The sequence below is a fragment of the Halomonas sp. JB37 genome (genome assembly GCF_002332255.1).
GTDB classification, from domain to species: Bacteria; Pseudomonadota; Gammaproteobacteria; order Pseudomonadales; family Halomonadaceae; genus Vreelandella; species Vreelandella casei.
Genome location: NZ_NRGW01000001.1, coordinates 1 through 115343 on the forward strand (window position 1 = coordinate 1; position 115343 = coordinate 115343).

Sequence of the window (115343 nt, forward strand, 5' to 3'; positions counted from 1 at the left end):
CTCTGGCTCTGGCTCTGGCTCTGGCTCTGGCTCTGGCTCTGGCTCTGGCTCTGGCTCTGGCAAAGTATCCGGTGCTTGCGGGGCCTCTTCAACAGGCTCAGGAGGAAGTTCGGGCTCAATTTCCACCTCATCAGCCTGCTCTTGGGTCTGCTCTTTTAACCGCTGCTCTTCTTCTTGAGGCGTCTGCTGTGGATCTTGCTTATTTTTACGCTTAAAAAAACCAAACATGAGTGCTACCCGACAAAAATAGTGAACATTAAGGTTATGCTAACACCGTAACCCAAGACTTTGGATAACTAGCCCGCTACAATCCGCTTCATGACACGACAACGCTCCTCACGTTCACCCACTTCTCGCCGCGCACCTGCTCAGCAGGTTGGCAAGCTGCGCATTATTGGCGGAGAATTTCGCCGCCGCCAGCTACCGGTGTTAGACAGCCCTGGCCTGCGCCCAACCCCAGACCGCGTGCGTGAAACGTTGTTCAACTGGCTAGGCCAACAGTTTTACGGCCAAGCGGTGTTGGATCTGTTCGCAGGCACCGGCGCACTGGGTATTGAAGCGCTGTCACGCGGCGCTGCGTGTGTCGACTTTGTCGAGCGCGACCCGCGCGTATCTGCGCAGCTGTCGGCGAATCTTACCCTGCTTAATATTACCGCAAGCGCAGTACATGTTAACGATGTGCAGGCGTATCTAACGCGAGCGGCAAAGCCGTATTCGCTGGCATTTCTAGACCCGCCCTTTCACCAGCAGTTAGCCGCAGCGTGCTGCCACGCGCTAGAAAACGGTGGCTGGCTAGCCAGTGAGGCAATGATTTACCTCGAAACCGAGACGTCGCTGGCGCCGGACGTGCCTATTAACTGGCAGTTACACCGCGAAACCCAGGCCGGCGAAAGCACCGCACGGCTTTACCAACGTCAATTGCCGTAAACAGCGCTTGCCGCCACGCGGCAGCGGCGTTACGCTCGCCTCATTCGTCCCTATTAGCAAGCACGGCGCTTGTTTCTGGGTACTTATTTTTTGTTAGTTACTTTTTTTGGTGCTCGTTTTTACTCTATGGAGACATGCATGAGCCTGGAACTATTTAATCAGCTTGAACAGAAAGTCACCGATACCGTTGACGCTCTAGAAATGATGAAAATGGAAAATGAAGAGCTGCGCAGTGAAAATGCCAAGTTCAAAGAAGAGCGTGAAGAATGGGAGCGTCGTCTCAACAGCCTGTTAAGCAAATTCGACAGCCAAGATAACGCCAGCGCGTCCTAAACGGCGCATTGGCACGCGACTAAAGCACTCGAGACAGCAATAGCGCGTCCTCACGCCCGGCGGGGCCCTCAACCGCTGGGCAGCTTGGATAGTAGCCCTTTCGTCGCCCGTCTTCGCTAAACCCGCTGCGCTGATAGAGCCGGATAGCGCTAAGATTGCCAACGCGAACTTCCAGCAACAGCCGCTCGCTAGACCATCCTTGAGCTGTCGTTAAGACGGCGCCCATTAGCGCGTCACCTGCGCCCTGTCGACGACACACCGGCAATACGCCTATCGCCTGTAGCTCAGCGTCAAACAGCAGTTGCACCACAATGGCATAGCCTACTAGCGCCTTCTGATGCCATAGGCCCAACACACAGGTTTGCTGACAGCTAAGCGCGGCCTGCAGCTGTGAAGCGCTAATGCCGCTTCGCGCCTGATCCTCCAGCGCGGTGAGTAATGCTAAATCGTCGACCCTCAACTCAGTGATCATCAGCCGCCTGAGGAGTGTCCGCAGGGCTAACCGATGCCCATTGCTGGCCCAACAGCTGAAGCTCAGGCCAAAGATCACGCTTATTGTTCGTATTGTCGAGCAGTGAAGCCAGCGCAGGCCCCTGCCATACCGGCAGCGAAAGCGTATGGCTCTGCCCATCGGCCACGTTTAAGACGCGATCCAAGGTGCCTTGATCGGCGCCTAGCGCTCCCCACCATAGTAGCTGCTCTAATTGCCATCCTTGACGATTTACGCGGCCGGCGACAAAGGCCGCCAAGCCTTCACGGGCTTCATCCAGAGGGTCTTCAACGGCAAAGGCGTTGGTCATCTGCGGCCAAGTAAAGTGCGTGATACTTGGCGCGACGCTGGGCTGAATACCCGCCGCATAGAGTAGATTGATCAATAGCTGCTGCTCTGAGGTGCTCATTTCACCTGCGTGCAGCACCAGCCAACGCCCGTCAACACACAGGCAGGAAAGTGAAAATGCGAGCGGCTTAGCGGGCGCTGCATCAGGCGCAGCAACAGCCTCTGCGGGCTGAGAATCTGGCAGCGCTGCTGGAACCGGCGGTTCGCCCGCGTGCTTGGCTTGCCCGGGTTGATCGTTGGTCAGCAGAGCGCGAATCGCGGAGGGCGAAGCGGTTACATCGCCTGGCACTGATAACTCGGGCGCCGCTCGCCTTGGCGCCGGGGCATCATCCAACAACGCCTGCAGGCGCTCACGAGGCGGCGTCGGAGCGGGCGCAGACTCCTCCCACTCACAGGCCTCGGTGGGCAGTGCATTCGGTAGCTGATATTTAGCGGCCCAGGCCGTAATGCCCATAGCATCAAGGTAGTGCCGCCGAATAACTTCTTGTGTCACTTTTCGCCGCCATGGCAGTTCGGTGAGTTCGGACGTTCGCCGCCCCGGGCCTGCCACTCGCTGGCGGTATAAAGATGTAATGCCAGCGCGTGAACCGGGCCAGAAAGCTCATCAGCCAACAGCGCATAGATCTGCTGATGGCGCTTCACCGGCATCATGCCGCTGAAAAGTTCGCTAACCAGCGTCACCTTGAAATGAGTTTCAGAGTTAGCGGGCACGTTGTGCATGTGGCTTTCGTTCTCAACCTGCAGCACGTCAGGCGCTAATGCCGTTAACTTCTGCTCAATTTGTGTCTGCAGCGTCATGTCATTTCTCCTAGAGATCAGAAACCGTTTTATTGTACCCGCTTAGTGACCCGCCGACGATGCCCGACGGGCGTGTAACGCGCGGCGAGCCAGCGGCATACGTGCCACGCTTGCCAGTAATGCCAGCAGCGTCGTTGCGGCCCCTAGCCATAGCGTTACCTGAACCGGCCAACCCAGCGCCAGCGCAGCCCCCACTATCGCCACGCCAAATGACTGGCCAACGGTACGCGTCGTGCTCATCACGCCTGACACATTCGAGCTGCGCTCTAATGGCAGGCTGCCCATCATTTCGCGATTATTGGGCGGCTGGAACAGTCCAAACCCTATCCCACATAGCGCGGTGCGCCACAGGCTGCCCGCCACTCCGGTTGATTCATCCACTAATGCCAGTGCAATCAGGCCAACAATTAATAGTCCTAGCCCCGTGCTCGACAGCACGCTGGGGTTAATCCGGTCCGCTAAACGCCCTGCAATCGGCCCCACCAACATGATGGCAAGCGGCCAAGGCGTGAATAGCCATGCGGTTTCCAGCGGCGTAAACCCCATCTGTTCTTGGTAGAAAAAAGACAGCGCTACAAACGTCAGCCCTTGGCCAATAAACGCTAGCCCAGAGGCCGACACCGCTAGCGTAAAGCGCATCTCAGAAAAGACGCTAAGCGGCAGCAGCGGGTAAGGTGCGCGGCGCTGACGAATAATAAATCCGCCGCAAGCCAGCACTGCCAGCAGCGCCCAGCCAGCGCTTTGCCAAATCGGCACGGCGTGGCCTACGGCGTCCATGGCGATAAATAGACTGGCCAGCATCACCATGGAAAGCAGCGCGCCGGCCACATCAAAGCTGCCTTTACGCGGCTTTTCGCGGGGCAGCGCGCGGCTCGCTAGCCAGAAAGAGCACATGCCCAGCGGAACATTTAATGCAAACAGCCAAGGCCAGTCGGCGAAAGATAAAATCACTCCGCTCAGCGTAGGCCCCGCGGCGTAGCCACCCGCGACCACTAACGCGCTGAGGCCAAGCGCACTGCCGAGCAAGCGCGAAGGAAAAATCGCCCGATAGAGCGATGGGCCTATCGACAATGTCGCCGCGGCGCCTAGCCCCTGGCAGGCACGAAAAACAAGCAGCGTTTCCAAATTACGCGACAGCGCCGCCCCTAACGAGGCCGCAACAAAGATCCCTATTCCGAATAGATACAGCCGGCGGCGAGTAACTAGCTCACTAATGCCTGCAAAGACGAGCAGAAAAGCGGCGCAGACTACCTGAAAAAGATTGGTAATCCACACCGCACGCGAAGCGGGCACATCTAAATCGGCGGCAATGGTCGGCAGCGCCAAGTTAATCATCGTGGTATCGACCACCGCCATTAAGGTACCGGTGACCAGCGCCAGCACCGCCAGAGCGCGCTCAGGGCCTGGCAGGCCATCGTCTCCGGGACGGCTTTCAAACAATCGCATAGCGAAGTTCCTAGAGGAGCGTTCCTTAACGAAACGGCTAAAACAACACAGTTTTTAGAATCATAGTTTTTAGAAACACAGCATGTAGAAACACAGCATTTAGAAGCACAGTATTTAGAAACAAAGAAACCGGCCTTAGCCGGTTTCAAAGTGCGCCAATGCTAGGCTCTGCCTCAAACGTCGGCGAGTAAGGATTAGGCCTAGCGCAGCGCGTTTTAAAGCGCCTATACCGTTCGAATGCTACGCCTACTCACTATCTAACAGCAGCGCGTCATCTACTTCTGATATTTCAAGCGCGGTTTCATCATCAAGATCAATCGCTAGATAGCTGTGCTCGACGCGCACAAATTCTTGAAACAGCGCCCAATCGAGTTTATCCGGCCACTGTCCCTCATCCTCTTCCCACGCGCGCAGCTCCGTTTCGAGAATGTCCACGTAGCGGTCGCGCACAAACGTTTCCAGCGCTTCCGGCGTATCCATCTCAGGAATCAGGTAAATGGTACTTTCACGTTCGACGTCGTCCAAGGTCAGGTCGTCGTCTCCCATGGTGGGTTCCAGCGCGTTGATCCAGTCCACAAAGGGCTGGGTCGGCCTGACGCTCAATGCGGAGCGGTTAAGCAGTTTCATGGGATTCTCCTCGCCGTCGAAACGTTGACCATTATGGGCGCTATAACGCGCCCTTACCAACTTTTCATCCGCTATAGAATTTGTTTAGTCCACTTCAGGGCGCATTGCAGGGAACAGCAGCACGTCACGGATAGAGGGACTGTCGGTAAATAGCATGACGAGACGGTCGATACCAATGCCCTCGCCTGCGGTAGGCGGCATACCATACTCCAACGCGCGGATGTAATCGGCGTCGTAATACATTGCCTCCAAGTCACCTGCGTCTTTTTCCGCTGACTGGGCGCGGAAACGCTCGGCCTGGTCTTCGGCGTCGTTGAGCTCCGAAAATCCGTTGGCGATTTCTCGGCCACCAACAAAGAACTCAAAACGATCGGTAACGAAAGGGTTAGCATCATTACGCCGCGCCAGCGGGCTGACTTCAGCCGGATACTCGATAATAAACGTCGGCCGATCGAGTTTGTGCTCAGCGACTTCTTCAAAGATCTCTGTTTGCACCTTACCCAGGCCCCAGCTCTCTTTGACCTTGATACCGAGCTTCTCAGCAGCCGCTCGCGCAGCCTCTAGTGAATCTAAATCGCTGTCAGCAATGCCGTCGCCGTGATCCAAAATCGCCTGACGCAGCGTCAAACGATCAAACGGCTGCCCAAAATCATAGCTAGTGCCCTGATATTCAATCACCGCGCTGCCCAGCACTTCTTCGGCTGCCGTGCGCAACATCGCTTCGGTCATATCGATCAGGTCGCGATAATCCGCGTACGCCCAGTAGAATTCCACCATGGTGAATTCTGGATTGTGGCGCGTCGACAGACCTTCATTGCGAAAATTGCGGTTAATCTCGAAGACTTTTTCAAAACCGCCCACCACTAAGCGTTTGAGATAAAGCTCCGGCGCAATACGCAGATACATGTCGATATCCAGCGCATTATGGTGCGTGATGAAAGGACGCGCTGCGGCACCGCCAGGAATCGGCTGCAGCATGGGCGTTTCTACTTCCATAAAGCCGCGCGTTTCAAAGAAGCGACGCATGGAGCTGATCACCGCGGCACGGGTTTCAAACACCTTACGCGACTGCGGATTCATAATCAGATCCACATAGCGCTGGCGGTAGCGGGCCTCCATATCAGTCAAGCCGTGAAACTTATCTGGCAGCGGACGCAGGCTCTTCGTCAGTAGCTGGGCCTCTTTCATCATGACGTACAAATCGCCCTTACCGGACTTGTGCACGGGCCCGCGAGCGGCCACGATGTCACCAATATCCCAGCTTTTAATATCGTCTAGCACATCAGCGGGCAGGCCTTTTTTATCCACATACAGCTGGATTTGTCCGGCCACGTCCTGAATAACGATAAACGGCCCGCGCTGACGCATGACTCGCCCCGCCACCGAGGCGTGATGATCAAGCCCCTCAAGATCCGCCTTTTCTTTATCGCCCAGCTTATTTTGCAGCTCGACGGTTAAGCTATCGCGGCGAAAATCATTTGGAAACGCACTCTTACCCTGCTCGGCGGCCAGTTCACGACGCGCGGCAAGCTTGGCCCGGCGCTCGGCGATCAGATGATTTTCCTGGTGTTCAGAGCCATGTGTTTCAGAGCCATGCTGCTCAGACGCGTCTTGGTTAGCCATGTGGCACCCTGTTGATAATCAAACCGTTAAAAAATTACAAACCCTGCTTGAGACTAGCGACGATAAACTGATCAATATCCCCGTCGAGCACCTTATCGCAGTTGCTGGACTGCACGCTGGTACGCAAATCTTTGATGCGCTGATCGTCAAGCACGTAAGAGCGAATCTGGCTACCCCAGCCGATATCCGCTTTTGAATCCTCGGCTTCCTGCTTGGCTGCATTGCGCTTTTGCATTTCGTGTTCCCACAGCCGTGCTTTCAGCTGCTTCATAGCAAAGTCGCGGTTAGCGTGCTGGCTACGCTGCCCTTGGCAGGCCACGACGATGCCGGTTGGCTCGTGAGTGATCCGTACCGCAGAATCGGTGGTGTTAACGTGCTGCCCGCCGGCGCCGCTAGAGCGATAGGTATCAACGCGCAGATCCGAGGGATTAATCTCAACCTCGAAGCTGTCGTCAATTTCCGGCGATAAAAAGACCGATGCAAAGGAAGTATGCCGGCGGCCGCCTGAGTCGAACGGGCTTTTGCGCACTAAACGATGCACGCCAGTTTCTGTACGCAGCCAGCCAAACGCATAATCGCCCTGGATATGTACCGTTGCCGACTTAATACCGGCCACTTCACCGGCAGAAATTTCGCTGATATCGGCTTTAAAGCCGTGGCTTTCCGCCCAGCGCAGGTACATGCGCAGCAAAATATTCGCCCAGTCCTGCGCTTCGGTGCCGCCAGAGCCAGACTGAATATCCAGATAGGCGTTATTTTGATCCATATCACCAGAAAACATGCGCCGGAACTCAAGCTTTTCAAGCGCAGCCTGCAGGCTGTCTAGCTCTTTGCGCACTTCATCAACCGTGCCTTCGTCGTCCTCCATTTCAGCCAACTCTAGCAGGTCTCGGCTATCGCCTAAGCCCTGGTCGAGATCATCAATGGTGGCCACAATGGCCTCAAGAGAGGCGCGCTCTTTGCCCAGTTTCTGCGCATAGGCCGGATCGTTCCAGACATTGGGGTCTTCCAGTTCGCGGGTGACCTCTTCTAGCCGATCTTGCTTTTCGGCATAGTCAAAGATACCCCCTAAGAACGTCTGTCCGCTCAGACAGGTCCTTGATCTGGTTATGAATCGGGTTGGTTTCCAACATGGGATTGCCCTAGCGTGGTCTGCATCGGATCGTACAGAGGTGTATCGATCAGAAAAGCGCATAGTGTAACGAAAGCCGACCCGCCCCGCATCCAATGGCCAGCGTCAGGGCAATAAAAAACCCGGCGTGCGCCGGGTTTCGATAAGGCTTAGCCTTCTCTGTGGCTTAAAAGCGATAGGTCAGCTGAGCGCCAAAGCCATGGGCTTCGTTTTTGTAGTCTGCCGAATAATTCGCTCCACCGATGGCCGCGCCCCCCGTGGCAGCGCTGGCTAGCAGGTCATTACGCTCCTGCTCCACAAAAGTGCCGCGCTCAGTCAGGTAAGAGTACGCAAAGTCTAGCGTCATGTCAGGCGTTGGGCTCCAACCTGCCCCCAGCGAGAAGATACGCCGATCATCCGAAGGAATACGTACGCTGCGGTCTTCATCATTGGTCGGCGTAAAGTCCAGTGACACCCCTGCACGCAACGCCAAGGTAGGCGTTAGCTGATATTCACCGCCGGTGGCAAATGCCCATGCGTTTGAATAATTTTGTGGCTCTTGAGTGATTTGGTCGCCCTGACTGCCTCTGACCAAAATCTCATCAAATTGACTCCAGCGCACCCATGAAGCGCCAAACATCAACTTAAGACGATCCGTCATCTGCTGCGTCAGCGAGAGGTTAACCGTCTCAGGCGTGGTTAGATTGAGGCTTGCTGAATCAGCACGCACCACGTTACCCATAGGATCGGTCGCACTAAAACTGCCTTCCAAGTTGTAATCTACTTTTGAGCGGTAAGTCAGACCCAGCGTCGTTTCAGCTACCGGGCGATAAATAACGCCTAAGTTATAACCCCACGCCTCGTCGTCACCCTCAACGCGCGAATCGATATCGCCAGCGGCATCAAAAGCGGGGCTTGAGGGCAACTGGCGGCGCAGCTCGCCTTCTACCCGGTTATAAGTAACACCAGCGCCGACCGCCCATTGATCGTTAAAGCGATAAGACACCGTCGGCTGGGCACTGACTACCGTCACTTCGGTGTAATCACCAAAGTAGCGGCCTTGGAAGTCATCTTCATACTCGGTTTTAGAGCCAAACGGCGCGTACACCCCAAACCCAAACGCTAGCTGATCAGTAACGGGCTGTGCATAGAAGGCAAAGGGAATGAAAGTACCCGGCACCATATCGCCATCGTTACCGCCGGGAATACTCCCCAGAGGAATTTGATTGCCATTAGGCGCACCGCCGAGGGCAACGCCGGAGTCGATATTACGGGTAGCCTCCACATTTGAAAGATCCGTATTTACATTTAAATAGGTTCCACCCACGGTGATTTGGGCACGATCTAAAAATGACATGCCCGCCGGGTTGCCATAAACAATAGAGGCATCGTTGATGTTAGAACTGCGCCCAGCATGGCCGTAACCCTGCCCGCTTACGCTCTGTTCGTTGATTTGATACCCGCCCGCGTGGGCTTGGCTGGCGAAGGCGGCTGTGATGGCAGCAGCCAGGGTGAGCTTATTAAATTTATTGCTCTTAACTTTATTATTCTTAAATGTATTGTTCATAGCGAGCCTCTCTTCCCAATGATCCGATGGATACAGACGATCCAACTTCGTTATTTTTTACATGACTGTTTTCTCGCAACTACGCTAAAGGATCAAGAGTAAACGAGCGTTTTATTTCATTTTTCGCTTATACATTAGTCGTACGATCGTTTTAAATCAGTGTTTTAGTTATTTTCACTCATTCACTAAGCCTAGCTTGACCTGTGGGTTACCCATAGGTTTTACACTTAAAAGCATGATGCAATCCAACGATTCGCTTATTAGATGAGGGAGACGGCCATGAAAGTGAATGAGCTTGCCAAACGTGGCGGCGTCACCGCAGAGACCGTGCGCCATTACGCCCGCGAGCAGCTGCTGGCCCCGCAGCGCCACCCGGATAACGGCTATCAGCTGTTTTCAGATACCGACTTAGAGCGGCTGCGCTTTATTCAGCGGGCGCGCAAGCTAGGTTTTAGCGTCGCTGAAATCCGCGACATACTTTCCCACGCCGACCAGGGCGACTCCCCCTGCCCGCTGGTGCGTGATCTGCTCACCAGCCGCCTACCTCTCATTCGCGCCCGCATTGCTGAACTGGAAGCGCTGGCCGAGCGCATGGAGCATGCCCTCGTGAGCTGGCAAAACATGCCCGACGGCACGCCTGACGGACACAGCGTATGCCGCTTGATTGAAAGCTTTCCAGCGCCAGCGTCTAGCCAGGAGACACCATGAGCAACTCGTTGAGCGTCATCCGCGATGCTACCGGCAATGCCCAGCACACGGTGAAAAAGCAGCGTTTAGCGATCAGCGGCATGTCCTGTGCGGGCTGTGTAAAAAGTGTTCAGAAAGCGCTTGAGCATACCGATGGCGTCGACACCGCCAGCGTGAATTTCGGCACCCACTCTGCGCAGGTGGTTGGCAGCGCGGAAAGCCAAGCATTAATCGCCGCCGTTGAAGCGGTGGGCTATAGCGCGGCACCTATTGTGGACATGGCTGACGCCGAGCGTACTCGCGCAGAGCAAGATGCCAAGACCTATCAGCAGCGGCTACGCGGCAGCGCTGCTTCGCTAGCCTTAGCGATTCCTCTCATGCTTAGCATGTTCTTTTTTCACCCTCACCCAGTGGGCATGGGGCGTCTTTATTGGCTAGTCGTTGGCCTGCTCACGCTAGCCGTCATGGCCTTTCCCGGGCGTCACTTCTTCGTCAATGCCTGGAAGAGCGTAAAACATCATCAGGCCAATATGGATACGCTGATTGCCATGGGAACTGGCACCGCCTGGCTTTACTCCATGGCAGTGGTGCTGCTCGCACCGTGGCTACCGGAGGTGGCTCAGGGTATCTATTTTGAAGCCTCTGCGATGGTGATCGGGCTGATTCTGCTCGGCAATGCCCTGGAACTACGCGCGCGCGGTCGTACCAGCAATGCTTTAAAGCGCCTACTCGATCTGCAAAGCCGCACGGCGCGGATTATCCGCGACGGCCAGGAGCAGGAGGTTGAGATTGATGATGTGCGCACAGGCGATCATATTCGGGTACGCCCCGGCGAACGCCTACCGGTAGACGGCCAGGTGACCGAAGGCCAAAGCCATATTGATGAGTCCATGCTTACTGGCGAACCGGTGCCGGTTGCCAAGCACGTTGGCGATGACGTCAGCGCTGGCACGGTGAATGGTCGTGGCGGGCTGGTGTATCAAGCAACGCGAGTAGGCGCCGACACTCGGCTTGGGCAGATTACCGAACAGGTGGCGAGTGCCCAGAACTCGCGCCCACCGATTGGCGAACTCGCCGATCAGGTCTCCAGCGTATTTGTCCCTTCGGTCATGATCATTGCCGTGCTCACGGCGCTGGTCTGGTTCAACCTGGGGCCGGCACCGCTGGTCATCCATATGCTGGTCACGGCGACCACCGTGCTAATCATTGCCTGCCCCTGCGCGCTGGGCCTGGCAACGCCCATCTCGACCATGATCGGCGTTGGCAAAGCGGCAGAGTACGGAGTACTGGTGCGCAACGGCGAAGCGCTGCAAACCGCCAGCAAGCTCACCACGCTAGTCGTCGATAAGACCGGCACGCTGACCCAAGGCAAGCCCAGCGTCACTGATGTACAGATGTTTGACACCGAACAATCCACCGCACTGGGATGGGTGTTCGCACTGGAGCAAGGCTCCGAACATCCGCTGGCAACGGCGCTGATGTATTACGCCGAAGAACATAACGCTCCAACCGCTGAGATTGAGCATTTCGATAGTGTGACCGGGGGTGGCGTGAAGGCGCAAACTGCCGATGGCAAATCACTATTGCTGGGCAATGCTCGCCTACTGACGGAAGCGGGGGTGGATCTCCATGCGGGTGAGGGCCAAGCCCGCACTCTGGAAGCGCAGGCCCGCACGCTGGTGTACTTAGCGATAGATGGCAAACTGGCCGCCCTGTTTGGTATTAGCGACCCTCTGCGTCGCGACACCGTGGCCGCCATCAAACGTCTACAAAAAGACGGCTTGACCATTGTGATGCTCACTGGTGATAACGAGCACACCGCCAAGGCAGTTGCTCAGGAAGTGGGTATTGACGAGTATCGTGCGGGTCTATTGCCTGAAGAAAAGCATGCCGAGATTGAGCGGCGGCAAAAGGCGGGAGAAATCGTTGGCATGGTGGGCGATGGCATTAATGATGCGCCCGCCTTGGCCCGGGCAAATGTAGGCTTTGCCATTGGTCAAGGCACCGACGTAGCGATTGAGAGTGCGGGCATAACGCTAATACGCGGCTCGCTACACGGAGTGGCGTCCGCCATTGAGATAAGCCGGGCAACGCTGCGTAATATCAAACAAAACCTGGTGGGCGCGTTTGGCTATAACCTGCTGTGTATTCCCATCGCCGCCGGCGTGCTCTACCCGCTCACCGGCACTTTGCTCTCGCCAATGATCGCCGGAGCAGCGATGTCGCTCTCTTCCATCACCGTGGTGAGTAACGCCAACCGTTTACGGCTATGGAAATCAGACAACCCGGAGATTGCCTCATGAGTATATTGGTTAACCTCGCAGGGCTGGGTGCCATCGCGCTGATTGTGTGGTGGTTCTGGCTCAGCTGACGCCGATATAGCGCCCTGGCTTATGATTCAAGGCGATAATCAGATTGAGCGTCAGCGCCCCCAGCACCGAGTAGCCCACGCGATCTAACGGTAGCTGTGTCAATGCAATCAGTAAAATGACGCCATCGATTGCCAGTTGAACATAGCCTGCGCGCAGGCCGTGTTTATCCTGTAGATAAAGCGCCAAAATATTAATACCACCAAGACTGGTGCGGTGGCGAAATAGCATCAGCATGCCAATGCCCATTAACGCACCACCCATTAGCGCAGCATAGAGCGAAGGCACGTTAGCAAACTGCACCCAGCCTTGGGTGAGTTCCGAAAACAGCGAGACCAAACCAATCGCAGCAAAGGTACGCAGCGTGAAACTCCAGCCCATACGCTTAACGGCCAAATAATAAAACGGCAGGTTAATGGCAAAAAAGTACACCCCAAAGCCCCAGCCGGTGACGCTACTGGTCATATAGCTCAGCAACAGTGCCAGACCCGCGGTGCTGCCCGTGAGAAGCACCGCATGGGTGTAGAAGGTAACGCCCAGCGCTACAAAAAACGTGCCCAGCAGCATCGCCATGAGATCTTCATAAGGACGATGCTGGTCTTTGGGTAAATCTTCCACGCGCATAAGGGGCGACCTTACTTGGAGGTTGCTGGGGGTTTACGAGTTTGTTGAACGGTTTAAATAGCGCTGGCGTGTTCGACCATCAATTGAAGGGATTCGCGGCCGCGCCAGCGGTTGCGATTAAGCTTATAGGCGCAGTGCAGCGTATCCCCCACGCTGAAACCAGGCAGCTCACCGGGCGTTAAAGCACGAAACCAGATGGCTTTGCAGGTTACCGGACCGGTGGAAAGCTCCAGCATCAAATGCGAGCCCTCGGCACCGACCGGACGCAGCGCTTCGACAATAAAGCGCCCTTCAAACAGCGGTGGATCAAATTCACGTCCGTAGGGGCCGAGCATTTCAATCTCTTTTAGCGTTGTCAGCGAAAGCTGTGCGATGGAAAGCTCACCGTCGGTCCATAAGCGCGGGTAAAGCGTTCGCCCACCCAACTGCTCGTTGACTGCCTGCAAGAAAGCCGCCTTAAAAGCATCAAGCTGGCCCCGAGGCACGCCAACGCCCGCCGCGCCACTATGACCACCAAAGCGCGGCAGCGCCTCGGGAGCAAGCTCATAAGTACGCTGCAGGGCATCGCGCAGATGCAGCCCATCGATTGAGCGACCAGAGCCGGTGAGCATGCCGGGGGTCGCGGCCTGGGTAAGCACCAATGCCGGGCGCCCGTAGGCCTGCACTAATCGCGAGGCAACGATGCCCTGCACACCAGGGTGACCATCTTCCAGCAGCACTATGACGGCAGGCTCGTCAGCGGACAGTGCACTCACCGCGAGGGTGCGCGCTTCGGCAGCCATATCCGCCTCAATGGCCTTGCGCGACTGGTTATCCTGATCCAACACGTCGAGCTGACGATTGGCAACGGCATCACTTTCAGCAAGCATAAAATGCAGCGCCGCGTAGGGATCATCAAGCCGCGAACGCGCGTTGATACGCGGCCCCATCTGAAACGCCAGCGTCTCGGCATTAAACGGCACGCTGTCAGCGCCTAAGCGCGTGGCCATAGCGCGCCAGCAGGCCGCATCCATACGATTAATCAGCGTTAAACCTTGGCTGACTACCGCACGATTCGCGGGGCTGCCGCCCAGCGAAACACAGTCAGCTACCGTGCCTAGCGCCACGTAGGAAAGCCAGGGCGAAAGCTTGGGCGTCGCCTCAGAAAGCGCCCCCCACTCGATCAATACGCCGCGTGCAAGCGACATCAGCAGCCATGCCACCATACACCCGGCAATCGTTTTGTCGGGATAGTCACAGTCATTGCGGGTCGGATTTACACAGGCATAGGCCGACGAGGGCGGGCCCTCCACCGGCAGCGCGTGGTGGTCGCTGACCACTACGTCGATACCCGCTGCTTTGAGGCGTGCAATACGCGGCTCATCGGAGCTACCGCAGTCGGCAGTGATCACCAGCGTTGGAAAAGGCTTAAGTGCGAGCGTGCGTTCCACCAGCGGCAGACTAATGCCGTAGCCGTCGTTAATACGATGGCCAATCAAACTGTGCAATTTGCCTTCCGGCACGCCGAATAGCTCCACTAGCGTGCGCCGAATCACCACGTGCGACGTGATTCCGTCGACGTCGTAATCGGTAAGAATGCCAATGGCCTCGCCTTCGGCGACCGCCTGGGCGATGCGTTCGGCGGCGCGGCGGCCGTCGACAAGCTTCTCAGGGTGAGCCAAATACCGCAGGCTGGGTGTGATTAACGGCGCAAGCTCACCGCTATAGCCCGGCAAGCGTGAGGCTAGCAAGCGCGCCTGTAGCTCACTTAGGCCCTCTGCTTGCGCGCGAGCGTAGAGCGCCTCGTCCAGTGGACGAGGCTCCAAGCGCGGCCTGGTTGTACTAGGGGGCAGCGTGTCGTTAGACAATTCATTCACGGCGTTCATTAACGGTTCAACGACGATGTTCAGCGACATACTGCTGCACGGCGGCAAGCTCGGCGGGCAGCACGGTGTAACGCTCTTCGCGCTCAAGCAGATCGTCCATGTGCGGCGGCAACGGCACGCCGAGGAAGCCCGCTTTCACCACGGCTTCAGCAAATTTGGCCGGGTGCGCAGTCGCCAGCGTAATCATCGGCGTTGACTGGTCCGCACGGGCACGCTCAGCGGCCCAATAGCCGGTAGCGGTATGCGGATCAAGCATTTCGCCCGTACGTTTATGGGCGTCACGGATCGCTTCCAGAATGGTTGTATCGTCCACGCTGTAGCTTGCAAACTTCTCGCGCAGCTTGGCCAGCGGCGCATCCGCCAAGGCGGTAGGCTCCTGCTGAAAACGTTCAAGCAGCGCCGCCACGGCCAGGCCGTCGCGGTCATAGGCGTCAAACAGCAGGCGTTCAAAGTTAGACGACACCACGATGTCCATGGAAGGCGCTAGCGTCGCCGCCAGCTCTTTTTTGGAGAAGTCGTTGGCCGCTAATGTGCGATGCAGAATATCGTTGGCATTGGTGGCAATGATGAATTGCTTCACCGGCAGCCCCATTTTGTAGGCCATGTAGCCTGCAAATACGTTGCCGAAGTTAGCCGACGGTACGCAGAAACTCACCTCACGATGCGGCGCGCCTAGCGCAACGCCCGACGCAATGTAGTAAACGATCTGCGCCATAATGCGCGCCCAGTTGATCGAGTTCACCGCGACCAGGCGAGTCCCGTTCAAGAAGGTTTGATCGGCGAAGCTCGCTTTCACCATTGCCTGGGCATCATCGAAATTGCCCTCAATGGCAATATTGAAGACGTTGTTGGCCAGCACCGAGGTCATTTGACGACGCTGCACTTCCGACACGCGGTTGTGCGGGTGCAGGATAAAGATATCCAGGTTGTCGCAGTGGCGGCAGCCTTCAATCGCCGCCGACCCAGTATCGCCAGATGTGGCTCCCATGATCACCGCGCGCTCGCCGCGCTTTTTCAGGAAGTGATCCAGCAGGCGACCTAGCAGCTGCAGCGCTACGTCTTTAAACGCCAGAGTGGGGCCATGAAACTGTTCAAGCAAAAAGTGATTGGCATCGAGCTGCTTGAGCGGCACTACCGCATCGTGATTAAACGTTGCGTAGGCTTCGGTAACGATACGCTTGAACGTCGCATCATCGATTTCGCCATTCACAAACGGCTTCATCACCCGAAAGGCGATCTCGGCATAGGAGAGCCCGGCCATATCGGCGAGCTCTTCGCGGGAAAACTCAGGCAGCATTTCTGGTACGTACAGCCCACCATCACTGGCCATACCGGTGAGCACTACTTCTTCAAAAGACAGTGCGGGCGCCTGCACACGCGTGCTGATATAGCGCATCTTGGCTTACTCCCCTTCGTCCAGGCTTTCCACACGAATACGTGTCAGCGGCCCAGCGATATCAGCCATTGCTTCGATTTCACGAATGGCTTCGTTCATCTGTTTCTCTTTGGTGCGATGCGTCAGCAGAATAATCGGCACCAGCTCGCCTTCGGTGGCTTCTTTTTGAATCAGCGCCTCGATCGAGATGCCCTGCTCAGCAAGAATGGTTGCCACGCGTGCCAACACGCCTGGGCGGTCGACGGCCAGCAGGCGCAGGTAGTACGCCGTGGTGATATCTTCCATCGGCATGATGGGCAGCTGGCTGACATCGTCATCGATACCGCTGAACGCCAGATAAGGCACGCGATAGCGGTGATCCGTGGCGATATCCCGGGCCACGTCAAGTAAGTCGGCAACCACTGCCGACGCTGTTGGCTCAGCGCCAGCACCCGCGCCGTAGTAAAGCGTTGGGCCAACCGCATCGCCCATGACCGCGATGGCATTTTTAACGCCATGCACATTGGCCAGCAGGCGCTCTTTGGGGATCAGCGTGGGATGAACACGCAGTTCAAGCCCTTGGTCGGTGCGTTTGGAGATACCCAAGTGCTTGATGACATAGCCTAGATTATCGGCCTGCTCAATATCTTCAGAGGTGATTCGCGAAATGCCTTCGGTGAAAGCGCGCTCAAACTGCAGCGGCACGCCATAGGCGATAGAGGCCAAAATAGTCAGCTTATGCGCGGCGTCGATGCCTTCCACATCAAAAGTGGGGTCGGATTCGGCGTAGCCTAACGCTTGTGCTTCAGCGAGCACGTCTTCAAAGGCACGGCCTTCGTCGCGCATATGGGTAAGAATGTAGTTGCCGGTGCCGTTGATAATGCCGGCCACCCATTCGATGCGGTTGGCACCTAAGCCTTCGCGCAGCGATTTAATCACGGGAATGCCGCCGGCAACGGCGGCTTCAAATGCCACAATCACGCCCTTTTCATGGGCGGCTTTGAAAATTTCATTACCGTGCACGGCAATCAACGCTTTATTGGCCGTGACCACGTGCTTGCCATTAGCAATGGCGGTCAGCACGAGTTCGCGAGCCATATCGTAGCCGCCAATCAGCTCAACCAGGACATCCACATTGGGGTTAGTGGCAACTTCAAACACGTCAGAGGTGGCATTGATGCCGGTAATATCGCAGTCAGGGTGAATACTGCGGTGAGCGACCTGTTCAATCACAATAGGACGGCCAGCACGACGCGCAATATCGTCGGCATTGCGGGTCAATACGTTAAAGGTGCCGCCACCGACAGTGCCTAAACCACAAATACCTACTCTTACCGGTTTCAAAATACTTCCCCTTTCACAGTTCGCACCCGTCAGTGTCGGGTCTTAAATTTGGAGTCTCAGCAGTCGTTGCTGTCGGTGACGTTATTCGTCGTCTAAGCCTAACATGGCGGTGAGCCGCTCGGGGGGCACAAATCCAGGCACTAGCTGCCCATCAGGTAAAATAATGGCGGGCGTACCCTGCACACCCAATGCTTTGCCCAAATCATACTGCCCGGCGACGGGATTGTCGCAGCTTGCCGAGCTAGCAATACTCTGACCTTCTTTGCCCTGGGTCATCGCTTCGCTGCGGTTATCCGAACACCACACCTGCTGCAGAGTGGTGGCAGCGGCGCTATTCATACCGGCGCGAGGAAAGGCCATGTAGTGAACGGCGATACCGCGCTCATTGAGCTCGGGAATAGTGTCGTGCAAACGCGCGCAGTAAGGGCAGGTCGGGTCAGTAAACACCACGATGGTCGCCTTAGGCTCTGCGGCACCGCGGAATACGACTCGCTCGCTTTCCGGCACGGCCGCTAACGCATCGGCGCGCTCTTGGTTTTGCGCCTGTTCCGTTAAGTTAATCAGCCCGCTGGGCGCATTTTCATACAGGTCGCCAAGCAAAAAGTAGCTACCGTCAGCGTTCGAGTAGAAGGACTCGCCACTTTCCAGCCGCACATGATAGATACCATCCATGGGCGTTTCAGTAACCGCTTCGACAGGCATCGATTGACCATTAACGCTCAGTGAGCCAGCTAAACGGTCTGCCACGTCATCGGCTTGAGCAGCCACAGGCAATAGGCTACCCGCTATCAGCAGCGTCATCATTGAGAAAGGAGACAGTAAAGGCAGTGCTAAAAAATGGCGTTGACGCATCATCAATTCAACCTCGTGGGTGGTGTTCTGCATGTAGGCTTTCCAAGCGCGCTTGGGCTACATGGGTATAAATTTGGGTCGTCGACAAGTCGCTATGACCCAGCAACAGCTGTACGACTCTCAAATTGGCCCCATGATTCAATAAATGGGTCGCAAATGCGTGACGTAGCGTATGCGGTGACAGCGGCCGGGTAATCCCAGCCGTTATCGCATGAACTTTAATACGGTGCCAAAACGTTTGCCGTGTCATGGCTTTGTCGGCGCGCCCAGGAAACAGCGCCGGACGCGTTGGGTCGCTCATTAAGGCAAGCCGCGCGGTCTGCATGTAGTGAGCTATCCAATCGGCGGCCTCTTCGCCCATGGGCACTAGGCGATCTTTATCGCCCTTACCGCGTACCCGCACCACCCCTTGGCGAAGATTGACCGCGTCACCGGTGAGTCCTACCAGCTCAGAAACTCGCAGGCCACAGGCGTAAAGCAGCTCAAGCATGGCGCGGTCGCGTACTCCTAGCGGCGTATCCGTATCGGGCGCCATCAGCAGCCGCTCTACCTCGTCCTCATCCAGCGTGTTGGGCAATCCGGGGATCACACGCGGCAGCTTGATATCCGTTAGAGGATCGCTCGCCACCTGATTATTCAGACGGCCCCAGCGGTAAAAACTACGCAAGGTCGATAGTAGCCGGGCGGTGCTACGTAACTGGTAGCCTTGCTCACGGCGGCTGGAAAGCCATTCTCTGAGCCGCTCAGGCGGCGGTGCCAACAGCGCCTCACCGTGCGTGTCCAGATGATTTTGCCACGCGGTTAAATCACGTCGATAGGCCGCTAAAGTATGGTCGCTAGCCCCTTGCTCTAACCACAGGGCATCCAAAAAAGCATCAATAACGCTCATACGTTAGCCATCTCCCGGCGCCTGCTTTAGCGTGACTACGCAAAGCACCTGCTCTATAGACAAAACCCCGCCCCGCAAAGCGGTGACGGGGTTTTGGTATCCAGACGCTACGCATGTCCGAAAACAGCGAGTGCCTGTGGAACAGTGGCGATTAAGCCAACTTTTCCTTGATACGTGCTGAACGACCGCTGCGCTCGCGCAGGTAGTACAGTTTGGCTTGACGCACGTCGCCGCGACGTTTGACTTCAAGCGAGTCAACTAACGGGCTGTAGGTCTGGAAAGTACGCTCAACGCCAACACCGTGAGAAATTTTACGCACGGTGAATGCGGAGTTCAGGCCACGGTTACGCTTACCGATGACCACACCTTCAAATGCCTGAAGACGCTCGCGAGTACCTTCTTTTACTTTTACCTGAACGACAATAGTATCGCCGGGGGCAAAGGGAGGAATTTCTTTGCCCATTTGCTCAGATTCGATCGCCTGGATCACTTTGCATTTACTGCTCATCATCATACTCCTGAATAACGTAATGGCTTGACCGCTCAATCATGGGAGGCGGAAGCCGTGATCCCGGCGCTCGAAACAAGCTGCGCGGGAGTCGTTATGGGTGACACAGGTACGCAGGCTTGCTGCCTTGTTCGCCCTGCACCGCCGCCCTGGCCTACTGAGTGGGCAAACGCCTACTGAGTGGACAGCGCGTGTTCCTCGATAAACTCATTCAACAGCTTGCGCTGTTCGGCATCTAACGGCCGCCCTTCTAACATATCTGGACGACGCTGCCATGTCCGGCCTAGCGACTGCTTTAACCGCCAGCGCTTGATGGCTGCATGATTACCGCTTAACAGCACATCGGGCACTTGGCGCCCGTCAACAACCTCTGGACGGGTGTAGTGCGGGCAGTCTAACAGACCGTCATTAAACGAGTCTTCGACAGCGGAATCCTGATGGCCCAACACGCCGGGAATCAGCCTTGCCGCCGCATCAATCAGCACCATCGCTGGCAGCTCACCGCCGCTCAGCACATAGTCACCAATTGACCATTCTTCATCGATGTCACTTTCTACCACGCGCTCGTCAATGCCTTCATAGCGCCCAGCCACGACTACTAGTGGTCCGGCACAAGCTAGTGCTTGAACGCCCTGCTGATCTAGTTTACGCCCTTGAGGCGACAGGTAGATCACCGTCGGCACTTGGCCAGTGGCTTGCTGTGCCCGCTCACGGGCTGCAAAAATCGCTGCGCGCAGGGTATCGACTTTCATCAACATCCCAGGACCACCGCCATAGGGGCGGTCATCAACGCTGCGGTGGCGGTCAGTGGCATAATCCCGCGGATTCCAAAATTCCAGTGCGATACGCTGCTTATCTACCGCTCTGCCGACCACGCCTTGTTGCGTTAGCGCATCAAACATCTCGGGAAACAACGACACCACACCAATCCACATTGCAGGCGTTGCTAGGTTTTCACCAGTGACCGGCTCACTTGAGTCGGACGGCACATCATTGTTCAGCGCATCCAACTCGCTCAGCTTACTCAGCTCTCTCAAAACTCAGGATCCCAATTGACGACCATGCGGCCCTCGTCGAGACTGATTTTGACAATGACATCGTCTGGTAAAAACGGCAGCAGCCGCTCACGCATGTCGATCGCATCCTGATCACCGCGAACCACCATGACATCGTTGGCGCCAGTTTCAAACAGGTAGCTTACCCGCCCTAGCCGCTCGCCGGCCTGAGTGAAGACCGCCATGCCTTCAAGCTCATGCCAATAGTATTCATCGTCAGAAAGCTCGGGCAGTGCTTCTTTAGGCATCAGAATGTCCGTTTGGGCCAATGCTTCAGCCGCATCACGGTCATCAACGCCCTGCAGTTGCACCACAACGCCTTTGCCCTGCCGACGTCCCTGAACAATGCTTATGCGCTTAAGCGTTTCGCCTTGGCGCAACCACCATTCCGGGTATTCGAGAATGCTGTCCATCGGGCTAGTATAGGAATACACCTTCAGCCAACCTTTCACCCCATAAGGGCTAGTCAGCTTGCCTAGCACCACATGCGTGTCGTCAGTTTGGCTTAGTTCTTGGCTTAGCTTTTGACTCAGTTCAGAACGCGTCATTGACGACCTCAGCTACCTAGCACTCAACTAATTTCACACAGCAAGTCTCACACAGCAGGCTTATGCCTGTTTGCGTGCTTCTTTAACCAGCTCAGCAACACGACCAGAAAGCTGGGCGCCTTGGCTCTGCCAGTGAATAACGCGGTCTAGGTCAACGCGCAGACGCTCTTCCTGACCACGGGCTACCGGGTTAAAGAAGCCGATACGCTCGATGAAACGACCGTCGCGAGCGTTACGAGAATCAGTAACGGTCAGGTGGTAAAAGGGACGCTTCTTGGCGCCACCACGGGCCAAACGAATGGTAACCATACGATAACTATCCTTCGGTTGAGGTTACGAGAGTGTGTTTCTAGCGCTTAGCGCCGTCGGAACACTCGTCGTGCTACATGCTATATAAAGGCCTTCATTGATGGGCGCTGCTGCCACGCTTTACGCGCTTTTAGGCAACACCCACGCATGAAGAGGCCGCATTCTACGCAAATGCGCTCTGCTTGGAAAGCCTGACAGCCAGAAAACTCAAAGGCCGTCAACCTTACCCAGCGAGCAGATGCCTACTTTAACGCCGCGGCAATCCACCGGGGCCGCCCATACCGCCCATGCCGCCGGGGCCGCCCATTCCACCTGGGCCACCCGGGCCACCGCCGCCCATCATGCCTGACATGCCGCGCATCATTTTCTGCATGCCGCCCTTCTGGCCGGCTTTTTTCATCATTTTCTGCATCTGCTTATGCTGCTTGAGCAGACGGTTAAGGTCCGGCACTTGCAGGCCTGCACCGGCGGCAATACGGCGCTTGCGCGAACCGTTGATCAGGTCGGGCTTACGGCGCTCTTTAGGCGTCATGGAGTTAATCAGCGCTTCAAGCTTGCCCATCTCTTTCTCAGGGCCTGGGCCTTGGGCCATCTCGGCCATTTGCCCCATACCGGGCAGCTTACCTAACAGGCCACCCATACCGCCCATTTTTTTAAGCTGCTGGAGCTGGTCGCGAAAATCTTCCAGATCAAAGCCATCGCCCTTCTTAACTTTTTTGGCAAGCTGGGCGGCTTTAGATTTATCGACGGTGCGCTCAGCTTCCTCGATCAGCGACAGCATGTCGCCCATACCGAGGATGCGCGAGGCCACGCGGTCGGGATGGAACGGTTCCAGGGCATCGACTTTCTCACCGACACCCATAAACTTGATCGGCTTGCCGGTAATGTGGCGCACTGACAGCGCCGCGCCACCACGAGCATCACCGTCGGCCTTGGTCAGGATCACCCCGGTCAGCGGCAGCGCTTCGCTGAATGCCTTAGCCGTATTGGCGGCATCCTGACCGGTCATGGCATCGACCACAAACAGCGTTTCCTGAGGCGAGACTGCTTTATGCAGCGCCTGGATTTCCGCCATCATCGCTTCATCAATCGCCAGGCGGCCGGCGGTATCGATCAACACTACGTCGTGAAACTGGATCTTAGCGTGCTTGATCGCCGCTTCGGCAATCGCGACCGGCTGCTGATCAGAGCGAGACGGGAAGAAGTCTACCTCGACCTCTTTCGCCAACGTTTCCAGCTGGTCGATAGCCGCCGGACGATAAACGTCGGCAGACACTACCAGCACTTTTTTCTTCTCGCGCTCACGCAGATAGCGAGCCAGCTTAGCCACAGAGGTGGTTTTACCCGCACCCTGTAGACCCGCCATTAATACAACCGCGGGGGAGCCTTTAAGCACGAAGCCATCGTTAGCTTCGCCCATGATCGCTTCCAGCTCTTGCTGAACGATCTTGACGAACTGCTGACCGGGCGACAGGCTTTTGGATACTTCCTGCCCAACGGCCCGCTCGCGCACGCGTTCAATAAACTCCTTGATGACCGGCAACGCTACGTCGGCCTCAAGCAGTGCTCGGCGCACTTCGCGTAAGGTGTCTTTAATATTGTCGTCGGTCAGGCGAGCCTGGCCTTTGATCGACTTTAGCGTCTGGGAAAGACGCTCACTAAGATTCTGGAACATGGGGCCTCTCTGCCTCCGTCACTGCCGTCGGCGCGCACGCCCTGGACTGATGTGCCGCGATTATACGCGTTCACGCCCTGAGTCTCCATGGGGCGCATTGACGATCATGAGAGCCAGCACGCTATTTTCGTATACGCGTGCACGGCTGTGCGATATGGCTTGGATTCGTTATAGTAGCGGAGTAGGTTTTGGCCGCAACCGCTCTTAACGTCGTTTACTTATTTAAAGCAACGCGCTGCAAGGCGCACGGATAGCATCAATGCAGGCGCTCCCTTTCGCCACGATGGCCTTTATTCTCTATGTCGCCGCTGCCATTTGGCAGGGCATGACATTGTTCCGGCGCGTGCCGCCGCGCCAAGGTATGGTGCGCCTAATCGCCGTACTGGGTCTGTTGCTGCACATCCCCGTGGCGATCAAACTGGTAGGACAATCCCCAGGGCTTTTGCCAGGCTTTTCCACTAGCGCCACGCTACTGATGGCCGTAGCGGTTAATGTGCTGCTCGTGGCTAGCCTGTTCAAACCGGTTTTAAACGCTGGCATTGCACTATTCCCGCTGGCAGGCATTGCGCTCTTGGCAGCCACTTGGCTACCGAATCAAGGGGGTCATACCGGCCTAAAGCCCGGCATTTTGCTGCATGCGGTAAGCTCGGCGCTTGCGTTTGCCGTACTGGCGATTGCCGCGGCCCAGGCAGTGCTGGTGGGCCTGCAGAACCAAGCGCTTCGCCACCATCATATACGTGGCATTGTGCAATCGTTACCGCCGCTCACGACCATGGAGCGGGTGCTCTTCGAACTTGTGTGGGCCGGCATTATCTTGCTGACACTCTCCATCGCTAGCGGGCTCATTTTCCTCGACAATCTCTTTGCCCAGCACTTAGCACATAAAACAGTGCTGTCGCTCCTGGCCTGGATAATCTTCACCACGCTGTTGATAGGCCGTTATCGCTTTGGCTGGCGCGGCATGCGCGCCGTGCGCTGGACGCTAGGCGGCTGCGGTTTGCTCGTGCTGGCTTACTTTGGCAGCAAGTTTGTACTTGAGATTATACTCAATCGATAGCTACTCAACCGATAACGGCTTAATTGCTGACGGGGCGCAACCACGCCTTTAGTTGTCTTGACACACTACTCGCTACCTTCTAAAAACGAGCCTAATACGCCACAAAGGACCTTTCGACTTGAGCGACGACTTCCCCCTGGGGTTACTGTTCGGCCTGCTAGCCTTACTGATAGTGCTTTCTGCTTTTTTTTCCAGCTCTGAAACCGGCATGATGTCGATCAACCGCTACCGCTTGAGCCATCAGGCTAACAGCGGTGATCGCAGAGCAAAACGGGTTATGCGCCTGCTCACCCGCCCAGACCGCCTGATTGGCGTCATTCTGATCGGCAACAACTTCGTTAATAACTTAGCCGCATCGATTGCCACGATTATCGCTATTCACTTTTTTGGCGACGTATCAGGGCCTGCCATTTCTACCGCCCTGCTGACCATTACCATTTTGATTTTTGCTGAAGTTACGCCCAAAACCTACGCCGCGATTAAGCCAGAACGCATTGCTTACCCCACGTCTTATGCGCTTGAGCCGCTGCTAAAGCTGCTTTATCCGCTGGTATGGCTGGTCAACGTGATGTCGAATGGCTTACTCAGACTCATTGGCGTTAAAAGCGTTGATAGCGGTGGCGACAGCCTGACGCGCGACGAGCTGCGCACCGTCGTTCATGAAGCCGGCACGCTGATTCCTTACCGCCACCGCGCGATGCTGCTCTCCATTCTCGATCTGGAGAACGTCACGGTGAACGATATTATGGTGCCGCGCCATGAGGTACTGGGTATCGATCTGGATGATTCTTTAGAAGATATTTTGACTCAGATTCGCACCAGCCAGCACACGCGACTGCCGGTATATAAAGGCGATATCAATAACATCATTGGCATGCTGCACCTGCGCAATGCGGCACGCTTTCTCTCTCGCGACGAAGTCACCAAAGCCTCGATTGTTCAGGAAGCCCGCGAACCCTACTATATTCCTGAATCGACGCCGCTACATACCCAGCTACTCAATTTTCAAAAGCAGAAGCGGCGCATCGGCATCGTCGTCGATGAGTATGGCGACGTGGACGGCCTCGTCACGCTGGAAGATATTTTGGAAGAGATCGTGGGCGAGTTCACCACTGACGTGTCCGAAGATGAAGAGATTCATCAGCAGGATGACGGCAGCCATGTGATTGAAGGCACCGCCAATATCCGGGAGATTAACAAAATGCTCGGCTGGCAGCTGCCTACCGATGGGCCCAAAACGCTGAACGGGCTAATTCTTGAGCATCTTGAGGCGTTTCCAGAAGGCCCTGCATGCCTACAGATCGGCAATATGCGTATGGAGATATTAGAGATTCGCGACAACCTCATCACCTCAGCACGCTGCTGGCAGAAAGCTCGCCTGCCACGCCGCTAGTCTAAGGCTCGCCAGCAGAGCATCCTTCAGCGGCGATTGGCGAGGTCCTGATCGGCCGCAGCCTTTAGCGCCCTCACTCGCGCTTCAAGAAACCGCCTTAGCGCCATGTCGTCAGCATCCAGACGGTTTAGCGCTGGCCCAAAGTGCAAACTTACCGGGGCGCGGAAACGCCGGGGGCATTTCTTAAGCGCTTTGCCGCCATGATGAGAGGTCCACGACCCCCACAGACCTGCCAACCCGGCGGGAATGACCGGTACGTCGTCGCGCGCCAGAATCGTCTCTAAACCGCGCCGGAAGGCGTGAATTTCGCCATCGGGGGTTAATCGCCCCTCGGGAAACACCATGACAATTTGACCTTGGCGCAGCGCCTCGCTGACATCATCCAACGCACGCCTTATAGCACCCGGGCTGCGCCGTTCGGACTCAATAGGGATAGCCCCCACCAGCTGAAACCACCATTTAAACCACGGGGAATCAAAAATCGGCTGATCCATCACAAAGCGCAGCGGGCGAGGACTCGCGCCTCCAAGCACCAGCGCATCCATAAAGCTTACGTGGTTACACACCACCAGCGCGGCTCCCTGACGGGGAATATGCTGACGACCGTGCACTTGCAGCCGATAGCAAAGCCGCATTGAAACAAAAATAAGCCAGCGCAACACTTGGCGAGCTGCATTAACCCACCCCGTCACGACGATGCCTCACGGTGACGCAAACCCGCCAGAATGGTGCTCATGAGTTGATCCAACAGTTCATCAACCTTTAACTGCTGACCTTGCCAATAGCCCAATCGCTCATTCAGGCCCAGTTGAACAAGGCCGTGCACACTGCCCCACAGAGTACGCCCCAAACGACGTGCCTCAAGATCATCCAGTGCAGGCTGATAAGATTTAAGCGACGCCTCCACCTGCGTAAATAGCGCTTCGATCAAATCGCTTTGGCGCTGATCCAGCTCGCCCTCTTGCGCCAGCGGGTAATCAAAAAGTAGCTGCCAGCGATAGCAATCCTGCTCAGCGAACCGCCAGTAGGAATGCGCCAACGCGCGCAGCCATGGCTCAGGGGCGTCATCGGCAAGGCTAGCAATGGTGTGCTGTAAGCGGGCTAGCGACTCAACATTAACGTGCTGCAATAAGTTATTAAAGCTGCCATATAGCTTGAGCAGCGTGCTGGGAGCACAGCCGACGTCTCGCGCCAAGGCACGCAGTGAAAGACCATGGACTGGCTGCTCAGCCAACCACTCATCACAAGCGTTCATCACCTGCGAATGGAGGGCATCGGGCGCATGCTGTCTAGGACGGGCCATGGCGATCTCTTAAGGTCAACAACAAACAAGAAGGAAGCCTCGCTGCACTTTAGTCGGAACAACGGGTGGTATAGGATACCTTATATCGAACACTGTTTTCGACACTAAAAAAACCCTTTCGTGCTTTATTGCGCGAAGTCTCCCGCTATACAGGTACACTTCCACGACGATTTTGCTAAAGGAGGTAAGTATGACGGGGCGACTGCATGTGCAAAACTTACCGCTGACCCGTTTATTGCCGATGCTCGATACATCTGAGCCGCTGATTGAATCGCCCAACCTTGCGCCTCGACAGCCCATCTCCGCGATTCGCGCTGAGCAGGGCCAGTATCGGCTATCGTCGCTTTTCTGGGGATTAACGCCCCCCTGGCTCGAGGTGCTAGATCATGCGCCTCACTGCGCGCGAGCCGAAACGCTTGAATCTCGAGCAATGTTTCGCGATGCGTTTAACGCACGCCGCTGCGTCATACCGGTCAGCGGCTTCTATCTATGGAAAAATCAGCCGCGCAGTAAGCAGCCTTACTTGGTCACCCAGGTATCACGGGCGCCGCTACTGCTAGGCGCGCTATGGTGCCGCTACCACACCACGCTAACGGCGTTTAGTGACTCAGCCGCGCTCATCACCGTGCCTGCCAATGTTCTTTTATCACCGCTGACCGACCGCTTGCCGGTGGTCATCCCAAGCCATGCGCTATCCGCATGGCTTAACCCGGACACCGACTCACAAACGCTTAATTCACTATTAGCGCCGGCGCCTTTGGAACTGTTAGGCGCTTTTCCGGTATCTAAATATGTCAATAATCCCGCCTATCAGTCACCGGCCTGCGCCCACCCCACCGGGTCAATGCTGCGCTGGGCTGTGTCTCAGGAGCTGTAATGTTGCGATCTTCTAGTTTAATGCACTGGCGCGCTCTGCCTCAGCGCGCGCTGCTTGGTTTTTTTGTGAGCCTCGGAATAGCCTCTTGCGCGCTAGCCGATGATAGTGACACCACAGCGACTGGCGCTACTAAAGACGCGATTAAGGACACAATCACTCCGATCATCAGCCCTTATGACAGCCGCGACTATCGCGTTTTGACGCTGGAGAATGGGCTCAATGTGCTTATCGTCAGCGACCCAGAAGCAGACAAAGCGGCCGCATCAATGAATGTTCGCGTGGGCAGCGCTCAAGATCCTGACGATCTTAAGGGATTAGCCCATTTCCTTGAGCACATGCTGTTTTTAGGCACCGAACCCTACCCCGAATCGGACGGCTATCAGCGCTACATTTCGGATAACGCGGGCTCTCATAACGCCTTCACCGCTCAGCAAGACACCAATTACTTCTTTGACATTGAGCCATCGGCGCTACCCGGCGCACTAGACCGCTTTAGCGAATTTTTCCTTTCACCGCTGTTCAATGCAGATCATTTAGCCAGCGAGCGTAATATCGTTCACTCGGAGTATATGGCACGTATTCGCGATGAGTCCCGACGCGAAAACGATGTGCTTAATCAGCTACTTGACCCTGATAATGCGACGACGGGCTTTGCCGTGGGAAGCCGTGAAACGCTCGCCAGCCCGCCCGAAGGTGAAGCAACGCTGCGTGAACGGGTTATTGATTTTTATCACCAGCATTACGACGCCAACGTCATGAATCTTGCCATTGTCGCACCTCAGCCGCTGGACACGCTGGAAGAGTGGGTGGCCGAACGCTTCGCTGACATTCCCGACAACGACTTAAGCGTGCCAACTATTGATGCGCCGCTCGTGGATGCTGACACCCTGCCCCGCTATATTGAGCGCCAGTCGCTGCAAGACCGTCGCCAGCTACGCTTTTACTTTCCCGTCCCGGACCCTACCGATGACTACCGCACTAAACCGTCGCAGTTGATCTCACACCTGCTCGGTGACGAGGGCGATGGCAGCCTACTGGCCGTCTTAAGAGATGCAGGGCTTGCCGATGGGCTTTCCGCCGGCGTTGGCCGCGGTGACGGTAACGATGCGCTGTTCACCGTTTCCATCAGCCTGACGCCAGCAGGCGCGGAGCGCTTGGATGACATTCAGGCCACGCTATTTGCAGCGGTTGAGCAGTTGCGCAACGACGGCCTTAACGCATGGCGCTACGATGAACAGAAAAGCCTTAACGAACAGGGCTTTCGCTTTCAGCAGCACGGCGCCCCTCAGCAGGAGGCCACTCAGCTTTCCATGAGCCTGTCGCGGTATCCCGTAGAGGACGTGCAGTATGCGGCTTATCGCATGGACGGTCTGGACGCAGAGCGTCAGCAGGCTTATCTAGATGCGCTCACGCCGGATAACATGCTGCGCTTTTATTCCGCGACGGATATTGAAAGCGAGACCGTATCGCCGTGGTTCAATACGCAGTGGAAAGAACAGGAACCTGGCACAGCGGGCCAAGCACTAAGCGGCTTAGCCCTACCCGCCCCCAACCCCTTTATTGCCAGCGATTTGACGCTGCTAGACGGCCAAGACGAACAGCCTAGTGCGCTAGTAGAAACCCCCACGTTTAGCGCTTGGCACATGCAGGATGCGCGCTTCAACACGCCCAGCGTTGAATGGCGAGTCAGCTTACAAAATCCCACTACAAGCTACTCAGCGGAAGAAGCCGTTCTCACCCAGCTGCTCGCCGGATGGCTCAACGACAGCCTCAACGAATCGCTTTATCCTGCATGGTTAGCGGGCCAGGCGTTCAGCGCTTACCCACACGCCCGAGGCATGACGCTGTCTTTCTCCGGCTGGCGCGATGGGCAAACGCCGCTCATTGAGCAAGCACTGGACCAATTGAAGAACGCCCACATCAGCGACAGCGCCTTTGAACGCGTGCGCTACCAACTGCAGCGCGAGTTGCGCAACGCCCCTCAAGGCGCTCTTTACGGCCAAGCCAGCAGTACTTTGGGCGAAGCCTTGCTAACACCGCAATGGTCTAACGCGCAGCTCCTCACTGCTAGCCAGCGGTTTGATCGTCGCCATCTGGAAGATTTCCGCGAGCGCTTTCTAAGCGACCTTTATGTCGACGCAATGGCGGTTGGCAATACCGACGCAGCGCTAGCGCGAGAACAGGCACAGCTAATACGTGACCGGCTACAGCCCCGCCTGACCCGCGACGACATTGCCACGCTAACGCCGCTGGCCGTAAGTGATGAGCCTAGCGTATTGCACCCTGACAGCTCACGGGATGAGTCGCTGGTGCTGCGCTATTTACAAGGTCGTGACCAAACGCCTGAAGAGCAGGCAGCAACGATGGTTATCGCCCAGTGGCTGGAAACGCCGTTCTACCAACAGCTGCGCACCGAGCAGCAGCTTGGCTACATCGTCAACGCTGGCTATTCACCGCTGCTCAATGCGCCAGGCATCGCCATGATGGTGCAATCTCCCGATACCGACAGCGACACTATCGCTGAGCGTATGGATGCGTTTCTTGAAGAGGCAGGCCAGCGCCTTGACCAGTTAAGCGACGAAGAATTAGCCCCCCACCGCCAGGCTATCAACACCCAGCTGCGCCAGAGAGATACCAGCCTCTCGGGCATGGCCAACCGCTACTGGCAGGCAACGGCATTGGAAGACGTACGCTTTGATCGGCGCAGCCAGTTAGCCGACCTGGTGCTGAACGTTAGCCTTGACGATATAAAGACACTTTGGCCATCGCTGCGGGCACATACCCTGGACGTGCGCTTTAACCCCGGCGATAAACCCAGCAACAACATCGAAGCTTACAGAGCAGCGCTTTCAGAACTGCCTAAGGTTCACAATGAGCAGATCAATCCTTAACGCTTAGCCATCAAGCGCTAGCGAGGATCTCACTATCACCGGCTCAGGCGTCAAACGCCTGGGCCGGCATCATTGCCTCTACAAACATCACCAGCTCTTCTAGAATTTGTCTTTCACGATCGCTGAGCGTTTGCTGATTGTATTGGGCAATTTCGCGCGCAAATGCCTTAAGCGTAAAGCCGGCTAAACCAGGGTCATTGATGCGCATCCAGCGAAACGCTTCCCACTGCTCCCGCTCATCGCCTTCCAGCGTGTCTGGGTAGCTGCGGGCACGAAAGCGAAATAGCATCTCTTCCAGGCGCGCATCTTGAAATGCAAAGCGCTCGCCCACTAGATCCCAAGGCTCCATGGTGCGCGCACGCTCCATCTGCTGGCGGTCTGCGGCGGAGAAAAAGCTGCCCGAATAAAGCATCAGATCAGGATCCTGCGAGCCGTCGTCGTAGCCTGCACTAAACACCTCTGCGACTTTTTCTGCTATGCCGCTGGCATCGCGCAGCGTTTTCCAGTGCTGCCGACAGGCTGCTACATCGAGCCCTAAACGCGTGACGATGCTGCCGTACTCGCCCTGCTGCGGCCCCTCAACGTCTTTCAAAGCACTGGCGGGGAAAACCACCGGGCAGCGATTGATATGAATTACTTTCAAGGGAATCCGTGCTTCGCCTTCGGTCAAATCCTGCTGACTAACAAACACGCGGTCACGAATCTGTTGTGCTGACATGCTGAGCAAATCATCAGGATCAACGCTTAAGTCGTAGACAATCACGCCGTTTGGATTGGAGGGGTGCTCGGCTAGCGGCATCACCAATGCGCTACATCCGCGGCTTGCAGGGTAGCGGCGCGAGATGTGCAGCAGCGGCTTGGCGTTAGCTAAGTCGAGCTGGTGAGCAACTGCACGCTTACCGCGCAGACCGAGTAGATAATCAAATAGCTTTGCATTACGTGCCCTAAGTAAGCGGGCCAGCGCAATCGTCGCCCGCACGTCGGCCACCGCGTCATGGGCGCCCTCATGGGCAATACCGTTGGCCGCGGTTAAGTGTTCAAGCTTAAAACTAGGCGCGCCGTCTTCGCGCAGCGGCCACTCGATACCGGCCGGGCGCAGTGCATAAAAAGCGCGCACAATATCGATTAAATCCCAGCGGGAATTGCCGTTTTGCCACTCGCGCGAATAGGGATCAAGCAGGTTGCGATAAAACAGATGACGCGAAATCTCATCGTCAAACCGCAGGCTGTTGTAACCCACCACGCAGGTACCAGGCTCGCTCATATGGCGCTGAATTTGGCCTGCAAACTCTGCCTCAGGGAGGCCATGACGCTGGGCTTTTTGGGGGGTAATGCCGGTGATCAAACAGGCAGTGGGATGGGGCAAATAGTCATCGGCTGGTTTGCAGTAAAGCTCTATCGGCTCACCGATTTCATTTAACTCGGCATCCGTACGCAGCGCCGCGAATTGAGCAGGACGGTCGCGTCGCGGGTCAGCCCCGAAGGTTTCATAGTCATGCCAGAGAAAACTGGCAGGGGCAGCATTGGGTGGCGCCATGAATAAACACTCCGCTGGGCAATGAAAAGCCCAAGCCTAGCACACCCGCCACCCCTTTCGCCGCGTCTTCAGCGCTTTGACTCAGCGCTTGACCTCAACCCTTAGGCAGGGTGACGTTCAGCTCCAGCACGGAACAGTTATCTTCACTGTCCAGCGAAATCTGAATCGCATCGTCGTCTACCTTAACGTAACGACGAATCACCTCTAGCAGCTCGCGCTCAAGCAGCGGCATATAATCCGGCTGACCGCGCTGACCACGCTGATGCGCGACAATGATTTGCAAACGCTCTTTTGCCACCGAAGCGGATTTCCTGCGCTCACGCTTCAAAAATTCCAGTAATTTCATCGACGACCTCCCCCGAACATGCGGCTCAGTAGACTTTTGCGCTGCACCTCATGAAAGCGCAGCGGTATGTCTTCACCGAGCAAGCGCGACACCGTATCGCTGTATGCTTGGCCTGCATCGCTAGAGATATCGTGCGTAACGGGTACGCCCTGGTTAGATGCGCGTAGCACGGCTTCTGACTCAGGAATTAAGCCCAGCAAATTAATTGCTAGAATTTCGCGAATATCGTCCAGTGTCAGCATGTCACCAGAGGTAACTCGTTCAGGGTTGTAACGCGTCACCAACAGGTGCTCTTTAATAGGGTCTTCACCCTGCTCTGCGCGGCGCGTTTTAGAGGCCAGCAGCCCTAAAATACGGTCTGAGTCGCGCACTGACGAGACTTCAGGGTTGGTCACTACAACCGCTTCATCGGCAAAATACATAGCCAGCTGCGCGCCGCGCTCAATACCCGCGGGGGAATCACACAGAATGAAATCGAAATCTTCTTTCAGCTTCTCCAGGATTTCGGCAACGCCTTCCTGGGTTAACGCATCTTTGTCGCGGGTTTGTGAGGCCGGCAAAATAAACAAATTTTCAACGCGCTTATCGCGAATCAACGCCTGATTCAGCCCTGCTTCGCCTTGAATAACGTTGACTAAGTCGTACACCACGCGACGCTCGCAGCCCATGATGAGGTCCAGATTACGCAGACCTACATCGAAATCGATGACGACGGTTTTTTTACCACGCAGCGCAAGCCCTGTGGCTATTGCTGCTGCACTGGTGGTTTTACCAACCCCTCCTTTACCAGAGGTCACTACAATTATTTTGGCCAAAGGTCACTTCCTTCTTGAAGTCATTTGTCGTGAGCGCGAGTGATCAAGCGCTCTACGCATAACGGGAACGTCAATGTTATCAACTTGCCACACTGTAACGGATAGTGTCTTCGGCGTCGCTAGGCGTAAAGCGCCTGCCCGCGGTCACACCACACTAACCGAGTGGCTTAATTTCAAGCTGTTCTTTTGTAAAGTGAACTTCTGCTGGCCGCCCCAGCAGCTGTGAATCAATATCTTCCATGCGCTTGTAATTACCCGCCACGGATAACAGCTCCGCCTCAAGTTCACGGCAGTAAATACCCGCCTGAATATTGCCGTGAATACCCGCTAAAGCACGACCACGCAGCGCGCCATACACATGAATACTGCCGGCGGCTAGTACCTCCGCCCCGGCATTGACGGCGCCAATCACAACCAGATCTCCCTCAGAGGCACTGACCTGCTGCCCCGAACGGACAGTGCCACGGAAAAGACGTGTACCAAGTGCAGGCGCATCTGACTGCTCATTTTGTCTTGTCGCGTCTTCAGCGGTTACTTCATGCACTGGCGTTCTATCGACACTTTCAAGCGCGCGTGCACGGCCTTCTTCAACCGGAGGAAACCAGCCCAGTCCAAGTGCCCATGCCGACTGGCGCACCGGCTCGGTTCCTCCACGCACGGCCACAGGCAAAAGTTTGTGATCCCGACACACAGCACAAATACGCTCAAGGGCTAAGTGGGGTTCATTCAGCTTTTCCACGCTGAGCACAACCGGTGTATGCTGAAAGAATGCGGGGGCCTGCGATAGCTTGCCGGCCAGCTGCAAACGGATACGTTCCGGGTCGGCGCTGCTTAGCTCCATGACGGTCATCGGCAGCATGCCACCTTTGAAGGTAAAGGCCACTGCGGCACTATCCAAGTTAAGGCTCATGGCCGAACTCCATGTCATGTTTAGATTAGATAAAGGTAGCGCACTATTCACGCATTGTGATGTAGAAAATAGTCGCTTACCAGATCATAGTAAGACCAAGCTAAGCGACAGCGCCGGTGACTGCAACCGCCTTGTCGTAGAAGACTGCTTTTTTTTAGCGCTATACACCTCATACAGCAGGATGATCCATGCACGGACTGTTAAGACGCCTGTTCGCCCCTCGGTGGCAGCACCCGGACCCTGAGGTCCGCCGCCAGGCCCTCCAGCGACTCGACCCACAGCATAACGAACAGCGCCAAGCGCTGCAGTCGCTCGCTCAAGATAGCGATAGTCACATTCAGCTTGCCGCGCTGCTCGCTCTTGATGACTGTGCGGGCCTCGTCAAAGCGTATCCACAACACCTGCAAGAAAACGCCTGGTTTAATGCCGTCTGCCAACGGGTAAGTGGACGTGAGGGCCATACCGATCTGCAGCAGCGCCAAACACTTATTGAGCAGATCGACGAGCCGCGAGCGCTGAGCGCCGTTGCCTTGCAAGGCGACAATCTCAGTCTGCGCATGAGCGCGCTGGATAAGCTCACTGATGACAATGACTTGATCCATCAGGCGTGTCATAACGGCGTGGCGGCCGTTCGCCATCAGGCCGCCGAGCGCATTGAAGACGAAGAAGGGCTGAAGCGGTTACTGAAAGAAGCCCGCCGTGATCGCCAGGTGGTTCGCTTAGCGCGTGATCGTCTTAACCGCCTACGCAGCGACGCTCAGTGGCAGGAAGCCGAAGAGCAGCAGCGAGAAAAGCTGCTTAATCAGCTTGAGCAGCATGCCCGTGCGCCCTGGGAGCCTCTTTACGGCGGCCGCCTCCGCCACCTCCATCGCCAGTGGGATCAGCTTACTCAGCCCGCCAGCGTTGAGCAGGACCAACGTTTCCACCACGCCCTGCTCAACGGCCGCAAGACGTTGCACGACCACGAAACCCAAGAGCAGGCGCGTCAGCAAAGTGCAGAGCAGCGCGACGAAGCCGAAAATACCCGCGAGCAGCTGCTTGAAGGTATCGAAGAGACCCTTGACGGCCTGCGTCATGCCAGCGCCATAACTGCCCAAGATATCGACAGCCTGCGCGCCCAGCGCCAGCTTTTAGGCCAGCGCTGGCAAACGCTGTCCGACATGCATCCGCCTAGCGACACCCTCCGCCAACGCCATGCAAGGGCCATTCAGCACTACGACCAGTGCTTAGAAACATGGCAACGCTGGAGCGCTACCAGCCCTGCTATCGAAATTGCCCTGGGCAATGGCGATCACTCGGATTTGGCAACGCTGGTTGCTCAGTGCCAGTGGCCCGAAAGCTTTTCGTCGCCAAGCTTACTGAGCCGCGCCCAGGCGGCTCTCAGCGCGGAAAATGCCGCCCCGGCACAGCCGACCACTGAAGATACGGCCACAGTAGAGACCCATGCGGCGGAGCTGGATACATTTGAGCAGTTGCTAGAACGCGGTGCTTTTAAGAGCGCTAGCCGGCTTCACCAGCGGCTTAAACCCAACATAGAAGCACTAGAAAGCATCGCTGCCCAGCCTCTCAAAGTACGTTTAAAGCATCTTGCCGCCCGACTTGCAGAGCTTCGCGATTGGCGTGGCTTTGTCGCCGGGCCAAAACGAGAGCAGCTGTGCGCCAGCATTGAAGCACTGGCCAGCGATCTGCACATGGACGAAGCCGCGCTCGACCGCCATCATCGCCAGCTGGTCAAAGAGTGGAAATCCCTGGGTGACGCGGCGGCTAATCGAGAGCAGTCCGCTCGTTTTCGCACCGCTTCAGACAGCATTCATGAACGCCTGGCCCCTTGGCGAGATCAATTGAGCGAAGAGCGTGCGGCCAACCTGAAAGCTCGCGAGACCCTTTGCGATCAGCTTGAAAGCCTACTGGAACAGCCCGCAGAAGATGCTGACCCCGATATACTTCGACAGATTCGCGATAAAGCACGCCATCAATGGCGCCATTACAGCCCCATCCCGCGAGAAGGCTCTGAGGCCTTAGGGCGTCGCTTTGGCGTCATTCGTCATCGCCTGCAAACGCTGATAGACCAGCGCGCTGAGACCATCGCATCACAAAAATTGGCGCTGATTAGCCAAGTCGTAGCGCTGCGCAGCGACGATAGCCAGCCGCTGGCACAGCGTATCCATCTGACGAAACAGCTTCAGCACCAGTGGCGTGCACTAGGCCGCGCGCCCAAGGGTGAAGAGCAAGCGCTTTGGAAAAACTTTCGTCACGAGTGCGATCAGCTCTTTGCCCAGCGCGATGCGCATAAAAACGAACAGGCCGCGCGTCAGCAAAAACAGCTGGATGATATGCAGACGCTAATTGACCAAATGGAGAGCTGGCAGCCCATTAACGTCAGCGAGGCGGCCAGCCTAGACAACTTCCTCAAGCAGGCCAGCCAGCTAGAACCGCTGCCACATAATCGACGTAGCGAAGGCATGCAGCGCCGCATGAGCGGCATAGTCCGCGCGCGACGAGAGCGCTTGAACCGTCTTGCGATCGCCGATACGGTCCAGCAGTGGCACGCCATCATGCCGTTAGTGAATGCTCACTTAGCTTCCGACGAGCACTATCTAGGCGAAGCCATTGCCGACGATGTTGATGCTCAAACGATACTCAGCGCTGCGCTTCCCGCAGAGTTCATCGCCGCTCATCACGCACGCAATGAACAGCGCCTCAGCGTTAAGGCACCGCTCTCAGATGCGGAACTCAGCAAAATAGCTGACTCTCTCGCTCGCTTGAGAGTGCACCTTTCAATGCTGGCACTGGGCAGCGTGCGCCAAAGCGATGAGCCTTTACGCCTTGCCATTCAGGTAGAGCGCCTGAATGAAGGTTTTAATCAAGAACGTAGCCGTGACCAGAATGTCACCGACATTTTAGCTGCACTATTGGCGCTAGGGCCGATGCCTGCCGCGCTATGGGCCGCTGAAGTGGAAGAGTTTGATAATCTACTGAGCCGGCTAGCAAGAGTGCCGCTGCCTTAGCGAAAGCGTGGCTTAACGCCATCGATAAAACAATAACGGGAGGCTGAAAAGCCTCCCGTTTGCGTGCTCACATAACCAAGCACACATGCCGTTATCAGCTAATAGCGAGCCACTAGCCCATAAACTGACCGCCATTGATATCGATGTTAGCGCCCGTAATAAATCCTGACTCCTTATCGGCTAAGAAAGTGACCAGACGGCCAATCTCTTCCGGCGTACCATAGCGCTTCACCGGAATCGTTTCCCTGATGGCTTCACGCACTTTTTCTGGAATACTCATAATCATATCGGTGGCGATGTAGCCAGGCGATACGGTATTGACGGTAATACCCTTGGTCGCTGTTTCCTGCGCCAATGACATGGTTAAACCGTGCATCCCAGCTTTGGCGGCCGCGTAGTTGACCTGGCCAAACTGCCCCTTGCGGCCATTAATGGATGAAATATTAATAACCCGTCCATAGCCATGCTCAAGCATCATCTCAATGACGCTGCGGCACGTATTAAAAACGCTGTTGAGGTTGGTATCGAGCACTTCGTACCACTGCTCATAAGACATTTTTTTCATGGTGCCATCACGCGTAATGCCCGCACAGTTCACGAGCACACTGATGGGTCCGTACTTGTCATGAATTTCGCGGGCACCTTCCAGGCAGGCATTGTGATCGGACAGGTCGACGCCGGATAGTTCGATATTGCTATAGCCGTCAGCCTGCTGCGTTTCTAGCCAGGTTTTGGCCTTATCGGGGTTGCGGTAACCCGCGACGACCAGATAACCCGCATCTGCCAACGAACGGCAAATCGCCGTACCGATACCACCAGTTCCACCAGTTACCCAGGCGACGGGGGCTTGATTGGCCATTGACTACCTCCCTGATATGACAAATGACTTGAACCTAACAGCACAGCACTACGCCTGCACTACTCTAGTGCGCCCGTTGGTCAAGCAATACACCAGCGTAAGCTTTTTATTGTGACTATTTGAAGCATCGCGATACGCCCTTAATATTGCAGTAGTACGCCGCGAACCGCTATAAGCCGAACGTGTTAATACGCCTGTTGACTTCACGCAAAAAGCCTGTAGAATACGCCACAAGTTGATGCGGGGTGGAGCAGTCTGGTAGCTCGTCGGGCTCATAACCCGAAGGTCATCGGTTCAAATCCGGTCCCCGCTACCAAATATAGAAGAAGCCAATACCTTATGGGTGTTGGTTTTTTTGCTTTCTGGGCTCCAGAAAACTCCCTATCTATGCTGAATGACATCCCTCTCAACGATCAATCTTTGGCAGCTAAGCTTAATTCACTCAAGCATGCACTACTCCAACATAGATTCTAAGCGCAGCGCCTGCTCGCCCGTCAACTGCGTGACGCACTGCATCTCAGAAAGATTGGCGATGGTGGGGTCTTGAACCGAAATGAATTCACACATGCCATCGCGAAAAGACAGCCAAGTGCGGTGCGCATCGAGTAACTGTGTGCGCAGAAGCTCAGTGGATTGCTCGGCCTGCATTGCGCTATAGGCCTCACTCAACCTAGCATCCCAAGACTGCAGCACACCCTCGTAGCATTCGGTCATCGCCTCTGCCGTATCGCCATCGCTACGATTAGCCATGCACTCATGCGCCGGCTGACCAATACAATCGACCTTCTCTCCAAAGGTGTCAGTCGCCGCCAAACACTCTTCGATACTCTGACGATACGGCTGCTCATCCTGAGCATAAGACGTACTTGTGCATAAAGCCCAAGCAACAATGCCGACAAGGCACAGGCGTAGCCTAGGTAGCTTCACTAACATCATCAGTATTCCTTCCATGACGGCGTATCTTTACTTGTAACGCATCTAAGATACGAACACCGTATCAGCTTTCCCATTGTTATAGCATGATTAAGCGCTTCTATATTCCTTGCCAGCCAATGTCACGGTTGAATATTCCCCGCAGCGCCTGCATATCATGGGTAGCTTTCTTCTTTTTTAAGGTTGAGTCTAGCCATGCAAATTATTGACCCCCGCTCGGGTAAGCCGCTTACTGCCGATCCTGACAATACCGCAACGACGACCGCGAACGCTGAGCGAGCAAACGTACGTCCCGAAGATGTCATTATTGAGCTGAATGCAGGCAATATTCAGCAGATTCTGGAAGCATCAAAGCAGGTTCCGGTGCTAATGGGCTGCTACTCGCCTGCCAACGAGGCATGCAGGACGCTACTCGCGGTGCTGGAAAAGCTAGCGGTTGAATACGCAGGCGCCTTCCTACTTGCCAAGCTCGACATTGATACCAATCCAGAAATTGCTGGTCAGCTAGGCGTGAGCTCTGTGCCTGATGTAAAGCTAATCAGTCAGGGTGGTTTAGTGGATGGCTTCCAAAGTGCGCTGCCTGAAAAAGAAGTGCGTGAGTGGTTAAACCGCTACTTCCCCGCTTCCGGCGAAGCCCCGCCCAGCCCAGAAGATCTGGCGGAAGAAGCCCTAAAAGCAGGCGATACCGCTGGCGCGCGCGATATTTATCAAACGCTCATTGGCCAATATCCTGAACACTATGCCTATCAAATAGCGTTTGCGCGCGTGCTGGTCGCCGAAAATCGCTATGACGAAGCGCGAGACGTGCTGAATAATTTACCGCCGGAAGAACGCGATGCCGCGCCTGCGCGTGGAGTACGTGCCAGCATCGAGTTTAGCGAGCAGGCACTCTCGGCTGACGAGATCGCCGCGCTTGCTGATCGCACCGATAGCGAGGCGCAGTATCAGCGGGCTCTGCGCCAAATCGCGGATGGCCACTATGATGAAGGTCTACAGGCGCTGCTTGCGCTGATGAAGCAAGACCGCGCCTACAACGATGACGCAGCGCGTAAAACGCTCCTTCAGGCGTTCGATGCGCTAGGCGCGGACCATCCACTGACCGTTGCCTACCGCCGCAAACTCTTTGCAATGCTCTATTAAGCAACTTTTCACATCTTCTTACGCATGGCGCGCATATCTGACAACGCTGCTTGAGGAATCATGAACAAACAAGACAAGCCATTACGCATAGATATCGTGTCGGATGTCGTTTGCCCCTGGTGCATCATCGGCTACCGACAACTGGCCGAGGCGTTAAAAGCAACCGACACAGCGCATGAGATTCATTGGCACTCATTTGAGCTGAACCCTGACATGCCGCCTGAGGGCCAAAACCTGCGCGACCATATTGCTGAGAAATATGGTACCAGTGCCCAGGAGTCCGAAGAGAGTCGGCGCAAGATGACAGCGCTTGGTGCAGATGTCGGGTTCGAGTTCCGCTTCAGTGACGATACGCGTACGTACAACACCTTCAACATACACCAGCTTCTGCATTGGGCCGGCCAGCAAGAGCGTATGCACGATCTTAAACTGGCTCTTTTTACTGCTCACTTCACCCATCAGCGCCATCTTTCTGACAACCATGTGCTGGCAGAAATAGCCGCAGAGATTGGCCTGGATCGCTCCGAAGCTCTAGCGATTCTTGAGAGTCAACGCTTTGCTGAAGAAGTGCGCGATGCGCAGCGCGTTTCGCGGGAACAAGGCATTCAAGGCGTGCCAGCCGTTATTTTCAATCGCCGTCATCTTGTGACGGGCGCACAGGGAATAGCAAACTACACCCATATTCTGGAGCAGTTGGAGGAGATGCAGGATTGAAGTGGCATGCAAGCTCTGTTGCCAGATATAGCTGCAGCGCTCGTTCCAACGAACCTTGCTACTTGCAGAATGCTTTTAGCAACTGGCATAAAATTGTTATAGCATGGGCGATTGCCCATTATCATAGGATGTATCGTTTCGTGAAAAAAACTATCTCCGCACTCGTGCTCCTAGGCCTCTTCGTCAGCCATGCTGCTAGCGCACAAACACAAGAGTGCTCAGCCGAAGCGCTGATGACTGCCAATCAGGAAGTTCAAATTCAGATGGCGCAGTTTGCCGAGCAAAGAATGTCCTCGGACGCTCAAAACAGCGATGCAATGGCTGAAATGGAAAGCATTCTTCAGAATGCAGGTGTGAATAATACGATTGCTAAGCACGCAGACGAACTGGAAATGATGGAGCCTGGTTCTAACCACCAGCCTTCCCAGGCGCTGTGTGATGATATGTATGCCATGAACGATCGCCTGAGTGCAGAGCTGAAGCAGCGCCAGTAGCACGCCCTCTCAGAAGAGGGGTCGCGGCGTTTAGTCCGCGCCCCTCCCTGTACTTAGCGATGCCTTAATCTCCGCATCTAACGCCTTTGTTTTTCAACATGGCGTCCATACGCGACAACGCCACTTCCAGCTGAGAAGCAGTGGTGCCAAAGTTAAGCCGCACAAAGCCGGGGCAACCAAAGGCTGCTCCGTCCGAGAGCGCCACGCCCACCTCGCTCAGCAGTGTTTGATATGGCGCCTCACCCAGCCCCGCCTCGCGCATATCTAGCCATGCCAAATAGGTGGCCTCAGACGCATGCCAATTAACGCCCGGCCAAGTCGCCACGCGCGCTTGCAGGGTGTCGCGATTCTCGCGTAATACATTTAACAGTGCCTGTCGCCACGCCTCTCCTTCACGATAAGCGGCCTCCGCCGCAACCAAGCCCAGCACATTACCGTCAGGAAGCAGCCCTTTTGCTGCGGCGGCAAATCGCTTGCGCAGCTTAGCATCGGGAATCACCGCGCAGGCGCTGGTTAAACCGGCCAAATTAAAGGTTTTAGACGGTGCCCACAGCGTAATGGTGCGCTTCGCTAGTCCAGGAAACGCCGCGGCCAACGGGCGATGCTGCGCCCCCTCGTTTAATAGCAGGTCACAGTGCAGCTCGTCTGACACTACCCAAAGGTCGTGGCGCTCCACCAGCGTAGCCAGCGCTGCCAGCTCTTCATGTCGCCATACACGGCCGGTCGGGTTATGAGGCTGACACCACAGTAACAAGCGTGTTCTAGGCGTAATTGCCGCCTCTAGAGCAGCGATATCGAGCTGCCAAGGCTCGCCCGGCGCGGTAGGTTGCGCCAGCATGGCCTGCTGAGGCAGCCGCCCCGTTCGCTCAGCCACCGCTAAGAAAGGTGGGTAGATCGGTGCGACGGTCAATACGCCGTCGCCAGGTTCAGTCAGGGCCAACGCTGCTAGGTGCAATGCCGGCACCACCCCAGGCAACCACTGCTGCCACTCGGGTTGAATGCGCCAGTCATAGTGTTGAGCACTCCACTGACACAGCGTTTCTGTTAACGTAGCCGGCACTTCGCCATAGCCATAAACACCGTGGGCCACTCTCGCCTGTAGCGCATCAATGACCGCTGGCGGCGAGCAAAAGTCCATATCGGCAACCCACAGAGGTAAGATATCGTCACCGTAACGGTGCCATTTCTGTGATGCCCAGTCACCTTCTGGATGGCGGCGTTCAATAGGCGTGGCAAAATCATAGGCCATAAAAAATCTCACTCATTCAATAGGAGTTGTGCTGAGCATGCCGCAAGATGACTTTTATACCAAGATGCGCGCTGGGCTTCCCGCTCTTTTGCGCCAGTGGCGTGCACTAGGCCAGGCGGATGCTGACCGCTTGGCGCTGATTCTCGCCGAGACGGCACGGGTGGCCAAGCTGGGTGAGCCTGAAAGTACGCCGAGCGGCTCAACGCTCGATGCATGGAGCACGGCCAGCGCGGATGACATTCCCCTCTGGGCACCCCGTACGGCGGTATTTCTGCTCAATCAAATGCCCGCTCGCCCGACACCGAATAGCGATGCTGAAGCCTGTGCCTGGGCCTACTGCTGGCTGCGGAACCGATCGTTTGACTCACTACAGGCCGCTCATGAGGCGCTCCCCACGCATTTAAAAGCACCGCTAGACAATGCGCTAGAGGCCGCGTGGCGCGACCAGCAAGGGCTGCGCTTAGTCTAAATGACGATGCTTATGCATCAATATCTTTAAAATAAAATACTTAAAATCAAAATAGCGATACCATAACCGTGAGGGCAACGCCGCATGTTAGAAATTCCGCTCACTTGGCAGCTAGCGAAACTCAGCCTCTCAATCAGCATGGTATTAGGCCTGGGTGCGATTGCGATGCGTACGAGCCCTCGTACGGCCGGGCTACTCGCCGGCTACCCGCTAGGAACGTCCTTGACGCTGTTTTTTATTGGTTTAGAAATTTCTCCAACATTTGCAACCCAAAGCGCGATACATACACTGGCGGGCTTTACCGCGACAATAGCGTTAGGCGCTGGTTACTTAGTGGCAGGCGGACGACAGCCCGGCATTAAAGGCATGGCGAGCGGCGTGGCCGGTGGCTTTATAGCATGGTTCACTGCCAGCAGCCTACTCACTCAGTTTGACTTCACCCGGCTCAGCGGTACGCTAGTAACACTGTGCGCTATTGGCGTGTTTAGTACGCTGTTCCGCGCGATCCCTGATGTAAAAAGTCCCGCTAGCCGTGCATTTTCACTATCAGCGCTGGCCGCACGCGCCTGCCTTGCAACCATCATCGTGTTTACAATCACGCGGCTAGCGCATTGGCTCCCGCCCGCCTGGGCAGGCACCCTGGCTGCTTTTCCTGTCACTATGCTGCCCTTTCTGCTGATCCTTCACTTGAACCATGGCATGGCACCGGTAGCCACTGTCATTAAGCATTTCCCGATGGGACTAGGCTCACTGCTAAGTTACACGCTATGCGTTTCCTACACTTATAGTTCGCTAGGGCTTTTGTGGGGCACATTGGCTGGGTTCGCAGCGGCGACGCTATGGCTGCTGGGATGGATGCAATTGACCGCTTGGTATCAGCGCCGCACCACTTGACCAAGAGCTTGGTTGGGATAATCCTAAATGAGCTGCGTTGCTAACAATGAGGATACGCCATGTTTACCCGCACTATTGAGCCCGCGTTTTATGACACCGACGCGCTAGGGCATATTAATAACACGCGGCTACCCGCGTGGTTTGAACTCGCCCGCAATGACTTGTTTAAGCTCTTCACACCCGATTTAAACCCTAAGCAGTGGCGTTTGATCATGGCGCGCATGGAAGTCGACTATCGAGCTGAACTGTTTTACGGTCACGATATCGAAATACGCACTTACTTAACCCGACTAGGCAATAGCTCGTTTACAGTGACCCAGGAGGCACGCCAGCACGGCAAGCTCACCAATCTTGGTCACGCCGTTATGGTGCAATATGACCATCAGGCCAAATGCGCTGTACCGATCAAGGACGGCCTGCGCGAAGCGCTAACGGCGCATGTACAGGATGCGCCTGAACCTGCCTGATTGACGTCGCCCCAGGCAGCTGGGGCAACAGGAGCCCGTACAATGGCAATCCGTTACACTCTCTGGCTAGACCCTGACAACGTTGCCCAGCATCGCGCTGTCGAGGCTGACCTTGAGCATTATTTTATGGAACGCTTCGCCGACTATCCGCATATCCGCTTGTTCGGTGCAGACCCCTACGATTATGATGCCCCCTTCAACCGCCTTTATGACGTGTTAATGGCACGAGCCGCTGAATACTGTGAGCGGACGTGGTGCTATGTCGCGTCACCCGAACAGCTCAACCGCTGCTTTTTCCGTGCTGTTGGCCGCTCAAATAAATTTGTGAGAGACCAGCCCAATGGTGATACGCACCAATCAGGTTCCTGACGAGCGTCAGCTCGCCATTATTGCCCAACAACTTGGCCGCGCACCGCGTGGTATCGAAGCCGTTGCCGCCACTGACGGTGAAGGTACGCCACTAGTTCTGCGTATGGCTCCCATTGTTGATGGCAAACCCTTTCCAACGCTGTACTGGCTTTGTTCAGACGTGCTTAAAGTCGAGATTTCACGTATTGAGGCCGTTGGCGTTATCAAAGCGCTGGAGCAACGTCTTCAGGAAGAGCCCGAGTTTCTTGAGGCTTACCAGCAGAGTCACCGCGATTACGTCACCGCTCGCTGGGACTATATGAGCGCCGCTCAGCGTGATGAAGTCGCACAGCTCGGCTATACCGACGTGCTGACCGAGCGCGGCATTGGTGGCATTAGCAATTGGCAACAGATTCGCTGCCTGCATACTCAGTACGCCCACCATCTATGTGGTGACAATGTGATCGGTCAATGGATGGATCAGCAGCATCAGATCGACCGCCACCTGCCCTAGCAATTGCTCATTTTTAGCATAAGGAATTAACTGGATGTCTAGAATTTGTGTTTATCTTGGCTCCCGTGAAGGCAACAGCCCAGGCTTTCGTCTGGCAACCAATGCGCTCGGCCGTGCACTGGCTGCACGTGGCCACACGTTGGTTTATGGCGGCGCACGCCTTGGCCTTATGGGCGAACTGGCGAATGCGGCTTTGGAGGCTGGCGGCGACGTCATTGGCGTGATGCCCGACCACTTGGTTGATCGCGAGCAGGCGCATTTTGGCTTAAGCGAACTGATCCGAGTGCGCAATATGCACGAACGCAAAGCCACCATGGCGGCGAATGCCGATGCTTTTATCGCGTTACCCGGCGGCATTGGGACATTTGAAGAGCTGTTTGAAACATGGACGTGGGGTTATCTAGGCCTGCATACCAAACCGATGGGCTTGCTGAATATTGATGAGTTCTACTCACCGCTGCTAACCTTTTTAGACAGCACCGTCGGCCATGGCTTTTTAGCCTCAGCGACTCGTGACATGTTACTGGACGCAGCGACGCCCAATGAATTGCTTGATGCGTTAGAAGAACAGCTATAGGGCGGAGAAGAAGATATAGTGAGGAAAGAGTAAAACGTGGCTAGCGGCCCGCATGCTCGGTGAGATGGCGGGTGTGCTGATAGGTAAGCTGCAGTAAGCGGGCATCTTCACCCGCTCGATGGCGGTGAATGCCGCGCTCGGTGATCAGCGTTTCTTTGGTATCGCTCCACAGTGCCTGCTGGTCTTCGCTAAGCAAAATCCTTAATGCTTCAAGACGAAAGCGCGGCAGCATTCCTGCGTGGTGAAAGAGTAATGAGAGCCAGGTATTGTCGTAGCCCCAGCTGTCGCTGTAGGCTTTTCCCAATTCGCTCATCTCATCGTTCAGCCATTGCGCGACTTGACGAACCGGATAGCCTTCGCGGGTAAGACGATCACGGGAGATGCCGTGCAGCAGCTCGGCCTTAGGATCCCAGTGTGTCCACTCATCAAGTGGTTGAATAAGGAAAGCGCAACAGCTTCCATCTGCACGTGCGATACCCACTTCAATGGGATAGCTGCCACGCCCAAACCCGGACGCTTCAATATCTAACACTGTGGGTAGCGTCTCGGACACAAACTTCCTCACTCAATCAAAAAGCAGTAGCGATTTCAGGCCGCGGCTGCTTCGTCTAGCGGCTGCGCAATAGCCTGTCGCTGCCAGTAAGCCGCCTGCTCACCGTCAACGGCCAATCCTAACTCACCCAAGCGGTAGGCTTGAGCAAGGCGCTCAGCGGCTAAACAATGGCCGGCTTGAGCGGCACGCGCGTACCAAGTAACCGCGTAGTCTTCGCGACGCGGATATTGAACACAGCCATGTTCGTGAATTTGCGCGACCTGGTACTGTGACGTTAGGTGCCCTGCATGCGCAGCTTCCAAAACGTAACGCGCACCGCGCGCTTTATCTTGCGGGGTTTGGCTGCGATGAAACAACATGTGGCCATACATAGACAGCGCATCAGGATGCCCCGCGTCTGCACAGCGTTTAAATAAACGCATCGTTAAGCGCTGCGTACGCTTTGAGCGCGGCAGCAGCCAGCGATTATGAGACAACCTTTCGGCCAATCTAAATTCTAGCTGAATAAACAACATTGATGCCTGCAACATGGCAAACAAACCTGCCTATCTGTTGAAACCTTGGGCTAGCAGTCACTCAAAAATTGACGCCAACCACACGAGAAACCGGCCTTTAGCCGGTCGACGGGCTGGCAAGCATACGCCTGCCTTAGCGACGACTCAACCCCATTAATTTGCTGCTTTTGCAACGCCTCGCTAACATGCCCTACACACGCCGTGAACTATGCGGGTAATGGCTGCTTATCTTGTCGCAATTCCACCTTAGCTAGGAGATACATATGCAAACGCGCCCACTTGGCAGAACGGGTATGGAGGTCAGCAGACTCTGCTTAGGAACGATGACGTTTGGTGAGCAAAATAGCGAAGCCGAAGCTCACGAACAGCTTGATCGCGCCGTGGCGTTTGGCATTAATTTCATTGATACCGCTGAAATGTATCCCGTTCCTCCGATGGCCCAAACTCAAGGCCTCACCGAGCAGTATGTCGGTAGCTGGCTAAAACAACGTGGCTCAAGAGACGATGTCATTATTGCCACGAAGGCCGTTGGCCCAGGGATTGAACATATCCGCGGGGGGCCGCGTCTGACGCGTGATCATATCCATCGCGCCATCGATAGCAGCCTTGAGCGGCTAAATACAGATTATGTTGACCTCTATCAGCTCCACTGGCCCGACCGCCAAACCAACTTCTTTGGCAAGTTGGGCTATATGCATAGTGATGACGAAGAAGCGACGTCACTTGAAGAGACGCTCTCGGCGCTTAAAGAATTAGTCGATGCGGGCAAGGTGCGCGCCATTGGGCTTTCTAATGAAACACCATGGGGAGTGATGCGGTCACTGCAGCTAGCTGACCAGCTTGATCTACCGCGTGTCGCCTCAATTCAAAATCCCTATAATCTTCTCAACCGCTCCTTTGAAGTGGGCTTGGCTGAGATTGCTCATCGCGAAGATGTCGGCCTACTTGCCTATTCGCCGCTAGGATTTGGCGTGCTCTCGGGCAAATATCTTAACGGTGCTCAGCCATCGAAAGGTCGCTTGACACTTTATGAGCGTTTCAAACGCTATACCTCGCCAGAAGCAGAAGCCGCGACGCAGGCCTACGTGACGCTGGCCCAACAGCATGATTTGGACCCGGCACAAATGGCGCTCGCGTTTGTTAACTCACGCAGCTTCTTAACCAGCAATATTATTGGTGCTACCACCATGAACCAGCTGGAAAGCAACCTTGCTAGTGAAAGTCTAAAGCTTGATGACGACGTATTAGAGGCGATCGAAAGCATCCATCGCAGAATGTCGAACCCCTGCCCATAAATGAGTTTAAAAAATAGATGGTAAAGACTGCTTCTAGGAGCAGTCTTTAAACCGCACTACCCCCTCATGCACCAAGCTATCGCGTCTATAGCCTCGGCCTTCGCCAAGGCTTGGTATACTTGCACTCACTAATGATGATTCCAGGAGTACGCGATGCTGAGCGTTATTTCACCGGCGAAAACGTTGGATTTTGAAACACCGTCAACGACTGACGACGTCACTCAACCTACCTTTTTATCGCACAGCCAACCACTTATCGATATTTTGCGCGATTACTCGCCACAGCAAATCAGCGAGCTGATGGGCATCAGCGATAAGCTGGCGGGGCTGAACGCTGCGCGTTTTAAAGAATGGCAGCCACCCTTTACACTAAGCAATGCAAAACCTGCCGCTCAAGCCTTTCAAGGCGACGTCTACACCGGCCTACAAGCGGAGTTGTTCAGCGATTCAGACAATCGCTATGCGCAGTCACACTTACGTATACTTTCCGGCTTATATGGCCTGCTACGGCCCTTGGATTTAATTCAAGCCTACCGCCTGGAAATGGGCACTAAGCTAGCCAATAGCGCAGGTAGTGATCTTTACGCCTACTGGAAGCCTATTTTGACACCGGCTCTCGACGAAGCTATCTCTGAAAGTGGCTCTAACGTACTAGTGAATCTTGCGTCTAATGAATACTTTAAAGCGGTAGATACTAAAAAACTCAACGCGAGAATCATTACACCGGTGTTCAAAGACGAGAAAAATGGCACGTTCAAAATCATTAGCTTTTATGCCAAAAAAGCGCGCGGCCTGATGAGCGCCTGGCTTATTAAGGAGCAAATCAACGACCCAGACCGCCTTCAAGACTTTACCGTCGCTGGCTATCGCTTCAATGCCGCTTCATCACAGGGCGATACGTTCGTTTTCACCCGTAAAGAAACGGATCGTTAGAAAATCAGGCCTAGAAGAAACGGACAGGGCGCGTGGAGCGGGGCTTTAAAAGCTGCTGGTGCGCCTCTTTAAACAGCGCCGTGTCACAACGGTGCAGCCATTCATAGGCCACCATATCGGCTGACACCGCGACTGCCCCGCTCTGACAGGCGCGTTCACGGGCAAGCACTGCTTCCTGTGGACGTCGACTAGCCGAGGCATCGCTTAGCCAGTACAGCTCGTAGCCTGCCTCTAATAGCCCTAACCCTGTTTGCAGTACGCAAATATGGGCTTCCGTTCCACACAAGACGATCTGTGTTTTCCCCGTAGCGTTCAGCGCTTGGCGAAAATCATCTTCAGACATGGCGCCAAAATGCTGCTTTTGCCAGAGCCGATAGTGGTTGCTCAGGCAGGCGAGCAATGACGTCGACGTGCCTCCCAGCTTGCCTGGCGATTGCTCGGTTAGCCATACGGGCACCTCAAGCAAGCATGCTATTTCGCCGAGCCAAGCCGCTTCGCTAACGGCTTCCTCACCGCCGTCAATCACAGGCAGCAGCCGCGCTTGAAAATCGACCATTAAGAGCAAACTTTTATCACGCTGTATTTGCACGTCGGCTCCTACATTTCAGTTGTTATCGTTATTAGAGCTATATATCGCTGTTAGAACCATAGTCGACATTCCATAAACAACAAAGCAGCCGCTTTTCGGCGACTGCTTTGGCTAATGCATGCAACTAATACTCGGCCTAGTCTTCGGCAGCATCTTCAATATTTTCGCCTAGATCTTCCATGCTCTCACCGGCACTTTCCGCGCTCTCATCAATGCTTTCACCGGCTTTTTCAGCAGGCCCTTTATTATCGCAAGCGATCAGCCCACCTGCCGTAAAGGTCATCAATAGTGCGATTGCTAACTTCTTGGCTAATGACATCGTCATATGCTTCTCCTCCTGAGATTTTACGTCATAACACATTCACCATAATACTAGATGGTGCTCGTCTACAATACCATGACAAATACGCAACCTGTTGTTATAACAACCTTTAAAACATATTTATTCGAGTTTCAAAGCACCCAACACGTTAAAATTGTTAAACAATGAGCAGCATAACTGTCGTTTTTTCACGCAAAAAAAATCCCCCGGGGCATGTGCCCTGGGGGATTTTTCGTATAAGTGCCTGACGATGACCTACTCTCGCATGGGGAGACCCCACACTACCATCGGCGCTAAGCGGTTTCACTTCTGAGTTCGGCAAGGGATCAGGTGGTTCACGCGTGCTATGGTCGTCAGGCGTAACTGGTCGTATATCATGCTGATGTGATCGTTTCTTGCTGTCGTGCCGCCTGCTTGTTCACTCTTGATGAGTGGGCTGGGCCACACGCTGCGTATCCGGCTTTTTTTTGATGCGTTAACATCATAACGTTATCACTGCGACCAGACCCCTTGGGTGTTATAGAGTCAAGCCTCACGGGCCATTAGTACACGTTAGCTCAACGCCTTGCAGCGCTTCCACACCGTGCCTATCAACCAGCTGGTCTCGCTGGGCCCTTCAGGAGGCTCTAGGCCTCAGGGATGTCTCATCTTGAAGGGGGCTTCCCGCTTAGATGCTTTCAGCGGTTATCCCGTCCGACCATAGCTACCCGGCAATGCCACTGGCGTGACAACCGGAACACCAGAGGGTCGTCCACTCCGGTCCTCTCGTACTAGGAGCAGCCCTTCTCAAACATCCAACGCCCACGGCAGATAGGGACCGAACTGTCTCACGACGTTCTAAACCCAGCTCGCGTACCACTTTAAATGGCGAACAGCCATACCCTTGGGACCGACTTCAGCCCCAGGATGTGATGAGCCGACATCGAGGTGCCAAACACCGCCGTCGATGTGAACTCTTGGGCGGTATCAGCCTGTTATCCCCGGAGTACCTTTTATCCGTTGAGCGATGGCCCTTCCATACAGAACCACCGGATCACTAGAACCTGCTTTCGCACCTGCTCGACGTGTCTGTCTCGCAGTCAAGCACCCTTATGCTCTTGCACTCAATGCACGATGTCCGACCGTGCTGAGGGTACCTTCGTGCTCCTCCGTTACTCTTTAGGAGGAGACCGCCCCAGTCAAACTACCCACCACACACTGTCCTCGATCCGGATAACGGACCTGAGTGAGAACGCCAATGATGCCAGGCTGGTATTTCAAGGTTGGCTCCCTTCGAACTGGCGTCCAAAGTTCAAAGCCTCCCAGCTATCCTACACAGGCAACATCAGCGTCCAGTGTGAAGCTATAGTAAAGGTTCACGGGGTCTTTCCGTCTAGCCGCGGGTACACCGCATCTTCACGGCGATTTCAATTTCACTGAGTCTCGGGTGGAGACAGCGTGGCCATCATTACGCCATTCGTGCAGGTCGGAACTTACCCGACAAGGAATTTCGCTACCTTAGGACCGTTATAGTTACGGCCGCCGTTTACCGGGGCTTCAATCAAGAGCTTCGCCTTGCGGCTAACACCATCATTTAACCTTCCGGCACCGGGCAGGCGTCACACCCTATACGTCCTCTTACGAGTTAGCAGAGTGCTGTGTTTTTAATAAACAGTTGCAGCCACCTGGTATCTTCGACCGGTTCGGGCTAGGAGAGCAAGTCTCTTCACCCTACGCCGGCGTGCCTTCTCCCGAAGTTACGGCACCATTTTGCCTAGTTCCTTCACCCGAGTTCTCTCAAGCGCCTTGGGATTCTCTCCCTGACCACCTGTGTCGGTTTGGGGTACGGTCGCACATGATCTGAAGCTTAGAGGCTTTTCCTGGAAGCGTGGCATCAGTGACTTCCTGACCGTAGTCAGTTCATCTCGTGTCTCGGCTTTAAGATCCCGGATTTTCCTAAGATCTCGGCCTACTCACTTTCACCAGGACAACCAACGCCTGGCTCACCTAGCCTTCTTCGTCCCCCCATCGCAACCATGTCCGGTACGGGAATATTAGCCCGTTTTCCATCGACTACGCCTTTCGGCCTCGCCTTAGGGGCCGACTCACTCTGCTCTGATTAGCATCGAACAGAAAACCTTGGTCTTCCGGCGAGGGAGTTTTTCACTCCCTTTATCGTTACTCATGTCAGCATTCGCACTCGTGATACCTCCAGCAGACTTCTCAATCCACCTTCATTGGCTTACACGACGCTCCTCTACCGCGCATCATTATCGAAATAATGACGCACCCGTAGCTTCGGTACCTGGTTTAGCCCCGTTACATCTTCCGCGCAGGCCGACTCGACTAGTGAGCTATTACGCTTTCTTTAAAGGATGGCTGCTTCTAAGCCAACCTCCTAGCTGTCTAAGCCTTCCCACATCGTTTCCCACTTAACCAGGATTTCGGGACCTTAGCTGACGGTCTGGGTTGTTTCCCTTTTCACGACGGACGTTAGCACCCGCCGTGTGTCTCCCACGCTGTACTCACCGGTATTCGGAGTTTGCCTCGGGTTGGTAAGTCGGGATGACCCCCTAGCCGAAACAGTGCTCTACCCCCGGCGGTAATACGTGAGGCGCTACCTAAATAGCTTTCGAGGAGAACCAGCTATCTCCGAGCTTGATTAGCCTTTCACTCCGATCCACAAGTCATCCAAATCTTTTTCAACAGATCCTGGTTCGGGCCTCCAGTTGATGTTACTCAACCTTCACCCTGCTCATGGATAGATCGCTCGGTTTCGGGTCTATATCCAGCGACTGTGTCGCCCAGTTAAGACTCGGTTTCCCTACGGCTCCCCTATACGGTTAACCTCGCCACTGAATATAAGTCGCTGACCCATTATACAAAAGGTACGCAGTCACAGAACAAGTCTGCTCCTACTGCTTGTACGCACACGGTTTCAGGATCTATTTCACTCCCCTATCCGGGGTTCTTTTCGCCTTTCCCTCACGGTACTGGTTCACTATCGGTCAGTCAGGAGTATTTAGCCTTGGAGGATGGTCCCCCCGTCTTCAGTCAAGGTTTCTCGTGCCCCGACCTACTCGATTTCACATGATCAGATTTTCGACTACAGGGCTATCACCTGCTACGGCCAGACTTCCCAATCTGTTCGTCTAATCAGTCACATGCTTAAGGGCTGGTCCCCGTTCGCTCGCCGCTACTAGGGGAATCTCGGTTGATTTCTTTTCCTCAGGGTACTTAGATGTTTCAGTTCCCCTGGTTCGCCTCTTACACCTATGTATTCAGTGTAAGATACTGACCTTATGGTCAGTGGGTTTCCCCATTCAGAGATGTCCGGGTCACAGGTTGTTGCCACCTCACCGAACCTTATCGCAGGCTACCACGTCTTTCATCGCCTCTGACTGCCTAGGCATCCACCGTGTGCGCTTCATTGCTTGACCCTATAACCCGAAGGAGTCTGGTGTCTCGCAATGATAACGTTCATTTGCCGGATACGTATAAAACGTATCACAATTTAAGAACTCACCTTGCGGTGTGTTCTTGTCAGCATGATATACATTGTTAAAGAGCGGCTGTTCAATGAACAGTGATAAAGCAACGTGCTTTAAACGACAGCACAGTGACTTATCAGTGGTCACAAAACATTAACAAACGGTCGTTAAGGTACTAAATTAAAGTGCTAATTTAAAACACCGTTAAATAAATGGTGGAGCCAAGCGGGATCGAACCGCTGACCTCCTGCGTGCAAGGCAGGCGCTCTCCCAGCTGAGCTATGGCCCCATCTAGCTAACGACTATTAAAACTACATCCGGGTAATTTTATTCAGAACAAGGCATTTTATGACGAAGCATAGCCTGCTATGCGAGTCATAAAATAACGCAGTGCTGGATAAAATTTGGTGGGTCTGGGCAGACTTGAACTGCCGACCTCACCCTTATCAGGGGTGCGCTCTAACCAACTGAGCTACAGACCCGGTTTACTATCAGCTCGAAGGCATTACTAACTAGCCAACCTCACCCTACTTTTTATTAAAGGCAGGAGGTGTGCTCTAACCAACAGAGCTACAGAGGGGATCGTGCTTAAACCGTTTGCTCTCTATGATCTGATCAGGTAATTCATTGTGGACGCTTACTAACTGTGACGCATCGTTTAAGGAGGTGATCCAGCCGCAGGTTCCCCTACGGCTACCTTGTTACGACTTCACCCCAGTCATGAACCACACCGTGGTGATCGCCCTCTTGCGTTAGGCTAACCACTTCTGGTGCAGTCCACTCCCATGGTGTGACGGGCGGTGTGTACAAGGCCCGGGAACGTATTCACCGTGACATTCTGATTCACGATTACTAGCGATTCCGACTTCACGGAGTCGAGTTGCAGACTCCGATCCGGACTGAGACCGGCTTTAAGGGATTCGCTGACTCTCGCGAGCTCGCAGCCCTTTGTACCGGCCATTGTAGCACGTGTGTAGCCCTACCCGTAAGGGCCATGATGACTTGACGTCGTCCCCACCTTCCTCCGGTTTGTCACCGGCAGTCTCCTTAGAGTTCCCGACATTACTCGCTGGCAAATAAGGACAAGGGTTGCGCTCGTTACGGGACTTAACCCAACATTTCACAACACGAGCTGACGACAGCCATGCAGCACCTGTCTTATAGTTCCCGAAGGCACAATCGCATCTCTGCAATCTTCTATAGATGTCAAGGGTAGGTAAGGTTCTTCGCGTTGCATCGAATTAAACCACATGCTCCACCGCTTGTGCGGGCCCCCGTCAATTCATTTGAGTTTTAACCTTGCGGCCGTACTCCCCAGGCGGTCGACTTATCGCGTTAACTTCGCCACAAAGTGCTCTAGGCACCCAACGGCTGGTCGACATCGTTTACGGCGTGGACTACCAGGGTATCTAATCCTGTTTGCTACCCACGCTTTCGCACCTCAGTGTCAGTATCAGTCCAGAAGGCCGCCTTCGCCACTGGTATTCCTCCCGATCTCTACGCATTTCACCGCTACACCGGGAATTCTACCTTCCTCTCCTGTACTCTAGCCTCACAGTTCCGGATGCCGTTCCCAGGTTGAGCCCGGGGCTTTCACAACCGGCTTATAAAGCCACCTACGCGCGCTTTACGCCCAGTAATTCCGATTAACGCTTGCACCCTCCGTATTACCGCGGCTGCTGGCACGGAGTTAGCCGGTGCTTCTTCTGCGAGTGATGTCTTTCCTAATGGGTATTAACCACTAGGCGTTCTTCCTCGCTGAAAGTGCTTTACAACCCTAAGGCCTTCTTCACACACGCGGCATGGCTGGATCAGGGTTGCCCCCATTGTCCAATATTCCCCACTGCTGCCTCCCGTAGGAGTTCGGGCCGTGTCTCAGTCCCGATGTGGCTGATCATCCTCTCAGACCAGCTACGGATCGTTGCCTTGGTGAGCCATTACCTCACCAACTAGCTAATCCGACATAGGCTCATCCAATAGCGGGAGCCGAAGCCCCCTTTCTCCCGTAGGACGTATGCGGTATTAGCCTGGGTTTCCCCAGGTTATCCCCCACTATCGGGCAGATTCCTATGCATTACTCACCCGTCCGCCGCTCGTCAGCATCTAGCAAGCTAGATCTGTTACCGCTCGACTTGCATGTGTTAGGCCTGCCGCCAGCGTTCAATCTGAGCCATGATCAAACTCTTCAGTTTACAATCATTGTGATCCTTACTCGTGTCTTCCGAGGAAAACACAAAAGCGAATCAAACTTGGCTCAAGGTTCAAACGAATTCATTCAAAACGGATCAAAAAGGCAATGCCTTTAAAACCTTATTGCTTGAGTCGCTTGCCTTGATATTGGGTGATTTGTCACCAACATCAGCAAGCGCCCACATGAATTACCTGATCAAATTGTTAAAGAGCGTTTCGCTGTGGCTATCGTGTTGTGATAGCGGGCCAACCGTTGAACTGTTTGGCCTCAGCGAGGAAGGCGTATTCTACGCACTTCCGAGTGTTTGTCAATCGGCAATTTCTGGGGCCGATTCGGGAAACATTTTTCGATGACCTGAAAACGCTAACCTGCTGACAAACCGAAGGTTTTCACCTTCATCCACCGCTGGTAACGCTAGGCGTCCCCGGCAGCGGATGCGGATGCGGATGCGGATGCGTACTTTACGGACTCGCTAACGCCTTGGCAAGGGCTCTGGTGAAAAAAACACATCTCATATTATCAGGACACTATTGCGAATCAAACTTAGCCGCGCGCGAGCCATACATCAGCGCCTGCTCACGCAAGATCGCGAGGCAAATCCGATACCAATGAATTCGCGCCCAAATCGGCAATACTTCTCGCTCCGGTGAGCGTCATCGCCACGCGCATTTCCTTTTCAAATAGCTCGAGCAAATGCGTGACACCCGCTTCGCCAGCAGTGGCAAGCGCATAGATGAAGGCGCGGCCCAGCAACACGCTGTCGGCACCCAAAGCGATCATCCTCACGACGTCAAGCCCGCTGCGCACGCCGGAATCAGCAAGAATGGCCAGATCCCCCTTAACCGCGTCGGCAATCGCCGGCAAGGCCCGCGCAGTCGAGGGAACGCCATCAAGCTGACGGCCGCCATGATTAGAAACAACGATGCCATCTGCACCAAAGCGCACCGCATCGCGGGCATCTTCAGCATCAAGTATTCCTTTAATAATCATCGGCCCGTCCCAGAGTTCACGAATCCATTCCAGGTCCTTCCAAGAGATAGCAGGGTCGAAGTTAGTAGCCAGCCAGGCAATGTAATCCTCAAGCTCGGTTGGCTTACCGCGGTAATCAGAGACGTTACCCAGGTCATGAGGACGACCATTAATACCGACATCCCATGCCCAGAAAGGATGCATTGCAGCCTGAGCCATCCGCCGGATCGGCCCATACTTACCGCTCATTCCAGAGTGAGCATCGCGATAGCGCGCGCCCGGCACAGGCATATCAACGGTAAAGATCAGTGTCTTGACCCCGGCGGCCTTAGCTTGCTCAAGAACGTGCTTCATGAAGCCCCTGTCCTTCAGCACGTAAAGCTGGAACCAGATGGGTCGATCAATCGCCGAGGCCACCTCAGCAATGGGGCACACCGACACCGTCGACAGAGTAAATGGTATGCCTTTCTTGGCGGCCGCTCGCGCCGCCTGGACCTCCCCGCGTCTAGCGTACATACCTGCTAGCCCCACCGGAGCCAGCGCAATAGGCATGGCCATCTTTTCACCGAACAGCTCGGTTTCCAGCGATAGCGAGGACATATCCTTCAGCACACGCTGGCGCAACGCGATACCGGAGAGATCCTCTACATTACGTCGCAGCGTATGCTCGGCGTATGCCCCCCCGTCGGCATAATGGAATAGAAAGGGAGGAATGCGCCGCTTAGCGGCTTTTCGGTAGTCCGTGGAGGCTGAAATAATCATGGCGAGCCCTATTTAGTAGATGCGCGCAGTCGACGCGCTATACATCGGCTTATTCAGAATTAATAATTGGTTTTACCAATTGACAAAAATATGGCATCAACATTAGTGAGACGCCATGAAGGTGTCAAACAATGATGCGGCTTTATAGCCCTACATAGCGCTATACTTTAGTTCAATGCTACGACTAATAATGTTTGACCAATAGCCACCCATCAATGCCAGCGCTTGAGCTGTCTGTTCAAAGCTTCTAATATTGGTCTTACCAATTGAAGGAGCTACCCAACATGAGCTATCCACCGCTCCGCCAGCAGCGTTTGGCCGATGTTATTACCGAGCGTTTAGAAGCCATGATGCTGGAGGGCAGCTTAAAACCTGGGCAGCGCCTCCCACCAGAGCGTGAATTAGCAGAGCGTTTTGGCGTATCACGCCCCTCTTTACGTGAAGCTATTCAAAAATTAGCCGCGCGCGGCTTACTGACCAGCCGCCAAGGCGGTGGCACCTTTGTGAACGACGACCTTAGCAATGGCTATACCGACCCGCTTTTGGAAATGCTTTCTCGCCACGGCGAGTTCAACTTAGACCTACTCGAATTCCGCGATGCAATAGAAGGAATATCCGCCTATTACGCTGCGCTGCGCTCAACGCCCGCTGATAAGGCGGTCCTCATTCAGCGCTTTGAAGAGCTCGACGGCGGTTTTGCCGGCGCCGACCCTGTTCATGAAGCCAAACTTGACGCGGCGTTCCATCTTGCCATCGCCGAAGCCGCCCACAATGTTCTGCTGCTACATACCATTCGCGGTATTTTTCATCTGCTTGAAAAGAGTATTGTTAATAATCTGGCCCACTTGTTTGCCAAACCAGGCTCACGCAGCCAGCTGATGAAGCAGCATCGCGCTTTACTTGACGCCATCTTGGAAGGGCGTGCAGAAGACGCCCGCGCTCGCGCGCATGAGCACCTAGCGTTCGTTGAAGAAGGACTTCTTGAAATGGCGCGTGAAGAGGCGCGGGCCCAACGCGCCCTTCGCCGCGCCCAAGGCAGTCGAAAGACACCGGCATGAGTAACACGGATATGGGCAAGGCTGACATACACAGCCAGACCCCCGCTCGCTTGCCACCACGCTGGCGTCGCCTGTGGCTGCTGGTCATTTCGCTCGGTTTATTGCTGTGCATGTGGCAAGCCGCCCAACTGGCCCGCGAGCAGGCGCTTTCTAACTTACAAGACGATGCCGAAAACGAGCTGCGCCTGTCTGCTGCCAATTTAAACGGCTATTTACTGCGCTACGACTACCTGCCACAAATGCTCGCGACAAGGGAAGGTGTGCAACGTTTTTTAGCCTCCCCCGACAGCCAAGACTCGATGCCGCTGAATATGTTGCTGGATCGCTTCCGCTTCACCGCAGGCGTTTCAGACGTTTATTTGCTAAATCGTGATGGCGATACTATTGCCGCCAGCAACTGGCATCGATCTAACACCTTTATCGGCCAAAACTATGCTTTTCGCAGCTATTACACCGAAGCCATCGCGGGCCGCCAAGGTAGGTTTTATGGCTTGGGCACCCAATCACTTGAGCGGGGCTACTTCTTTTCAGCACCGGTTTGGCTCGATGACACCTCGCCCGATGCCAAACCTGACGGCGTATTAGTCATCAAAGTATTGCTTGATGAGGTTGAAGAAAGCTGGGCTGAGCAAGATGCCGAGCTGTTTGTCACCGACAGCGATAACATCATCTTCATGGCCAGCCACCCAGGGCTGCGAATGAACGCCCTTTACTCGCTTTCCGATGAGCAACGTCGAGTCCTGCGCGCAACGCGACGCTATGCGATGGAGCCGCTAGCGTCCTCCGGCATCGGCGTCATTGCGCCTTACGGCCTGGGCAGCCAATTAGTAAGTTTCTCCCAAGGCCCTTTAAGTAAAGGCAACTACCTAAGCCTGACGCGACCTATTCCTGAGTTTGGCTGGCAGATGCATATTTTAAAGCCGCTAACACCGGTGATCAGCGCCCAATGGGTCGCTGCTCTCATGGCGGGCAGCCTCTACAGCCTGATTGCACTTGGGGCCGGCATAGGCTGGCAGCGGCTGAGGCTTCGTCGTGAACGGGAAGCGTTTGCCGATCGAGAGCGCCATACTTTGGCCCGCGTTCGCGATGAGCTGGAAGTTAGCGTAGAAAGGCGCACCCGTGACTTAGTCGCCAGCAATCAGCGGCTTTCTGATGAAATTGAAGAGCGCCGCCGGGCTGAAGCCAACTTACGCCAAACGCAGGATGAGCTTATTCAAGCGGCTAAACTGGCCGTATTAGGGCAGCTCGCCGCGGGCATCAACCATGAGCTTAATCAACCGCTGGCCGCTATTCGCGCTTATGCAGAAAACGCCCGACGCTTTATGGCACTAGCACGCCATGAAAAAGCCGACGCCAACCTTGAGCAAATTGTTGAGCTGACCGAGCGCATGGCCGATATCAGCGCACAACTGCGCCAGTTTTCACGTAAGAGTAGCGAACGCCAAGAGACCATTTCCGTACAGGCCTGTATCGACTACGCCTTGCGCTTATTTCAAAGCCGTCTGCGCGAAGGCAACATTACGATTATTCATGAGTGGCCCGATGAAACGCTATGGGTGAAAGGCGACCTAGTGCGCCTTGAGCAAGTGCTGGTTAATCTAATCGGCAATGCCCTGCAGGCTATGAAAGCCGAACCCGTACCGCAACTGACACTAAGCGCTAGCATTCACCATCAGCAGGTGCATATTAGCGTTGCCGATAACGGACCCGGCATTCCAGCTGAGCATTTAGGGCACGTGTTTGAACCCTTTTTCACGACAAAAGCGCCAGGCAGTGGCTTAGGCTTGGGCCTCTCGATCTCTTCACGCATTATGGACGATCTAGGCGGTAAGCTGCAGGCTGCTAATCGACCCGAAGGGGGCGCTTGCTTCACTATTACGCTACCCCACTCAACGTTAACGCATGTCCAGGAGCGCTCTCACTATGCATGAACCGTCGACCCTGCCGGTCATAGTGATCGACGACGAACCACACCTTCGGATCACCGTTAGCCAAACCCTCGAGCTTGCAGGCTACACGCCCTACTGCTACGAATCAGCCGAACAAGCGCTCGCCGCCTTAACGCCCGACTTTCCGGGCGTGATCGTCAGCGACATAAGGATGCCCGGCATGGATGGCATGGCGCTGCTGCACGAGCTACATAACCGCGACGCCACGCTGCCGATCATTTTAATTACCGGCCACGGCGATATTTCGACCGCCGTAGAGGCAATGCGTGCAGGGGCGTGGGATTTTCTTGAAAAGCCCTTCGCCGGTGATCAACTATTGGATGTGGTGCGTCGTGGCATCGAGAAGCGCCAGCTCAGTTTAGAAAATCACCGCCTAAAAGCCGAGCTGGAAGTACAGCAAGCCGCGCTGGGGCCTCGCCTGGTTGGCCGCACACCCATCATATCGCGACTGGCCGCCATGATTCAGCGCATCAGCCAAGTGGAGGCCGATGTGCTGCTGTTTGGGGAAACAGGTACCGGCAAAGACTTGGTGGCCCGCGCTATTCACGAGCGCAGCGGGCGGCGTAATAGCCCTTTTATGGCCATCAACTGCGGCGCAGTGCCCGAAAACACCATTGAGTCCGAGCTATTTGGCCACGAAAAAGGTGCCTTTACCGGTGCAGTAGAGCGGCGTATCGGCAAATTCGAACATGCTAACGGCGGCACGGTATTTTTGGATGAAATTGAATCCATGCCCATGGCGCTTCAGGTCAAACTGCTGCGGGTGCTGCAAGAGCGCAGCGTGGAGCGGCTGGGCGCTAATGAAACGGTACCACTCAACATTCGCGTCATTGCCGCTACCAAGGTGGATCTAAAAGCAGCGTCTGAAGAGGGCCGCTTTCGCGAAGATCTGTATTACCGTCTTAACGTGGTCACTCTGCCGCTGCCAGCCCTGCGCGAACGGCGCGAAGATATTCCCTTGCTGTTTCAACATTTTGCCGTCGTGGCTGCCAATCGCAGCGGGCTGGAAGCGCCTATCATAGACAGCTCGGGCATTGCCGTTCTACTCGCACATGACTGGCCCGGCAATGTGCGTGAACTGCGCAACCTTGCCGAGCGCTACGTATTGCTGGGCGCCGCCTTTGATTATCGTCTGGATGCACTGCTGGAAGGGGTTAGCGCCGACACTCAGGAGCCCACTTTGCCCCGCCAGGTGGAGCTGTTTGAAAAAAGCCTGATCAGCCAATCCCTGGCGCGCTATCACGGCCGTGTCACCGATGTGTGTCGCCACTTAGGCATTCCGCGCAAAACCTTTTATGACAAGCTTAAAAAGCACGGCCTCAATGCCGATGACTATCGCCACAGCAGCGAGCCCTGATGCAACAGCTCACCCAATACTGACCAAGGCGGCACCCAGGGCACCAGCGTTAACGTGGCAATCAGCATCAGCAGATTAGACATGGGCCGCCGGCTATCGCCGAGCTTTAGCGCCGTTCCGAACGAACGCTTTAGCCGAGCGCCTTCAAGATCCACGCTGTACATCTCATCTAAACTCAGGTGAATTAAAAATCCGACCAGCGTGGCGGCGCCATGCGACCAAGCAAGCCATGCCGGCTGGCCGAGCAGATTAAAACTCAGCGCAGCGGTGGCCAGGCTACATAACCCACCCGCCAGCAGTGAGTGCCAGATACCGCGATGCACGGTAAAACGCGAAAATAGTACGCTGGCTAAATAACGCACGCAGACATAGATTCCACCGCAGGCAACCAGCAGCGCACCGGGCGTGAGCCATGGCTGCAGTAGCAGTGCGCCAAAGACCAAGGCAGGCACTGAAAGAAGATTAAAAATCAATCGGATAGAATGTGATCGGTCGGCATCGATGTCTGGCAAAATGCCCCCAAACGTAACCAGCGCAACCATCACCACCGCTTGAGAAGGCGGCCACCAATGACCTTTCCAAGCTGCGTAAGCTATCAGCATGCCACCCGCCGCTGCTACGGTAATATGCGTGCGAAAGTTAGCCATGACGCGGCACCCCAGAAAACTGGATAAATTAACAGATTTCTGACCGGCGCGACATGACTATTTAAGAAAAAAGGTTGGCAGGGCAATCGCTTAGAGAAGGGGCATCAAATTGACGATTCGGCCAAAAAGCGGTCTTTCAATTTAACGTAGTTACCGGCGGTATAGGGGAAGAAAGCACGCTCAGATTCTTTCAGCGGGCGCAGTGGTTTAGCCGGGTTACCGGCATAAACGTAACCGCTTTCCAGATGCTTACCCGGCGTTACTACGGCGCCAGCGGCAATAATGACTTCATCTTCAACGATCGCGCCATCCATCACGATCGCGCCCATTCCCACCAATATCCGACTGCCTAGCGTACAGCCATGCAAAATCGCCTTATGGCCGATGGTCACATCGTCGCCAATAATGAGCGGAAAGCCCGCCGGGCTAAAGTCACTTGCGTGGGTAATATGCAGCACGCTGCCATCCTGCACGCTGGTCCGCGCGCCGATTCGAATACGGTGCATATCGCCACGGATAACGCTCATCGGCCAAACGGAGCAATCATCCCCCAGCACCACGTCTCCAATGACCACGCTGGCCGGATCAATATACACGCGCTCGCCAAGCGACGGCTCCATGCCCTGATAGCGTCTTAACGCACTGCTCATAATTTGCTCCTGCGGTTCTCGATAGACTGTATAAAGAATATGACTCGCTGACTATAGTGCTTAATGACAACCAAAGAAGCCTTATAGAAATCCTGTCAGTAGCACGATAAAGGTCAGCGGAATCGATACCCAGCGAAGAATATTTCGCCACACTAGGTAGCCGCGCTCACCGGCACCCAATGCACTGGCGACTCGCTCTTGGGGCATCACCCAGGCGGCAAAAATGGCGATCATCAATCCGCCTAAGGGCAGAAAAACATCCGGCGGTATACTGCTGACCAGTTCGAACACGTTGCGCCCAAAGAGCGGCCGGAATTCAGAAAGCGTCGAAAACGAGAAGGCGGATAGCAGGCCGATTAACCAGACGCTGACTGCCACGACCAGCGTCGCAAGGCTGCGGCGCAGCCCCAGCCCCTGAAGCGTCGCGACCATGGGCTCGGCTAAGTTAATCGCTGAGGTCCAGGTGGCTAACAGCAGTAATAAAAAGAACACGCTCAGCCATACCGAGCCCCACGGCAATTCAGAAAATGCGATCGGCAGCGTGACAAACATTAAGCCCGGGCCTTCAGCGGGGTCCATGCCTTGAGCAAACACAACCGAGAAAATCGCAATACCCGCCAGCAGTGCAACGCTGATATCGAGCACCGCTACCGCAAACGCGGCTTTGGGCAGGCTTTGCTCTTCAGGCATATAAGCCCCGTACGCCATTAAGGCACAGGCCCCTACCGCCAAGGTAAAAAACGCATGCCCCATTGCATGGACAACCACCGATGGCGTTAGCGCATCGAAAGAGGGCAGAAACAGCCATGCCAGCGCGGTGCCAAAACCATCCGTCGTGGCGGCATAGCCTGCTAATAGCAGCAGCAAAAAATACAGCAGCGGCATCAGCAAATTGTTAAGTCGCTCCAAACCTTTGGCAACACCGGCCGCCACAACGGACATGGTCATGAATAGAAACAGGGTGTGATTAAAAATAAGCAGGCCCGGGTTAGCCAAGAAAGCGTCAAAGCCCGCACCAATCTCCTCAGCGCTCGCGCCGTTGAAATTACCGTTCACGGAGGCAACTAAAAACTCAATCGACCAGCCGGACACCACCGAGTAGAACGATAAGATACAAAATACGGTGAACGCGCCGAATAGCCCTAGCCAACGCCAATGAGGCGAGGCTCCCGCCTCTGTTGCCAAGGCCCCTAACGCCTGCATTGGCCCGCGACGCCCGGCTCGGCCAATTAATATTTCCGCCATCATGACGGGAATACCTAGCAGCAGCACAAACGCTACATAAACCAGCAAAAATGCCGCACCGCCATTTTCTCCAGCCACGTAGGGGAAGCGCCAGATGTTGCCTAAACCCACTGCAGCACCTGTTATTGCCAAGATAAAGGCCCGCTTCGACCCCCAGCGCTCCAGCGTTTCGCTCATCGTGTGCTCCTGCCGTTAGAGGCATTAAAAGGCGGCAAGACTAGCAGGCACTTGCACGCAGGCCAAACTCTGACCTGCAGCCTAGCATTGAAACGCGGCCCCACTGCCCGCACTGTGTCATCATTATCGCGCGTTTTGCGCTTCCTACACGATTTTAAAAACGATGCCAACTGAGGTGCCTATGTCCTCCACCCCCTTGCCCTCCAATCCGTTGCTTGAGACGCACAAGCTCCCCCCTTTTGCTGACATTCGCGCCGAACACGTAGAGCCTGCGGTAGAAATCCTGCTCAGAGAAAGCCGCGAGGCCATTGATCTCCTCGCCCAGCAGGCCGCCGCCACGGCGCCCACTTGGGACAATTTCGCGGCGCCGTTTGAGGCCGTCAATGACCGTCTCACCAATGCGTGGTCACCGATTTCTCATCTCAACGGCACCATGAACTCCTCCGAATTACGCGAAGCGTATCAGGCATGCCTTGAAAAGCTTTCTGCTTTCGGCACCTGGGTCGGCCAACACGAAGGGCTTTTCCATGGTTGGAAAGCGCTGAAAGAAGGCCCGGCCTGGGCATCGTTAGATGCCGCACAGCGGCGCACCGTCGAGAACGCCTTACGTGATTTCCGGCTAGCCGGTGTTGACCTGCCCGCGGACCAAAAAGCGCGCTACGGAAAAATTCAGTCGCGTCTTTCACTACTCTCAAACCAGTATTCAAATAACGTTCTGGATGCCACCCAGGCATGGCACAAAGATATTGATTGCTTAGATGCGCTCGCAGGCGTCCCAGCAAGTGCCTTAGATACCTTAAAAGCCACCGCCGAGGCGAAGGGCGTGCCGGGCTACCGGATTACCTTGGATTTCCCAAGTTTTTTCCCTGTCATCAGCTACGCCGACAGTCGCGAGCTGCGCCGTGAGGTGTATACCGCGTTCATTACCCGTGCCTCAGACCAAAGCGCGGATGCTGGCAAGTTCGACAACGCTGCCATTTTGGAAGAGATTCTGTCGCTACGTAGCGACATTGCCCAGCTGCTTGGCTTTGCCACCTACGCGGATTATTCACTGGCCACTAAAATGGCCGAATCTCCCGAGCAGGTGCTTGAGTTCCTCAACGACCTAGCCCGTCGTGCGCTGCCTCAGGCTAAAGAAGAGTTTGCTGAACTGAGCACCTACGCCCGTGACGAACTGGGCCTGGAAGTACTTGAGCCGTGGGACGTTGCCTACGCCAGCGAGAAACTGCGCGAAGCACGCCACGCCATCTCCCAAGAACAGCTGCGCCCTTACTTTCCCGCCCCGCGCGTCATTGATGGCCTGTTTCAAGTGGTTGAGCGCCTCTACGGCGTACGCTGTGAAGAAGATACCGAGGCGACTCGCTATCATCCAGACGTCCAATACTTCCAGATTACTGAAAACGGCCAGCCGATTGCCGGCTTTTACCTTGATCTCTACGCCCGTGAAGGCAAGCGCGGCGGTGCCTGGATGGCGGACTGCCGCGTGCGCCGTCAAACCGAGCAGGGCCTGCAGCTGCCAGTGGCCTTTCTAACCTGCAACTTCACTGCGCCGGTAGGTGGCCGTCCCGCGCTGCTGACTCACGACGAAGTCACGACCTTGTTTCATGAGTTTGGGCACGGTCTTCACCATATGCTCACCAAGCAGCACATTGCAGATATTTCCGGCATTAACGGTGTGGCCTGGGATGCGGTCGAGCTACCCAGCCAGTTTATGGAAAACTACTGCTGGGAGCGTGAAGGACTAAACCTGCTGGCCAAGCACGTGGATACCGGCGAACCGCTTCCCTTCGATCTACTAGAGCGCCTGCAGGCAGCCAAGAACTTCCAGTCGGCCATGGGTATGATGCGCCAAATCGAACTCTCGCTATTCGATCTACGCCTGCACCATGAACTCAGCGCCCCTAGCGCCAGCGACGTGCAAGCACTGCTCGATGATGTGCGGGCCGCGGTATCGGTGCTGCCCAAAGCCCCCTTCAATCGCTTCCAAAATAGCTTTGGGCATATATTTGCTGGCGGCTATGCGGCCGGTTACTACAGCTATAAGTGGGCGGAAGTGCTCTCGGCAGATGCCTGGAGTGCCTTTGAAGAAGCTGGCATCTTCGACCCAGAAACAGGCCAGCGCTTTCGTCGCGAAATCCTGGAGCAGGGCGGCGCTCGTGATGCCGCCGACCTGTTTGTTGCCTTTCGCGGTCGCGAACCCAGCGTTGAGCCACTGCTTCGCCACTGCGGCATTCGCGCCGCTTAACACACGTTATCAGGTACACGTTGCAAACCATTATTTCATGCGTGGCGCCTTGGGCGTCGCGCATCTGATGCATAGGAGCCCACTATGTCGACGGTTAAACGCTTTATTGCCGGCGTGATCTGCCCGCGCTGTGCGGAGATGGACCGCATCCGCGCCTGGGAGCAGAATGGCATTCGCTACCGCGAATGCGTCAGCTGCGATTTTTTTGAGCAGTTGCCTATTGAAGAAGATGCCCTTACCGAAATGACCACCCGAGTTAATCAGGTGCGCGACGACCAGAAGCAGCAAGATGTACAGCCCGTACGCATCATGGATCCCGGCAAGCCCCCTCGTTAAACCCACGTTTCATCCCGTAAAAGGAAGGCCTAACCAAGCACCGCGAGCCTAGCGTCTTCCTTTTCAATGTGCCGAATGCTGGCTAATGGCGCTCGATCGATCTCATTAGTGTGTGGCTATCCGCACATGCAAAATAATCATCGTGCGGACACTCGGACACTTTGCCTGCCTAAGCCTGCCACGAAAGTTTAATAAGATCTTCTTAACCAACTGATTTTAAAATAACAATATTAAAATGGCACAACTATCGCTGTTATAACCACTGAATAGTCTGATTCATGCCGTACTAACGAGCAGCATCGAACACGACCGTCAGTCAATAACCCCAATAACAGCTAGGAACTCTCGCCATGCGTAAACATATGCCTAAGACCTTCACGCTACTTGCCAGCAGCGCCCTGCTTGTAGCGGCTAGCAGTGCCCAAGCAGACCGCTCCGAGTGGCCAGATAACTTCACCGTTGGTACGGCCAGTCAAGGCGGCACGTTCTTCGTTTACGGCTCAGGCTGGGCGAACTTTATTGCTGAAGAAGTTGGCGTATCTGGCGGCGGTGAAGTCACCGGTGGCCCCACGCAAAACTTAGCGCTAGTACACACCGGTGACATGGCATTTGGTTTAACCACCATGGGCCCTGCGTCTGATGCTGTGAACGGTGAAAGCCCGCTGGCACCTGGTATGAAGATGGACAACGTCTGTGCCATGTTCCCCATGTACGAAACGCCGTTTTCAATTGCGGCACTCTCTAGCAGCGGCATCGAATCCATTGCTGACATTCCGGATGGCGCGCGTATCGGCTTTGGCCCCGCGGCGTCCACGTCTGATACCTACTTCCCCGCGATCCTAGAAACCTTAGGTGTGGACTTTGAACGCCGTAACGGTGGCTGGTCTGATCTAGGCGGCCAGTTGCAGGATGGCCTGCTCGACGTCGTTGCGTTCGCGGCCGGCATCCCGATCCCCGCCGTGAGCCAGTTGGAAGTACAAACTGACGTCAACATCATTGAGTTCACCGAAGAAGAGCTAGCCACCGTGCTGGAAAACTACCCGGTCGCTGAGTTCATGATTCCCGCTAATACGTACACAACGCTTGAAGAAGATGCGCGCGCCGTTTCCATGTGGAACTTTGCGATCGCTGGCTGTGATCTTCCGGAAGACTTCATTTACGAAGTGACCAAGGCGACCATGGAAAACAACGAGCGCATGCGCTCAATACACCGCAGTGCTGAAACCACCATTCCAGAAAACATTGTACATAACACCGTACTGCCCTTTCATCCAGGCGCTGCGCGTTGGTACAAAGAGAACGGCTATGAAATTGCTGATGACATGATCAACTAAGCAACGTTTACCGCTCTAACTGCCCCGTCTCGGCCTTGCCGGGCGGGGCAGATTTCGCTCCTGCTATCCCTTTGTCTGCTTTTGCTGTGAGGGTGAACTCTAATGAGTCACAAAAACGACCAAGAACCCAATGGTCTCAAGGATGATGCCAACGTGGCGTCAACAGTACCCGACTCCATTGCTGATGGTGTCGATGACGACATTGTTGAATCTAATCGCCGCCTGTTTACCGGCTGGCAGTTCTTATTATTTGCGGCATTAGCCATTGCTTATTCTAGCTTCCACCTGGTTTCCCTGAACGTGTATCCGATGGAAACCTGGTCGTTTCGTATTGTGCACATTGCCGGGGCGCTTATTCTGGGTTACGGGCTATTTGCTGGCGCTCGTTTTGCCGACGAGGAACACCAAACATCAGGTGCAGGGATTAAATGGGTGAGCTACGCGCTGCTTATTCCTGCGGCCTATACGTTGGCGCAAGTCTTTTTAATGCACCAAACACTCAGCGGCGGTGCGATGCGCATCGACCCCAGCGTTGAAAACTGGCATTACGGTTACCCACTGATGGCGACCACCGCCTGTGCCGTTGTGCTGTCCTGGTTTTATCGTCAGGCACGCCATCGCTTTAACCCTGCCGACCTAGTGCTCATGGTATGCGCGCTGGCCAGCGCCGGTTATTTGCTGGTGGCTTTCAACACGAATATACGCATGTCGACAGGCACCTCCTTTGCGCCGTCAGGCATCTCTTGGGCGGCGATTGCGGGCTCTCTGCTGATTCTTGAGCTTACCCGTCGCGTGGCCGGCTTGGCCTTGGTCGTCATTTCAGCGGTGTTCTTAGGATACGTTTTTGTCGGTCCTTATTTACCTGGCTTCTTGGGCTACCCAGGGCTGTCGCTACAACGCTTCTTCAGTCAGGTATATACCGATGCCGGCATTTTAGGCCCCACCACCGCCGTATCATCGACCTATATTATTCTGTTCATTATTTTTGCCGCGTTTCTGCAAGCGTCTAAAGTGGGCGACTACTTCGTCAACTTTGCTTTCGCTGCCGCAGGGCGCGCTCGCGGTGGCCCGGCCAAAGTGGCTATTTTTGCGTCTGGCTTGATGGGTATGATTAACGGCACCTCTGCGGGCAATGTGGTTTCCACAGGCTCGCTGACCATTCCATTGATGAAGAAAGTCGGCTATCCGGCGCGGAGTGCCGGGGCGATTGAAGCGGCTGCTTCAACGGGTGGGCAAATCATGCCGCCGATTATGGGCGCCGGTGCGTTCATCATGGCCGAAGTGACAGGCATTCCGTATACCGAAATTGCCATTGCGGCGATCATCCCGGCGATTCTGTATTTTGCCTCTATCTATTTTATGGTCGACTTTGAAGCCGCCCGTAAAGGCATGCGGGGCATGCGCAAAGATGAGATCCCGCTGTTCTCCAAACTGATCAAGCAGGTCTATCTGTTCGCGCCGATCATCATTCTGATCGCGGCACTGTTCATGGGCTATTCGGTGATTCGTGCGGGCACGTTGGCCACCGCTTCAGCAGCCGTCGTGAGCTGGATTTCACCCAATAAAATGGGCATTCGTGCGATTCTTAAAGCGCTGCAAATCGCGGGCACCATGTCGGTTCAGATTATCGCCGTGTGCGCCTGTGCAGGCTTAATCGTGGGGGTTATCTCACTGACCGGCGTTGGCGCTCGCTTCTCATCGCTGCTGCTTGGCTTAGCCGGTGTTAGCCAGCTTCTCGCGCTGGTGTTCGCTATGCTAATTAGCATTTTGCTTGGTATGGGCATGCCGACCACCGCCGCTTATGCTGTCGCCGCCTCAGTGGTAGCGCCTGGCTTGATCAATATTGGCATTGAGCCGCTGATCGCTCACTTCTTCGTGTTCTACTTTGCGGTGGTATCGGCGATTACCCCGCCCGTTGCGCTGGCGTCCTATGCAGCGGCCGGCATTTCTGGCGATAACCCGATGGGCACGTCCGTGGCGTCGTTCAAGATTGGCTTGGCCGCCTTCATCGTGCCGTTTATGTTCTTCTACAGCCCTGCCATGCTGATGGAAGGCACGCCGATGGAAATCCTGCGCGTTGGGGTCACCGCAACGCTGGGTATTATCTTGCTCTCAGGCATGGTTCAAGCGTGGTTCTTTGGGCCGGTCAACACATGGCAACGCCTGCTGATGCTGGTCGGCGCCATGTTTATGATCTATGGCGGTATTTATACCGACGTTCTGGGGCTTGCGATTGGTATCGGGCTATTTGTCATGCAGCGTAAGCTGCATGGCAGTGGCAATAAAACGGCTCAAGCTGGCTAAACACGCTAAGCAGCTAAACGCCAAGTGTCAAAAAACCCCGCTCAATGGCCATTGAGTGGGGTTTTTAGTTACTTGATGAAACAACGCACCTTAGTCGGTCAGGTTGTCGACTATTTTGAGCACGGGTGCCGCTTGGTTAAGAGTATAAAAATGCAGGCCGGGGGCACCGCCATCCAACAATCGCTGGCAAAGCTGGCTCACCACGTCGGTTCCAAAGGCGGCAATCGCTTCACTGTCATCGCCATAGGACTCTAGCTGCTTGCGCATCCAGCGAGGAATCTCAGCGCCGCAGACATCAGAGAAACGCGCCAGCTTAGTGTAGTTAGTGATCGGCATAATACCCGGAATGATCGGCTGTTCGATGCCAAGCGCACGGACTTTATCGACAAAATTAAAATAGGCATCGGCGGTAAAAAAGTACTGGGTGATCGCCATGTTGGCGCCAGCCTTCATTTTGCGCACGAAGTTTTCTACGTCTTTATCTAGATTAGCCGCCTGTGGATGAGACTCCGGGTAAGCCGCGACCGCAATCTCGAAATGATCGCCGGTTTCAGCACGAATAAACTCCACCAGCTCGTTGGCATAGCGTAATTCACCAATGCTTGCCATGCCCGACGGCATATCGCCACGTAGAGCGACCAGACTATTCACGCCCTCCTCGCGATACTGAGCTAGCAGATCTCGCAGTTGAGCTTTTTCACTGCCAATACAGGATAGGTGCGGCGCGGTCGTAATGCCGCTTTGGCTAACAGTGCGTACCAGTTCGCGTGTGCGCGCCTGCGTCGACCCACCAGCGCCATAGGTAACTGAAAAAAATCGGGGCTGCCGCGCAGCTAGCTCATCACGAACGTGTATTAGCTTGTCGTGCCCAGCATCGGTATTGGGCGGAAAGAATTCAAAGCTGATACCCAGCGGATGCTCAAGGCTGCTCATGGAATTTCCTTTTTAGGATCAATAAACGTGACATTTTGAGGTATTCTCGCTGTTCAGATGCGCTAGGGCTAATGAAAGATTTCACGCTCGGCCTTTAATTCGGCTCATGTTAGCTGACCAGACTACATACGAAGCACCACGCACTCATACGGGAGAATCAATGGATCTTGCACCTGAGGCACTGGCTGGACCGTTATTAATGTTGCTCAGCTATGTGGGGTTAGGCTGGATCGCCGCCCAACGGCTCAAGCTAGACCCTCGCCCCATCGCGACACTGCTGGTTTACCTGATTGCACCCTTTACTATTTTTCGCGCGCTAATGAATGGCGGCTCAACGCCGAACTATTTATTACTCACATTAGCGCTGTTCATCCTTTCAAGCCTCATGGCCCTGATTGTCCATCGCCTCACGCGTCATCGTTTTGGCGAGCAGGAGGCGGCGCTACTGGCATTTTCTTCGGGAACCGGCAATACCGGTTATTTCGGCTTACCGATTGCATTTATATTGCTGCCCCCAGAAGGCGTTACGCTTTATCTGTTCTGCATGCTGGGGATTAATATTTATGAATTTACCGTCGGCTTTTATCTCAGCGCCCGCGGTCGCTTTTCGGTACGCGAAAGCCTGATCAAGATTTCTCGCTTACCGCTGATCTACACCTTCCTATTAGCGCTCCTGCTGAGCAGCCTTAACATAATGCCGCCCGCTGAGGTAATGCATGCGCTAGAAGTGTTCCCCGCCACCTACACGCTGCTAGGCATGATGATTATCGGCATGACGCTGAGTCAGGTGACCTTAGCAGCCTGGGATACGCGTTTTGTCGCTAGCTGCGTAGGGTTGCGCTACCTGCTGTGGCCTTTGGTGATGCTGGCTGCCGTGCTGCTGTTGCAGTGGCTCGGTCCTCTTTCGCCTGAACTGGGTATGGCGATGCTTTTACTAGGCGTAGTGCCCATGGCGTCTAACGTGGTGGTAGTCGCCATGGAGCTGGGTATTCAGCCGCAAAAAGGCGCGCTGGCCGTGCTGGTTTCAACGCTGCTGGCACCGCTGTTGATCCCGCTATATCTCAGTTTCATGCTGCATTTGACGGGGCTGAGTTAACTGGCTAAAAACCATCAACACCCGCTTGTTGAAGCCTTTGCGCCATGCGCTGCACCTCTGGGTGGCTAAAAAATGCCACTAACGCATCGGCGCGAACCGGGCCCACGCCGCTAATGGCCTGCCACTGCGCGTGCTGATAATCCGCCAAGGCAGGCCAGTCACCAATGCGCGCACTCCCGCCTGGCGGCATGCCAAGAGCGGCCAGCCAATCAGCATAAGGAGCCGAGCGGGCAGCCTCAAACTGATCAGTCAGCGCGCCTGCGCTGGTCTCACCGATGCCACTCACCTGTTCCAGCTCACCGGGCTCAACGCTCATCCAGCCCAGCAACTGCGTTACCACGTCGGCTTCCAGCAACGCTTGCCAGGTGCCCTCACTAACGCCTTGCATACCGAGCTGCTCACCGAGATAGGTAAGCCGTGCCAACAGCTGGGCATCGCAGCCAGCGGTTAATTCAAAACAGCTGAGTAGATGATAGCGCTGCGGCGATGGCGCACTCAGCGGTGCGCGCGTCTGGGTATGCCATACCACCTCCGTTAGCTGAGGGATGGTCAACCCTGCCAGCGTGACCGCCACTTGGTCGCCAGGGCGTACATCCATTGACGCCCAGCGCTCAAGCGATCCTAGCGAGACGCGGCTAATTCGCCGCCCCTCAAGCCGTACCGGGTTGAGCCACACCAGCGGCGTCACGCGCCCGGTGCGTCCAACGCGAAACTCAATGCCCCGCACCTGTGCCAGCGCCTGCTGTGCAGGGTATTTCCAGGCCAGCGCCCACCTCGGCGGTGATGACGACCAGCTGGACACGCCGGGGCGCTCCGCTTGTTTAATCACCACGCCGTCAGTGGCAAATGGCAGTGGGCCGTTGAACCAGGTGTCGCGCCAGTCGGCGGCGTCACGATGACTATCAAGCGCCTGGGTATAGTCAGCAGTATCAAAGCCCAAGCGAGTCAGTTGCGCTAAACCCTCGGACATGCTCGTTGGGCCATCGGGCCAATCCCACACAAACAGCCCAATACGCTCAAGCGTGGCATCGGTAGGCGATGACTGCGCCATCGCGCCTGCAACCGCGCCACGCGCGCCCGACGCCGGCGAGCTTGACTGAATGTGTTGCTCTAATCGCCAGTAAAGTTCGCCTTGAAGTATCGCCGACAGTGGTTCGGAAAGCGTATTAGGAATAGCAGGAAGCTGGCGCACGCGTGCCGTCCAGTCTTGGCCGCGCTCGCCGTCACCACGGCTAACGGCATCGACCAGCTCACCCTGGTCATAACGTAGTGTGATCGCCACGCCGTCAACTTTGGGCTGGATCCATAGGCCGTCGCGACGGCTGATAAAGCGCCTAACACCGTCTTCATCGGCTTTATGAAGCCCGCGTTGGGCCATCGGGTGCTCAAGCGTTCCGTCGCTAGACGTCAGCGGTGAAAGCGGATGATGCTCAAACTCATCACCTAAACAGCGCTGCCAGGTGGCAAGGCGCTCAACGGCTTGATCGTAAAGGGCGTCGTCGATCAGTGATACACCCTCATCATGGTAGGCGGTGTCCCAGCGCTGGACCTGCTCGGCTAATGCGTGGCTTTCGCTGGCTAAGCGCTCAGCCTGCCAGTGGGGGCACTCACTAGCCTGTGCGGAAAAAGTGACAAGCCCCATAAGGCCACTGAGCATCCAGATTGCGGTAGTGCCTGACACTGCTCCATTAAACGTTGCTCTATTAAACGTTGATCCATTAAACAATGCCCCATTAAACGTCGCGCCGTTAAACATTGCGGTCCCCTTACCCGTGCAAATAATGATCGGCAAACAGAACCAGCCTAGCGCAGGGCTTGGACATAACGCATAAAAAAAGCCCCCGGCCGAAGCCAAAGGGGCGATCTCTTACAAAGCGTGTAGCGAAACGCTTACAAATTAGCGGCCTGGCGCAGCGCATCGGCTTTATCGGTTTTTTCCCACGGAAAAGCCGTAAAGGTTTCCTTATGCTGCTCGCCTTTATCATCGCTCCAGGTGTAGCTGTGCTCGAACGGCGCCCGGCCAAAGTGACCATACGCGGCGGTGAGCTGATACATCGGGTGCAGCAGATCCAGCATTTTGGTAATCGCGTAAGGGCGAAGGTCAAAGTGCTCACGCACCAGCGCCACAATCTGCTTGTCTTCAATCTTGCCGGTACCAAAGGTGTCGATCGACACCGAGGTCGGCTCAGCCACACCAATCGCGTAGGAGACCTGAATCTCGCACTTATCAGCCAACCCTGCCGCCACGACGTTTTTCGCCACATAGCGGCCCGCATAGGCGGCGCTACGATCTACTTTCGAGGGATCTTTGCCTGAGAAAGCACCGCCACCATGACGCGCCATGCCGCCATAGGTATCCACAATGATCTTACGTCCGGTCAGCCCACAGTCACCGACCGGGCCGCCGATAACGAATTTGCCGGTTGGATTAATATGGTACTGGGTGTTGTCGTCTAACCAGTCAGCGGGAATAACGTGCTCAATAATCTCGCGCTTAACCATCTTGCGCAGATCTTCTTGCTCAATGTCTGGATCGTGCTGGGTAGAAAGCACGATAGCATCGACACCGCAGGGGCGGCCCTGGGCGTTATAGCGGATAGTGACCTGGCTTTTTGCATCAGGGCGCAGCCAAGGCAGCAGGCCATTTTTGCGCAGCTCGGCTTGGCGCTCGACTAAACGGTGAGAATAATGAATGGGTGCGGGCATGAACGAGTCGGTTTCATTGGTCGCATAGCCAAACATCAGCCCCTGGTCGCCTGCCCCTTGATCTTCTGGCTTGGTACGATCAACGCCCTGGGCAATCTCAACGCTCTGCTTGCCGATGAGGTTAATCACGCCACAGGTAGCGCCATCGAAGCCTACTTGTGAGGAGCTATAGCCGATGTCCGTGATCACATCACGCACCAGCATTTCCAGATCGACCCACGCGGACGTCGTGATTTCACCGGCAATAATCGCCACCCCGGTTTTTACCATCGTTTCACAGGCGACGCGCGCCTGTTTATCACGGGCGATGATGGCATCTAATACGGCATCAGAAATCTGGTCAGCAATCTTATCAGGATGACCTTCGGAGACCGATTCGGAGGTAAACAGGGAATATTCGCTCATCGCGCACTCGACCCTCTGTATGACGGCTGTAGCAAATCCACAGCATCAGCAGGAAATCATGGCAGGTGCCCCTGCCCGTATATAGAGGCGGCAGCATCACGTTCTCCACCACCTCGGGAGGCAGAGTCTACACGCTGTAGGCGGTGCTTCCCAGAACGCGTGCCCCAGAATTTACCGGCACATTTATCTCTGCATTTGCCGCCACATGGGAAGTCAGCGACAATAGCGCCTTCATAATTTCTGTTTTCAGGCGAGGAGCACTCCCATGCCGTCCCGTTTTGAGCTAGCCAATGCCATTCGCGCCCTTTCCATGGATGCTGTTCAGAAGGCCAAATCCGGCCATCCGGGCGCTCCTATGGGCATGGCTGATATTGCCGAGGTGCTATGGAATGACTACCTCAAGCACAACCCCGAAGACCCCAAGTGGGCCGATCGCGACCGGTTCGTGCTCTCCAATGGCCATGGCTCCATGCTGCTTTACTCGTTGCTGCACCTCAGCGGCTACGAGCTTAGCCTGGAACAGCTGCAAAATTTCCGTCAGTTGCATTCGCCCACGGCAGGGCACCCGGAGTTTGGCTATGCCCCAGGCATTGAAACCACCACGGGCCCTCTCGGCCAGGGTTTTGCTAACGCGGTAGGCTTTGCCATTGCTGAAAAAACATTGGCGGCGCAGTTCAATCGTCCCGGCCATGCCATTGTCGATCACCATACCTGGTGTTTCTTGGGCGATGGCTGCTTGATGGAAGGCATCTCCCACGAAGCAGCATCACTGGCGGGAACGCAGCAGTTGGGTAAGCTGATTGCGCTGTACGACGATAACGGCATCTCAATCGATGGCGAAGTGGAAGGCTGGTTTACCGACGATACCGCCAAGCGCTTTGAGGCTTATGGCTGGCACGTAGTGCCGAACGTCGATGGTCACCAGTCTGAGGAAGTTAAAGCGGCCATTGAACTGGCGAAGAGCCACGACGATAAGCCTAGCCTGATTATCTGCAAAACCATTATCGGTTTTGGCGCGCCTAACAAGCAGGGCAAAGAAGACGCCCACGGCTCACCGCTGGGTGACGATGAAGTCGCCCTGGCACGCACACAGCTGGGCTGGGAGCACGCGCCATTCCATATCCCTGAGCCGATCTATTCTGCCTGGGATGCTCGCGACGCTGGCAAAAAGGCGCAGCAGGCGTGGGAAGACCGCTTTGCTCGCTATACCGACGCTTTCCCAACGGAGGCGCGTGAGTTCAAGCGTCGCATGAAACGCCAACTGCCTCCTGAGCTTGCCACTGAAGCATTGATTGAGCAGGCCCAAGAGAAGGGAGAAAGCATCGCATCGCGCAAGGCATCCTTTGAAGCGCTGAATGTGATTGGCCCACAAATGCCGGAACTGTTGGGCGGCAGCGCTGACCTCGCACCGTCTAACCTAACGTTCTGGAAAGGTGCCAAGGCGATTACCCCTGAAGATGCCAGCGGCAACTACCTGCATTACGGCGTACGTGAGTTTGGCATGGGCGCGATCATGAACGGGATCGCGCTGCACGGAGGCTTAGTGCCTTACGGCGCGACCTTCCTGATCTTTATGGAGTACATGCGTAACTCCATTCGCATGGCATCGTTAATGGGCCAGCAGGTGATTTACGTGTTTACGCATGATTCCATCGGTCTAGGTGAGGATGGCCCGACGCACCAGCCGATTGAGCAGCTCACTAGCCTGCGCACGACGCCGAATCTAAACACCTGGCGCCCCTGCGATGCGGTCGAAACCGCCGCCTCTTGGGATGCGGCGATCAAACGCCACTCCGGCCCGACCGCGCTGGTACTCTCACGCCAGAACCTGCCGCACCAGCAGCGCACCCAAGCGCAGCTAGCGGCCATTCAAAACGGGGCTTATGTTCTTAAAGACCCGACTATTAAAGACAGCCAAGGCACGCCAAAAATGCCGGAGCTGATTCTGATTGCCACAGGTTCGGAAGTATCGCTCGCGATGGACGCCGCTGCCGAGCTTGAGCAGCAGGGTAAAGCCGTTCGCGTTGTGTCCATGCCCTCGGCGTACCGTTTCAATGGCCAAGACGCTGACTACCGTGAAAGCGTACTGCCCAAAGCGGTCACCAAGCGGATTGCGATCGAAGCGGCACATGCCGACTACTGGTACAAGTATGTGGGTCTGGAAGGTCGTGTGATTGGCATGACGACCTACGGCGAATCTGCACCCGCGGACGATCTGTTCAAACACTTCGGCTTCACGGTCGACAACATCGTCAAGCAAGCTCACGAACTACTCGGCTAAGCCATGCCGGCACTCAGTGGCTTTTTATGGCTGATTAGCTACTGGCTGATCGGTGAAGTGGTCATCTACTTCACCGGGCTGCCGGTCTCTTCAGGCGTGATCGGCATGCTGCTGCTGTGTGCTACGCTTGCGCTGTACGGTCGTGTACCTAGCAGTATTGCCGCGGCCGCACAGCCGCTCATCGCGCTGCTCGCTATGCTGATTATGCCCGGTGTCGTCGGTGTGTTTTTTATCATTGGCGAATTAGCCGGGCAGTGGACGGCTATCCTGATCGCCTTAGTGGCGGGCACACTGCTTAGTGTTGTCACCACCCTTTGGTTGCTTAAGCGACTGATCGGGCAATCTTATGACCGCTGACCTATCGCTATTAGAGCTGCTCACCGCCACGCCGCTATTTGCTGTAGGGCTAACGCTGGTTGCTTATTTGCTTGGTAACCGGCTATTTCAGCGCCTTAAGCGCCCTTCTTGGCTACCCGCTATCTTAATTGCGGCGCTGCTACTTGCCGGGGCGCTCGCGCTGATAGGGCTGCCTTATCCGATCTATCAACAGGGCGCGATATGGCTGACGGTATTGCTGGGGCCCGCGACGGTGGCGCTAGGTATGCCGCTTTATCAACAGCTGCCGCGGATTGTTGAACTCTGGCGGCCGCTGGCAATTTGTTTACCCATTGCCGCCACGCTAGCGGCTTTCTATGCGCTTGCTATTGCCTGGTTGCTGGGCAGCTCCGACACCATACTTGCCTCCATTGCGGCCAAGTCCGTGACGGCACCGATTGCTATCGGCATTACCGAACAGCTTGGCGGTAAGGTAGCGCTGCTAATGGGGGCACTGCTGATAACCGGTGTTATCACCATTCCATGCGTCAGCATTGCTGCACGTTTGCTGCATATCGACGATGAACGCTTGATCGGTTTCGCTCTTGGCCTGAATGGGCACGCCATTGGTACCGTCAGAGCATTCGAGATCAGCCCCGCGGCGGGGGCGTTCGCGTCACTAGGAATGAGCCTTACAGGCATTTTCACTGCCATACTCCTGCCGCTTGCGTGGCGACTGCTAGGCATGAGCAGCGGATACGCATAGCCGACTGAAATACGCTACTATCGCGGGGTTTGCTACCCCACTTTTGATCATCGATTTACTTTTAAGAGCCGCCTTTGTGTATGGCTAATTCCGCCTCTACGTATCGCATCGCTATTAACGGTTACGGACGCATTGGCCAATGCGTGCTGCGGGCCCTCGTCGAGCGGCAACCTCCGGGCATTGAGATCGTTGCTATCAACGAACTCTCTGATCTCGCTACGATTACGTATCTGACGCGCTACGACACAACACATGGCCGTTTTCCAGGTGAGGTCGATAACGATGGCCAGGATCTCATCGTTAACGGCCAGCGCATCCAGATACTGTGCGAACAAGATCCGCGCAATTTACCCTGGAAAGCACTCGATGTAGACCTAGTGTTGGAGTGTTCGGGAAGCTTTAAAGACCGCGCCTCGGCCGAACTGCATTTAGCCGCGGGCGCCAAGCGGCTGCTGTTTTCTCAGCCCGCAGAGAATGACGTTGATGCCACCATTGTGTGGGGCATTAATGAAGATCAGATGACGCTGTCCCAGCGCATTCTTTCCGCTGCATCGTGCACGACCAACTGTCTGGTGCCGCTTTTAACCGTTTTAGATGAAGCGCTAGGGCTTGAGCACGGCGTGACGACGACGATCCATTCGGCGATGAACGATCAGCCGGTGATTGATGCCTACCATCAAACGGATCTGCGCCTCACTCGCTCGGCGATGCAGTCGATTGTTCCCGTCGACACCGGCTTGGCGCTCGGTATTAGCCGCCTAATGCCTCACCTAGCGGGCCGCTTTGAGTGCTTACACGTCCGCGTGCCGACGATTAACGTCTCTGCGATGGACGTGGCCCTCACGGTTCGTAGCGATACTCACCGTGATGCGGTGAATGCGCTGCTCCTGACCGCCAGCCAACAGCGTTTGAAAGGCGTTCTTGGCTACACAGAAGCCCCCATGGCGTCGATTGATTTTAATCACGATCCACGCTCAGGCATTCTGGATGCTACCCAAACGCGAGTCGCTGGCAAACGCCTCATCAAACTGCTGTGCTGGTTCGACAACGAGTGGGGGTTCGCGAATCGTATGCTCGATATTAGTCATCGACTGGCCAGACTTTCGACAGAAACGTAAATCTGAACACGAGGAAACCGCTCACATGAATGTGAAGAAAATGACTGACCTTCCCTTGGAAGGACAACGCGTGCTGATCCGTGAAGATTTGAATGTGCCCATTAAACACGGTCGCGTCTCAAGTGACGCCCGCCTGCGCGCAGCGCTGCCCACCATTCAGGCAGCAGTGGACGCTGGCGCAAAAGTTATGCTGATGAGCCATTTAGGACGCCCCACTGAAGGCGAACCTGCCGATGAGTTTTCTCTTGCCCCCGTTGCTGAGCATCTGAGCGGCCTATTGGGTCGCCCGGTGCCCCTAGTGACCGCGTATCTCGGCGAAACGCTGGCACTTGAAAATGGTGATGTCGTGTTGCTTGAGAACGTGCGCTTCAACAGCGGCGAGAAGAAAGATGACGAGCAACTGGCGAAGCAGTACGCCGCGCTGTGCGATATCTTTGTTATGGATGCTTTCGGTACGGCCCATCGGGCACAGGCATCGACCCACGGCGTCGCCCGCTTTGCACCAAGCGCCTGCGCTGGGCCGCTGCTGGCCAAAGAGCTCGACGCGTTACAAAAAGCGTTGGCGAATCCGGCTCGCCCTATGGCCGCAATTGTCGGCGGTTCAAAAGTATCAACAAAGCTAGATGTGCTCACGACGTTAGCTGATAAATGCGATCAACTGATTGTTGGGGGAGGAATCGCCAATACCTTTATTGCCGCGGCGGGCTACAATGTCGGTAAATCACTCTATGAAGCCGACCTGATCGATCAGGCTAAGGCGTTGATGGAAAAGGTCTCGATCCCGCTACCTACCGATGTCGTTGTGGCCACCGAGTTTTCTGAATCAGCGCAGGCGGTTGTCAAACCCGTCGATCAAGTAGCCGACAATGAAATGATTTTAGATATCGGCCCTGAGACGGCGGCTCACTTAGCCACCATGCTTAAAGATGCTGGCACCATTTTATGGAACGGGCCGGTCGGTGTGTTTGAAATAGATCAATTTGGTAACGGCACTCAGGTTATTGCCCAGGCCATTGCCGATAGCGCGGCTTTCTCTATTGCCGGTGGTGGTGATACGTTAGCGGCCATTGATAAATACGCCATTGCGGATCGCGTTTCCTATATTTCTACCGGTGGCGGTGCCTTTCTTGAATATGTTGAAGGCAAACAGCTACCGGCCGTGGCAGCCCTCGAAGCGGCTGCCAAACGCGGCTAATTTGTTGTAAAAAAACGCATTAGACAACGTGAATCCGTGTGCTTGCAGCACGGGTTCACATAACCAGTTCTTCACAACGTCTACAGATAAGGTGATTTCATGGCTCTGATCAGCATGCGCCAGATGCTCGACCACGCTGCCGAATACGGCTACGGTATTCCGGCTTTTAACGTCAATAACCTTGAGCAGATGCGCGCCATTATGGAAGCCGCCGATGCCACCGACTCGCCGGTCATCGTGCAAGCATCTGCGGGTGCGCGTAAATACGCAGGTGCGCCGTTTCTGCGTCATTTGATTTTAGCCGCGGTTGAGGAGTTTCCTCATATTCCGGTGGTCATGCACCAGGATCACGGCACCAGCCCTTCCGTCTGCCAGCGCTCTATTCAGCTCGGTTTCTCCTCGGTGATGATGGATGGCTCGTTGGGCGAAGACGGCAAAACGCCGACTGACTACGAATATAATGTTGACGTTACCCGTCGTACGGTAGAAATGGCACATGCCTGTGGCGTCTCCGTTGAAGGTGAGCTGGGCTGCTTGGGTAGCCTGGAAACCGGTATGGCCGGTGAAGAAGACGGCATTGGCGCTGAAGGCAAGCTGGATATGGAGCAGATGCTCACAGACCCTGAGGAAGCCGCCGATTTTGTTAAAGCCACGCAGGTCGATGCACTGGCCATCGCCATTGGCACCAGCCACGGCGCTTACAAATTTACCAAGCCACCCACGGGCGATACGCTTTCAATCCAGCGCATCAAAGAAATTCACGCGCGTATTCCAGATACCCACCTAGTGATGCATGGCTCGTCTTCTGTGCCGCAAGAATGGCTGGAAATCATTAACCAGTACGGCGGCCAGATCCCCGAAACTTACGGCGTACCGGTCGAAGAAATTATCGAAGGGATTAAACACGGCGTTCGTAAGGTCAATATCGACACTGACCTACGCCTAGCCTCTACCGGCGCAGTGCGTCGTTTTATGGCTGAGAACCCCGCTGAATTCGATCCGCGTAAGTTCTTGAAGGAAACCGTCACGGCGATGCGCGACCTATGTATCGCCCGCTACGAAGCGTTCGGTACCGCCGGCAATGCCAGCAAAATCAAGCCGATTAACTTAGAAGAGATGTTCCTGCGCTATGAGCGCGGCGAACTGGCGCCTAAGATCAAATGATCGCCTAACTAAGCCTGTTAAAAAAGACGACCCATATGAACTGACCCCAAAAACTTGGACAGTTAAAACTAAGCGGCCAAGGCCTGATTTCGGTACTGCACCGGACTCAGGCCTTTTAATTTGGTCTTAATACGCTCGTGGTTATAGTAATGGATATAGTGTCGGATGCCCGCCTGTAACTGCTCAATATTGTCGAACCGATTCAGGTAAAAATATTCAGACTTCAGCGTCCCAAAGAAGCTCTCCATCGCGGCATTATCCAGGCAATTCCCTTTGCGTGACATGCTCTGAATCACGCCATGCTCGCTGAGCTTACGCCGGTAAGCGGGCATCTGATATTGCCAGCCTTGATCAGAATGCAGTAGCGGAGCGTCTTGGTCGGCCAGCTTGGCGAAAGCTTTCTTGAGCATCCCTCCTACCAGCGAGAACTGCGGCCTTTTCTGCATTGTATAGGACACGATTTCTCCATTGTAGAGATCCATCACAGGCGACAAGTACAGCTTTTCGCCTCGGACATTGAACTCCGTGACGTCGGTTACCCACCGTTGGTTGGGGCGTTCAGCCTGAAACTGACGAGCAAGAAGATTGGGAACACTCGCCTGTTGTCCACGATAGGAGCGGTATTTCTTCGGGCGTACCAGCGACTTCAATCCCAGGTGCTGCATTAGGCGTTGGACCGTCTTGTGGTTGACCTGGTCTCCCGCTTGGCGCAACGCTGCTGTAATTCGTCGATAGCCATAGCGCCCTTTGTGACGCTCGTAGAGGGTGTGAATGCGACACTTCAGACCAGCATGTCGATCCTCCAGCTGAACTCTTGCCTGATAATAGAATGTGCTACGCGACAGTTCTGCTACTTTTAGCAGCACCGCCAAAGGGTGGCCTTGCTTCAGCTCAAGGACTACCTGCGCTTTTTCGGCGCGGCTTGTTCTTTGGCCTGACGCAAGGCCTTCAACTTTTTTAGGTAGGCCACCTCTGCACGCAAGTATTCGTTCTCTTGGAGCAGTTGCTTCAGCGAACTATTTTCAGTCACTGGAAGTGGGGGTTTGGAAGGCTCTGCTGTGGGCATCTTTGTCGGGCGACCTCGGGCTTTAGGCTCCAACGCTTGGAAGCCTCCTTCATGATACTGCCTTTCCCATTCCCGTATGACACCCGCTCCACCTCGAATATCAAGCAGGGTAACTGCTTGTCGGGCAGAGAGATCCTCTTGCCTCATGCGTTGCAATACAGATAATTTGAACTCAGCGCTGTAACGGCTGAACTTCTTCTGCAAGCCGCTCAGGCCATGCAGTTCATAGCTTTTGACCCAACGTCTGACGGTTGCATGGTCAAGACCGTAGTGTCTGGCCAGCCTCTTGTAACCCTGTTGCCCTTCTGTGTAGCTTTTCACTACTAATAGCTTGAACGCTTCATTGTATTTCGCCATGAAAAACACCCCAATCGTTGGATGGGTGTCCAACTTTTGGGGTGCAGTTCACATAGGTCGTCTTTTTTGTACCGCTCTCTTTTCATAACCCAGGTTATAGTCCGCAAAACGCATATTGCAATGCAGCATTGATGCGCTGACACTGTGTATTAGGCCACGAGGTTTCGCGGCCCAACACAGAGGCAAGCCGCTTATGAAACACTCATCCACCCTGTCATTGGTCCCCACCACGCCAGTGGCGATGTTCGATATATGGAAAGTCGGCCTGATGGCGTGCGAGCTATGGTCTACCTCTCTGTCCACCATCACTATGCGTAACCACTTATGGCAAACGCAGCCGTTCTTCAGCCCTAAAATGATGCAAGAGAATCAACGCATGGTTACCGAAAAACTCGAGGCCAGCATGGAAGCTGGCCTCGTCATGCAAAAAGCACTGTTTAATTCAATGAATGGTCAGCTCGCCCCATGGTGGGTCACTAGCAAGCGTACAATGAAGCCTTATTACCAGCGTAGTAGCGCTAACTCCCGCCGGCTTGCCCAGTAGCATTACTTTAGGCACTGACGCTACTCGTTGTCGTCAGTGCCATCATCGTTGTCATTGTTTTCTTCTTCACTGCTGTGGATTGCATCATTTGGACTGCCGGTGCCTCCGGTGCCAGCGCCAGGGCTTTCTTCTTCCCCCGTTGAAGGCGCAAGCTCTACGTCATCCTCGCCTGCGCGAGTTTGATCACTCGCCTCACCAGCGTCGTTAGACGAAAGCTCTCCATCGCGCTTTACCGATCCTGCCTTTATGCCGTACTCCTCCTCCAGAGCTTTATCATTTAGTGGCGCGTGCTGCTCGTTTTCTGGTGCGTGATTATCGGCAAAAACATAGCCCGTCGTCGCGAGTAAAGCAGCGCTAAACGTAAAGAGAAGAACCCAGGCAGTTAATCGCATAGCGCGATCTCCATTGGTGATGACAGGGGATATTGCATACTATATCGTCAACGCAGTCGTCGTAAAATTGAGCATGGCTATTTTAAGCTGGCTCAAGAGCAATACGCTGGCAAGCAAAAAATAACAAAACAGTGTTCACAAAAGGCAAAAAATCCCGTTCAATAGAGGGTGATTGGCTTAACTAACACTGGCAGCGCTTGAGCCGCTGCAAGGAAATGCAATGCCGCTCCCACTTTTGCTGTTTGACTGTGATGGCACGCTCGTTGACAGCGAACCCATTCTCGCGGAAGAAATGGCCTTAGGCCTCAATGCAGTAGGGCTGCCTTTTGCTGCCACTGACTACCTTGGCGAATTTCGCGGCGCGCGCTTTCGACGGATTGTTGCCGAACTGCAAAAACGACACGGCGACGTCGATCCAGGCAAGCTCGACAGCATGGAAACTCACATGCGGGCTAACTTAGCCACGCGACTTTCCCAGGAACTAACGACGATACCCGGTGCCCACGAAGCACTGGATATATTGGCTGGCTACCCCAGCGCCGTGGTATCCAACGGCCCAGAAAGTAAAATTCACACCGCGTTAAGTGTTACGGGCCTTGGCGACTATTTTGGGAACCGTTTATTCAGTGGCTATACCGCCAATTGCTGGAAGCCTGAACCCTGTTTACATCTACATGCAGCGAGTATCATGGGCTACTTGGCACGTGACTGTATTGCCATTGATGACGCACTAGTGGGTGTTCACGCGGCCCAGCAAGCCGGAATGACGGTCATCCATTTAAATCGTTTTCCCGATGCCGAGACAACGCCTGAAAACGCTATTATGATCAGCAATATGTATCAGTTACCTGCAGTAGTGGAGAGACTCACTCGTGAATATTGGCAAATCCCTGTGCCTCAACACTCGGCTGGGGGGCGGTAATGGCGTCTTTGCGTGATCAGTTAGGTGGGCTGGTGTATTCCACCGAGCACGGTAAAACCTGCCCGACCTGTAGAGAAGCACTTGATGCATGTAATTGCGATAATGCAAGTGAGCTGGAGCGGCTAGCGGCTCTCGATGGCGTGGTTCGTATTCGACGTGAAACCAGCGGCCGCAAAGGCAAAGGCGTGACTACCGTTAGCGGCATTCCTTTGCCAAGCGACGATCTCAAACGTTTGGCAAAAACGCTTAAACAGCGGTGTGGAACGGGTGGCGCGGTTAAAGAGGGTATTATCGAAATCCAAGGCGATCATCGAGACACCCTACATCAGGCGCTGAGCGCTCTCGGATACCAGGTCAAATTCGCTGGAGGTTAACACCTCTATAATACGATGACTTATCGCTAGGTAAGTCGCAGAGCAAGGCACTGCAATGGCTTGGTTGGAATATTTGCTACCGCTAATTTTTTTATTCCCGATGGCGGCAATGGGCAGCATCGTGTTGGCGCTACGTAGCTTACATGACGCCCGTGTTCACTCTCCTTTCAATGCGCCCCTTCATGAACCAGGCCAAGCATTGCGCTACCGCCTTGACCAAGCGTTTTCTAGCCTATTTTTAAACGGTGCGCTAGGGCCCATCATCAGCCTGGCGCCACTCGTTTACGGCATGGGGCGCATGCTATTTGTCGAACGACAAGACTGGGTTGAATGGGCACTGTATGGCCTGCTAAGCACATTACTCGTTCTAATATTTTCATTGCTATTAGTACGTGACTACCAGCGCATACGGCGATTAAAGCTTGGCTTGGCTTGCGAGCTTGCCGTTGGGCAAGAGCTTGCGAGACTCGTTCGCCCCGACGCACACCCCTACTACGTTTTTCACGATGTGCCCACCGATAGCTTTACCATCGATCACGTCGTAGTGACGCCTCACGGCATTTTTGTGGTCGAAACACGCGCTAGAACGCTGGCTATTGGCACCGATGGCCATGAGCTCGATACAGTGGCCGTAGAACGAGAGCGTTTGCGCTTTCCTCACTGGCAGGAGCGTAGGCCGCTACATAAAACACGCCAGGGCGTGTGCTGGCTCTCTCACTGGTTAGAGCGACGCTGTGGCGTCCCTGTTGCGGTGCGCGGCGTGCTGGTACTGCCTGGCTGGAAAATAGATAACAGCGATGCGGCTACCGATATTCTGGTGGTGAGCGGTGATACCCTCGCCAAGCAGCTGACCGAGCTAAACACCGGCCCGCTCAATGATGTCATACATGATAAGGTCATCAACGTTTTGCTTGAGCGCGCCAGACTGTTGGAATTAAAGCACCTCAGTCAGCCATCGGTGTAGAGGAAAGATGGTTAGTCGCCGCGTAAGCGACCGCCCATCTCCTGAGCTAAGTCCACCGCGTAGTGGTCGGTCATCCCGCCGATAAAGTCCAGCATCCGTCGATAGCTATCATAGAGCGGCCAAGACGGCAGCGGAGTATTTTCACCAATAAGAGCCAGCACACGCTGATGCTTAAACGATGAATGCCCCGTATGGTGCAGCTCGTGAGCCGCCCCAATAAATGCCTCGAGAAGGATCCCTAGCGTTGTATAAGCGCCAATTTCTAATTTTGCCTTACGCTCGTTTTGGAAAATACGCTCGCGGGCTAACTGCTTGGCGGCCTGTACACCCCAGCCTAAATCCGGGTGGCACAGCTCTAATAGATCATTGCTAAGCGTACCGTTCAGCAAAGCCTGCTCATGCTGAACGAATACCGCACCCACATCATTGACGGCACGCTCCATGGCGGCGCCACGTAGTAATGCGATGCGGCGCCGCTGGGATACGTTGCGGTCTTGCATGTCGGTATATTCGGGTGGAAACTCTCCGGCAATCTGGCGCAGAATCTCGACGACTTCTTCGTAACGCAGAATGCCCATTTCTAAACCATCTTCAAGGTCCAGCAGCGCATAGCAGATATCATCAGCAGCCTCAACGAGCCAAGCGAGTGGATGACGGCACCACCGCTGCTCACCCCGGGGCAGCAACCCTACCGCTTCAGCGACCTCTTTGAGCAGTGCCTGCTCCGATTGATAAGCGCCGAACTTACCTGCCCGCCCACTATAGCGGACAGTCCACGGATATTTAAGCAGGGTTCCAAGCGTGGCCGACGTGAGCCGCATACCTCCATTGAACTGATTATATTCAATTTGAGTAATAACGCGAAAGCCTTGAGCATTGCCTTCGTAAGTCAGCAGATCTTCTCGTTCAGCATCGGATAGGCCCTCAAGCAGACCACTGCTCTGGGCACGCTGAAACCAATCGCGGATAGCATACTCACCGGCGTGTCCAAACGGCGGGTTGCCAATATCGTGGCCAAGGCATGCCGTTTGCACTATCACACCCAGGTCTGCCGGGGTAATCCATTCGGGCAGCTGATCACGCAGCAGCTCACCTACGATCATTCCCAGTGAGCGACCGACGCAGCCCACTTCTAACGAGTGAGTCAAGCGGGTATGAATATGATCGTTTTCTGTCAGCGGATGGACCTGGGTCTTGCGTCCAAGGCGTCTAAAAGAACCAGAGAAAACAATTCGGTCGTGATCTTTATGAAAAGGGCTACGGCCTATTTCTCGAGTGCTTTCTGAGCGTTGGTCGTGAAGACGACGTGGGGAAAGTAGCTGTTCCCAGCGCATCTGTGTCATAAGCATTCCTCCTGAAGGAGTGCATTCTGCCATAAAAATAGCCACGGGCAGACGCGCGACTCAACATTAAGATGCTTTAACCCTTATTGGTTAAAGATGATGCAAAAAAAATCCCCCGGGGCATGTGCCCTGGGGGATTTTTCGTATAAGTGCCTGACGATGACCTACTCTCGCATGGGGAGACCCCACACTACCATCGGCGCTAAGCGGTTTCACTTCTGAGTTCGGCAAGGGATCAGGTGGTTCACGCGTGCTATGGTCGTCAGGCGTAACTGGCTGTATATCATGCTGATGTGATCGTTTTTTCTTGCGCGTATCCGGCTTTTTGATGCGTTAACATCTTAACGTTATCACTGCGACCAAACCCCTTGGGTGTTATAGGGTCAAGCCTCACGGGCCATTAGTACACGTTAGCTCAACGCCTTGCAGCGCTTCCACACCGTGCCTATCAACCAGCTGGTCTCGCTGGGCCCTTCAGGAGGCTCTAGGCCTCAGGGATGTCTCATCTTGAAGGGGGCTTCCCGCTTAGATGCTTTCAGCGGTTATCCCGTCCGACCATAGCTACCCGGCAATGCCACTGGCGTGACAACCGGAACACCAGAGGGTCGTCCACTCCGGTCCTCTCGTACTAGGAGCAGCCCTTCTCAAACATCCAACGCCCACGGCAGATAGGGACCGAACTGTCTCACGACGTTCTAAACCCAGCTCGCGTACCACTTTAAATGGCGAACAGCCATACCCTTGGGACCGACTTCAGCCCCAGGATGTGATGAGCCGACATCGAGGTGCCAAACACCGCCGTCGATGTGAACTCTTGGGCGGTATCAGCCTGTTATCCCCGGAGTACCTTTTATCCGTTGAGCGATGGCCCTTCCATACAGAACCACCGGATCACTAGAACCTGCTTTCGCACCTGCTCGACGTGTCTGTCTCGCAGTCAAGCACCCTTATGCTCTTGCACTCAATGCACGATGTCCGACCGTGCTGAGGGTACCTTCGTGCTCCTCCGTTACTCTTTAGGAGGAGACCGCCCCAGTCAAACTACCCACCACACACTGTCCTCGATCCGGATAACGGACCTGAGTGAGAACGCCAATGATGCCAGGCTGGTATTTCAAGGTTGGCTCCCTTCGAACTGGCGTCCAAAGTTCAAAGCCTCCCAGCTATCCTACACAGGCAACATCAGCGTCCAGTGTGAAGCTATAGTAAAGGTTCACGGGGTCTTTCCGTCTAGCCGCGGGTACACCGCATCTTCACGGCGATTTCAATTTCACTGAGTCTCGGGTGGAGACAGCGTGGCCATCATTACGCCATTCGTGCAGGTCGGAACTTACCCGACAAGGAATTTCGCTACCTTAGGACCGTTATAGTTACGGCCGCCGTTTACCGGGGCTTCAATCAAGAGCTTCGCCTTGCGGCTAACACCATCATTTAACCTTCCGGCACCGGGCAGGCGTCACACCCTATACGTCCTCTTACGAGTTAGCAGAGTGCTGTGTTTTTAATAAACAGTTGCAGCCACCTGGTATCTTCGACCGGTTCGGGCTAGGAGAGCAAGTCTCTTCACCCTACGCCGGCGTGCCTTCTCCCGAAGTTACGGCACCATTTTGCCTAGTTCCTTCACCCGAGTTCTCTCAAGCGCCTTGGGATTCTCTCCCTGACCACCTGTGTCGGTTTGGGGTACGGTCGCACATGATCTGAAGCTTAGAGGCTTTTCCTGGAAGCGTGGCATCAGTGACTTCCTGACCGTAGTCAGTTCATCTCGTGTCTCGGCTTTAAGATCCCGGATTTTCCTAAGATCTCGGCCTACTCACTTTCACCAGGACAACCAACGCCTGGCTCACCTAGCCTTCTTCGTCCCCCCATCGCAACCATGTCCGGTACGGGAATATTAGCCCGTTTTCCATCGACTACGCCTTTCGGCCTCGCCTTAGGGGCCGACTCACTCTGCTCTGATTAGCATCGAACAGAAAACCTTGGTCTTCCGGCGAGGGAGTTTTTCACTCCCTTTATCGTTACTCATGTCAGCATTCGCACTCGTGATACCTCCAGCAGACTTCTCAATCCACCTTCATTGGCTTACACGACGCTCCTCTACCGCGCATCATTATCGAAATAATGACGCACCCGTAGCTTCGGTACCTGGTTTAGCCCCGTTACATCTTCCGCGCAGGCCGACTCGACTAGTGAGCTATTACGCTTTCTTTAAAGGATGGCTGCTTCTAAGCCAACCTCCTAGCTGTCTAAGCCTTCCCACATCGTTTCCCACTTAACCAGGATTTCGGGACCTTAGCTGACGGTCTGGGTTGTTTCCCTTTTCACGACGGACGTTAGCACCCGCCGTGTGTCTCCCACGCTGTACTCACCGGTATTCGGAGTTTGCCTCGGGTTGGTAAGTCGGGATGACCCCCTAGCCGAAACAGTGCTCTACCCCCGGCGGTAATACGTGAGGCGCTACCTAAATAGCTTTCGAGGAGAACCAGCTATCTCCGAGCTTGATTAGCCTTTCACTCCGATCCACAAGTCATCCAAATCTTTTTCAACAGATCCTGGTTCGGGCCTCCAGTTGATGTTACTCAACCTTCACCCTGCTCATGGATAGATCGCTCGGTTTCGGGTCTATATCCAGCGACTGTGTCGCCCAGTTAAGACTCGGTTTCCCTACGGCTCCCCTATACGGTTAACCTCGCCACTGAATATAAGTCGCTGACCCATTATACAAAAGGTACGCAGTCACAGAACAAGTCTGCTCCTACTGCTTGTACGCACACGGTTTCAGGATCTATTTCACTCCCCTATCCGGGGTTCTTTTCGCCTTTCCCTCACGGTACTGGTTCACTATCGGTCAGTCAGGAGTATTTAGCCTTGGAGGATGGTCCCCCCGTCTTCAGTCAAGGTTTCTCGTGCCCCGACCTACTCGATTTCACATGATCAGATTTTCGACTACAGGGCTATCACCTGCTACGGCCAGACTTCCCAATCTGTTCGCCTAATCAGTCACATGCTTAAGGGCTGGTCCCCGTTCGCTCGCCGCTACTAGGGGAATCTCGGTTGATTTCTTTTCCTCAGGGTACTTAGATGTTTCAGTTCCCCTGGTTCGCCTCTTACACCTATGTATTCAGTGTAAGATACTGACCTTATGGTCAGTGGGTTTCCCCATTCAGAGATGTCCGGGTCACAGGTTGTTGCCACCTCACCGAACCTTATCGCAGGCTACCACGTCTTTCATCGCCTCTGACTGCCTAGGCATCCACCGTGTGCGCTTCATTGCTTGACCCTATAACCCGAAGGAGTCTGGTGTCTCGCAATGATAACGTTCATTTGCCGGATACGTATAAAACGTATCACAATTTAAGAACTCACCTTGCGGTGTGTTCTTGTCAGCATGATATACATTGTTAAAGAGCGACTGCTATAAGCAGTGATAAGACAACGCCGGAGGCGGCTGGCTTATCACTGCTCATCAACAGCATTTTGATCAGGTAATTCATTGTGGACGCTTACTAACTGTGACGCATCGTTTAAGGAGGTGATCCAGCCGCAGGTTCCCCTACGGCTACCTTGTTACGACTTCACCCCAGTCATGAACCACACCGTGGTGATCGCCCTCTTGCGTTAGGCTAACCACTTCTGGTGCAGTCCACTCCCATGGTGTGACGGGCGGTGTGTACAAGGCCCGGGAACGTATTCACCGTGACATTCTGATTCACGATTACTAGCGATTCCGACTTCACGGAGTCGAGTTGCAGACTCCGATCCGGACTGAGACCGGCTTTAAGGGATTCGCTGACTCTCGCGAGCTCGCAGCCCTTTGTACCGGCCATTGTAGCACGTGTGTAGCCCTACCCGTAAGGGCCATGATGACTTGACGTCGTCCCCACCTTCCTCCGGTTTGTCACCGGCAGTCTCCTTAGAGTTCCCGACATTACTCGCTGGCAAATAAGGACAAGGGTTGCGCTCGTTACGGGACTTAACCCAACATTTCACAACACGAGCTGACGACAGCCATGCAGCACCTGTCTTATAGTTCCCGAAGGCACAATCGCATCTCTGCAATCTTCTATAGATGTCAAGGGTAGGTAAGGTTCTTCGCGTTGCATCGAATTAAACCACATGCTCCACCGCTTGTGCGGGCCCCCGTCAATTCATTTGAGTTTTAACCTTGCGGCCGTACTCCCCAGGCGGTCGACTTATCGCGTTAACTTCGCCACAAAGTGCTCTAGGCACCCAACGGCTGGTCGACATCGTTTACGGCGTGGACTACCAGGGTATCTAATCCTGTTTGCTACCCACGCTTTCGCACCTCAGTGTCAGTATCAGTCCAGAAGGCCGCCTTCGCCACTGGTATTCCTCCCGATCTCTACGCATTTCACCGCTACACCGGGAATTCTACCTTCCTCTCCTGTACTCTAGCCTCACAGTTCCGGATGCCGTTCCCAGGTTGAGCCCGGGGCTTTCACAACCGGCTTATAAAGCCACCTACGCGCGCTTTACGCCCAGTAATTCCGATTAACGCTTGCACCCTCCGTATTACCGCGGCTGCTGGCACGGAGTTAGCCGGTGCTTCTTCTGCGAGTGATGTCTTTCCTAATGGGTATTAACCACTAGGCGTTCTTCCTCGCTGAAAGTGCTTTACAACCCTAAGGCCTTCTTCACACACGCGGCATGGCTGGATCAGGGTTGCCCCCATTGTCCAATATTCCCCACTGCTGCCTCCCGTAGGAGTTCGGGCCGTGTCTCAGTCCCGATGTGGCTGATCATCCTCTCAGACCAGCTACGGATCGTTGCCTTGGTGAGCCATTACCTCACCAACTAGCTAATCCGACATAGGCTCATCCAATAGCGGGAGCCGAAGCCCCCTTTCTCCCGTAGGACGTATGCGGTATTAGCCTGGGTTTCCCCAGGTTATCCCCCACTATCGGGCAGATTCCTATGCATTACTCACCCGTCCGCCGCTCGTCAGCATCTAGCAAGCTAGATCTGTTACCGCTCGACTTGCATGTGTTAGGCCTGCCGCCAGCGTTCAATCTGAGCCATGATCAAACTCTTCAGTTTACAATCATTGTGATCCTTACTCGTGTCTTCCGAGGAAAACACAAAAGCGAATCAAACTTGGCTCAAGGTTCAAACGAATTCATTCAAAACGGATTAAAAAGGCAATGCCTTTAAAACCTTATTGCTTGAGTCGCTTGCCTTGATATTTGGTGATTTGTCACCAACATCAGCAAGCGCCCACATGAATTACCTGATCAAATTGTTAAAGAGCGTTTCGCTGTGGCTATCGTGTTGTGATAGCGGGCCAACCGTTGAACTGTTTGGCCTCAGCGAGGAAGGCGTATTCTACGCACTTCCGAGTGTTTGTCAATCGGCAATTTCTGGGGCCGATTCGGGAAACATTTTTCGATGACCTGAAAACGCTAACCTGCTGACAAACCGAAGGTTTTCACCTTCATCCACCGCTGGTAACGCTAGGCGTCCCCGGCAGCGGATGCGTACTTTACGGACTCGCTAACGCCTTGGCAAGGGCTCTGGTGAAAATAAGCACAAAAAGTTCACACAAGCGTCACACGGGCGTAACGCTTCTTGCCCGCCTGAATCACATAGCTGCTTCCCGTGGCCAGCATTGCGTCTTTAGCAACGACGTTGCCATCTACTTTAACGCGTCCGTTACCCAGCATATCTTTAGCCTGGGCGCTGTTATTGGCCAGCCCTGCTCTGTTTAGGATCGCGCCTATTGGTGCATGCTCATTGCCTTCAAAATCCACCGTCACTTCTGGCAGATCGTCTGGCAGCTCACCATCCGCCAACTGATTACCCGCTGATTTGTGAGCATTGGCCGCAGCTTCCTCACCGTGATAGCGGGCAATTAACTCACGCGCCAGCTCCATTTTCACATCACGGGGGTTGGCGCCCTGCTCAACGGCGTCTTTCAGCGCCTGAATTTCTTGGTTAGATTTTAACGAAAGAAGTTCAAAGTAGCGCCAGATCAAACTATCTGGCATGGAAACCAGCTTATTGAACATAGAACCAGGCGCTTCATCGACACCAATGTAGTTGCCCAGCGACTTCGACATCTTCTGCACGCCGTCTAAACCCTCAAGCAGCGGCATGGTGATGACCACCTGAGGCTCCTGGCCGAAATGCTTTTGTATCTCACGACCCATCAGCAGGTTAAACTTCTGATCGGTACCGCCAAGCTCAATATCGGCCTCAAGCGCCACTGAGTCATAGCCCTGTACCAACGGGTAAAGGAACTCGTGAATAGCAATCGGCTGATTGGCCTTGTAGCGCTTCTCAAAGTCATCACGCTCAAGCATGCGCGCAACGGTGCTCTGAGCGGCAAGCTCAATCATTTTGGCGGCGCTCAGCTCGCCAAACCACTCGGCGTTAAAGCGCACCTCCGTTTTTTCGGGATCAAGGATTTTAAACACCTGCGCCTTATACGTTTCAGCGTTGGCTTTAACGTCCTCTTCGGTAAGCGGCTTACGGGTAACGTTCTTCCCAGTGGGATCACCGATACGCCCGGTGAAGTCACCAATCAGAAAGATGACCGTATGTCCTAAGTCCTGAAACTGGCGCATTTTGGTCAGCAGAACGCTGTGCCCCAAGTGCAGGTCAGGGGCCGTGGGATCAAAACCCGCTTTAATACGCAATTTGCGGCCTGAGGCTAACTTCTGTTTTAACTCGTCCTCTACCAGGATTTCTTGCGTACCGCGCGACAGCAGCGCTAAAGCCTGATCCACCTCACTCATTGCCTCTCTCCACTATAAAAAAACCGCCCTTGCCGGGCTCAGGTGATAAATAGCCGACGATGTTACCATGCTCGCTCGCCTTGGTTGAGCCTTGGCTGAGACTTCGCCCTGCTTTGCACGAGTTAGCTTATGAAAACGCCTACTGCTTCGTCGCCGCTTTATTATATTGGCCTGATGTCCGGCACCAGCCTGGACGGGATTGATGCCGCACTGATCGCTATCGAAGGCGATTCACCACCACACTTAGTGGCAACGCATGCAGAACCCATGCCTGACGCGCTGCATCATCTGCTGCTCTCGCTTTGTCATGCCAAGCAGGTCAGCTTTGCACAGCTTGCAGCCGCTGAGCATGCGTTCTGCCAGTCACAGGCCCAAGCCGTTCAACGTTTGTTGGCGCCACTCTCGATAAGCCATGCGCAGATCAGTGCTATTGGCAGCCACGGCCAAACCATTGAGCATGCGCCTCTAGGTCACAACGGCGGCCCGGCGTACACCCTCCAGATGGATAATCCGAGCCTGCTGGCTGAACTTACCGGCTGCACCGTTGTTGCTGACTTTCGGCGCCGCGACTTAGCCGCCGGTGGCCAGGCTGCCCCGCTAGCCCCCGCCTTCCATCAGGCTCTATTTGGCAGAGCCAGCGCACATCAGCTGGTGCTTAACCTAGGCGGCTTTGCCAATCTAACGTGGCTATCCAGCCAGCCGACAGACCCGGTGATTGGCTTTGATACCGGCCCTGCCAACGCATTGCTGGACGGCTGGTTTGCGCGGCACCAAGGCGGGCGCTTTGATCAGGACGGCTCCTGGGCCGCAAGTGGAACAATAGATAACGCGCTGTTGGTTCGGCTGCTCTCAGAACCCTTTTTCCAGCAGCCGCCGCCGCGCAGCACGGGGCGCGAGCTATTTCATATGGCGTGGTTAGAAAAACATCTCAGCGGCCAGGAAGCCGCCGAAGATGTACAGGCGACATTGGCCGAGCTCACTGCGGTTAGCGTTGCCCAGGGCATTACCCACTTAAAAATCCATGACGGCCCGCTCACGCTTATCACCGCTGGCGGCGGCGCTCATAACACTTACTTGATGCAGCGTCTTGCCTATCATCTACCGGGGGCAACGTTCACATCGCCCGCAGCACACGGCTGGCCTGAGGATTGGATCGAAGCAGGCGCCTTTGCTTGGCTGGCTCACCAGCGGTTACACCATTTGCCGGGCAACTTACCATCGGTCACCGGTGCAGCAGGCCCACGGGTACTCGGCGGCATTTACGCAGGCTGATTCCCGCCACACGTAAACACCGTGACGAAAGTGCGCGCACTGTTGCGCTATGACACCTGCAGAGCGTGCGCTCCTTTGGCCTGCAATTGCGCCTCTTCTGCGCTCACTAAGCCTTTTTTTACTAGCTGAGCGAGCGCAAAGTCTAGCGTTTGCATACCCAGACTTCCGCCGGTTTGAATAGCCGAATAGATTTGCGCCGTTTTGTCTTCCCGAATTAAGTTGCGCACTGCCGACGTGGCGACGAGCACTTCGTGAGCCGCTACGCGCCCGCCGCCCTGACGCTTAAGCAACGTTTGCGACACTACTGCTTGGAGCGATTCAGAAAGCATCGAACGCACCATGGTTTTTTCGTCGCCAGGAAAAACATCGATAATGCGGTCAACGGCTTTAGCCGCCGAGGTGGTATGCAGCGTACCCAGCACCAGATGCCCCGTTTCTGCCGCGGTCAGCGCTAAGCGAATAGTCTCTAAATCGCGCAACTCACCGACCAGGATCACATCTGGGTCCTCGCGTAGCGCGCTGCGCAGCGCATCTGCAAAACTATGCGCATCGCGGTGCACTTCGCGCTGATTAACCAAACAGCGCTTGCTTGAATGCTCAAATTCAACCGGATCTTCAATGGTCAGGATGTGCCCATATCGATGGTCATTAATGTGATCAATCATCGCCGCAAGCGTCGTACTTTTACCCGACCCGGTCGGCCCGGTGACTAATACCAGCCCGCGCGGCAGCATGGCTAAGCGCTCAAACATCTCACCCAGCCCCAGAGCCTGCATAGAAAGCACCTGGCTTGGGATAATACGAAACACGGCTCCCGCGCCGCGGGCTTGAGTGAACGCATTAACGCGAAAGCGTGCGATGCCCGGCATTTCAAACGAAAAATCAGTTTCCAGCCTTTCAGCGTAGTCGCGCCGCTGGCGATCATTCATGATGTCGTCAATCAACTTGCGCACACCGTTATTATCGATAGCGGGCACATTGAGCCGACGAATGTCGCCATCAACACGTATCATGGGCGGCAAACCTGCCGAAAGATGCACGTCAGAGGCATTCTGCTTTGCCGAGAATGCTAGCAGTTCGGTAATATCCATCTCTCCTCCCAGCTGCGGTAAGGTGCTTGAGTATGTCAGACATCGCGCTTAACGAGTCGCTCGCCCATTCATATGAACAAGCGTGTGAACGCCTGCGCCAAGCGCTAGAGGACGCAGAGCGGGCTCCGAACGCTGCAGCGCTATTGGCCGTCACCAAAACGAAACCGGCAGCGATGATTCGTCAGGCCTGGCAGCTTGGCCAGCGTGAATTTGGTGAAAACTACCTGCAAGAAGCCCTAGAAAAACAGGCCGAGCTGGCGGACCTTGAAGGCCTTGTATGGCATTTTATTGGGCCACTGCAATCCAACAAAACCCGCGCCGTCGCCGAGCATTTTGACTGGGTGCACAGCGTCGACCGATTAAAAATTGCCCAGCGCCTTAACGAACAGCGCCCGGCGCACCTTGCACCCCTCAATATTTGCCTACAGGTTAATATTAGCCACGAAGATAGCAAAGCGGGTGTACTGCCGGAAGAACTGGAAGCGCTAGCACGCGACGTTGCCACGCTGCCAAACCTGCGCCTGCGCGGTTTAATGGCGATTCCTGCCCCGGCGGAAACGCTAGCCGCCCAGCGCCAGCCATTGGCCGCGCTGCGTGAGGCGTTAACGGCTCTACAGAGCCAACTTCCCGAGACGCCCCTTGATACGCTTTCGATGGGCATGAGCGACGATTTAGAAGCGGCAGTACTGGAGGGCGCTACGCTGGTGCGTTTAGGCACCTCCATTTTTGGCGCCCGCCAGAGGGCTTAGGCGAACCACAACTATCCGGCTGCCTGCTGCAGCCCACTCTTTCACTGAGCCAACGTTTATTAAAGGACACCTAGAATGGCGAGTAAGATTACCTTTATTGGAGCCGGCAATATGGCGAGTGCCATTATCGGCGGACTAATCGACAGCGGCGCGGCGCCCTCTACCATCACCGCCACTGCACCTCATGAAAAAGAGCTGGCAACGCTGGCAAAGCGTCTGGGCATACACACAACGACAGATAACAATGCGGCAGTCGCCGATGCAGACGTCGTGGTATTAGCGGTAAAGCCTCAAATTATGCGCAGCGTATGCGAAAATTTGCGCGACAGCGTTCAGCGTCAGCAACCGCTCGTTATCTCGATTGCAGCCGGCCTTGATGCAGGCACTATCGACCGCTGGCTAGGCGATCACAATGCCATGGTACGCTGCATGCCAAATACGCCATCGCTGGTGGGCTACGGCGCCAGCGGTCTTTATGCCAATGCCAAGGTAAGCGACGCGCAGCGCGACGTGGCTACTCAGCTTATGGAAGCGGTAGGCATTGTGGAATGGGTTGAAGAAGAAGTGCTGCTGGATGCCGTCACCGCCGTTTCGGGCAGTGCACCGGCCTACTTCTTTTTGATGTTCGAGGCCATGGAAGAGGCGGCGGTTAAGCTCGGCCTACCCGCCGCCACCGCGCGCCGGCTCGCTATTCAAACAGCGCTGGGTGCCGCCACCATGGCACAGCAGAGTGACAAAGACCCGGCGACGTTGAAGAAAAATGTCATGTCGCCCGGTGGCACCACCGAGCGTGCCATTGCGCACATGGAAATGGCACAATTGCGCACCACCATTGCCGATGCTATGCAGGCCTGTGCCGATCGTGCTCAGGCTATGGCCAAAGAACTTAACGGCGACTAAAGAACCGCTCAGCAACGAATCACCAAGGAGACATCATAATGGGCAACGGATTAGGCAGTGCAGGGTTAATGTTGGTCAACACACTGATCAATATTTATCTGTTCTTACTCATGCTGCGCTTTCTGCTGCAGGCGTCACGGGCGGATTACTACAACCCGCTAAGTCAGTCGGTGGTTAAGATCACTCAGCCGCTGGTCGGCTTATTTCAGAGCTTTTTAGGCCCCGTGGCCGGTCGCTTTGATCTTGCAACGCTCGCCGCTGGCTTCGTGTTAAAAGTAGTCAGCATCATCGCTATTTTCATGGTCATCGGTATCGGCATGCCCCCTATTCCAGGACTATTAATAGCGGGTATCGCCGCCTTGGCGAATGCGATTTTAAAAATCTACTTCTTCGCCATGATTGTGATGATTATCTTGAGCTGGGTAGCTCCCAATGCCAGCCACCCGGGTGCTCTATTGGTAATGCAGTTGGTAGAACCGATTATGGCACCGGTGCGCAAAGTCGTTCCTGCGCTTGGCATGATCGACCTCTCGCCTATCGTCGTGTTTATTGCCATTAACCTAATCGATAGCTTGATCGTTGGTTCGATGATTCGTGCTGCCGGCATTTCCGGCGCGCTAGTCGGGCTGTGATAGCGGCCCAACCCATTTTCATCATGGATTCGATCAGCAGGGTCTATTCAGCCGCACTCTTAATTAGCAGGACTCGCGCCTTCAATGCCTGATTCAGATACGCTTGCGTTTGCAGACCGGCCGACGGGCTCCGTCGGCCTTGTTACTCCGCACGTGGCACGCTTCGACACGCCGCTCGCCCTGGCTTGCGGCAAAGTACTGCCTGCTTACGAGCTGATTTACGAAACCTACGGCACGCTGAACGCTGAGCGCAGTAACGCAGTATTGATTTGCCACGCGCTCTCCGGCCACCACCACGCGGCGGGCTACCATAGCGAGGAAGATCGTAAACCCGGCTGGTGGGATGCCCATATCGGTCCCGGCAAGGCGATCGATACCAACCGTTTTTTTGTTGTATCGCTCAACAACTTAGGCGGCTGCCATGGTAGCACCGGTCCCGTGAGCCACAACCCCGAAACCGGCCGCCAGTGGGGGCCGGAATTTCCCATGGTGACCGTTAGCGATTGGGTCGCCAGCCAGGCGCAGCTTGCTGATCATCTGGGCATTGAGCGCTGGGCGGCAGCGGTGGGCGGCAGCCTTGGCGGGATGCAGGTAATGCAGTGGACCATGACCTACCCAGAGCGCGTCGCCAACGCGGTGGTGATTGCCGCAACGCCCCGACTCTCGGCGCAAAATATTGCCTTTAACGAAGTGGCTCGCCAGGCGATTCGCTCTGATCCTGAGTTCTTCGACGGCTGGTACGCTGAGCATGACACGGTGCCTAAGCGTGGTCTGAAGCTGGCACGCATGGTGGGCCATATTACCTACTTGTCAGAAGACGCCATGGGCAGCAAGTTTGGGCGCGACCTGCGTAGTGATGATCTCAACTTCGGTTTTGACGTTGAGTTCCAGGTGGAGTCCTACTTGCGCTATCAAGGCGATACGTTCTCCACCGCCTTTGACGCCAACACCTATCTGCTGATGACGAAAGCACTCGACTACTTTGACCCTGCCGCCACCCAAGGGGGCGACTTTGCCAAAGCCTTGGCGCCTGTGCAGTGTCCGTTTTTGATTGTTAGCTTCACCACCGACTGGCGCTTTCCGCCGTCGCGCTCGCGCGAGCTGGTGGATGCGCTTACTCGGGCGGGTAAATCAGTCAGCTATGCCAATATCGACTCGCCCCATGGCCACGATGCTTTCTTACTCTCAGAGCCACGTTACGACGCCATTTTAAGCGCCTTCATGAGCCGCGCTGCCGGCGAGCTTCATCTCAACGAGCTGGGCATCAATGTGCTGGGCAAAGAGGAGACGCCATAATGCGCGCCGATCTTGAACTGATTTACGACTGGGTGCCCGAAGGATCACACGTGCTTGATCTTGCCTGTGGCAACGGCGATTTGCTCGAGAGCCTAGCGCGCAATAAGGGCGTCACCGGCTATGGGTTAGAGATTGATCATGACGGCATCAACGCCTGCGTGGCGCGCGGCGTTAGCGTCATAGAGCACAACCTAGACGATGGTTTAAGCAGCTTCTGCGATAACAGCTACGATCAAGTAATCATGACTCAAGCGCTACAGGCGCTGCGTCGCCCAGACAAGATGCTGGATGAAATGCTGCGGGTCGCCGAAGAAGGGATTATTACGTTTCCCAACTTTGCTTATTGGCGACACCGCATCCATTTAGGCCTGCGCGGCTATATGCCGGTATCGAAGTCGCTGCCTCACGCCTGGTACGACACGCCCAACATTCATCTCTCGACGTTCAATGACTTTGAGCACCTATGTCTCGAAAAAGGCTTGGTCATTGTTGATCGCGCCGTGGGCGTGGGGGACCATCAGGGGCATTGGAAATCGCGGCTATGGCCCAATCTGTTTGGTGAAATTGCCATCTTCCGCGTTCGGCGCCGCTAGCCTCTCAATCCGCACGGGCAGATCACGGCTTAACCGTACCCCGCTGGGGCAACCCTGTTCCCGTATCACGTCAATACCATAGGCCAGCACCTCCACTCCGCTGGCCGAGGCCTGCGCTAGGGCCACTGCATAGGTCGCATCAATATGCGCAGCGGCGGCCACGTCAGCAATACCTTCGTGAGCCACGCAAAATAGCAGCACTGCTCGCTCGCCCTGCTCAGCGATCGCCCGCAAGGTATGCAGATGCTTGGTGCCGCGCACGCTCACCGAGTCAGGAAAGTAGCCGTGGCCGTCCGGCTCTTTGAGAGTGACCTGCTTCACTTCGATATACACCCGCCCTCGTTCAGGATCTTCAAGCATAAAATCAAGCCGCGCATCGGCCACTTTCACCTCACGACGCAGCGTGGCATAGCCCGCCAAGGGCGCTAAACGCCCGTCGTTTAGCGCCACCTCCACTATGCGGTTAGCACGGCCGGTATGCACAGAAGCAAGCGCCACCTGCCCATCGGCTTGCGGCAGCTCAATAAACTCCCAGGTCCAGGCAAGCTTACGCTTTGGGTTATCGCTGGGTGAAAGCCACACGCGGCAGCCCGGTACGTTCACCGCTTTCATCGAGCCCGTATTGGGGCAGTGCGCCACGACCTCACGGCCATCGTCTAAACGGACATCGGCAAGAAACCGCTTGTAACGCTTGAGCAGAATGCCCGGCACAAGCCCGGGATAGTGAAGCGTCATAGTCGGCTCACAAAACGCGCGATGCGCGCTACGGCTTCTTCAAGGCGGGCAGCGTCATTAGTGAAGGCAATGCGCACATGGTGTTCGCCACCCCGCACGGCAAAATCAATGCCCGGGGTGATGGCCACATTCTCTTCCTGCAACAGGCGCTCGCAGAACGCCTGGCTATCTCGGCTGTAGCGGGAAATATCCAGCCATACATAAAAGGCCCCTTGGGGTGGAAGATCCGGCGCCAACCCCAATCTTGCTAAGCCATCTAACAGCACCTGACGGCGTTGCTTCAAGGTTGCTCGGCGTTGTTCAAGAATATCCCGGCACGCTGGGGTAAAGGCCGCCAACGCCGCATGCTGGGCAGGCGTTGACGCGGCAAGAAACATATTCTGCGCCAAGCGGGTGAGCGGCTCTATGGCATGTTCGGGCGCTACCAGCCAGCCTAAGCGCCAGCCGGTCATCCCAAAATATTTTGAGAAGCTGTTCACCACAAAGGCGTTGGCTGAAAGCGAGGTAGCCGACAGCGGCGCATCGTCATAGTTGAGGCCTTGATAAATTTCATCAACAATCACCTCACCTTCACGCTCGGCGACCGCGGCCAGCACGGCACAAAGCTGCTCAGCGCTCAGGGTGTGGCCAGTCGGGTTAGAAGGCGAGGCCAGCATCGCTAGGCTCGTCTCCTTGCGCCAGTGCTCGGCGACCAGCGCTGCGTCTAGCTGCCAGCCACTCGCGCGCCCCACCGATACCGCATCAATCTCAGCGCCCGCTAAGGCCATAAAGTGGCGGTTACAGGGATAGTTAGGGTCGGCCATCAGTACACGCGCGCCGGTTTCAACTAATAGCTGGCTGGCTAACAGCAGCGCCCCCGATGCGCCGGGCGTTACCAATATGCGCGCAGGGTCAACCGCGGCATTGAAATGCTCAGCGTAATGCTCAGCAATCGCTTGACGCAGGGCGGGCAGCCCGGCCGCCGGCGTGTAGCGGGTTTGGCCATTGGCAAGCGCCAGCTGCCCGGCGGCCACAATCGGCTCCGGAGTAGCGAAATCCGGCTCGCCAACTTCCAGATGAATCACATCGTGGCCAGCGGCTTCTCGCGCCTGAGCCATTTCCAGCAAATGCATGACCCGAAAAGGGGCAACGTGATCGACACGTGAATTCCAGGCCATAATGGCTCCTTCACCAAGCTATTATTAACATCACTTAAAACATGGCACTCGTCACATTCTATGCAAGACCATGGTCGCAAAATCACTATTATGCTTGCAACGTCGCCATTTTTCAGCTAAACAAGCATCCCTTTGGCGTGAGATCGTGACATAGGCTCATGGTCGATCAGTAGTCACATATGTAAGGGGCAGTCCCATGCCAGTAGCAGAAAAGAAACCGGAAGCGTCCAAGTCCTTCACTCCGTATGAGCCAGCACCGGGTGAAGAATATATGAACGAGCAGCAGCTAGCGCACTTCCGACAGCTGCTGCTGGATTGGAAACAGGATCTCATGGAAGAGGTGGATCGCACGGTACGCCACCTGCAAGAAGATGCTAACAATTACGCCGACCCCGCGGACCGCGCCACTCAGGAAGAAGGCTTTAGCCTGGAGCTGCGCACTCGGGATCGCGAGCGTAAGTTGCTCAAGAAAATTAACGAGACCCTGGATAATATTGACGACGACGATTATGGCTTCTGCGAAGCCTGCGGCGTTGAAATTGGTATTCGCCGTCTTGAAGCCCGCCCCACCGCCACGCTGTGCGTGGATTGCAAAACGTTGGCGGAACTCAAGGAGAAGCAGCTCGGCGGCTGATCTCTAGAGCGGTGTTTTAAAGAATGCTCTACGTGAACGCGGGCACCTTCGGGTGCCCGTTTTTGTTAACGACGAGGCGCTTGCCTGTACCCCCTAGGACGATGCTGATATGCCCTCCTCTGCTCGCTACCGTGGCCGCTTTGCCCCAACGCCTTCAGGCCCGCTGCACTTTGGATCACTCGTCGCTGCCGTAGGCAGCTACTTAGACGCCCGCGCGGCTCAAGGGCAGTGGCTAGTTCGCATAGAAGATATCGATCCTCCCCGCTGCCCCCAGGGTGCAGCGAGTACTATTTTGCGCCAGCTAGAAACGTTCGGCCTGGCGTGGGATGAAGCGGTCATGTGGCAGCACGCCCGTGGTGAGGCGTATCAACATGCGCTAGAGCAACTTCTCAAGCTAGGCCTGGCCTATCCCTGTAGCTGTTCTCGCAAGCAGTGGCAAGGGCATGACATCTACCCCGGCTGGTGTCGCAACGGCGTATGCGACCCCACCAAGCCAGTGGCCTGGCGGCTACGTAGCGACCGCGGAGAGCACCCGGTTCGCTGGCATGACCGGCTATTGGGTGAACAGCAGCTTGACCCAGTCACGCTAGGCGATGTGGTATTAAAGCGCAAAGATGGCCTGTGGGCGTACCAGCTTGCCGTTATCGTCGATGATGCCGAGCAGCAGATTACCGACGTGGTACGGGGGGTAGACCTTCTGGATAACACGCCCTGGCAATGCCAGCTGCAAAGCGCCCTTCAGCTACCGCGGCCTTGCTATTTGCATCTGCCGCTAATCGTGACCGCTGAAGGTCAAAAACTTTCAAAACAAAACTTGGCCCCCGCGCTGGCAACGGATGACCACGGTGTGCGCCTGCAGCTCTTTCAGGCGCTACAAGCACTTGACCAAGCACCGCCTAAAGCGCTTGGCGATGAACCACCGTCGACTCAGTTACACTGGGCAGTAGCAAACTGGTCACCGGCGCAGCTGCGCCCCACGGCTCATCGCCTAACGCCAGCTTAATACCCTTGTTACTATTTTTTTCCAACACCCACAGGAGAGTGACATGTACGTCTATCGCATCATGTTGTTTTTGGTGTTTGGCGGTTATTTGCTCTCTCCGCTGCTTATGAATGGCTGGAGCGACCCAGAGGCCGCCTGGTACCGGCCGTTTGCAATTTGGGGCGGACTAATTGCCTTAACGCTCTGGCTAGAGCAAAAGAGAAAGCTTGATGAACGCTGAGTTAATCGGGGTATTAGCGCTCGGTCTGGGCTATCTGGCACTGCTGTTTGGCTGCGGTTTTGCCGTAGAGCGGGGCTGGGTGCCGGTGCGCATTACCCGCCACCCCGTTGTTTACACGCTTGCGCTAGGCGTTTATGCCAGCGCCTGGGCAATTTACGGCAGCCTGGAAATGGCGGCTAGCGCGGGGTTTGGCTTTCTTGCTTACTACCTTGGCGCCGCCGGCGCTTTCCTGCTCGCGCCCGTGCTGCTGGTACCCATCCATCGCATCACGCGTACCTATCAGTTAACGTCACTGGCTGACCTGTTTGCTTTTCGCTTTCGCTCTCGGTGGGCGGGCACGCTGGTCACGGTCGTCAGCCTGCTGGCGGTATTGCCGCTACTGGGTATTCAAGTACAAACGCTGAGCAATGCCATTAATATTATGACGGCCAGCCAGGCAGGGAGTAGCGTTGCGCTGCTTTTTTGCGCGCTCATTGCCGCTTTTGCGGTAATTTTCGGCGCACGTCATAGTCAAGCGCATGACCGCCACGATAGCCTGCTCAGCGCCATCGCGTTTGAATCCATCGTCAAACTGCTGGCCATGCTGGGGTTAGGGGCAGTGGCGCTATGGATGGTCTTCGACGGCCCTGGCGATCTGCAGCTGTGGCTGGAAGGGCCCGGCGCGATACTTCAACAGCAAACCCCACAGCTTGATCCTGCGCAGTGGCGCACCCTGCTGCTGCTGTTCTTTGCCGCGGCGTTTATGATGCCGCATCTTTTCCATATCAGCTTCTCAGAAAGCTTATCGCGGCACACCCTGCTACAAGCCAGCTGGGCGTTACCGCTGTTTCTATTGCTCATGGCGCTACCCGTACCGGTAATTTGGTGGGCCGCACAGTCGGTCAATCCCGACATCCCCATAACGGCCTATGCCGCCTATTTGATGACGGAACACTGGTGGGTCGGCGCGCTTGCATTTATCGGCGGGCTAGCCGCCGCCTCCGGCACGATGATGATGATCGCGCTGGCGCTCTCCGGCATGGTGCTCAACCACATTGTATTAGTGGCAAGACCCCCTGAAGCACGCAGTGATCTTTACGGCTGGCTACTATGGCTGCGGCGTGGCCTGGTGGTCGCGGTGATTATCAGTGGCTGGCTGTTCTATCAGTGGATAGGCCGCCACCACGGCTTAATTGGGCTGGGGTTAGCTGCGTTTGTGGGCATGGCCCAGTGCTTGCCAGGCATGCTGGCACTACTTTATTGGCCGGGCGCTAATCGTAAAGGCATGATTGTAGGGCTGGTCGCTGGCGTCAGCGTATGGCTTTGGGGCCTTTGGCTACCTCTCATTCTTTCACTGCCCTTACCACCGCTGCCTTCAACGCCCCTCACGACTGCTGATTCGCCGCTGTGGTATAACGTTACGCTGCTTTCTTTAGCCGTTAATATTCTGCTGCTAATCGTCATATCACTCTTTACACGTATCTCTGAAGGCGAGCGCTCTGCCGCCGAAGCATGTTCGGTCGATGCGGTTATCCGCTCTAAGCGCTCTCCATTAGAAGCCGCCACGGCTAACGACTTTGCCACCCATTTGGCGCAGGCGATCGGCGACGAAGCGGCGCAGCGCGAAGTTGCCCGTGCTTTAAAGGCACTCAACTTTACGCCTCAAGAGCGTCGACCCTACGCGCTGCGCCGCTTACGCGATCGCATTCAAGCGAATCTCTCAGGCCTCATGGGGCCATCAGTCGCGCGAGACATCGTTGATCGCTACCTGCCTTATCGCCATGACGACGCCCCAGAAACCGACGACATTCATTTTGTCGAAAGCCGCCTGGAGGCTTATCGCTCGCGGCTAACGGGGCTAGCCCGCGAGCTCGACGGCCTGCGCCGCCACCATCGTCAAACGTTGGCCTACTTGCCCGTTGGGCTTTGTGTGCTGGGCGATGACGACGAGCTGCTAATGTGGAATCAGGCGCTTTCACAGCTCTCAGGCATTAGCGGTGAAAGCGTGATAGGTTCGCGCCGCGATAGTCTCCCAGCCCCCTGGCCAAGCCTGCTGGGCAGCGTGCTCGACGCAACGCCAGGCCCACTCTACAAACAGGCCGTCACGCTGCACGAAAAAGACTACTTTTTAACCCTGCATAAAGCCGTTCTCAGCGGCCACGATAGCCGTGGTGGCAGCGTTATTTTGATAGAAGATCATACTGAAATGAAGTGGCTGGAAGATGAGCTGGTACATGCGGCACGCCTGGCCTCGATCGGCCAGCTAGCCGCCGGCGTCGCCCATGAAATCGGCAATCCGATTACCGGCATTTCATCATTGGCGCAGAATCTTCGCTACGACACCAACGACCCGGCGCTGCTGGAAACGGCGGACCAAATCCAACAGCTAACCCAGCGAGTAACTAAAATCGTCAACTCCTTGGTTGGCTTTGCCCACGGCGGGCGCCAAGCAACACCGCCCCCCGCTTCACCGGTGACGCTGTCATCGATTAGCGAAGATGCATTGCACTTGATCCACCTCGCCCGCTCGGGAGAGGATGTCACCTTGTCTAATGATACGCCCGAGAACGTAGTGGTCCGTGGTGATGCGCAGCGCTTGACGCAGGTGATGGTCAACCTGCTCAGCAATGCTCGAGATGCCTGCGACCAAGGCGGGCAGGTCCATATTGATGCAGGCGCCCATCAACAGCTTGCCTGGTGGCGAATAACCGATAACGGCCAGGGTATCGACCCCAGGGTACGCGACCACTTATTTGAACCGTTTACGACCACCAAGCCAGCAGGTGAAGGCACCGGCTTGGGCCTGTCACTGGCGTATCAAATTATCAATGAACACCAGGGTAAAATAGACGTGGCCTCGCCACCGCCCGGACAGCCTCGCGGCACTGCCATTACGTTATGGTTGCCGCTTTACCAACAGGATGATCAGCCAGCCCATGCCCAGGATTCTGATTGTTGAAGATGAAGCGATTATTCGCAGCGCGTTGAAGCGGTTGCTAGAACGCAACGACTATACGGTCAGCGAAGCAGGCAGCGCTGAGGAAGCCTGCAAGCTTGAGCTCACAGGGTTCGATCTCATCATCAGCGACCTGCGTCTGCCCGGCGAACAAGGCATCACTCTGATTGCCAAAGCGGCGCCGGTGCCGGTATTGATTATGACCAGTTACGCAAGCATGCGCTCAGCGGTAGAGTCGCTGAAACTGGGTGCCATCGACTACGTCGCTAAGCCATTTGACCACGCTGAGCTACTCGAAACCGTCGAGCGCATCCTCCACCAGCAGGCGATGCAGCAGAGCCCGCCACCCGACATCACTGACGCAGGCGGCGGTCGACAAACCATGATTGGCAACTGCATTGCCATGCAGCAGGTGTATACCCGCATTCGAAAAACCGCACCCGCCGATGTCACCGTGCTGATTCTAGGCGAGTCAGGCACTGGTAAAGAGCTGGTAGCGCGGGCCATTCATCAGCAAAGCAAACGTGCCAAAGCACCGCTGATCAGCGTTAACTGTGCAGCGATTCCAGAAACGCTGATCGAATCTGAGCTATTCGGGCATGAAAAAGGTGCCTTTACCGGCGCCAGCGCTGCGCGCACCGGCCTAGTAGAAGCTGCCGACGGCGGGACCCTGTTTCTGGATGAGATTGGTGAGCTGCCGCTAGACGCCCAGGCACGTTTACTTCGCGTGCTTCAAGAGGGTGAAATCCGCAAAATTGGCTCGGTGGAAACCCGTCACGTTAACGTCCGTTTGATCGCCGCCACTCACCGCGACCTACGGGAGCTGTCGAAAACCGGCGAGTTTCGCCTCGACCTTTACTACCGATTGAATGTCATGCAGATAGAGCTGCCGCCGCTGCGCGAGCGAGAAGATGATGTCCTCGAAATCGCCGACATCCTGCTCGACAAGGCATGTAAACGCCATGAGCGCACGGGCCTGCGGCTGTCCCGCGCTGCCCGACAAGATCTGCGCGACTATCCATGGCCCGGCAACGTGCGCGAGCTAGAAAATGCGCTTGAACGCGGCGTTATTCTCGCTGAAGGGCACCTTATTCATCCTGATGATCTTGGGCTAGCGCCTACCTCCGCACGCGTCCATGCACCATCCGCTATTGCCTCAGCGGCCAACGGTGAGGTAGATAAAAGCGTTGAAGAGAATGAAGACGATCTCTCTTTAGAGGACTATTTTCAGCACTTTGTGCTAGAGCACCAGGACCAAATGAGCGAAACCGAGCTGGCGCAAAAACTTGGCATTAGCCGGAAAAACCTTTGGGAGCGGCGCCAAAGGCTTGGCATTCCGCGCAAAAAGACCGCTCGTCGCCCAGGCTAACCACCTGGGCATTGGCTTGACGCCAGCCTCCTTACGACCATTGTCTAATATTCTGATTTAAATAAGAAATATCTAACTTTATACGCTGCTAACACTGTTACCTTCCCACACAACGTCGCCCACAAACGGGAGCAAAAGGGGTAACACTTCTTGCTAGAAAAAGTTCCTCGACAATTTAAAAAATGCCAACCTTCTGAAACTTATCATTTATCTTAGAGGTGGCACAGCGACTGCAATATTACTGGGTAAGAAAAACAAACTGGGCATAGCGGTAGGTCACCAACAAAAACAACATGACCTTGCCACCACCTGAGCCATAACAAATACAACAGGGCCAGGTAGAGATAACGGCACTAATAACAACAACAGGCTTGAATCTCATCACTTGCTAGCGCAGGCAAGACAGGCGCTGAGAACAATAATAAACACAGTAAGTAGCCCGAAAGGACGCGACGTACACAGCAGCTTGCATACTAACAATAACAATAGCAGTCAGGTGTACACCCCGGCGCCAACAATAATTCCCCGGGGTAAGAAAAAGTTCGCGGTTGGATTATTGTTTTGAATACGAGGCGGTCGGAACTAACGTGATCCTTACGCCTACCGACTGCGGTGCGTATTCAGAGCGATGTGCCATCATGAATAAAAACAGCAGCATGGACGCTGATTCACTGCTTTATAGGGGAGGCTCTCTTAGCCTCCCCTTTCCGTATTTGAGGATTGAGTTAGCACACGCTAGCGTCAAGTGCTTTGCAAGCCCAAAGGGGTCGGCTACACTCATCCACTAACTGTTTTTATTGAGTACTGATTTGAAGTGCTTTATAGCAACTATTGACGACCATTTCTTCGTACCCTGCGAGTTGAAATCATCGCATGTTTAAAGGATTTACCCGTTTCCTACACAGTCCGGGGGAGCAATTGAAAACCTTGCTCGATCCCCAAGAGAGTTCTACCACCGCCCTCTCTCCACGCCATATTCCTCGGTCAGAGCATCCTGTTTCTCGCCAGCAAATTAGCGATGCCGCACTAAAAGTGCTTTATCGTCTTAGCGGCGCAGGTTATGACGCCTATCTGGTAGGTGGATGCATTCGCGATGCGCTGCTGGGCAAGATGCCCAAAGACTTCGATGTGGCCACCAACGCTACGCCCGAACAAGTACGCGATCTGTTTCGTAACTCGCGCCTGATCGGCCGCCGTTTTCGGATTGTCCATGTGCGCTTTGGCCGCGAGGTCATTGAAGTCACCACCTTCCGTGGCAAACCCCAAGACGAGCATAGCGATCATATTGCCCATCAGTCCGATGAGGGCTTACTGCTGCGCGACAACGTATGGGGCAATATCGAAGAGGATGCGGTGCGCCGCGACCTCACCGTGAACGCGCTCTACTACAATATCGCCGACTTCAGCATCACCGATTTTGCCAACGGCGTGCGTGACATTGAAACCCGTACCCTGCGCCTGATTGGCGACCCGGCTACACGCTATCGTGAAGACCCGGTGCGGATGCTGCGCGCAGTACGGTTTGCGGCCAAGCTGGACTTCACGATAGATCCGGCCACCGAAGCCCCGATGTATGAACAGGCATCGCTGCTGCTACAGATTCCTCCCGCACGCTTGTTCGATGAAGTGCTCAAGCTGTTTATGTCGGGCTACGGCCTGGTCGCGTTTCGTCTGCTCAGTCATTACGGCCTATTCGGCATGCTGTTCCCCGAAGCTGAAGAAGCAATGGTGGATGCTGCCTGGGCAGAAGAGCTGATTGAGCAAGCGCTCACCAATACCGACAAGCGGATTGCTGAAGAGCGCCCGGTTACGCCTGCATTTCTGTTGGCTGCCTTCCTTTGGGCGCCGGTTAAGCATCGCATGGAAGAGCTCGAGCAAGAGGGCATGGCGGCCATTCCCGCACTACAGGCGGCCGCTCAACAGGTGGTATCTCGCCAGTTAGAGCACACCTCGATTCCCAAGCGCTTCGGCATTCCCATGCGCGAAATTTGGGAGCTACAGCAACGCCTACCCCAACGACGCGGTAAGAAAGCCTTCCAGACCCGCGAGCATCCGCGCTTTAGGGCGGGTTACGACCTGCTATTGCTACGTGAACAGGCTGGCGAAATACCGCGTGGCTTAGGCGATTGGTGGACTGCCTTCCAGCGCGGCGATGAACATGAACAGCGCCGCTTGCTGCAAAAAGTGGGTGGCGATCCGGCCAGCCAGGGTGATCGTCGCCGTAAAAAACGGCGGAAACCGCGCAGCCAAGATCCAGAGTAGCCAGCAATGCCGATCCAACTCGCCTATATTGGCCTAGGCAGCAATCTAGCGTCGCCCGTTGAACAGGTTCGCCAAGCGCTCAACGGGCTCGCTGGGCTGCCGTTGAGCCGGTTAGTGATAGCATCATCGCTCTACGCCAGCCGTCCCGTTGGGCCGCAAGATCAACCGGACTTTATCAACGCCGTGGCGGCGCTGGAAACCAGCCTCTCGCCACTGGCGCTGCTTGATCAGCTCCAAGCGTTAGAACAGCAGCACCGACGCCGTCGCCAGCGTCATTGGGGCCCACGTACGCTGGATCTTGATCTGCTAGTCTACGGCGATCAGCACATCGAAACCCCGCGCCTATGCGTCCCACACCTACAGATGACCCAGCGAGCATTTGTGCTGGCACCGCTAGCAGAAATTGCGCCTGCACTCCTACTGCACCATAAGCCGCTCACTGCATGGCTTGGCCAAATATCCAACCCCGGCATTCAGCGGTTAGTTGAAGACGCGCCCTCGTAAACTGTTACTTTTTTACCCAAATCTCGACAGCGCGCGCGCAATCAGGTAACAATCACGGTATCGCAGCACGCACCTATTAAAGACTGCACTAATAATGGCCGGTCGCCTATGCAGCGCTGGCCTCACGCACACGATGAGAGCATGCCATGAAAACCGTTACCCTAAGCACGCTGCAAGCCTATAAGCAGGCGGGTGAAACGTTTAGCTGCCTGACTGCTTACGATGCCTCCTTTGCCCATGCGGCAAGCCAAGCCGGTATTGACGTGCTTTTGGTCGGCGATTCGCTAGGCATGGTGCTACAAGGTCACAACAGCACCTTGCCTGTCACCATGGAAGACATCATTTATCACACGCGCTGTGCCGCTCGCGGTAAAGGCCATAGCCTGCTGATGGTTGACCTGCCCTTTATGAGCAACATTTCAACCGAGCGCCTATTGGTAGATGCCGGTGCGCTGATGCGCGCTGGAGCCGAACTTGTGAAGCTTGAAGGCGAAGCGTGGATGGCCGAAGGCATTCGTGAACTCACACGCCGCGGCGTGCCGGTATGCGCGCACCTTGGCCTAACACCGCAAACCGTTCACCAGCTCGGCGGCTATAAAGTACAGGGGCGCGACGCCGCTAACGCTGAGCGAATCATCAATGATGCCAAGGTGCTTGCGGATGCGGGCGCTTCGGTTATCTTGCTTGAGTGCGTACCCGCCAGCCTAGGCAAAGCAGTGACAGATGCACTGGATGTGCCAGTGATTGGCATTGGTGCAGGGCCGGACACCGATGGCCAGATTCTCGTCATGCACGATGTGCTTGGCGTGACTCATGGCCGTACGCCACGCTTTGTGAAGAACTTTATGGCAGAGGCCGATAGCATTCAAACGGCTTTCCAGCACTATCATGAGTCCGTTAAAAACCGCACCTTCCCAGCGCCGGAGCATTGTTTTTAAAACATGTTTTTAAAAGAACGTTTTTAGAAGCCGGCTCGATTAGCCCTCCATCCCCTTTATTTTGTTAATAACGCGAAACGACTATGCGCACTTTGCGAGACATTGATCAGTTACGCAGCATCCTGCGAGAGCATCGCCTACGCGGCCAGCGCATCGCTCTGGTACCCACAATGGGTAATCTTCATGCCGGCCACCTAGCGCTGATCGCCTGTGCCCGAAAGCACGCCGACATTGTGGTTGCGAGCCTATTTGTGAACCCGATGCAGTTTGGCCCAGGTGAGGATTTAGACGGCTACCCGCGGACCTTCAGCGCTGATCAAACGCAGCTGAGCGATGCAGGCTGCGACGTCCTGTTTTCCCCGACCGTCAGCGCGCTGTACCCAAACGGCTTAGATGCCCAGACGCGTGTCCATGAGCCTGTCGTGGGCGAAGGGCTGTGTGGCGGCTCGCGTCCCGGGCATTTTGACGGCGTTTCCACCGTAGTCAGCATGCTGTTTAATCTCGTGCAGCCAGACATTGCCTGCTTTGGAGAGAAAGATTATCAGCAGCTCGCGGTGATCCGTAAAATGGTCCGCGATCTTCACATGCCGATCGACATCATCGGTGTGACGATCGTGCGGGCTGATGATGGCTTAGCACTCTCCTCGCGCAACGGCTACTTGAGTGAGCAAGAACGCGCCACAGCACCGGTGCTTTATCGCACTCTGTGTTCACTGCGCGATGCCCTGAAGCGCGGCGACCCGATAGAGGCCGCCTTGCAGCAAGGCACAGCCGTGCTCAGCGACGCTGGTTTTACCCCAGACTATCTTGAACTGCGCGATCTCATGCTCGGCCCGATCAGCGCTGACACTCGTCACGCGATGCTGCTGGCGGCAGCCAAGCTCGGCCCGGCACGTTTAATCGACAATCTCCGCGTTGAGCTACCGGCTAGCGCCATCAACACCGCCACAAAATAAACAAATACAGGGAAATAAAGGACCTCACATGCATACCATTATGCTCAAAGCCAAGCTGCACATGGCCCGCGTCACCCACGCGGTACTTAATTACGAAGGCTCCTGCGCCATCGACGGCGACCTGCTGGATCTGGCCGGCATTCGTGAAAATGAACAGATTCAGATTTATAACGTCGAAAATGGCGAGCGCTTCACGACCTACGCCATTCGCGGAGAGGAAGGCTCCAAACTAATCTCGATCAACGGTGCGGCTGCCCACCTGGCGGCTCCCGGTCATCGCATCATTATCTGCAGCTATGCTCACTACTCACAAGCCGAACTGGCCTGCCATCAGCCCG

General features: G+C 55.2%; 101 protein-coding genes, 3 tRNA genes, 6 rRNA genes and 1 pseudogene (1 of these 111 running past the window's edge). 56 read left to right on the forward strand and 55 right to left on the reverse strand.

Annotated elements, in window-relative coordinates:
* Window positions 1–228 (reverse strand): annotated as a pseudogene (locus CIK78_RS00005) (signal recognition particle-docking protein FtsY); the annotation flags it as partial.
* 90 nt (window positions 229–318) lie between these two features.
* Between CIK78_RS00005 and rsmD the strand changes: the two are divergent.
* On the forward strand, window positions 319–927 hold the full coding sequence (gene rsmD / locus CIK78_RS00010; protein ID WP_096276026.1) for a 16S rRNA (guanine(966)-N(2))-methyltransferase RsmD: 609 nt from the start codon (window positions 319–321) through the stop codon (window positions 925–927).
* Window positions 928–1065: 138 nt separating this feature from the next.
* Window positions 1066–1260 carry a cell division protein ZapB gene (zapB, locus tag CIK78_RS00015; RefSeq protein WP_096276028.1) on the forward strand — a complete coding sequence of 65 codons (195 nt, stop codon included), beginning with the start codon at window positions 1066–1068 and terminating at the stop codon, window positions 1258–1260.
* A gap of 19 nt (window positions 1261–1279) precedes the next feature.
* Here the strand turns inward: zapB and CIK78_RS00020 are convergent, their stop codons facing one another.
* From CIK78_RS00020 to CIK78_RS00055, 8 genes are all read right to left on the reverse strand, one after another.
* Window positions 1280–1732: a GNAT family N-acetyltransferase gene (locus CIK78_RS00020; protein ID WP_096276030.1), complete on the reverse strand. Its 453-nt coding sequence runs from the start codon at window positions 1730–1732 to the stop codon at window positions 1280–1282.
* Window positions 1722–2591, reverse strand: a complete 870-nt coding sequence (locus CIK78_RS00025) for a hypothetical protein (protein WP_096276032.1) — start codon at window positions 2589–2591, stop codon at window positions 1722–1724. Before CIK78_RS00025 ends, CIK78_RS00020 begins: the two co-directional genes overlap by 11 nt.
* Window positions 2588–2896 carry a BolA/IbaG family iron-sulfur metabolism protein gene (locus CIK78_RS00030; protein ID WP_096276035.1) on the reverse strand — a complete coding sequence of 103 codons (309 nt, stop codon included), beginning with the start codon at window positions 2894–2896 and terminating at the stop codon, window positions 2588–2590. Before CIK78_RS00030 ends, CIK78_RS00025 begins: the two co-directional genes overlap by 4 nt.
* A gap of 42 nt (window positions 2897–2938) precedes the next feature.
* Complete coding sequence (locus CIK78_RS00035) at window positions 2939–4342, reverse strand: MFS transporter (protein WP_096276037.1); 1404 nt, start codon at window positions 4340–4342, stop codon at window positions 2939–2941.
* A 246-nt stretch (window positions 4343–4588) separates the two neighbouring features.
* Complete coding sequence (locus tag CIK78_RS00040) at window positions 4589–4969, reverse strand: hypothetical protein (protein ID WP_096276039.1); 381 nt, start codon at window positions 4967–4969, stop codon at window positions 4589–4591.
* A gap of 84 nt (window positions 4970–5053) precedes the next feature.
* The gene (gene lysS, locus CIK78_RS00045) at window positions 5054–6592 is read right to left on the reverse strand and encodes a lysine--tRNA ligase (protein WP_096276041.1); all 1539 of its coding nucleotides are present in this window, start codon (window positions 6590–6592) and stop codon (window positions 5054–5056) included.
* A 34-nt stretch (window positions 6593–6626) separates the two neighbouring features.
* Window positions 6627–7725 (reverse strand): peptide chain release factor 2 gene (gene prfB / locus CIK78_RS00050; RefSeq protein WP_096276043.1). Its coding sequence is split into 2 segments (ribosomal slippage): window positions 6627–7649 and window positions 7651–7725, totalling 1098 coding nucleotides; the frame shifts between segments, so codons are not numbered across the junction.
* Window positions 7726–7890: 165 nt separating this feature from the next.
* A complete protein-coding gene (locus CIK78_RS00055; RefSeq protein WP_096276045.1) occupies window positions 7891–9270 on the reverse strand; it encodes an outer membrane protein transport protein in 1380 nt (459 codons plus the stop codon).
* Between the two features lie 279 nt (window positions 9271–9549).
* On the opposite strand from CIK78_RS00055, the gene CIK78_RS00060 reads away from it, so the two are divergent.
* Window positions 9550–9978, forward strand: a complete 429-nt coding sequence (locus CIK78_RS00060) for a MerR family transcriptional regulator (protein ID WP_096276047.1) — start codon at window positions 9550–9552, stop codon at window positions 9976–9978.
* On the forward strand, window positions 9975–12260 hold the full coding sequence (locus tag CIK78_RS00065) for a heavy metal translocating P-type ATPase (protein ID WP_226938649.1): 2286 nt from the start codon (window positions 9975–9977) through the stop codon (window positions 12258–12260). Before CIK78_RS00060 ends, CIK78_RS00065 begins: the two co-directional genes overlap by 4 nt.
* A gap of 60 nt (window positions 12261–12320) precedes the next feature.
* On the opposite strand, the gene CIK78_RS00070 is transcribed toward CIK78_RS00065, so the two are convergent.
* The 11 genes from CIK78_RS00070 to ffh all read right to left on the reverse strand — a co-directional run bounded on the left by CIK78_RS00070 (window position 12321) and on the right by ffh (window position 23370).
* Complete coding sequence (locus tag CIK78_RS00070) at window positions 12321–12950, reverse strand: YitT family protein (RefSeq protein WP_096276049.1); 630 nt, start codon at window positions 12948–12950, stop codon at window positions 12321–12323.
* Between the two features lie 53 nt (window positions 12951–13003).
* Window positions 13004–14815, reverse strand: coding sequence for a DHH family phosphoesterase (locus tag CIK78_RS00075; protein ID WP_096276051.1), 1812 nt, complete (start codon window positions 14813–14815; stop codon window positions 13004–13006).
* Between the two features lie 7 nt (window positions 14816–14822).
* Entirely contained in the window at window positions 14823–16211 is a 1389-nt protein-coding gene (gene thrC, locus CIK78_RS00080) for a threonine synthase (RefSeq protein WP_096276053.1), read from the reverse strand.
* 6 nt (window positions 16212–16217) lie between these two features.
* Window positions 16218–17534 carry a homoserine dehydrogenase gene (locus tag CIK78_RS00085; RefSeq protein WP_096276055.1) on the reverse strand — a complete coding sequence of 439 codons (1317 nt, stop codon included), beginning with the start codon at window positions 17532–17534 and terminating at the stop codon, window positions 16218–16220.
* 81 nt (window positions 17535–17615) lie between these two features.
* A complete protein-coding gene (locus tag CIK78_RS00090) occupies window positions 17616–18419 on the reverse strand; it encodes a DsbC family protein (RefSeq protein WP_096276057.1) in 804 nt (267 codons plus the stop codon).
* Window positions 18394–19275 (reverse strand): site-specific tyrosine recombinase XerD, encoded by an 882-nt coding sequence (gene xerD, locus CIK78_RS00095; protein ID WP_096276059.1) that lies wholly within the window; start codon window positions 19273–19275, stop codon window positions 18394–18396. Before xerD ends, CIK78_RS00090 begins: the two co-directional genes overlap by 26 nt.
* 151 nt (window positions 19276–19426) lie before the next feature.
* The gene (gene rplS / locus CIK78_RS00100) at window positions 19427–19783 is read right to left on the reverse strand and encodes a 50S ribosomal protein L19 (RefSeq protein WP_096276061.1); all 357 of its coding nucleotides are present in this window, start codon (window positions 19781–19783) and stop codon (window positions 19427–19429) included.
* Window positions 19784–19956: 173 nt separating this feature from the next.
* Window positions 19957–20718 (reverse strand): tRNA (guanosine(37)-N1)-methyltransferase TrmD, encoded by a 762-nt coding sequence (gene trmD, locus CIK78_RS00105; RefSeq protein ID WP_096282205.1) that lies wholly within the window; start codon window positions 20716–20718, stop codon window positions 19957–19959.
* A 98-nt stretch (window positions 20719–20816) separates the two neighbouring features.
* On the reverse strand, window positions 20817–21386 hold the full coding sequence (gene rimM, locus CIK78_RS00110) for a ribosome maturation factor RimM (protein ID WP_096276063.1): 570 nt from the start codon (window positions 21384–21386) through the stop codon (window positions 20817–20819).
* Between the two features lie 60 nt (window positions 21387–21446).
* Entirely contained in the window at window positions 21447–21695 is a 249-nt protein-coding gene (gene rpsP / locus CIK78_RS00115) for a 30S ribosomal protein S16 (protein ID WP_096276065.1), read from the reverse strand.
* A gap of 247 nt (window positions 21696–21942) precedes the next feature.
* Entirely contained in the window at window positions 21943–23370 is a 1428-nt protein-coding gene (gene ffh, locus CIK78_RS00120; RefSeq protein ID WP_096276067.1) for a signal recognition particle protein, read from the reverse strand.
* A 259-nt stretch (window positions 23371–23629) separates the two neighbouring features.
* Here ffh and ccsA point away from each other — a divergent pair, with 259 nt between their 5' ends.
* Both ccsA and CIK78_RS00130 read left to right on the forward strand, forming a co-directional pair.
* Window positions 23630–24427, forward strand: a complete 798-nt coding sequence (gene ccsA, locus CIK78_RS00125; RefSeq protein ID WP_096276069.1) for a cytochrome c biogenesis protein CcsA — start codon at window positions 23630–23632, stop codon at window positions 24425–24427.
* A 118-nt stretch (window positions 24428–24545) separates the two neighbouring features.
* Window positions 24546–25820: an HlyC/CorC family transporter gene (locus tag CIK78_RS00130; RefSeq protein WP_096276071.1), complete on the forward strand. Its 1275-nt coding sequence runs from the start codon at window positions 24546–24548 to the stop codon at window positions 25818–25820.
* A 26-nt stretch (window positions 25821–25846) separates the two neighbouring features.
* Here CIK78_RS00130 and CIK78_RS00135 read toward each other — a convergent pair whose 3' ends face one another.
* Together CIK78_RS00135 and CIK78_RS00140 are read right to left on the reverse strand one after the other, a co-directional pair.
* A complete protein-coding gene (locus tag CIK78_RS00135; RefSeq protein WP_096276073.1) occupies window positions 25847–26512 on the reverse strand; it encodes a 1-acyl-sn-glycerol-3-phosphate acyltransferase in 666 nt (221 codons plus the stop codon).
* Entirely contained in the window at window positions 26509–27123 is a 615-nt protein-coding gene (locus CIK78_RS00140; RefSeq protein WP_096276075.1) for a TetR-like C-terminal domain-containing protein, read from the reverse strand. Before CIK78_RS00140 ends, CIK78_RS00135 begins: the two co-directional genes overlap by 4 nt.
* A gap of 190 nt (window positions 27124–27313) precedes the next feature.
* Here CIK78_RS00140 and CIK78_RS00145 point away from each other — a divergent pair, with 190 nt between their 5' ends.
* On the forward strand, window positions 27314–28000 hold the full coding sequence (locus CIK78_RS00145) for an SOS response-associated peptidase (protein WP_096276077.1): 687 nt from the start codon (window positions 27314–27316) through the stop codon (window positions 27998–28000).
* Complete coding sequence (locus tag CIK78_RS00150; protein WP_096276079.1) at window positions 28000–30891, forward strand: insulinase family protein; 2892 nt, start codon at window positions 28000–28002, stop codon at window positions 30889–30891. The genes CIK78_RS00145 and CIK78_RS00150 overlap by 1 nt, the downstream gene beginning before the upstream one ends.
* 43 nt (window positions 30892–30934) lie before the next feature.
* On the opposite strand, the gene sbcB is transcribed toward CIK78_RS00150, so the two are convergent.
* From sbcB to minC, 4 genes are all read right to left on the reverse strand, one after another.
* Window positions 30935–32428, reverse strand: coding sequence for an exodeoxyribonuclease I (gene sbcB / locus CIK78_RS00155; protein ID WP_096276081.1), 1494 nt, complete (start codon window positions 32426–32428; stop codon window positions 30935–30937).
* A gap of 94 nt (window positions 32429–32522) precedes the next feature.
* The gene (minE, locus tag CIK78_RS00160) at window positions 32523–32774 is read right to left on the reverse strand and encodes a cell division topological specificity factor MinE (protein ID WP_096276083.1); all 252 of its coding nucleotides are present in this window, start codon (window positions 32772–32774) and stop codon (window positions 32523–32525) included.
* A complete protein-coding gene (gene minD / locus CIK78_RS00165; RefSeq protein ID WP_096276085.1) occupies window positions 32771–33589 on the reverse strand; it encodes a septum site-determining protein MinD in 819 nt (272 codons plus the stop codon). The genes minE and minD overlap by 4 nt, the downstream gene beginning before the upstream one ends.
* Window positions 33590–33743: 154 nt before the next feature.
* The gene (gene minC / locus CIK78_RS00170) at window positions 33744–34499 is read right to left on the reverse strand and encodes a septum site-determining protein MinC (RefSeq protein WP_096276087.1); all 756 of its coding nucleotides are present in this window, start codon (window positions 34497–34499) and stop codon (window positions 33744–33746) included.
* A gap of 188 nt (window positions 34500–34687) precedes the next feature.
* On the opposite strand from minC, the gene CIK78_RS00175 reads away from it, so the two are divergent.
* Window positions 34688–37507, forward strand: a complete 2820-nt coding sequence (locus tag CIK78_RS00175) for a DUF349 domain-containing protein (protein WP_096276089.1) — start codon at window positions 34688–34690, stop codon at window positions 37505–37507.
* A gap of 112 nt (window positions 37508–37619) precedes the next feature.
* On the opposite strand, the gene phbB is transcribed toward CIK78_RS00175, so the two are convergent.
* Window positions 37620–38366 (reverse strand): acetoacetyl-CoA reductase, encoded by a 747-nt coding sequence (gene phbB, locus CIK78_RS00180; RefSeq protein WP_096276091.1) that lies wholly within the window; start codon window positions 38364–38366, stop codon window positions 37620–37622.
* 239 nt (window positions 38367–38605) lie between these two features.
* On the opposite strand from phbB, the gene CIK78_RS00185 reads away from it, so the two are divergent.
* Window positions 38606–38682 (forward strand) — tRNA-Met (locus CIK78_RS00185).
* 137 nt (window positions 38683–38819) lie between these two features.
* On the opposite strand, the gene CIK78_RS00190 is transcribed toward CIK78_RS00185, so the two are convergent.
* The gene (locus tag CIK78_RS00190; RefSeq protein WP_192536225.1) at window positions 38820–39302 is read right to left on the reverse strand and encodes a lysozyme inhibitor LprI family protein; all 483 of its coding nucleotides are present in this window, start codon (window positions 39300–39302) and stop codon (window positions 38820–38822) included.
* 192 nt (window positions 39303–39494) lie between these two features.
* On the opposite strand from CIK78_RS00190, the gene CIK78_RS00195 reads away from it, so the two are divergent.
* Genes CIK78_RS00195 through CIK78_RS00205 form a run of 3 tightly spaced genes read left to right on the forward strand, consistent with a single transcriptional unit; the run spans window position 39495 to window position 41647 of the window.
* Window positions 39495–40439 (forward strand): tetratricopeptide repeat protein, encoded by a 945-nt coding sequence (locus CIK78_RS00195; RefSeq protein WP_096276095.1) that lies wholly within the window; start codon window positions 39495–39497, stop codon window positions 40437–40439.
* A gap of 60 nt (window positions 40440–40499) precedes the next feature.
* Window positions 40500–41153 (forward strand): DsbA family oxidoreductase, encoded by a 654-nt coding sequence (locus tag CIK78_RS00200; RefSeq protein ID WP_096276097.1) that lies wholly within the window; start codon window positions 40500–40502, stop codon window positions 41151–41153.
* Window positions 41150–41647 carry a hypothetical protein gene (locus tag CIK78_RS00205; RefSeq protein WP_096276099.1) on the forward strand — a complete coding sequence of 166 codons (498 nt, stop codon included), beginning with the start codon at window positions 41150–41152 and terminating at the stop codon, window positions 41645–41647. Before CIK78_RS00200 ends, CIK78_RS00205 begins: the two co-directional genes overlap by 4 nt.
* 64 nt (window positions 41648–41711) lie before the next feature.
* Here the strand turns inward: CIK78_RS00205 and CIK78_RS00210 are convergent, their stop codons facing one another.
* Window positions 41712–42896 carry a PatB family C-S lyase gene (locus tag CIK78_RS00210; RefSeq protein WP_096276101.1) on the reverse strand — a complete coding sequence of 395 codons (1185 nt, stop codon included), beginning with the start codon at window positions 42894–42896 and terminating at the stop codon, window positions 41712–41714.
* Window positions 42897–42933: 37 nt separating this feature from the next.
* Between CIK78_RS00210 and CIK78_RS00215 the strand changes: the two genes are divergently transcribed.
* The 6 genes from CIK78_RS00215 (at window position 42934) to CIK78_RS00240 (ending at window position 46165) form a co-directional block, all read left to right on the forward strand.
* On the forward strand, window positions 42934–43365 hold the full coding sequence (locus CIK78_RS00215) for a hypothetical protein (RefSeq protein WP_096276103.1): 432 nt from the start codon (window positions 42934–42936) through the stop codon (window positions 43363–43365).
* Between the two features lie 84 nt (window positions 43366–43449).
* Entirely contained in the window at window positions 43450–44259 is an 810-nt protein-coding gene (locus CIK78_RS00220) for a hypothetical protein (protein WP_096276105.1), read from the forward strand.
* Between the two features lie 59 nt (window positions 44260–44318).
* A complete protein-coding gene (locus CIK78_RS00225) occupies window positions 44319–44726 on the forward strand; it encodes a thioesterase family protein (protein ID WP_096276107.1) in 408 nt (135 codons plus the stop codon).
* Window positions 44727–44768: 42 nt separating this feature from the next.
* Entirely contained in the window at window positions 44769–45095 is a 327-nt protein-coding gene (locus CIK78_RS00230; RefSeq protein ID WP_096276109.1) for a hypothetical protein, read from the forward strand.
* Window positions 45067–45588, forward strand: a complete 522-nt coding sequence (locus CIK78_RS00235; protein WP_096276111.1) for a DUF501 domain-containing protein — start codon at window positions 45067–45069, stop codon at window positions 45586–45588. The genes CIK78_RS00230 and CIK78_RS00235 overlap by 29 nt, the downstream gene beginning before the upstream one ends.
* Window positions 45589–45622: 34 nt before the next feature.
* Window positions 45623–46165, forward strand: a complete 543-nt coding sequence (locus tag CIK78_RS00240) for a TIGR00730 family Rossman fold protein (RefSeq protein ID WP_096276113.1) — start codon at window positions 45623–45625, stop codon at window positions 46163–46165.
* Window positions 46166–46205: 40 nt separating this feature from the next.
* On the opposite strand, the gene CIK78_RS00245 is transcribed toward CIK78_RS00240, so the two are convergent.
* Both CIK78_RS00245 and CIK78_RS00250 read right to left on the reverse strand, forming a co-directional pair.
* On the reverse strand, window positions 46206–46718 hold the full coding sequence (locus CIK78_RS00245; protein WP_096276115.1) for a hypothetical protein: 513 nt from the start codon (window positions 46716–46718) through the stop codon (window positions 46206–46208).
* 35 nt (window positions 46719–46753) lie between these two features.
* Complete coding sequence (locus CIK78_RS00250; RefSeq protein ID WP_096276117.1) at window positions 46754–47248, reverse strand: tetratricopeptide repeat protein; 495 nt, start codon at window positions 47246–47248, stop codon at window positions 46754–46756.
* 248 nt (window positions 47249–47496) lie between these two features.
* Here CIK78_RS00250 and CIK78_RS00255 point away from each other — a divergent pair, with 248 nt between their 5' ends.
* Window positions 47497–48528: an NADP(H)-dependent aldo-keto reductase gene (locus CIK78_RS00255; RefSeq protein WP_096276119.1), complete on the forward strand. Its 1032-nt coding sequence runs from the start codon at window positions 47497–47499 to the stop codon at window positions 48526–48528.
* A 153-nt stretch (window positions 48529–48681) separates the two neighbouring features.
* On the forward strand, window positions 48682–49461 hold the full coding sequence (yaaA, locus tag CIK78_RS00260) for a peroxide stress protein YaaA (RefSeq protein ID WP_096276121.1): 780 nt from the start codon (window positions 48682–48684) through the stop codon (window positions 49459–49461).
* A gap of 10 nt (window positions 49462–49471) precedes the next feature.
* Here the strand turns inward: yaaA and CIK78_RS00265 are convergent, their stop codons facing one another.
* The 7 genes from CIK78_RS00265 to CIK78_RS00295 form a co-directional block, all read right to left on the reverse strand.
* On the reverse strand, window positions 49472–50050 hold the full coding sequence (locus tag CIK78_RS00265) for an isochorismatase family protein (protein ID WP_096276124.1): 579 nt from the start codon (window positions 50048–50050) through the stop codon (window positions 49472–49474).
* Between the two features lie 136 nt (window positions 50051–50186).
* Window positions 50187–50375: a hypothetical protein gene (locus CIK78_RS00270; RefSeq protein ID WP_096276126.1), complete on the reverse strand. Its 189-nt coding sequence runs from the start codon at window positions 50373–50375 to the stop codon at window positions 50187–50189.
* Between the two features lie 239 nt (window positions 50376–50614).
* A 5S ribosomal RNA gene (gene rrf / locus CIK78_RS00275) occupies window positions 50615–50730 on the reverse strand.
* Window positions 50731–50893: 163 nt separating this feature from the next.
* A 23S ribosomal RNA gene (locus CIK78_RS00280) occupies window positions 50894–53791 on the reverse strand.
* Between the two features lie 264 nt (window positions 53792–54055).
* Window positions 54056–54131, reverse strand: a tRNA-Ala gene (locus tag CIK78_RS00285).
* Window positions 54132–54247: 116 nt separating this feature from the next.
* Window positions 54248–54324: transfer RNA gene (locus CIK78_RS00290), tRNA-Ile, on the reverse strand.
* A gap of 177 nt (window positions 54325–54501) precedes the next feature.
* Window positions 54502–56034: ribosomal RNA gene (locus CIK78_RS00295) — 16S ribosomal RNA — on the reverse strand.
* Together the 16S, 23S and 5S rRNA genes with 2 tRNA genes alongside form the textbook arrangement of a ribosomal RNA operon.
* Window positions 56035–56056: 22 nt before the next feature.
* Here CIK78_RS00295 and CIK78_RS17710 point away from each other — a divergent pair.
* Window positions 56057–56386 (forward strand): hypothetical protein, encoded by a 330-nt coding sequence (locus CIK78_RS17710; protein WP_141393013.1) that lies wholly within the window; start codon window positions 56057–56059, stop codon window positions 56384–56386.
* Window positions 56387–56609: 223 nt separating this feature from the next.
* Here the strand turns inward: CIK78_RS17710 and lldD are convergent, their stop codons facing one another.
* Window positions 56610–57764 carry an FMN-dependent L-lactate dehydrogenase LldD gene (gene lldD / locus CIK78_RS00300; protein WP_096276128.1) on the reverse strand — a complete coding sequence of 385 codons (1155 nt, stop codon included), beginning with the start codon at window positions 57762–57764 and terminating at the stop codon, window positions 56610–56612.
* Window positions 57765–58048: 284 nt separating this feature from the next.
* Between lldD and CIK78_RS00305 the strand changes: the two genes are divergently transcribed.
* From CIK78_RS00305 to CIK78_RS00315, 3 genes are read left to right on the forward strand one after another with little or no spacing between them, the layout of a single operon-like run.
* A complete protein-coding gene (locus tag CIK78_RS00305; protein ID WP_096276130.1) occupies window positions 58049–58822 on the forward strand; it encodes a GntR family transcriptional regulator in 774 nt (257 codons plus the stop codon).
* An 11-nt stretch (window positions 58823–58833) separates the two neighbouring features.
* Window positions 58834–60753, forward strand: a complete 1920-nt coding sequence (locus CIK78_RS00310; protein WP_096282206.1) for an ATP-binding protein — start codon at window positions 58834–58836, stop codon at window positions 60751–60753.
* Window positions 60746–62128, forward strand: coding sequence for a sigma-54 dependent transcriptional regulator (locus CIK78_RS00315; protein WP_096276132.1), 1383 nt, complete (start codon window positions 60746–60748; stop codon window positions 62126–62128). Before CIK78_RS00310 ends, CIK78_RS00315 begins: the two co-directional genes overlap by 8 nt.
* Here the strand turns inward: CIK78_RS00315 and CIK78_RS00320 are convergent.
* From CIK78_RS00320 to CIK78_RS00330, 3 genes are all read right to left on the reverse strand, one after another.
* Window positions 62104–62775, reverse strand: coding sequence for a metal-dependent hydrolase (locus tag CIK78_RS00320; protein WP_096276134.1), 672 nt, complete (start codon window positions 62773–62775; stop codon window positions 62104–62106). The two genes, CIK78_RS00315 and CIK78_RS00320, sit on opposite strands and share 25 nt — an antisense overlap.
* 104 nt (window positions 62776–62879) lie before the next feature.
* Window positions 62880–63425 carry a gamma carbonic anhydrase family protein gene (locus CIK78_RS00325; protein ID WP_096276136.1) on the reverse strand — a complete coding sequence of 182 codons (546 nt, stop codon included), beginning with the start codon at window positions 63423–63425 and terminating at the stop codon, window positions 62880–62882.
* Window positions 63426–63506: 81 nt separating this feature from the next.
* Window positions 63507–64847 (reverse strand): sodium-dependent transporter, encoded by a 1341-nt coding sequence (locus CIK78_RS00330; RefSeq protein WP_096276138.1) that lies wholly within the window; start codon window positions 64845–64847, stop codon window positions 63507–63509.
* A 196-nt stretch (window positions 64848–65043) separates the two neighbouring features.
* On the opposite strand from CIK78_RS00330, the gene CIK78_RS00335 reads away from it, so the two are divergent.
* The 4 genes from CIK78_RS00335 (at window position 65044) to CIK78_RS00350 (ending at window position 71066) form a co-directional block, all read left to right on the forward strand.
* The gene (locus tag CIK78_RS00335) at window positions 65044–67092 is read left to right on the forward strand and encodes a M3 family metallopeptidase (RefSeq protein ID WP_096282207.1); all 2049 of its coding nucleotides are present in this window, start codon (window positions 65044–65046) and stop codon (window positions 67090–67092) included.
* An 84-nt stretch (window positions 67093–67176) separates the two neighbouring features.
* Window positions 67177–67428 carry a YheV family putative zinc ribbon protein gene (locus CIK78_RS00340; protein WP_096276140.1) on the forward strand — a complete coding sequence of 84 codons (252 nt, stop codon included), beginning with the start codon at window positions 67177–67179 and terminating at the stop codon, window positions 67426–67428.
* Between the two features lie 350 nt (window positions 67429–67778).
* Window positions 67779–68762, forward strand: coding sequence for a TAXI family TRAP transporter solute-binding subunit (locus CIK78_RS00345; protein WP_096276142.1), 984 nt, complete (start codon window positions 67779–67781; stop codon window positions 68760–68762).
* A 102-nt stretch (window positions 68763–68864) separates the two neighbouring features.
* Complete coding sequence (locus tag CIK78_RS00350) at window positions 68865–71066, forward strand: TRAP transporter fused permease subunit (protein ID WP_096276144.1); 2202 nt, start codon at window positions 68865–68867, stop codon at window positions 71064–71066.
* Window positions 71067–71156: 90 nt separating this feature from the next.
* On the opposite strand, the gene metF is transcribed toward CIK78_RS00350, so the two are convergent.
* Complete coding sequence (metF, locus tag CIK78_RS00355; protein ID WP_096276146.1) at window positions 71157–71999, reverse strand: methylenetetrahydrofolate reductase [NAD(P)H]; 843 nt, start codon at window positions 71997–71999, stop codon at window positions 71157–71159.
* A 160-nt stretch (window positions 72000–72159) separates the two neighbouring features.
* Between metF and CIK78_RS00360 the strand changes: the two genes are divergently transcribed.
* A complete protein-coding gene (locus CIK78_RS00360) occupies window positions 72160–73095 on the forward strand; it encodes a transporter (protein ID WP_096276148.1) in 936 nt (311 codons plus the stop codon).
* 4 nt (window positions 73096–73099) lie between these two features.
* On the opposite strand, the gene ligB is transcribed toward CIK78_RS00360, so the two are convergent.
* Window positions 73100–74752, reverse strand: a complete 1653-nt coding sequence (gene ligB, locus CIK78_RS00365; protein WP_096282208.1) for an NAD-dependent DNA ligase LigB — start codon at window positions 74750–74752, stop codon at window positions 73100–73102.
* Window positions 74753–74985: 233 nt separating this feature from the next.
* Window positions 74986–76206: a methionine adenosyltransferase gene (metK, locus tag CIK78_RS00370; RefSeq protein ID WP_096276150.1), complete on the reverse strand. Its 1221-nt coding sequence runs from the start codon at window positions 76204–76206 to the stop codon at window positions 74986–74988.
* Between the two features lie 265 nt (window positions 76207–76471).
* Between metK and tkt the strand changes: the two genes are divergently transcribed.
* From tkt to fba, 6 genes are all read left to right on the forward strand, one after another.
* The gene (tkt, locus tag CIK78_RS00375; RefSeq protein ID WP_096276152.1) at window positions 76472–78487 is read left to right on the forward strand and encodes a transketolase; all 2016 of its coding nucleotides are present in this window, start codon (window positions 76472–76474) and stop codon (window positions 78485–78487) included.
* Between the two features lie 3 nt (window positions 78488–78490).
* Window positions 78491–78844 (forward strand): CidA/LrgA family protein, encoded by a 354-nt coding sequence (locus tag CIK78_RS00380; protein ID WP_096276154.1) that lies wholly within the window; start codon window positions 78491–78493, stop codon window positions 78842–78844.
* Window positions 78834–79568, forward strand: coding sequence for an LrgB family protein (locus CIK78_RS00385; protein ID WP_096276156.1), 735 nt, complete (start codon window positions 78834–78836; stop codon window positions 79566–79568). The genes CIK78_RS00380 and CIK78_RS00385 overlap by 11 nt, the downstream gene beginning before the upstream one ends.
* Window positions 79569–79648: 80 nt before the next feature.
* The gene (locus CIK78_RS00390) at window positions 79649–80686 is read left to right on the forward strand and encodes a glyceraldehyde 3-phosphate dehydrogenase NAD-binding domain-containing protein (protein WP_096276158.1); all 1038 of its coding nucleotides are present in this window, start codon (window positions 79649–79651) and stop codon (window positions 80684–80686) included.
* A gap of 25 nt (window positions 80687–80711) precedes the next feature.
* The gene (locus CIK78_RS00395) at window positions 80712–81881 is read left to right on the forward strand and encodes a phosphoglycerate kinase (RefSeq protein WP_096276160.1); all 1170 of its coding nucleotides are present in this window, start codon (window positions 80712–80714) and stop codon (window positions 81879–81881) included.
* Window positions 81882–81980: 99 nt separating this feature from the next.
* Entirely contained in the window at window positions 81981–83045 is a 1065-nt protein-coding gene (fba, locus tag CIK78_RS00400) for a class II fructose-bisphosphate aldolase (RefSeq protein WP_096276162.1), read from the forward strand.
* Window positions 83046–83113: 68 nt separating this feature from the next.
* Here the strand turns inward: fba and CIK78_RS00405 are convergent.
* Window positions 83114–84468 (reverse strand): IS3 family transposase gene (locus CIK78_RS00405; RefSeq protein WP_255249071.1). Its coding sequence is split into 2 segments (ribosomal slippage): window positions 83114–83986 and window positions 83989–84468, totalling 1353 coding nucleotides; the frame shifts between segments, so codons are not numbered across the junction.
* 193 nt (window positions 84469–84661) lie between these two features.
* On the opposite strand from CIK78_RS00405, the gene CIK78_RS00410 reads away from it, so the two are divergent.
* A complete protein-coding gene (locus CIK78_RS00410; RefSeq protein WP_096276164.1) occupies window positions 84662–85012 on the forward strand; it encodes a hypothetical protein in 351 nt (116 codons plus the stop codon).
* Between the two features lie 20 nt (window positions 85013–85032).
* Here the strand turns inward: CIK78_RS00410 and CIK78_RS00415 are convergent, their stop codons facing one another.
* Window positions 85033–85404 (reverse strand): hypothetical protein, encoded by a 372-nt coding sequence (locus CIK78_RS00415; protein WP_096276166.1) that lies wholly within the window; start codon window positions 85402–85404, stop codon window positions 85033–85035.
* Window positions 85405–85624: 220 nt separating this feature from the next.
* Here CIK78_RS00415 and CIK78_RS00420 point away from each other — a divergent pair, with 220 nt between their 5' ends.
* The 3 genes from CIK78_RS00420 to CIK78_RS00430 are packed head-to-tail and all read left to right on the forward strand — an operon-like array spanning window position 85625 to window position 87664.
* Window positions 85625–86326, forward strand: coding sequence for an HAD-IA family hydrolase (locus CIK78_RS00420; protein ID WP_096276168.1), 702 nt, complete (start codon window positions 85625–85627; stop codon window positions 86324–86326).
* A complete protein-coding gene (locus CIK78_RS00425) occupies window positions 86326–86700 on the forward strand; it encodes a translation initiation factor Sui1 (RefSeq protein ID WP_096276170.1) in 375 nt (124 codons plus the stop codon). Before CIK78_RS00420 ends, CIK78_RS00425 begins: the two co-directional genes overlap by 1 nt.
* A 55-nt stretch (window positions 86701–86755) precedes the next feature.
* Window positions 86756–87664, forward strand: coding sequence for a nuclease-related domain-containing protein (locus tag CIK78_RS00430; protein ID WP_096276172.1), 909 nt, complete (start codon window positions 86756–86758; stop codon window positions 87662–87664).
* Window positions 87665–87675: 11 nt separating this feature from the next.
* Here the strand turns inward: CIK78_RS00430 and CIK78_RS00435 are convergent, their stop codons facing one another.
* From CIK78_RS00435 to tyrS, 5 genes are all read right to left on the reverse strand, one after another.
* Complete coding sequence (locus tag CIK78_RS00435; protein WP_096276174.1) at window positions 87676–89007, reverse strand: deoxyguanosinetriphosphate triphosphohydrolase; 1332 nt, start codon at window positions 89005–89007, stop codon at window positions 87676–87678.
* Between the two features lie 151 nt (window positions 89008–89158).
* Window positions 89159–89274 (reverse strand): 5S ribosomal RNA (gene rrf, locus CIK78_RS00440).
* A 112-nt stretch (window positions 89275–89386) separates the two neighbouring features.
* A 23S ribosomal RNA gene (locus tag CIK78_RS00445) occupies window positions 89387–92284 on the reverse strand.
* A 245-nt stretch (window positions 92285–92529) separates the two neighbouring features.
* Window positions 92530–94062, reverse strand: a 16S ribosomal RNA gene (locus tag CIK78_RS00450).
* A 497-nt stretch (window positions 94063–94559) separates the two neighbouring features.
* Window positions 94560–95759 carry a tyrosine--tRNA ligase gene (tyrS, locus tag CIK78_RS00455; RefSeq protein ID WP_096276176.1) on the reverse strand — a complete coding sequence of 400 codons (1200 nt, stop codon included), beginning with the start codon at window positions 95757–95759 and terminating at the stop codon, window positions 94560–94562.
* Window positions 95760–95888: 129 nt separating this feature from the next.
* Here tyrS and CIK78_RS00460 point away from each other — a divergent pair, with 129 nt between their 5' ends.
* Window positions 95889–97031, forward strand: coding sequence for an anhydro-N-acetylmuramic acid kinase (locus tag CIK78_RS00460; protein ID WP_096276178.1), 1143 nt, complete (start codon window positions 95889–95891; stop codon window positions 97029–97031).
* 47 nt (window positions 97032–97078) lie between these two features.
* Here the strand turns inward: CIK78_RS00460 and CIK78_RS00465 are convergent, their stop codons facing one another.
* A complete protein-coding gene (locus CIK78_RS00465) occupies window positions 97079–98122 on the reverse strand; it encodes a type IV pilus twitching motility protein PilT (protein ID WP_096276180.1) in 1044 nt (347 codons plus the stop codon).
* Between the two features lie 32 nt (window positions 98123–98154).
* Here CIK78_RS00465 and CIK78_RS00470 point away from each other — a divergent pair, with 32 nt between their 5' ends.
* From CIK78_RS00470 to metW, 5 genes are all read left to right on the forward strand, one after another.
* Window positions 98155–98871: a YggS family pyridoxal phosphate-dependent enzyme gene (locus tag CIK78_RS00470; protein ID WP_096276182.1), complete on the forward strand. Its 717-nt coding sequence runs from the start codon at window positions 98155–98157 to the stop codon at window positions 98869–98871.
* A 75-nt stretch (window positions 98872–98946) separates the two neighbouring features.
* A complete protein-coding gene (gene proC, locus CIK78_RS00475; protein WP_096276184.1) occupies window positions 98947–99771 on the forward strand; it encodes a pyrroline-5-carboxylate reductase in 825 nt (274 codons plus the stop codon).
* Window positions 99772–99809: 38 nt separating this feature from the next.
* Window positions 99810–100403, forward strand: coding sequence for a YggT family protein (locus tag CIK78_RS00480; protein ID WP_096276186.1), 594 nt, complete (start codon window positions 99810–99812; stop codon window positions 100401–100403).
* 84 nt (window positions 100404–100487) lie between these two features.
* Window positions 100488–101699, forward strand: coding sequence for a homoserine O-acetyltransferase (locus tag CIK78_RS00485; RefSeq protein WP_096276188.1), 1212 nt, complete (start codon window positions 100488–100490; stop codon window positions 101697–101699).
* Window positions 101699–102292, forward strand: a complete 594-nt coding sequence (gene metW, locus CIK78_RS00490) for a methionine biosynthesis protein MetW (protein ID WP_096276190.1) — start codon at window positions 101699–101701, stop codon at window positions 102290–102292. Before CIK78_RS00485 ends, metW begins: the two co-directional genes overlap by 1 nt.
* On the opposite strand, the gene sfsA is transcribed toward metW, so the two are convergent.
* The gene (gene sfsA, locus CIK78_RS00495; protein WP_096276192.1) at window positions 102239–103027 is read right to left on the reverse strand and encodes a DNA/RNA nuclease SfsA; all 789 of its coding nucleotides are present in this window, start codon (window positions 103025–103027) and stop codon (window positions 102239–102241) included. The two genes, metW and sfsA, sit on opposite strands and share 54 nt — an antisense overlap.
* Window positions 103024–104184 carry an aminotransferase class I/II-fold pyridoxal phosphate-dependent enzyme gene (locus CIK78_RS00500; protein WP_096276194.1) on the reverse strand — a complete coding sequence of 387 codons (1161 nt, stop codon included), beginning with the start codon at window positions 104182–104184 and terminating at the stop codon, window positions 103024–103026. The genes sfsA and CIK78_RS00500 overlap by 4 nt, the downstream gene beginning before the upstream one ends.
* A gap of 196 nt (window positions 104185–104380) precedes the next feature.
* Between CIK78_RS00500 and dksA the strand changes: the two genes are divergently transcribed.
* From dksA to panD, 10 genes are all read left to right on the forward strand, one after another.
* Entirely contained in the window at window positions 104381–104818 is a 438-nt protein-coding gene (gene dksA, locus CIK78_RS00505) for an RNA polymerase-binding protein DksA (protein ID WP_007111809.1), read from the forward strand.
* 109 nt (window positions 104819–104927) lie between these two features.
* Window positions 104928–105821: a tRNA glutamyl-Q(34) synthetase GluQRS gene (gene gluQRS, locus CIK78_RS00510; protein ID WP_096276197.1), complete on the forward strand. Its 894-nt coding sequence runs from the start codon at window positions 104928–104930 to the stop codon at window positions 105819–105821.
* Between the two features lie 43 nt (window positions 105822–105864).
* Window positions 105865–106041, forward strand: coding sequence for a hypothetical protein (locus CIK78_RS17830; RefSeq protein WP_007111811.1), 177 nt, complete (start codon window positions 105865–105867; stop codon window positions 106039–106041).
* Window positions 106031–108979, forward strand: a complete 2949-nt coding sequence (locus tag CIK78_RS00515) for an ATP-binding protein (RefSeq protein WP_096276199.1) — start codon at window positions 106031–106033, stop codon at window positions 108977–108979. Before CIK78_RS17830 ends, CIK78_RS00515 begins: the two co-directional genes overlap by 11 nt.
* On the forward strand, window positions 108957–110345 hold the full coding sequence (locus tag CIK78_RS00520) for a sigma-54 dependent transcriptional regulator (RefSeq protein WP_096276200.1): 1389 nt from the start codon (window positions 108957–108959) through the stop codon (window positions 110343–110345). Before CIK78_RS00515 ends, CIK78_RS00520 begins: the two co-directional genes overlap by 23 nt.
* 873 nt (window positions 110346–111218) lie before the next feature.
* Window positions 111219–112607, forward strand: a complete 1389-nt coding sequence (pcnB, locus tag CIK78_RS00525; protein WP_096276202.1) for a polynucleotide adenylyltransferase PcnB — start codon at window positions 111219–111221, stop codon at window positions 112605–112607.
* 6 nt (window positions 112608–112613) lie between these two features.
* Complete coding sequence (gene folK, locus CIK78_RS00530) at window positions 112614–113111, forward strand: 2-amino-4-hydroxy-6-hydroxymethyldihydropteridine diphosphokinase (RefSeq protein WP_096276204.1); 498 nt, start codon at window positions 112614–112616, stop codon at window positions 113109–113111.
* 146 nt (window positions 113112–113257) lie between these two features.
* Window positions 113258–114049, forward strand: a complete 792-nt coding sequence (gene panB, locus CIK78_RS00535) for a 3-methyl-2-oxobutanoate hydroxymethyltransferase (protein WP_096276206.1) — start codon at window positions 113258–113260, stop codon at window positions 114047–114049.
* Between the two features lie 83 nt (window positions 114050–114132).
* Complete coding sequence (panC, locus tag CIK78_RS00540; protein WP_096276208.1) at window positions 114133–115005, forward strand: pantoate--beta-alanine ligase; 873 nt, start codon at window positions 114133–114135, stop codon at window positions 115003–115005.
* A 28-nt stretch (window positions 115006–115033) separates the two neighbouring features.
* Window positions 115034–115343 carry the 5' portion of an aspartate 1-decarboxylase gene (gene panD / locus CIK78_RS00545; protein WP_096276210.1) on the forward strand. 71 nt of this gene lie beyond the right edge of the window, so the window shows 310 of its 381 coding nt (coding positions 1–310); it begins with the start codon at window positions 115034–115036; the stop codon falls past the right edge of the window.

What these genes read in the sequence shown, in the direction of transcription:
- rsmD (WP_096276026.1), top strand. Translation starts at nt 319, where the DNA reads ATGACACGACAACGCTCCTCACGTTCACCCACTTCTCGCCGCGCACCT.
- zapB (WP_096276028.1), top strand. Translation starts at nt 1,066, where the DNA reads ATGAGCCTGGAACTATTTAATCAGCTTGAACAGAAAGTCACCGATACC.
- CIK78_RS00020 (WP_096276030.1), bottom strand. Translation starts at nt 1,732, where the DNA reads ATGATCACTGAGTTGAGGGTCGACGATTTAGCATTACTCACCGCGCTG.
- CIK78_RS00030 (WP_096276035.1), bottom strand. Translation starts at nt 2,896, where the DNA reads ATGACGCTGCAGACACAAATTGAGCAGAAGTTAACGGCATTAGCGCCT.
- CIK78_RS00035 (WP_096276037.1), bottom strand. Translation starts at nt 4,342, where the DNA reads ATGCGATTGTTTGAAAGCCGTCCCGGAGACGATGGCCTGCCAGGCCCT.
- CIK78_RS00040 (WP_096276039.1), bottom strand. Translation starts at nt 4,969, where the DNA reads ATGAAACTGCTTAACCGCTCCGCATTGAGCGTCAGGCCGACCCAGCCC.
- lysS (WP_096276041.1), bottom strand. Translation starts at nt 6,592, where the DNA reads ATGGCTAACCAAGACGCGTCTGAGCAGCATGGCTCTGAAACACATGGC.
- CIK78_RS00055 (WP_096276045.1), bottom strand. Translation starts at nt 9,270, where the DNA reads ATGAACAATACATTTAAGAATAATAAAGTTAAGAGCAATAAATTTAAT.
- CIK78_RS00060 (WP_096276047.1), top strand. Translation starts at nt 9,550, where the DNA reads ATGAAAGTGAATGAGCTTGCCAAACGTGGCGGCGTCACCGCAGAGACC.
- CIK78_RS00065 (WP_226938649.1), top strand. Translation starts at nt 9,975, where the DNA reads ATGAGCAACTCGTTGAGCGTCATCCGCGATGCTACCGGCAATGCCCAG.
- CIK78_RS00070 (WP_096276049.1), bottom strand. Translation starts at nt 12,950, where the DNA reads ATGCGCGTGGAAGATTTACCCAAAGACCAGCATCGTCCTTATGAAGAT.
- CIK78_RS00075 (WP_096276051.1), bottom strand. Translation starts at nt 14,815, where the DNA reads ATGAACGCCGTGAATGAATTGTCTAACGACACGCTGCCCCCTAGTACA.
- thrC (WP_096276053.1), bottom strand. Translation starts at nt 16,211, where the DNA reads ATGCGCTATATCAGCACGCGTGTGCAGGCGCCCGCACTGTCTTTTGAA.
- CIK78_RS00090 (WP_096276057.1), bottom strand. Translation starts at nt 18,419, where the DNA reads ATGCAGAACACCACCCACGAGGTTGAATTGATGATGCGTCAACGCCAT.
- xerD (WP_096276059.1), bottom strand. Translation starts at nt 19,275, where the DNA reads ATGAGCGTTATTGATGCTTTTTTGGATGCCCTGTGGTTAGAGCAAGGG.
- rplS (WP_096276061.1), bottom strand. Translation starts at nt 19,783, where the DNA reads ATGAGCAGTAAATGCAAAGTGATCCAGGCGATCGAATCTGAGCAAATG.
- trmD (WP_096282205.1), bottom strand. Translation starts at nt 20,718, where the DNA reads ATGTGGATTGGTGTGGTGTCGTTGTTTCCCGAGATGTTTGATGCGCTA.
- rimM (WP_096276063.1), bottom strand. Translation starts at nt 21,386, where the DNA reads ATGACGCGTTCTGAACTGAGTCAAAAGCTAAGCCAAGAACTAAGCCAA.
- rpsP (WP_096276065.1), bottom strand. Translation starts at nt 21,695, where the DNA reads ATGGTTACCATTCGTTTGGCCCGTGGTGGCGCCAAGAAGCGTCCCTTT.
- ffh (WP_096276067.1), bottom strand. Translation starts at nt 23,370, where the DNA reads ATGTTCCAGAATCTTAGTGAGCGTCTTTCCCAGACGCTAAAGTCGATC.
- ccsA (WP_096276069.1), top strand. Translation starts at nt 23,630, where the DNA reads ATGCAGGCGCTCCCTTTCGCCACGATGGCCTTTATTCTCTATGTCGCC.
- CIK78_RS00140 (WP_096276075.1), bottom strand. Translation starts at nt 27,123, where the DNA reads ATGGCCCGTCCTAGACAGCATGCGCCCGATGCCCTCCATTCGCAGGTG.
- CIK78_RS00145 (WP_096276077.1), top strand. Translation starts at nt 27,314, where the DNA reads ATGACGGGGCGACTGCATGTGCAAAACTTACCGCTGACCCGTTTATTG.
- CIK78_RS00150 (WP_096276079.1), top strand. Translation starts at nt 28,000, where the DNA reads ATGTTGCGATCTTCTAGTTTAATGCACTGGCGCGCTCTGCCTCAGCGC.
- sbcB (WP_096276081.1), bottom strand. Translation starts at nt 32,428, where the DNA reads ATGGCGCCACCCAATGCTGCCCCTGCCAGTTTTCTCTGGCATGACTAT.
- minE (WP_096276083.1), bottom strand. Translation starts at nt 32,774, where the DNA reads ATGAAATTACTGGAATTTTTGAAGCGTGAGCGCAGGAAATCCGCTTCG.
- minC (WP_096276087.1), bottom strand. Translation starts at nt 34,499, where the DNA reads ATGAGCCTTAACTTGGATAGTGCCGCAGTGGCCTTTACCTTCAAAGGT.
- CIK78_RS00175 (WP_096276089.1), top strand. Translation starts at nt 34,688, where the DNA reads ATGCACGGACTGTTAAGACGCCTGTTCGCCCCTCGGTGGCAGCACCCG.
- phbB (WP_096276091.1), bottom strand. Translation starts at nt 38,366, where the DNA reads ATGGCCAATCAAGCCCCCGTCGCCTGGGTAACTGGTGGAACTGGTGGT.
- CIK78_RS00190 (WP_192536225.1), bottom strand. Translation starts at nt 39,302, where the DNA reads ATGATGTTAGTGAAGCTACCTAGGCTACGCCTGTGCCTTGTCGGCATT.
- CIK78_RS00195 (WP_096276095.1), top strand. Translation starts at nt 39,495, where the DNA reads ATGCAAATTATTGACCCCCGCTCGGGTAAGCCGCTTACTGCCGATCCT.
- CIK78_RS00200 (WP_096276097.1), top strand. Translation starts at nt 40,500, where the DNA reads ATGAACAAACAAGACAAGCCATTACGCATAGATATCGTGTCGGATGTC.
- CIK78_RS00210 (WP_096276101.1), bottom strand. Translation starts at nt 42,896, where the DNA reads ATGGCCTATGATTTTGCCACGCCTATTGAACGCCGCCATCCAGAAGGT.
- CIK78_RS00215 (WP_096276103.1), top strand. Translation starts at nt 42,934, where the DNA reads ATGCCGCAAGATGACTTTTATACCAAGATGCGCGCTGGGCTTCCCGCT.
- CIK78_RS00220 (WP_096276105.1), top strand. Translation starts at nt 43,450, where the DNA reads ATGTTAGAAATTCCGCTCACTTGGCAGCTAGCGAAACTCAGCCTCTCA.
- CIK78_RS00225 (WP_096276107.1), top strand. Translation starts at nt 44,319, where the DNA reads ATGTTTACCCGCACTATTGAGCCCGCGTTTTATGACACCGACGCGCTA.
- CIK78_RS00230 (WP_096276109.1), top strand. Translation starts at nt 44,769, where the DNA reads ATGGCAATCCGTTACACTCTCTGGCTAGACCCTGACAACGTTGCCCAG.
- CIK78_RS00235 (WP_096276111.1), top strand. Translation starts at nt 45,067, where the DNA reads ATGGTGATACGCACCAATCAGGTTCCTGACGAGCGTCAGCTCGCCATT.
- CIK78_RS00240 (WP_096276113.1), top strand. Translation starts at nt 45,623, where the DNA reads ATGTCTAGAATTTGTGTTTATCTTGGCTCCCGTGAAGGCAACAGCCCA.
- CIK78_RS00250 (WP_096276117.1), bottom strand. Translation starts at nt 47,248, where the DNA reads ATGTTGCAGGCATCAATGTTGTTTATTCAGCTAGAATTTAGATTGGCC.
- CIK78_RS00255 (WP_096276119.1), top strand. Translation starts at nt 47,497, where the DNA reads ATGCAAACGCGCCCACTTGGCAGAACGGGTATGGAGGTCAGCAGACTC.
- yaaA (WP_096276121.1), top strand. Translation starts at nt 48,682, where the DNA reads ATGCTGAGCGTTATTTCACCGGCGAAAACGTTGGATTTTGAAACACCG.
- CIK78_RS00270 (WP_096276126.1), bottom strand. Translation starts at nt 50,375, where the DNA reads ATGACGATGTCATTAGCCAAGAAGTTAGCAATCGCACTATTGATGACC.
- lldD (WP_096276128.1), bottom strand. Translation starts at nt 57,764, where the DNA reads ATGATTATTTCAGCCTCCACGGACTACCGAAAAGCCGCTAAGCGGCGC.
- CIK78_RS00305 (WP_096276130.1), top strand. Translation starts at nt 58,049, where the DNA reads ATGAGCTATCCACCGCTCCGCCAGCAGCGTTTGGCCGATGTTATTACC.
- CIK78_RS00310 (WP_096282206.1), top strand. Translation starts at nt 58,834, where the DNA reads ATGGGCAAGGCTGACATACACAGCCAGACCCCCGCTCGCTTGCCACCA.
- CIK78_RS00315 (WP_096276132.1), top strand. Translation starts at nt 60,746, where the DNA reads ATGCATGAACCGTCGACCCTGCCGGTCATAGTGATCGACGACGAACCA.
- CIK78_RS00320 (WP_096276134.1), bottom strand. Translation starts at nt 62,775, where the DNA reads ATGGCTAACTTTCGCACGCATATTACCGTAGCAGCGGCGGGTGGCATG.
- CIK78_RS00325 (WP_096276136.1), bottom strand. Translation starts at nt 63,425, where the DNA reads ATGAGCAGTGCGTTAAGACGCTATCAGGGCATGGAGCCGTCGCTTGGC.
- CIK78_RS00330 (WP_096276138.1), bottom strand. Translation starts at nt 64,847, where the DNA reads ATGAGCGAAACGCTGGAGCGCTGGGGGTCGAAGCGGGCCTTTATCTTG.
- CIK78_RS00340 (WP_096276140.1), top strand. Translation starts at nt 67,177, where the DNA reads ATGTCGACGGTTAAACGCTTTATTGCCGGCGTGATCTGCCCGCGCTGT.
- CIK78_RS00345 (WP_096276142.1), top strand. Translation starts at nt 67,779, where the DNA reads ATGCGTAAACATATGCCTAAGACCTTCACGCTACTTGCCAGCAGCGCC.
- CIK78_RS00350 (WP_096276144.1), top strand. Translation starts at nt 68,865, where the DNA reads ATGAGTCACAAAAACGACCAAGAACCCAATGGTCTCAAGGATGATGCC.
- metF (WP_096276146.1), bottom strand. Translation starts at nt 71,999, where the DNA reads ATGAGCAGCCTTGAGCATCCGCTGGGTATCAGCTTTGAATTCTTTCCG.
- CIK78_RS00360 (WP_096276148.1), top strand. Translation starts at nt 72,160, where the DNA reads ATGGATCTTGCACCTGAGGCACTGGCTGGACCGTTATTAATGTTGCTC.
- ligB (WP_096282208.1), bottom strand. Translation starts at nt 74,752, where the DNA reads ATGCTCAGTGGCCTTATGGGGCTTGTCACTTTTTCCGCACAGGCTAGT.
- metK (WP_096276150.1), bottom strand. Translation starts at nt 76,206, where the DNA reads ATGAGCGAATATTCCCTGTTTACCTCCGAATCGGTCTCCGAAGGTCAT.
- tkt (WP_096276152.1), top strand. Translation starts at nt 76,472, where the DNA reads ATGCCGTCCCGTTTTGAGCTAGCCAATGCCATTCGCGCCCTTTCCATG.
- CIK78_RS00380 (WP_096276154.1), top strand. Translation starts at nt 78,491, where the DNA reads ATGCCGGCACTCAGTGGCTTTTTATGGCTGATTAGCTACTGGCTGATC.
- CIK78_RS00385 (WP_096276156.1), top strand. Translation starts at nt 78,834, where the DNA reads ATGACCGCTGACCTATCGCTATTAGAGCTGCTCACCGCCACGCCGCTA.
- CIK78_RS00390 (WP_096276158.1), top strand. Translation starts at nt 79,649, where the DNA reads ATGGCTAATTCCGCCTCTACGTATCGCATCGCTATTAACGGTTACGGA.
- CIK78_RS00395 (WP_096276160.1), top strand. Translation starts at nt 80,712, where the DNA reads ATGAATGTGAAGAAAATGACTGACCTTCCCTTGGAAGGACAACGCGTG.
- fba (WP_096276162.1), top strand. Translation starts at nt 81,981, where the DNA reads ATGGCTCTGATCAGCATGCGCCAGATGCTCGACCACGCTGCCGAATAC.
- CIK78_RS00410 (WP_096276164.1), top strand. Translation starts at nt 84,662, where the DNA reads ATGAAACACTCATCCACCCTGTCATTGGTCCCCACCACGCCAGTGGCG.
- CIK78_RS00415 (WP_096276166.1), bottom strand. Translation starts at nt 85,404, where the DNA reads ATGCGATTAACTGCCTGGGTTCTTCTCTTTACGTTTAGCGCTGCTTTA.
- CIK78_RS00420 (WP_096276168.1), top strand. Translation starts at nt 85,625, where the DNA reads ATGCCGCTCCCACTTTTGCTGTTTGACTGTGATGGCACGCTCGTTGAC.
- CIK78_RS00425 (WP_096276170.1), top strand. Translation starts at nt 86,326, where the DNA reads ATGGCGTCTTTGCGTGATCAGTTAGGTGGGCTGGTGTATTCCACCGAG.
- CIK78_RS00430 (WP_096276172.1), top strand. Translation starts at nt 86,756, where the DNA reads ATGGCTTGGTTGGAATATTTGCTACCGCTAATTTTTTTATTCCCGATG.
- CIK78_RS00435 (WP_096276174.1), bottom strand. Translation starts at nt 89,007, where the DNA reads ATGACACAGATGCGCTGGGAACAGCTACTTTCCCCACGTCGTCTTCAC.
- tyrS (WP_096276176.1), bottom strand. Translation starts at nt 95,759, where the DNA reads ATGAGTGAGGTGGATCAGGCTTTAGCGCTGCTGTCGCGCGGTACGCAA.
- CIK78_RS00460 (WP_096276178.1), top strand. Translation starts at nt 95,889, where the DNA reads ATGAAAACGCCTACTGCTTCGTCGCCGCTTTATTATATTGGCCTGATG.
- CIK78_RS00465 (WP_096276180.1), bottom strand. Translation starts at nt 98,122, where the DNA reads ATGGATATTACCGAACTGCTAGCATTCTCGGCAAAGCAGAATGCCTCT.
- CIK78_RS00470 (WP_096276182.1), top strand. Translation starts at nt 98,155, where the DNA reads ATGTCAGACATCGCGCTTAACGAGTCGCTCGCCCATTCATATGAACAA.
- proC (WP_096276184.1), top strand. Translation starts at nt 98,947, where the DNA reads ATGGCGAGTAAGATTACCTTTATTGGAGCCGGCAATATGGCGAGTGCC.
- CIK78_RS00480 (WP_096276186.1), top strand. Translation starts at nt 99,810, where the DNA reads ATGGGCAACGGATTAGGCAGTGCAGGGTTAATGTTGGTCAACACACTG.
- CIK78_RS00485 (WP_096276188.1), top strand. Translation starts at nt 100,488, where the DNA reads ATGCCTGATTCAGATACGCTTGCGTTTGCAGACCGGCCGACGGGCTCC.
- metW (WP_096276190.1), top strand. Translation starts at nt 101,699, where the DNA reads ATGCGCGCCGATCTTGAACTGATTTACGACTGGGTGCCCGAAGGATCA.
- sfsA (WP_096276192.1), bottom strand. Translation starts at nt 103,027, where the DNA reads ATGACGCTTCACTATCCCGGGCTTGTGCCGGGCATTCTGCTCAAGCGT.
- CIK78_RS00500 (WP_096276194.1), bottom strand. Translation starts at nt 104,184, where the DNA reads ATGGCCTGGAATTCACGTGTCGATCACGTTGCCCCTTTTCGGGTCATG.
- dksA (WP_007111809.1), top strand. Translation starts at nt 104,381, where the DNA reads ATGCCAGTAGCAGAAAAGAAACCGGAAGCGTCCAAGTCCTTCACTCCG.
- gluQRS (WP_096276197.1), top strand. Translation starts at nt 104,928, where the DNA reads ATGCCCTCCTCTGCTCGCTACCGTGGCCGCTTTGCCCCAACGCCTTCA.
- CIK78_RS17830 (WP_007111811.1), top strand. Translation starts at nt 105,865, where the DNA reads ATGTACGTCTATCGCATCATGTTGTTTTTGGTGTTTGGCGGTTATTTG.
- CIK78_RS00515 (WP_096276199.1), top strand. Translation starts at nt 106,031, where the DNA reads ATGAACGCTGAGTTAATCGGGGTATTAGCGCTCGGTCTGGGCTATCTG.
- CIK78_RS00520 (WP_096276200.1), top strand. Translation starts at nt 108,957, where the DNA reads ATGCCCAGGATTCTGATTGTTGAAGATGAAGCGATTATTCGCAGCGCG.
- pcnB (WP_096276202.1), top strand. Translation starts at nt 111,219, where the DNA reads ATGTTTAAAGGATTTACCCGTTTCCTACACAGTCCGGGGGAGCAATTG.
- folK (WP_096276204.1), top strand. Translation starts at nt 112,614, where the DNA reads ATGCCGATCCAACTCGCCTATATTGGCCTAGGCAGCAATCTAGCGTCG.
- panB (WP_096276206.1), top strand. Translation starts at nt 113,258, where the DNA reads ATGAAAACCGTTACCCTAAGCACGCTGCAAGCCTATAAGCAGGCGGGT.
- panC (WP_096276208.1), top strand. Translation starts at nt 114,133, where the DNA reads ATGCGCACTTTGCGAGACATTGATCAGTTACGCAGCATCCTGCGAGAG.